Below are 111,317 nucleotides of genomic sequence, written 5' to 3' on the forward strand. Positions count from 1 at the left end.
GGCGCGGTCCGAGGTCTGCCGAAAGCTGTGCCAACGCGGTCTTGGCGATCGCGTATCTGTCGCGCAGATCCTGAAGGGCGGGCGAGATCATATCCGGAGCGAGCGAGCCTTCCAGCACGTCCGCGAGCTTGGCGGCCTTCAGCTTGTCGGCCTGCTCCTTGGCAGTCAGGATATTATCGTCGGCATTCTTCAGATCGGCATCGAGCCCGGCGATCTGGCGCTGCAACCGCGTCGCGACCTTGACATTGCCCTCGCCGTTCTTCTGACCGAAGGCCGTGAGCTCTGCTTGAGCCTGATCATTTTCCTTCTTCAAGGCCATGGCCGTCTCGGCCGCTTTGCCTGCGGCGCTGCCACCGGTCACCGCATCGGACAGTCGCATGGCGATGCGCGTCGATTTGTCGCCATCGCCTGTCGTTACCATTAGACGGATCGTGCCAGTGCGGTCGTCGGGAATAATCGCTACGGCAGATTTCAGCGCGGCCTCTGCGCGCGATGCCGGATCGGCGGCCGCGCCACTGCCGGAGAGAAGATCGAAGGCGACACCAAGTGCATTGGCGCTATTACCGGCAAATTCCGGATCGCGGTCCAGCTTCAGTGCCGCAACGGCAGAGGTGATGACAGGTACCGAAGACAGTCTTTTGACGGTATCCCCGACGAGGGCAGCCCGGTTACCTGCGCCCGCATCCACGGCAAGCATCGTTTCTGCGGTGTAATGCGCGGGTGGGGATGGCATCAGGATAGGGGTGGTGGCGCCGCCAAATGAGAGGGCAGCCATGATGAGAGCGTTCCTGATCCAGTTCGGGCGCCGTATTTCGCGCGAAACCGTCGAAATGGGCGCTCTCTCAGCGGGAGCAACGCGTTGAACCTGGACGAACTGCGTCGTCGGCTCTGGCACAGGACGAGAGGGTTCAGCTGCGGAAGCAGAGGCGATATCGTTTGCAGCCTGAAGGCGCGAACCGAGGATCGTTTCGATCCGGTCCACCAGCGGTTCGGTCTGCCGCGCTTTCGCACGCTGTTCGTCGAGCAGCCGGCCTATAGCGTGCAACAGTTCAGCTTCAGAAGGAAGGATCTCCGGCGTATGGGTGCTCTTTTCGGCATGACTTTGCCGCCGGCCGCGCGAAGAGGTAGTTGCGCGATCATGGAAACTGTTTTTCGCCCTGGAATCGTGCATTGGCGTCACATCTCATGCGCATGATGGCCGAGTTCGCTCAACCGCGCTGACGCGGAGGATTAAGCTACTCTAAATATACATGGCAAAGAAATGGTTAACCGGAACCTGCAGAAATCTGTAATCAGCCGGCTTTCTTCATCTGCTCGATTCTCTTCTGTTCGCCTGCAACATGCGCCCGTTCATCCGGCTGACTGAGGATGCGCGCACGCCGGCTGAATCGATACTGGAAGACCCGGAAGAGAAAGACCGGAATACCGAGAATATAGCGGCGCCAGAGGCGCGTCGGCTCCTGTACCAGGCGGTAGGCCCATTCCAGACGCATCACGCGCACGGTCTTCGGGGCGCGTGGCACAGTGCCCGAAACGAAATCGAAAAGTGCACCGACCGTCAGAACGAGACGTGCGTGATCGGCGCGGATATTCTGGTGGACCCACTTTTCCTGCAGTGGCGTGCCCATGCCAACGATCAGGATATCGAGCTTCTGGCGCTCCACCTCGGCGATAACGGATTCGGGATTGGCCTTGTCGAAAAAGCCGTCGGAGATCACGAAGAACTCGTGCCAGGGCGCGTGCCTCGAAAAGTTCTCGGCCGCCTTCTCAACAACCGCGCGCGCGCCACCGATAAGGCCGATACGACGCGGCGTTTCCATGAAAGTCAGGAAGGCGGGCACGAAATCGGTGCCGTTCAGATTGGCGGGAAACGGCGAACCATGCGTGACCTGGGATGCGATATTGAGACCGATACCGTCAGGCAGAACGAGGTTGTGCGACATGATCTGATAGTACTCATCGTCGCGCAGGGCCGTCAGCATGTTGTGGGCGTTGACGAAGCAAACCACGGTCTGCCCGACGGGAATGGAAGCCAGTTCGTTGATGAAAACCAGCGCGTCGTCCCAGCCGAGATCGCAGACCGGCAGATCGAAAATCGTCCGCCGCGATGCAAGCACCGCGAAGTTTGCAATCAGATTCATTCCAACCTCCTGCCGAGGGTGCGTCATGCGCCCGACATCCCGGAAAATAAGCCTACGTTTCCGCAGCGGAGGTCTTGTGAGGACCAGCAGCGTCCTGCCTGAAGCGATCTCCACCAACCCCGTGGCGGCCATCCTCCCAAGCTTGTGCCGCGTTTATACCAACTCGGTTTCAAACAACCCTTAGGAAAAAGCCTTGGATTTTCCTACGCGCATAAGTAGTTTATTAACCAAGGCAAGAACGCAGAAACGGCGCCTTTCGGCGCCGTTTTTTAACTGGTCGGTCGATGGTGATCAGTGACCGGCGGATGGAGCCGGCGTTTCGGATGCAGGCGCGGTCTCGATGATCTTGACCGGCGCGCCGACCTTCTGCGGCTTGCCGCCGGAAGTGTCCTTCACGTCTTCCTTCGAAAGGTAGTCGAGCTGTTCCAGCATGACTTCGGCCACATATTCGCCGCCGAGGCGCTCGTTCATGCCCTTCTTGATCTCTTCGCGGAAAGCTCCGGGGTCGAAGGCCTTGATGTTGGAAACATCGATCATCTTGTTACCGACGAGCAGGCTGAAGAGCTCGTCGGTCGTCATCTCCGTGATCGGCAGGTTGAGGCCTGCGATCATATCCTTGTGCATCATGAAGGAGATGCGACCGAGGAAATAACCGTTGACCGCACCGTTGGCGATGACGGGCACAGTGATCGTCTCGCCCTTCACAAGTTCGAGCGCGCTTTGCTTGTTATTCGATTCAACCGGCGCCGGCGCAGTCGCCATGTTCACCGAGAAATAGACCGATGCCAAGGTGACGGCGCAGACCCAGACGCCTGTGAGGACGAGCTTGATCATCAGGCATCCCGCGCGACAAACTGTTCCTGGGAATAGGTGCCGTCAGCATCGGCATCCTGCACGGCATTCTTCAGAAGATCGGCAACGGCGCGAACCGCCTCCAGATGCGCTTCGACGCGACGGGCGTTCAGCGTAAGCTTCTTCTTCAGACCGTGAAGCTGGTCCAGATGCGAAGCGGCAAGTTCGGCCGGATCGGTGTCGCGGAAAAGCATCGAGAGCTCGTACAGGCACCGGCTCTTATGCGCGTTGGAGACCTTGAGATCGAACTGCGGATCGCTGCCGATCCGGGTGTTCTCATTGTCGATTATCATTTCGAGGCGTCCGAGAACGGATTTGATCCTGTATTCGTTCGAAACTATTTCCATTTTATCCTCGATTATGCGTCGCTTGTTGCGGACTTATTGTCGGCAGTCGGAGTGCCGAAGGTCTTGCGCTGAAATTCGTCGATCATGCTCATCGCTGTCTTGCGATCGTCTTCATCCGTGGAGGCATTGACGATCTTGCCTTCCTGGCGATGGAGCTGCTCGGCATACATCTGCTTGGCGATGCCGATGCCGTCGCCCTTGGCCATGACGTTGCCAAGCTGCTCGGCCATCATGCCCTTCCAGATGTCGCCCGTTGCGCCCTTGCCGAAGACATTCTCGGCATCGCTCGGCAGCATGGACTTCACGAAGTTCTGCAGAACCATGGCCTCGAACTTCCGGTAGGTTTCCGGCACTTCCTCGGTCTTTGTACGGTTCTGAATGTTGTTCAGGCCGCTCTTCTGCTTGACGTGGTCGAGAATGTCGACTGCGGAAGAAAAGCCGTTACCGCTGTCGGCCAGGCTTGTCGCAGCAAAGGCGGCGCGGTTGGCCTTCAGCTTTTCCTGGGCAGCCTGAACTTCCATGGGGTCGGCCGCCTTGACGACGTCCATCACCAGATCGCTGGGGGGTGAAATAGCCACGTTACAATCCTCTAATGTAAGATCGTGGCGATTATTATTTTTGAAGCTTGCTGGAGGCTGGCGTTGCGAATTGCTGATCGATTACGTCGTAGACAGCGTTGTCATCTGCCTCGCGACGCTCTGCCTGGAGGGCATCGAGCATGTTTTCTTCAAGCCGGTCACCTTTGGCACGCTCGCGCGTCAGGCGCATTTCGTGCACCTGCTGCATGCCGGTCAACTGCTGGTCCTTGATGCTCAGCCTGCCGAATCGGTCGGCGTAACTCTGCGAAAAAGCACGATGGATGGGGTCCAGCGAACCGAGCGCAAGAATGGCGACATCCATGGCCGCATTGACTTCGGCGCGCTGGCGGCCGGTTTCTGCGAGATCGTATTCCGCCATCTTTTCAAGATGCCGTTGCACCGCAACCAGGCGCTTGAGCTTGTCGGAACGCTTCTTCTCGATCATCGCCCCTCACCTTCCCACATATAGTGCGGCGAAGGATTGGCCGAATTGGCTGATCATTGCCGCGATCGAGAAATAGAGCAGGAAGAGGCCGCCCATCAACAGATAAGGCGTGGAGATGAAGTAGACCGGAATCTGCGGCGCGAGCTTGTTGATGAAGCCGATCGAGATGTTGAAGATCAGCCCGTAAATCAGATAGGGGCTCGCCAGCCGCAGCATGATGTAGGTGGTCTGCTCCAGCGTATCAGTGAAGGTGATGAGCGTGGAACGCATCTGCATCAACCCGCCGAAGGGCATGGTCGTGTAGGAATCGATCAGCGCGCGGAAGACGATGTGATGGAAGTCCATGATGAAGAGAACCATCAGGCCGGCCATCGTAATGAAGGCCGTCAGGCTGATTTCGGCCGAGTCTTCGACGACATCGCTCGTGCTCGGCTGCGTGTAGCCAACCATCATGGAGACGATCGAGGCGGCGAATTGCAGGCCGAGCGTATAGAGCCGGGCGAGCATGCCGTACATGACACCGATCAGCGATTCGCTGAAAATCAGGCCGATATAGGTGCCGGAACTGGTGTGAACGGACGGATAGACCGTATCCCAGAGCACCGGCAGCACTGCAAGCGAAAGTCCGGCGGCGATGAAGACGCGCAATTGCTCCGGAACACGGGCGGAAGAAAAACCCGGAAGGGTCAGCACACAGCCACCGATCCGGCAGAAAACCAGAAACAGCGCCAGAACTGTCCCTTGCGGGTCTGAAATCATGAAATCGAGCCCAAAATCTTGATTTCGATGCCCTTGGCCAGTTCCACATGCGAGAGGACGGGAAGCGTTGCGAAGAGTCGCTCGATGATCATGCGGACATAGGAGCGCGTTTCCGGCGACGTGACAAGGGCGAATGGCAGGCCTCTATCCATGAATTCACGGATAACCTTCGTGGCCTGCTCGCTGAACTCTTCCAGAGTGCGCGGGTCGATGTCGAATTCGACGACTTCGCCCTTTGCATCGCGCTTGAGAGCTTGATGGAAGGCGAGATCCCACTTGCTGCCGAGCCGCAGCACGCGCAGCACGCCATTGTCCGCCAAGTCGCCGCAGAGCTGCTGGGCCATGCGGATGCGGACGTGCTCGACGATCTGCTCCGTCTTTCTGACATGCGGGGCAAGTTCGGCAACCGCTTCCAGAATGAGGTGCAGGTTGCGGATCGAGACGCGCTCGGCAAGAAGCAGCTTCAGCACCGCCTGCAGGCCAGAATAGGACATGTGCGACGAGCAGATCTCGTCTGCGAGCTTCTTATATTCGGGGTCGAGACGATCGATCAGGATCTTCACGTCCTTGTAGGAGAGAAGCTGCGGCAGGTTGTTTCTGATAACCTCGCTCATATGCGTCAGCACGACCGAGACGTTGTCGATCGGCTGGAAGCCTTCGCGCTTCAAATCCTCGGCGAAGTTTTCGAGGATCGAAACCGCCGGCATGCCGAATGCGGGTTCGCGGATTTCATCACCCGGAATGCTCGGCTTCCGGCCAGCGCCGGTGACGACGAGAACTTCGCCGACACGCAGAAGGTTCGAAGCAACGGTCGTGCCGTGGATGCGGATCTGGTACGACTTTTCGGGGATGCCGATATCGTCCGTCACCTTGATTTCCGGTACGACGAAACCGTACTGGGTCGCAAACTTCTTGCGCATCTTGCCGACGCGGAAGGCGAGCTCCTGATGGGCGCCCAGCAGGCGGGTCGAAACCATCTTGCCGAGAGCAAGCTCGATTTCGGACGTGCGGAGAACCGACTTGACCGAGTCCTTTTCGAGCTCCTTGCTCTGGACGACTTTCTTTTCCTCTGCATCGCGGCGAAGCTTGTTCTCCGCTTCGACCTGACGCGGAATGAACCAGGCGCCGAAGGCGAGAAGACCGCCGAGGATCACGAAGGGGACAAATGGCAGGCCCGGCATCAGGGCCAGGACGAACATCAGCACGGCCGAGACGGAGAGCGCGCGGGGATAGCCGCTCAGCTGATTGACGACCGCCTGATCGGTGGAGCCGGTGGTGCCGCCGCGCGAAACGAGAAGGCCGGCGGCGAGCGAGACGATGAGGGCCGGCATCTGCGAGACGAGGCCGTCACCAACCGACAGCTTGACGAAGACGTCGGCCGCTTCGCCGATCGGCATGCCATGGCGGAAATAACCGATGATGATGCCGCCGAAGACGTTAATGGCGGTAATGAGAAGACCCGCGACCGCGTCACCGCGAACGAATTTCGACGCACCGTCCATGGCACCGAAGAAGGAGCTTTCTTCTTCCAGTTCCTTGCGGCGGCGCTGGGCTTCCTTCTCGTCGATGATGCCAGCCGAAAGGTCGGCATCGATCGACATCTGTTTGCCGGGGATGGCATCCAGGGTGAAACGTGCGCCGACTTCCGCGATACGCGTCGCACCTTTGGTGATGACGATGAAGTTGATGGTGATGAGGATCAGGAAGACGATCAGACCGATGACAAAGTCACCGGACATGACCAGACTTGCGAAGCCGGCGATGACGCCGCCCGCAGCATCGTGCCCCTCGTTGCCGTGCGAAAGGATGACACGCGTCGTCGCAATGTTCAGCGCCAGTCGCGTCATCGTCGCGATCAGAAGAATGGTCGGGAAGGACGAGAAATCGAGAGGTTTCTGGATCCACAGCGCGACCATGAGGATCAGCACCGAGAATGCGATCGAGAAGGCCAGTCCCATGTCGATCAGGAACGGCGGGATCGGCAGGAAGAGGATGCAGATGATGCCGATGATGCCCATGGCAAAGCCGACATCACGCAGGCTCGGAGCGACTTTCGGAAGGGGTAGTGAAGGTGGTTGCGCCATAGCGATTCCGTCTCTTCATGAGAGGAGGCGGACCTCAGAATCCGCCCAGTTCGGATCGACAGTTAAATGGCGAAGCTTGCGCGAAGTTGGCTCAGAAGCCGGACTGGATTCGCGAGAAGACCAGATTGGTAAAAATGGAAATCTGAGAGCCCACGAAAGGGGCAGAAATACCGACCGTCACCAGAACGGCGACGATCTTCGGGACGAAGGTGAGTGTCGCTTCCTGCACCTGTGTGAGCGCCTGGATCAGCGCAATCACGAGACCGACAACCATTGCCGCAATGACCGCAGGCCCCGCCGCAACGAGAACGGTCCAGATCGCAGCCTGGAACAGGTCGAGTGCATCAGCTTCATTCATCGTCAGGCAACCTCATATCGCCTTGAAAGCAGCCAGCCCGGCCTTAACCGGACTGGTATTTTGGGCATCATCCAAACGAACGTGCGCCAGACCCCACCCGTTTCGTCGGCACTCAGGTATTATCCGAACCGCTATCGTCGCCCGAACCGTTGGTCGGCGCCGAATCAGAAACGGATATGCCAGCCTGGATGAGAATTTTACCGCCATTGTCCAGCGTTGCAACAAGGCCGTCCGAATAAACCTTGACGGATGCGACCTGGCCTACGGTCTTGCCGTCGGCGCTCGTCATGTATTTGCCGATATAGCTGCTCGCCTGGGTCAGGCTGGAGCTGGTCAGCAGCGTGTCGAGCTTCGTGTTCGTCTGGATCGTCTGCTCGACCTGCGAGAAGCTCGCAAGCTGCGACATCTGCTCGCTCGCATCCATCGGATCGGTCGGATCCTGGTTCTTCATCTGCGCGACAAGCAACTGAAGGAAGTTGTCGTAGTTAAGCGTGGCCTTCTGCTGGGCGGCATTGGACGAGCCATACGTGCTGCTGCCTCCACCTACGCCCTGAGTTCCGTCTACCGCCATGGTGCGATCTCCCTGCGAATCTGCTCGACCATTGTCGGGGGCAGCTCGTGATTGTTGAGGATGCCGTCTTCGATCGCGTAGAGACCGCGGATCGCCTTCAGCGCGTCGAAGGCGCGGCCAGTCGAAACGAGTGCATCGATACGCTTCAGCTCAGCGAGGATTTCCTCGTTCTTGAAGCATGTGAGCAGCATCGTGACCGACTTGCGGAACATCGCCGTCGAATGTTCCTTGCCCTCGGGATTGATGAGGATCATCTGGGCAATGAAGTAGAGCTGGCGCAGCGGCGTGGTCGCGCCTTCCGGCTGAAGCACATGGTTTTCGAGAAGGAACGTCACATCATTCAGGAATTCCAGTGCGACTTTACGGTCGACACGCAGGACAGCGCCGTTGATGAAGATTCTTTCTCCGGCTTTCAGAGAAATGCGAAGTGTACTTTTCATTTAAGTCCATCCCTGATGATGGTGGTAACGTCGATGATGCCCTGGTAGTTATTCGACTGACGTTTTCTAATTCTGTCGCATTCTTTCAATATCCAGATCGCAATCGAGATGAGGTTCGCCCTGAGCTCGACTTCCAACTGGTTGTCTGGATGCTTCAAATCCTCAATGAAGCTGATCCACACCCTTCGTGTATAGAAGAGAGCTTCAATAGACTCCCGGCTGTACTTCTCTTTGTCGCGCGCCACCGAAAGCAGTTCGATCGAACGTTCGAGAACCTGCCATTCCCGCTCTTTCGCGTCGGCAACCGAGTCTTGCATGACCTCGGCATAAGAGAACTGATACATTCATGCATCCTTCTTTATATTGCGCGCCTTTGCTCATCAAAGGTAGTTCACGAGACTCAACTGCTGGATCTTCGATACGATCGTGTAGGCGGTTTCGAGCTGGGTTTCCAAAGTCTTGACAAGCGTCGAGGCCTCATAGGGATCGACGCCCTGGATATCGACGAGCTTGGTCTGCATGATATTTGCCTGGGCATCGAGGGCGTCATTCGCCTTCTCGACACGCTCCTGTGACAGACCGAGCTGACTACCCTGAGTGACGATCCCCGAGGTGGCTCGGGTCGTGTAGGTGATTGCCTTTGAAGAAACCGCGCTCATCGCGTCCGTGCTGAGGCTCTGCCCCATCAGCGCAGAGGTCACCACCGTCGCCAGAGCGAAGTAACGCATGCCTTCGGAATTGGCGTTGGTCGAGGATTCAACAACTTCCGAATTGCTGATACGACTCGTCATATTCTGGCTGGATGCCTTCGACCAGCCAGTAGTCGGGTCCGTCCAGGCCGCTTCGCTGAACATCGGCTCGACCTTGGTCTCGATGAAGGTCTTCATCTCGTCGCCGGTAAGTTGGTTAACCGGCTTCGGTGTCGGCAGGCTTGCCGCATAGGCATTCAGAGCTGTAACGATCGCCGCCGAAGTCGCAGTGGTTTTATCCGTCAGCGGCTGGATGTCGGTGTTGATGCCGGCAAAAAGATATTCGCCGTTCACCATCGAGTTCGACGTATCCATCATCGTAGAAAGCGCGCTCGTGGCCGACTGGATTGCGACCGTGATGCTGCCCGGATCGTGGCTGCTCTGAAGTGCAGTCAGCTTGGAGAGGAAGCTGTCGCCCGCCTTCTTCATTTTATCGAGCCCGGTTTGAGCCGATTCCATACGGGCGTCGACGAGAGCATTGCTCAGCTTGATCGATTTGATGCGGTCGACTTCGCGCGTAAAATCGATGCTCTTGGCTGCGTAACCACCAAGCGACACACCAATATCGGCGTAGGTGCCGGTGGTCGCTTCCATCGTCGCCTTCGTCATCTGGTTCTGCGCCTGACGGATCGTCAATCGCATGGCGTTTTGGATGGCCGAACTTGAAATAAATGAGCTCTTCATGGCTTAACTCGCAATATCCAGCAATGCTTTCAACATTTCGTCAACGGCGTTCAAAATCTTGGTCGCCGCCTTGTAGGACTGTTCTATGTCGAGAAGGAGCGTCAGTTCCTCGTCGAGATTGACGCCCGTTTCATTGGAATAAGCTTCATCGGTTCGTGCTGCGGCAGCCTGGGTATTTTCCGCCGCCGTCGTCGCGTTGCTGCGGTTCTGCTCGAGCCAGCCGATAGAATTGGTGGCGAAGGTCAGGATGCTGACATTCGAGTCGAGACCGGTCTTTGCATCGAATGCAATCCCCGAATCCATCGACGTATAAAGACGGTCGAGTTCCGCGGTATAACCGCTCGAACCCGTCGGGTTCGCAGCCGTGCTGGACGCATTGATGTTTCCATCACGCAACCGCATCGGATCACCGCCCTTGGAGGTGACGACGCGGTCGTTGATCGCGATCGTTCCGGCGATGCCTTTGATGATGGTACCAGCCGGCGGAACCCCGCCTGCAGTGCCAGTCGTCGGGTTTGTCCAGACGAAGAGGCCAGGATTGCCATCCTCCTGGTAAAGGTTCACAAGGCCGCGAGCGACTTCGTCGAGCTGGTTCTGGAAAGTCGGTGCGATATCGTCGCGGATCTGCAGAAGCGAAGCCAGGCTGCCCTGCGCACTTGTCGTCGAGCCCGAGCCCATATTGACGGCCACACCGTCGACATAGACCTTATTGCCGGTGGTGCTTGCCGCATAGGACTGTGTCGGCTCGAAGCTGACCGTGCGCGGGATCGTCTCGAACAGCGTCGTGCCGTCAGCTGTATAGAGCACCATGTCGTTGTTAGCGCGTGTCGCTGTCGACACGCCAACGATCTGGTTAATCTGCTTGAGGACCTTTTCCCGCTCATCGAGAGCGCTCGAAGGATCCTCGTTGGATGATGTCGCCTTCTTGACTGCATTGTTGGCAGTTTCGAACTGCTTCAGCAGGCTGTTCAGCGAGTCGACCTGATTCTTGATCTGCTTGTCTGCATCGGCACGCTGCTGCTGCACCGCCTTGGAGGCATTGTTCAGCGAGGTCACGACGTCCTGCGCCGCCGTAATCGCACCCTGGGCGGCAATAAGGTCGCCCGGGGTGGCGCGGAAGGTGCCGAGCTTGTCGCGGAAGGTGCGCAGGGCAACTTCAGGCGACGTTTCGTTATCGTTGCCACCCATGATCGACTTCAGATCTTCGAGGCCGCTCAGCAGAGTTTGCTGGGCGCTGTCCTGTGAGGACGCCTTGAGATACTGTTTCAGCAGCGCATCTTCCTGTGCGCGGCTGATCTTGACCACCTGGGCGCCGTTCAGCGAGGTGGTGAGCATCGCCTGCCGGCGCACATAGTCCTTGTTGCCGGCGTTCGAGATATTGTTCGATACGACGCTGCTCTGCGCGCCCGTATTGTTGAATATGCTCTGCGCGGTGTTAAGTGCTGAAGTGAGCGACATGGCCTACCCGTTACCCTTATTAACGCTTGAGGTTGACGAGAACGTCCATGAGATCGGAACCCGTCTGAAACACCTTGGAGTTGGCGGTGTAGCTGCGCTGAGATTCGATCATCTCGGTCAGTTCGCCGGCGAGATCGACGTTCGAGCCTTCGAGGGCGCCCGACTGGATCTTGCCCAAGCCGCTGGTCTGCGGGAAACCGGTGACGGTCACGCCCGACTTGCCGTTGGCCGAGTAGACGTTGCCCGACATCAGCGTCAGCAGGTCCGGGCTCGGTACGTTGGCGAGCGGAATCTGGAAAACCGGCTTGGTGCTGCCATCATCATACTTGGAGTAGACGATACCGTCAGCATCGATCGTGATATCGACCGGCGAATTCGCGCCCTGACCGTCGACGTTACCAGTGCCCGAGAAGTTGTCGCCGACCTGAGAGAGATCGAGCTTCATGCTGATGGTGAGGCCCGTCTTCGGATCGACGATGTTCGTCGTCGATGGGGCCGCGGGGACCGTCATCTGGCCTTTGTCATTGAACTGGATCGAGGTGACATTCACGGCCGCCGAGGAATAGGGGAACGAGCTCGTGCCCGTCGTCGCCTTATCGGCATTGCGAAAGACTGCCATTTCCCACTGGGTCGTGCCGGCTGCGGCCGGCGGCGATGCGGGATTGGGAACCTTCGTGTAGTAGATGTCGTACATCACCTTACTGCCGAGCTTGTCGTAGGTGACCATCGAGTACTTCTGCGTGTCGGAAGTCGCCGTAGCGGCGTTTGCGCTTGGCAGGTTGGCCGCAGTCGCCTCAATCTTTGCGCCGGGCTTCAGGTTGCCGGTCCATGTACCGTTCGCGGTCGGAACCGCCGCCAACTTCTGATCGCCGAGAACGTTGATCGGAACGAGGCCATCAAAGCCGTTGACGACGACCGCTGGAGCCGAAGAGCCCCATGGATAGCCCATGAGCGTGAAGCCGGCCGAGTTGACGAGGTTGCCGCTGTCGTCCTTCGTGAAGTCACCGGCGCGGGTCAGGACGGGAACACCGTCGGCGCCTTGGACGATGAAGAAGCCGTCACCGGAAATGGCAAGGTCGTAACCGGAGGTCGTGTAGGAAATATCGCCCTGGTCGGAAACGGCCTGACGAACCGTCGTCGTCACACCGCCCGAGTTGTAGTTACCGGAGCCCGATGGCAGGACCAGCGACGAGAACGCGGTCGAAACTGCCTTGTAGCCGCTGGTGTTCACGTTCGCGATGTTATCCGAGACCGTGCTGAGGCGGTTTGCCTGCGCGTTCATCCCCGATACTGCCGTCTTCATGCTGCCGAAAATGCTCATCTGAAAACCTCGTTTTACCTGCTAATTGCAACAGTATTTGGCGGGCCTTGCGTGAAGCTGTCTGTAATGCCCAATCGCCGATCGAAATATTTCGGCCTTCCCGCGCGGCATGGCCCGCGCCGAAAAATTAATTCCAATCAATGCAATAGCCAAGGAAGCGCTTGGAATCGACCGGGTCGACACCGAGCTTCTTACGCAACTTCTTGCGCAGCTTGGAGATGTGGCTTTCGACGACGTTTTCTTCGACTTCCTCGTCGAAAATGCCGTAGATCGCATTGAAGATCTGGGTCTTGGTGACGCGACGGCCGCGATTGGCAATCAAGTATTCGAGAATGCGGCGCTCGCGGCGCGGCAAAGCGAAGGTTTCGCCGTGAATTTCCGGATCGCGCCCATCGGAGAAGACACGGATGGCACCGATGTCGGTGTGGTTGGCGATCGCCTTCAGGCGACGGCGGATTGCGGCGGCACGCGCGAGAATCTCACGCGGATGCACCGGTTTGCGTACAACGTCGTCCACGCCGCAATCAAAAAGGGCAAGTGTGTTTTCGAGCGATGGCTGGTCGCTGACCGCGATCACGGGCGCCATCGAGCGATCTCTGATCGCACGCGGCAACTCCATGGCGCGCTGCCCCTGGCCGATCAGGAATGCCTCGACCGCAGCGATATCAGAATCAGCCGCCGTCTGCACCCATTCGCCGAATTCATTGGGATCAAAGCCGGTTGAGGGAATTCCCTCCCGACCAAACAAAGAAGTGTAACCATCCTTCACGAGCTCACGCTCATCAACCACTACGATCATTCGTCCGCCTCCGAATCAGTGTGGCACATCGATGATCTATGGATACGAATCGCGCGAATCAGCGGCTACTCGTGAAAGTTAATGGCGGAAATTAATAATTGATTAAGAATTGGGTACCGATTTGATCTACATATAGTGGGTCAATAACATTATGCACACAAAAATTTCGTGGAAAAGTTAACGCCTGCTTAATTACGTCTTGCAAGCAGGAATCGCGCCGGATTCTTGCCACACTTTGACACAGTTCGGTCATAATTGATGAATTCAATTATTAATTGAATTAATTTCCGCAGAAATTACTCGCATTGGGAGTCCACTTGCCGTAGCCGGTGGCGACCAGATTTGCGATGACGCGGCAGACATACTGCTTCTGCGCCGGATTATTGTTCGGTCCTGCGTGGTATCTCGCTACCGCCATGGTCCATGTTTCGTGACGATCGTGCAGGTTGCGCAGGAACTTCGCGGCATATTCCACGTTGCGGTGAGGGTCGAACATTTCCTCCACGGAGCTGAAGTTCTCGCCGTGGAAATAGTGATTGATCTGCATACATCCGATATCGATGAGCTTCGCGCCGCCCCTGCTGGCGGTGTCGAATTGCAGCAACGCGGCCTGCTCGGAGGCTGGAAACAGAGCCTTCCCCTCGACGTTCATCGCATAGGGATAGAGCGATCCCTTGCGCCCAGTCTCCGTTAGCCCGACCGAATAGAGAATTCCCTCAGGGATCCCATATTTGGCCGCAGCAGACTGAATCTCACGCTCACAGGCCCCGGTCGAAGCGGATGCGCTAGAGGTAAACGCTGCCAGAGCGGCTGCCACCAGCGTCGGCAGCAGAAGTGTTCTCAACACCGTTCCCGCCCGCACCATTGAAGCCTCCATCCGTCTGCCGCGCTGTCTGGTTCTGGCGCTCGCGCGCCTCGCCGCCCTGGCCTTGCTGGGCGAGCGACTGTTGCTGCTGCTGTGAAGTCTGTCCCTGGCTGTTTGCCTGGTTACCGGCATCAGTTCGCTCCACTGGGGCCATGCTGATGGTCACATTATCGACCGCATAGCCCTGGCTGCGCAGCGCCTCGAGGATCTTGCCGTGATCTTCCTTGAGCTGGCGATAGGCCGCGCCGGTCTCGACCTTGAGATCGACGTTCAGCGTATCGCCCGACAGACGCATCGTAGCCGTGACGAGGCCAAGATCGATCGGGCTCATCTGGATCTTGAGGGTGTTTACCACCTTGCCGGTGCTTGTCCATTCGGCGGCGTTCGACAAGGCGGAGCTCGGCTGCATGGCCTGCGCCCATTCCTTGTTACCCGAAAGCGCCGCTGTCACGTTTGCGGAATTCGGGTTCTGAACCAGACCGAGATAGCGGCGTGATTCCAGAACGGAGACATTTTCGACGCTCGACTTTGCCGACTTTTCGGAGCCCGGCTGTTCGGCGCCGATCTGCATGTCCATCGTCTGCCCACGGCCATCGGCGCGGCTGATCCTGAACGTCTTGCCTTCGACGCCTTCAGCATTCTCCGTTCCCGGCACATGCGCGTCGCTGCCATGCGGGGCAACGGCTGCCAATGCATCCGACACATGCGCATCAGCCTTGGTACCGTTTACGCCTTCGGCCTTGGCGTCTTTCTTGCCGGCCGTAGTGTCGTCCGCCTTCGCGACGGCATGATGAGCGGAAGCCTGCAGGACAGCCGCGGCATCACCGGGCTCCTTGTTCAGCAGGCCGAGAACATCGGTGATATCGCCGTCGCCTGCTTCCGTGTCCGCGTCTGCATCGACAGTGATGTCGCCATTGAGGGTGCTGGTCTTGGTCTGCTTGGCAGGCTTGCCCACTGCCTGGGCAGCGGTCTCGGCTGCCTGATCCTTGGCGCCCGGCTTGCCCAGTCCAAAGACAGCCGTGTTCTTGCCCTGGTCCTTTTCGGACTTCACAGGCATCTTGCCGGCATTTGCGATGGTTTCGGACTGCGCGTCCACCTGTCCCTTGAGCGAGGCGTCATTCAGATCGATCAGCGGCTTCGGATTGCGGCCGCGCAGGTTGCGCGCTACGGCCTCCGCGCTGTCGTTGGCAGCCTGCTGGTCGGATGTATCGACGGCATCGGCATCCTGATCGTTGTTGCCAGCCTTGGAGAGGGCGTCCGAGAAGCCACCGTTCTGATCCGCAGCCTCGCCTTTGCCGGCTCCCCGACCGGATCTTACGGACGCAGACGCATCCGTGCCGGGCGCTCCGCCCGAGACGCTGATATCCATCATCATCTTACTTGCCTTCTTGGGCCAGGAGACCGTCGATTTCGTCGAGCTTGGATCGATTGGTCGTCACGAAAGAGGTGAATGAAGGGTCGACATCCTGGCTTCTCGTGCCAGCAGAAGCCGCGCCTTCGACAACAGGTTCCGGAGCAGCAGTTGGCGCTCCTTCCGGTTGCGCAGCCGTGGCGGCTGCAGCCTGTTCAGAAGTGATTTCTTGATTAGTATTATTAGGGGTCGAGCCTTGTGTCAGGCTTGCCGGATCCGGAGCCCGCAATATCTGCTCGGCGACGGATCGTGCGGCAGCTTGCAGCGCCTGGTCCTGTGGCGAGAGCGATGCGCCGGAGATATTGGCGATATATTTGGCAGCCTGGTCAATATCGTCGGTGGGGACGTTCGCCATGCCGTTATAGAAATCGGCGAGCGGTCCAAAAGGATTGTCCGTCCCCTCGCCCAGCGACTGAACGCGCTGGGCAGCCATACGGGCGAGCTGGGGCTTTCCGGCAATCGCAGCGGCGCGCGCGACGCGCAGATAGACCTCGCGCTGGCGCGGCGCATCCATGAAGGACAGGATATCGACGACCGTCTGCGGCTGGACATCGTGATCGTGGCTGACGATCAACTTCACGAAGAGATCGGCGAACTGGCTGGCATAGGGCGAATGGAGGAAGCGGCGGATATAGCGTTGCGAATAGGCGACCCCCTTGTCGACCTGCCCGGTTTCGACGCAGATGGCTACCGAGCGGCGTAGTGCCGCCTCCTCCACGATCGTGCCGGGTGCATTGAGCCGCGCCCTGTCATACAGCGTAAGGGCATCCACTGGCTTCGTGGCGATCAGCACATTCCCGCCGATCAGCGCCAGATATGGGCCGATCTTCTTGCCCTCATATTCCTTGGCGGTCTCTTCCAGCGTCTTGGAAACGAGCAGACCCTTGCCGCTCAGATATTTCCGCAACACGTCGGTGACGCGATTATCGAAGTATCCGTTGACGTCATGGGCGACGAGATATTCCAGCGTCTGAGGATTGCCGCCGCTCATCACATAGATCAGCGCGGCATCGACATTGCGATCGTCATCGTAGACGGACGGATCGACGTTGCGCAGGCGCTGATCAATCTTGCCAAGCATAAAGCGCTGCATTTCACCGGCGGAATGATCGCCTGCTACAACCGAGTCCTGAACGAACTGCAGGGAGCGCAGCATCTTATACGGCGCGAGATCGTCCGCATCCGCGGCATGACCGACGGCGGGCGACATCATCGCCAGGCCGAAGACCGCATATCTGAAATAGCGATGCTGCCTGCGCGTCATACGACTATCCTTGATCTGCCTGCACGAGAATCTCGATCCGGCGGTTTGACGCGTTGTAGGGGTCCTCGGGCAGCTTCAGGCGACGGTCGGCGAAGCCGGAAACCTGGGAAATACGCTTCTCATCGAGGCCACCGCGAACGAGCATGTAATAAGCGCTCTGGGCACGGTCCATCGACAGACGCCAGTTCTCGTTGAGACCGCCCTTGAACTGCCGCCCGTCCGTGTGACCGCGAATGGCAACGGCTCCGCCCCTCTCCTTCAATATCTCGCCGATCTTCTGCATCGCCAGGACCATTTCTTGGCGCGGCAAGGCAGAGCCGATATTGAACATGGAGTCGTCGTTCTGATCGGAGATGCTCACCAGCAGCCCGCCCTCGGACGCCGTCACCGTCAGGCCCTCGGCGAGCTTGCCGGCCACGCCCGCGATCTGCTGGATAATCTCCTGCTGTAGTTCCTCGGCCTGCTGCTTCTCTTCGGCCTGCTTGGCCTCTTCCTTTTTGTCGGCATCCTTGGTCTTGTCCGCCTGCTTGTCTTTGGTCTTATCCGCCTTCTTGTCTGCCTGTTTCTCTGTCGAAGCGGCGACGGCAGCGCTGTTGGCGTCCTTGCTCAGCAGAGTGGAGGGCTGGGTATTTTCGGCCTTGGCGAGTTCATTCGGTTCGGCCTGCGAATCGAGCGGCGAAGGCTGCTGCGGCTTGCCGGCGGTGGTAACTTCGACCTGCTTGGTCCAGAAATCCGGATCGAAGGGGTCGCGGTAGGCTTCGCCGCCATCGGCGCCAGTCGCCGGGCCTGAATCCGCCGCACCGCCATCACCCTTGGCGCTGACATTTGCTTGCTGGCCAACTTCCTGGGCAATCTCGGCGAGAACCGAATAGGGGTTCTCGAAGAAATCGGCTTCCGAATAATTGGTCTTGTCACCGGAGGTCGAGGTCTGGTCCTCACCGTCAGCGGCAGATTTGCCCTGGTTCGGATTCTCTTCCTTATTCTTCGATTTTTCCTGGTTCTGCTCACCCTCGGCCTGGTCGACGGGCTTCTTCAAGCCCTTCTCCGTCGGCTTTTCATCGGAAAGCTTGATCGGGTTGAAATAGGTCGCGATCGAAGCCTTGGTTTCCTCGTTGGCGGCGTTGACGAGCCACATGACGAGGAAGAAGGCCATCATTGCTGTCATGAAGTCGGCATAGGCAATTTTCCACGCACCGCCATGAGCGCCGTCGTGATCCCCACCGCCATGTTTCTTGACGATGATGATCTCGTTCTTGCCGTGGTGATGGTTTTCGCCGTCGCTCATTCGGAAACTTTCTTCAAGCTAGCCGCCCAGGCGGAAATACGGGTAACGAGCACGGTTTCACCAATCTCGGCAGCAAGGTCGACGTCATCAGCCTCATGATGGCGGACCAATGCGGCATGCTCTCCAAGTTCGTCCCTGAGGATATCGAAAAGCTTGGCCGGACCGCGCACGACGATCGGCGCCGCCGCGCCGTCGAGGATCGCCTCCCGCAGCAGGACGGCAAGATTTTCGGTCGCTTTTTTTGCGAGCGCTTCGGTCATGATCGGCGTGATGGCTGCCGCGGTCACTTCGCTGACGAGCGTGGCAATCTCTTCGGCCATGTCGCGGATACGCGAAGCGATCACGGCGGCCGCTTCGATCTCGTAGCGAAGTTTCAGCTCCTCAAGTTCACGCACATGCGCTTCGGCCGCGGCCTGGGCTTCGCCTTCGTATTTTTCGCTCAGTTCCACGGTTGCTGCCGCGACGCCTTCGGAATAGGCCTCGCGCCGCTCCGCATCGACGTCGATTTCGGGCTCCTGCGGCAGATCCGCAAATGCGGAGGCGGTTTCGGCGGCGAAATCATCCACATCGATGATCGGTGCCGAGGGACTCGGCTCACCGAAATCCTTCAAATACCGGGAAAGCATAATGCTCATAAAAAACCGTCCAGTATTCGGGAGGCACGCGGCATGCCTCCGCTTGAAAATGACCATCGTCCTTGCCGGCATGCCGTTCCGGAGCGGGAGAGGCTCAGGGCCTGTCGCCAGCATGGATTCGGACGCTGCCTTCATGCCGGAAACTAGAAACCCAAACTTGCGCGAGGATGAATGGTGCCGCCCTTGTGCCGATCATTATTCGAGCAGGATGAGAATCTTGCTGGCGGACGTATTGAGAATGGAGATCGCTTCAACGGCCATCTGCTTCTGGGTTTCGATGGCCTTCTGGCGGGTCGAGGCCTCGTCCATATCGGTGTCGACGAGGGCGCCGACGCTCTTGTCAACAGCGTCGGACAGGTCTGCGGTATAGTCGATCTGATCGTCGATGCGGGCCTTCATTATGCCAATCCCTGCTGCCGAATTCGTAAGCTGCTTGAGCATGGCGTCCGTGGCCGTCAGCATATCGGTGAGCTGCGAGTCGGTGGTCGACTTGCTGATGGAGATTTCCGTACCGGTCGCCGGCGTCGCGGAGTTCACGTTCAGGAGATAGTAATTGCGGACCGGCGTGCCGTCAGCATTGCCGTTGACCGCCTTGGTGAACAGGCCGCCATTGGCATTGTTCCTGTCTATCAGGATGGTCTGGGACGACGGAAAGTCGATGGTCTGCGCCTGATACTCGCCTGTCGGGGCGCGCACGAAGCTGCCAATGATCTTCCACTGCGGGGGCGCCGCAGGCTCGCCGTTCAAAAGCCAGTTCTCGCCGGCGAAGGACGTTCCTTCGACCATCGTCTGGAGCTGGTTCTTGTATTCGGTGATTTCCGCATTGATCTTGTCCTTGTCGGCGCCGGGCTCGCGCGCGGCAACCAGCTTGGCTCTGAGATCGCCGAGGAGATCGATGGCGGAGTTCATCGCCGTATAGGTCGAATCAACCTTTGCGGCGCCGAGGCCAAGGGCATCGCCAATGGTGCCCAGATTGGTACTGTCGCCGCGCATGACGCTCGCGATCGACCAATAGGTCGCATCGTCGGCCGCAGTCGCAACCCGCTTCGCCGTAGAAATCTGCTGCTGTACGTCGGTTGATTCTTTAGTGATGCTGCGCAGCACTGCAAGCGCACTCACCGCGGCCGCGTTGGTAATCTTGACGGTCATCGACATGGTCTCGGAAAGGTGAAGGGGCAGGCCGGTTCTTGCCGGCAGCGACTGAACTGGCTTCATGCCGCCGGCGGGTCCCCCACACCGGTGCGTCGCAAACAAATCAACTCCCGGCAACGTTAACCCGATATCAACCACTTCCGCAAGAGCAGAACGGGGATTGAAGCAGCAGCGCCGTTATTCTCTTAACCTATTGAAACAAAAAGAAAACCGCACCATTTCGGCGCGGTTTCCAGGCTGCCGCGAATTGGCGGCACAAGGTTTGGTCCAGCTTCGACGCTGGCTTAGCTGCGGAAGAGCGTGAGGACGTTCTGAGCGCTGGAGTTTGCAATCGAGAGCGACTGGATCGCCAGCTGCTGCTGTGTCTGCAGTGCCGTGAGCCTGCTCGATTCCTCTTCCATATCGGCGTCCACGAGACGGCCGACACCGGAGTCGATCGAGTCGCCGAGGGCCGCGACGAAGTTTTCCTGCAGCTCGATGCGGTTGGAGATGGAGCCGAGCTGAGAAGCTGCCTTCGTCATTGCCTCCAAGCCCGCTTCGATTGCCGTCAGTGCCATAGCAATTTCCGGCTGGCCAAAGGAGGTGATGTTCATGGTGTAGATCGAGCCGATCGTGCCGTTGGAGGTGCCGATAATGCCGGTGCTCGAATCGATAGTGCCCGTCGTGGTCATGCCGAACAGGACGTTGCCGTTGGAAGACGAGTCCAGGACATAGTCGGTCGTCTTGACCGAGACATTGCCGTTGCCGTCGCGGACGAAGGTTGAAACGACGCTCTTGGTCGTGTTGCCGGCAACCCAGTTTTCACCGGAGAAGGAAGCCGACTGGGAGATGCTCATGAGCTGAGCCTGGAGCTGGCTGATTTCTTCCTGGACCTTGGTCTTGTCGACACCCTTTTCAGTTGCGGCGACGATCTTGGACTTGATTTCGCTGACGACATCGATGGCGTTGTCCATAGCCGTGTAGGCCGTATCGACCTTTGCAGCGCCGAGGCCGAGGGCGTCGGAAACAGCCGAGAGGGCCTTGTTGTCCGAACGCATGGTCGTTGCGATGGACCAATAAGCTGCGTTGTCTGCTGCCTTTTCAACGCGATAGCCGGAAGATACGCGAGCTTGAGTATCCTGAAGATTGTTGCTTATACCGCGGAGGGTCTGGAGGGCGGCCATAGCCGCGACGTTCGTCAAAATGCTTGTCATGAAATGATTGCCCCTTGCTGGCAGGCGTTAATAAAAGGGACATTCCGGAATAGCGCCCGGGAACGACGATCAGCCTTCATGCCTGTTAACCCGTTCTTAAATTTGGTTAACTCGCCGTCTCGTTGAGACGCAGATGACAGCAATATGGTTAATCAATCGTTAACGGAAATTAAAAAAAGCCGCGCTCCATCGAAGCGCGGCTCGATTTCCATGGGACCCGCCGGTCACCCGGCGGGTTATGTTTCGCGATCCTATTAGCCGCGGAAGAGCGACAGGATGTTCTGCGAAGAGGAGTTGGCGATCGAGAGAGACTGGATCGCGAGCTGCTGCTGCGTCTGGAGAGCAGAGAGCTTGGAGGACTCTTCTTCCATGTTGGCGTCGACCAGGCGGCCGATACCGGAGTCGATCGAGTCAGACAGCGAGTTGACGAAATCGTCCTGCATGTTGATGCGGGTCGAGATCGAACCAAGCTTTGCACCGGCAGAGGTCATGGCCTTCAGGGCGTTTTCGACGTTGGTCAGAGCTTGACCGAGGTCGCCGAGGGTCATGTTGGTGATGTCGAGCGAGTAGACCGAGCCGGCCGAGCCGTTGGCAGTGCCGAGGATACCCGTGGAGGTGTCGACCTGGCCACCGCTCATGCCGAACATAACGTTACCGGCCGAGCCGTTGTTCAGGACGTAATCGGTCATCTTGACGGATACGCCGTTCGAGCCGTCACGAACGAAGGAGGAAACAACGCTCTTCGTGCCGTTGGCGCCAGCAACCCAGTTTTCACCGGAGAAGGAAGCCGACTGAGCGATGCTGACCAGCTGGTCCTGCAGCTGGTCGATTTCTTCCTGAACCTTCTTCTTGTCGACGCCGTTTTCGGTAGCGGCAACGATCTTCGCCTTGATTTCGCCGACGACGTCGATAGCGCTGTCCATCGCGGTGTAGGCAGTGTCAACCTTGGCAGCGCCGAGGCCGAGCGCGTCAGAAACAGCCGAGAGGGCCTTGTTGTCCGAACGCATGGTCGTTGCGATCGACCAGTAAGCGGCGTTGTCAGCAGCCTTGCCGATGCGGAAACCGGAGGAAACATGGTCCTGGGTCTTCTGCAGGCCCTGGTTGATGCCACGCAGCGTCTGGAGAGCTGCCATTGCTGCGTTATTGGTGTTGATGCTCGTCATAGTTTTCTTGCCCCTTTTGGCAGATTTGAAGAAGGGACATTCCGGATTTGGGCCGGCCCACAGCGATCAGCTTCATGCCTGTTAACCATTCTCGTTAGGGTTAACTCGCCGTTTCGATGGCCTTAGAAAACAGCAAGATGGTTAAGGAAAACTAAATTCAAAAGGGAAATTTCGCAAAAATATCTGATACTTAGAAAGGTTTTCATTAACCGAAAATTAAAACATTCGAGGCCGGGGGTTACCCGGCCTCGACGTTTTTCGCGATGTGGCTGGACCGCTCTTAGCGGAAGAGCGACAGGATGTTCTGCGAAGAGGAGTTGGCGATCGAGAGAGACTGGATCGCGAGCTGCTGCTGCGTCTGGAGAGCAGAGAGCTTGGAGGACTCTTCTTCCATGTTGGCGTCGACCAGGCGGCCGATACCGGAGTCGAGCGAGTCGGACAGAGCGTTTACGAAATCGTCCTGCATGTTGATGCGGGTCGAGATCGAACCAAGCTTTGCACCGGCAGAGGTCATGGCCTTCAGGGCGTTTTCGACGTTGGTCAGAGCTTGACCGAGGTCACCAATGGTCATGTTGGTGATGTCGAGCGAGTAGACCGAGCCGGCCGAGCCGTTGGCAGTGCCGAGGATACCCGTGGAGGTGTCGACCTGGCCACCGCTCATGCCGAACATGACGTTACCGGCCGAGCCGTTGTTCAGGACGTAATCGGTCATCTTGACGGATACGCCGTTCGAGCCATCACGAACGAAGGAGGAAACAACACTCTTCGTGCCGTTGGCGCCAGCAACCCAGTTTTCACCGGAGAAGGAAGCCGACTGAGCGATGCTGACCAGCTGGTCCTGCAGCTGGTCGATTTCTTCCTGAACCTTCTTCTTGTCGACGCCGTTTTCGGTAGCGGCAACGATCTTTGCCTTGATTTCGCCGACGACGTCGATAGCGCTGTCCATCGCGGTGTAGGCAGTGTCAACCTTGGCAGCGCCGAGGCCGAGCGCGTCAGAAACAGCGCCGAGGGCCTTGTTGTCCGAACGCATGGTCGTTGCGATCGACCAGTAAGCGGCGTTGTCGGAAGCCTTGCCAACGCGGTAACCCGTGGAAACGTGGTTCTGCGTGCTGTTGAGGCCCTGGTTGATGCCACGCAGCGTCTGGAGAGCGGCCTGGGCGGAATTGTTCGTGTTAATGCTCGTCATAAGTGTGTCCCCTAGAAAACTAGATACAAAAAAGGAGGACATACCGGACTATGAATACCGGCGATGACGGACCAGCTTCATGCTACTCGGTGCCTTTGTCTCTTGGCCCAAACCCGTCATGTCCAGCGCAATCTCGCAGCCAATGCTTGCCAACTTCTTAAAAGCGGAGTTCCTCGCCAAGCCGCTCCAGTTGTATAGTTAACGTTGTTTGAATTCTATTTTGACGTGTCGGCGTTTCTCGGAAAGCGAGCATTCAACCGCACCGGTTTCAAGCAAGCTTCGAATGCCAGTATGGCAGAAGCCGGGATAGTATCGGAGGGTAACCTGCATTCTGCGGGAGCCTGACTGCTTATCCCGTCGATCACATTTCATGCCGGAACATTTCCTCACGGAGTTAGGTTTTGAACAGCAAAGTTTCGTTCTCGGCGGCATCCCGGGATTATCAGGCGGGCCGCTATACACAGTCCCTCGCGACGCTCAACCAGCTCATCGATACCCAGAAGGATGCCAAGACTTACGCTCTCCTGGCCAAGAACCTGCTGCAACTCGGCTTCAAATCCGACGCGGCCAAGGCTTATGGCCTAGCGGCCGACTGCGCACCCCAAGGCGCCTTCGAATTCCTGAAGACTGCCGCAAAGCTGCACCTGGAGGCCGGCAACGAGGACGACGCCCTGCTGATCGCGATGCGCAATCTCGGCAAGGCGCAGGAGGATGCGGAACTCGCGTTCATTATCACGACGATCTATGTACGCCGGCAGCGGCGGGATCTGCTGCGCCCTTTCAAGAAGATCCTGTCCGAAAGCATGAACCCGGATCATATGCGTCTCGCCGCGCTGCTGCTCAGCGACGACCTCATGGACGAGACGAACCAGCAGCTCGCCCGCAACCTCTTCCGGCGCTTCCCGGGCAACCTCGCCTTCCGTTTTCTGTATCTCGTCTGCGTGCGCGAATTCAACGAATTCGATGAGGCGAACAAACATCAGGCGCCTATCGACGCCGCCCTTGCCAAGGGCGAGGTCGATACGCTGAGGAAGGACAACCCGTTCTATCATCTGCATTGGTGCGGCAACGAGGATTTCAATCGTTATGCGACGATCGGCACGCAGCCGCTGGACCCGGTGCGCGTGGGTTATCGACGCGGTCTGCCGCATATCTGGTCCGACAAGATCCGCATCGGCTATATGTCCTCGGACTTGTGGGACGGTCACGCGACGATGAAGCTGCTGCAGCGGGTTCTCGAGCTTCATGATCGCAACCGGTTCGAAATTACGCTCTTCGATCACACGCAACCCGAGTTTCTGGAGAAGAACGTCACCGATCGCAGCCGGTGGGGCAAGATCGTCGATACATACGGCCTGTCGGACGCAGCTGTCCTGAATGCCGTTCGCGCCGAGAACATCGACATCATGGTCGACCTCAAGGGCCACACCTCAGGAAGCCGCGCCTCGTCCTTCAATCAGCCGCTGGCGCCGATCCAGGTGGCGTGGCTGGGTTTCCCCGGCAGCACGCTCAATGTCGACCTCGACTATGTCATCGGCGATCACTCGGTGCTGCCTGACATCGCCAAGCCCTTCTATCACGAGAAATTCCTGCGCATGCCGGAAAGCTACCAGCCGAACGACCCGGCTAACCGTCCCCGGCCAAAGCCGGTGACGCGCGAGGAGCTCGGCCTTCCGGAAGACGCCTTCATTTTCGCCTCGTTCAACGGTAACCGAAAGATCACTTCCGAGGTGGTCGATAGCTGGTGCAGGATCCTCAAGCGCGCACCAAACAGCGTGCTCTGGCTGATGGCAAATACGCCTCGCAACAAGGACAATCTGCTGCAACGCTTCCAGGCCAACGGTATCTCAGCGAAGCGGATCATCTTCTGCCCGCGTGCGCCCTATGAGCTGCATATCAGCCGCCAGCAGGCAGCCGATCTCGGTATTGATACTTTCCCGGTCAACGGTCACACCACCACCTCGGAACAGCTATGGGGTGGTCTGCCGGTGCTGACGATGAAAGGCACTAATTTCGCCTCACGCGTCAGCGAAAGCCTGCTGAGGGCCATCGATCTGCCGGAACTCGTCGCCGACGACCTCCAGGCCTATGAGGATCTCGCCGTCGAGCTCGCGCTCAATCCGGGACGCGTCGCCGACTATAAGAGCCACCTGAAGGAAAAGCGCTTTATCGCGCCGCTCTTCGATGCCGAACGTTTCTGCCATCATCTGGAGCGCGGCTACGAACTGATGATCGAGCGGAGGAAAAACGGCCTCACCCCTGATCATATCGACGTTCCGGCCCTGCCGCCGCGCACCGAGCCTTTCGGCTCGAACGATTGAGGCGATCGCCTTTTGCAAATAACAAAACCCGCCGGAGCGATCCGGCGGGTTTTGCATTTGAGAGAGAAGCAATGCAGCGGGCTGTTGGTAAAGCAGTCCTTACCCGTCAGCTGAAGGAGCGCACCAGACTGCCTACCAGCAGGTTCCAGCCGTCGATCAACACGAAGAACAGGATCTTGAACGGCAGCGAGATCGAGGTCGGTGGCAGCATCATCATACCCATCGCCATGGTAATCGTTGCAACGATCAGGTCGATGACGAGGAAGGGCAGGACGATGAGGAAGCCGATTTCGAAACCGCGCCGGATCTCCGAGATCATAAAGGCGGGAAGGAGGATGCGGTAGTCGATCGGCTCGGTCGTCTGGATATTCTGGCCGCGCTCGCGGGCCAGATCGGCAAAGAGCGCCAGATCCTTGTCGCGGGTATTGGCAGACATGAAGGTGCGGAACGGCTCGGCAATTCGCTGAACCGCGGTCGCCTCATCGATCTGATTGGCAAGCAGCGGCTGAACGCCGTCCTGCCAGGCCTTATCGAAGGTCGGCGACATGACGTAGAAGGTCATGAACAGCGAAAGCGAGAGAAGGATCATGTTCGAGGGGGTCGACGACAGGCCCATACCCGAACGCAGGATCGAAAAGGCAATGATGAAGCGCGGGAAGCTCGTCACCATGATGAGGATACCCGGCGCAACCGAAAGCACGGTCAGCAGGCCGAATGTCCTGATGATCCAGGCGGCGACAGAGCCGTCGACCGGGATATTCAACAGATCAGTCGGCAGCTGCTGGGCTACCGCCAGTTCCGGCACCGCCATCATGGCGGCAAGGAAAACTATAAGTCGAATCATTCGATGACAAAGGTCCTGAACATGACCTTCGATACGCGCCCTTGAGAGCGAAGGTCAACACGTTCCTGGATGTCATCCTTGAGATATTGAAAGCCGCGCGGCCCTTCGATCTGCTGAAGGGAAATGGTCCTGACATAAGCGAGGATATCCTGGTGAATATCCTCGGCGACCTTGACATCCGGCGGCCCGTTGAACATCAGCGCCACCTCGAGTCGGATCCAGTTTTCCGAGGGATAAGCGAGGTTCGAGGTAACCGGATCGAGCAGCACAATGTTGTTGGCTTCGTTCGCGATTTTCGGAAGACCGCCCTCGGCCTTCTTCTTGGCCTCGGCCTCTTTCGCCTGTTCAGCCTCCGCGGCGCTGCGGATGTTCGGGGCCACCATGTTGCCGACCGCCCAGCCGCCGCCGGCGCCGACGAGCGTCAGCACGGCAAGGCCGATGATCGTCATCACCATGCCGCTCGACTTCTTTTTGCCTTCGCCTGTTTCGTTGTCTGCCATCTTGGTTCAGCCTCAAAGCGGCGAGAAGAGATCGACGGCCTGCTGGCCGCGCGGCGGCTGCTGCACTTCCATCAGGCGGCCACGGCCACCATAGGAAATGCGGGCTTCGGCGATCTTGTCGTAGGAGATCTGGTTGTCGGAATTGACGTCCTGCGGACGTACGATACCGGCGACGTTGAGGATACGCAGTTCCTGGTTCAGGCGAACTTCCTGCGAACCGCTGATAACCAGGTTGCCGTTTTCGAGAATGCCGGTGACAACAGCGGCAACCAGAAGGTTGAGCTTGTCCGTGCGCTCGATCTTGCCCTTGCCGTCCGTGCTCGTGTCGGAGCCGTAGGTCAGATCCGTCTTGGACTGCGGCGTCCAGCCGAAGATCTGGGCGTTGACATCCCAGTTCATGCCGCTGGAATTGGTGCGGCTGCGGTTGGTCTCGTTGTCGAAGGACCCCTTGTCGTTGATCTGGATATCGACCGTCAGGATGTCGCCGACGTTGAGCGCGCGCGCATCCTTGAAGAGCGCGGCCTGCGAATCGCTCCACAGCGAATAACCTTGGGCGACGGCACGCGGCTGCTTCGGATAGAGCGCCATCTGCGGCGTCTGGCCGTAGGCGAGACCGCTGCCGATCGGGCTCATGGCAGGCGCGCGGCCGATCTCGTTGACTGCCGTGGACTGGCAGCCGGCAAGGAGGGCGACGGCGGCGATCACAGCCGGTAAACGCTTATTCATGAAGGATCCTTCGAGGTATTGGGATCAGACGCACTAGCTATAATGCCGGCGATGGTTGCGGCCTTGGTGGAATCCATCTCGTTCAGGATCAGGCTGGACTGGCGCGGCCCGAGCCGCATGATGACGGCGGCGGCCAGTTCGGGCCTGACGTCCTGCAGCTGCAGGGCTGCAGCATCCGGCTTCATCTTCTTGTAGATATCGGTCAGGCCGGCCTCGGCCTGTTTGAGGAAATCATCGCGCCGCTTCAGCCAGTCCTGGTATTCGGCCTTGCGCTTGTCCATCTCGGCAACGCGGCTGTCGATATCAGCGCGCAGCTTCTCGAGCTCCTGTTTCTGCAGGAGATAGCGCTGATCACGGGCCGGATCGGCAATATTCGTGCAGAACTGCTTGACCTCGTCCGTCGAGGTGATGTCGCCTGCCGGCGCCACTTCCTGGGCGAAGGCGCCGGGAATGGAAAGCAGCACGAGGCCTGCGGCCGGCAATGCCAGCCGGCGCAACAGTTCGACGATCGGGTTCCGGTTCGTGATCTTGCTCATTGCAGCACAAGCTCCGCCTGCAGGGCGCCTGCAGATTTAATGCCCTGGAGAATGGCGATGATGCCATCCGGTTTGACGCCGATATTGTTTAGACCGGCAACGAGGGTGCGCAGATCAGGACCGTCGATGATCGCAACCCGTCCGCCCGTTTTCTGCGCCTGGATATCCGTCTGCGGCTGGACAGCGGTCTCGCCGCGCGAGAAGGGCTCCGGCTGGATGATCTGCGGCGTTTCGGTTACCTGCACGGTCAACGTGCCGTAGCTGACGGCGACCGGCGAGACACGGACATCGGAGCCGATGACGATCGTGCCGGTGCGTTCGTTGATGACGACCTTGGCCGGCGTGTCGGTTTCGACCACGAGGTTTTCGATATCGGCCATCAGGCGCGTAAGATCGGCCTCGCGCGGCTTCTCGATGACGACTTCCTGCGAATCCTTGGCTTCCGCGACCGGACCACCGAAGCGTGCCTTGGCGTAGCCGTTGACGATATCAGCAATGCGGATCGCGGTGGAAAAGTCCGGGTTGCGGAGCTGCAGGACGAGATTGACCGAATCCTTGAAGCGGGACGGCAATTCGCGCTCGATGATGGCACCGCCGGGGACGCGGCCGGCCGTTGTCACACCCTCAGTCACGGTCGCGGCCTGTCCCTGCGCCTGAAAGCCGGTGACGATGGCGGCGCCCTGCGCAACGGCATAGATCTGGCCGTCAGCGCCCGACAGCGAAGTCATGACGAGCGTGCCGCCGCGTAGCGAAGTCGCATCGCCGAGCGAGCTGACCGTCACATCGATTCGGCTGCCGGGGCTTGCGAAGGGCGGCAGGTTGGCGGTGACCATGACGGCCGCCGTATTCTTGGCGTTCGACTGGCTGCCCTGCGTGGAGATGCCGAGGTTCTGCAGCATCGCGCGCATGGACTGCTCGGTGAAAGGCGAAGCACGGAAACCGTCACCGGTTCCCTGCAGGCCGACGATCAGACCGTAGCCGATGAGCTGGTTGTCGCGGCCGGCCTGAAGCGAGGCAATATCCTTGATGCGGGACGTCAGCGCCCATGCAGGCGCGACATCGGTCAGGCTCATCGCCAGAACCGCAACCAAGCTCAGGATACGAAAGAAGAACTTCATTTTGCCCTCACATGGACCGTACCGTCAGCGAGCACGGTGCCGCTGACGATGACGCCGGAATCCATATTGCGTGCACGGATCATCTGGCCGGTCGCACCATCTTCAAGAGGCGAGCCGGCAGCGGAAATGGTCATCTGGCCAAGCTGGAAGACCAGGCGGATATTGGAACCGCGCGTGACCGTATAGGGCTCGCGCAGGGCGGAGATCGAAATCGTCCGCCCCGGCAGGAGCGTGCGCTTGGAAACCAGACCCTCGACCTGGGAGACCGACTTTGCATAGTCTCCGGCGAGGTTGGGATTGGTGACCTCGACTTCCTGAAGCTGAGCGCTCGAAATCGTGTCGCCGGGATAGATGATCGTCGTGGGGACGACGGCATAACCCATGCCGGCATCCGCTGCTGCCGGCATGACCATGCCGGCGATTGCGATCGTGGCCGCAGCCACCCATCCTTGGATGTGTCCTGCCCGGCGAAACATCATGTTCGGCCCTTCCCTCTTACTTCAGGTTCTTGCTGACGATGGATGCCATTTCATCAGCTGTCGTGATCACCTTGGAATTCATTTCATAAGCGCGCTGGGCCGATATCAGCTCGGTGATTTCCTTGACCGGATCGACGTTCGAGGATTCAAGGTAGCCCTGCTTGAGGTAACCCATATTATCTTCGTCAGGATTGCCGATGACCGCTTCGCCGGATGCCGGCGTTTCCTGGAAGAGGTTGTCGCCAATCGGCTGCAGGCCTGCCTCGTTGACGAAGTCGGCGAGCGTAAGCTGGCCGAGCGTGGTCGGAGTGGTCTGGCCGGGCAGCTTGGCGGTGATTTCGCCGGAGCGGCTGATCGTCAGCTCGGTGGAGCCCTGCGGGATAGTGACGCCGGGGATGACTTCATAACCGTCGATGTTGACGAGCTGGCCCTGATCGTTCTTGTTGAGCGCACCGGCACGGCTATAGAGCGTCGTACCGTCCGTCGACTGGATCTGGAAGAATCCCTTGCCGACGATTGCGACGTCGAGGTCGTTGCCGGTCTGGGTCAATTCGCCCTGGAGATGCAGGTTGCGCACGGCCGAGGTCTGGACGCCGAGACCGATATTGGCGCCTTCGGGAACGACAGCCTGGTTGGCGCGGTTGGCAACACCCTTGGCGCGTTCGGTCTGATAGAGAAGGTCGGTGAACTCGGCGCGGGCGCGCTTGAAACCGGTCGTATTGATGTTCGCGATGTTGTTCGCGATGACTTCCAGGTTGGTCTGCTGGGCATCCATGCCCGTTGCTGCGATGGCGAGCGCTCTCATGTGTTCGTCCTCAAATCAGTTACATCTGCATCTTGGTGACTTCGAGGAAGGCCGAGACGACCTTGTCGCGAATGGCGATTGCAGTCTGGAGCGTCTGCTCCGCCTGCAGCATGGAATCGACGACTTCGCGCGTGGAAGCCGTGCCCTTGATGCCGGCAAAGGACATGTTTTCGGCGCCCTTAAGGCTGCTGACGGCTTCGGTCGCCATGTTGCCCATGACGGAGGCGAAGCTCAGGCCGTTGGATACGCCGGCCGCGGCAGACGAGGTCGCGGTCGAAGAGGAGGCGGAATTTTCGGTATCGATGGCGCCGAGGGCTCGGGTCATCGAGAGATTGCTTACATTCTGTACGCTGCTGATCATTATTGTCCGCTCTTCAGGAGATCGATCGTCGAGGAAATGAGGTCGCGAGTCTGCTTGATCGTCTGCAGATTGGCGTCATAGGAACGGTTGGCTTCGCGCATGTCGGCCATCTCGATCAGGATGTTGACGTTCGGCATCTTGACGATGCCCTTCTCGTCCGCGGCCGGGTTGCTCGGATCGTATTCCTTGGTGAAATCGCCTTCGTCCGTACCGATCTTCTTGACGTTGACGGTCTCGACGCCGCTGGTGCGATCCATCTGCTGGCCGAAGGTGATGGTCTTGCGGCGATAGGGATCGGCGCCAGGTGTGTCGCCAGTCGAACGGGCGTTGGCGATGTTTTCCGAGACGATACGCAGACGTGTCGACTGCGACTCGAGCCCGGAACCTGCGATTTTCATTGCTGCTGAAAGCGGATCCATGCGTCTACTTCCTTACGGTCATCAACATCATTCGATGAAAGGAACTGACAAGCGAGGTGTTCAGGTCGTACTGACGCTTGATCTCGCCCGATTTGGAGAGTTCTTCGGCCACACCGACGGTGTTGCCGGATTCCTGAACGCCGATTTCCTGGTCGAGCGCGGCGTCCTTCACGTCGATATCGCCGCTCGTGCTGAAATCGTTGCCGCTCAGATGCATCGGATTGGTGCGCGCCATGGTGACGTCCGACTGGTCGAGCACTGCCTGAAAAGGCGTCACGTCCTTCGCACGGAACTTCGGCGTGTTTGCATTCGCGATGTTGCCGGCAACAACCTCCTGACGAATCGTCAGCCATTCCGCCTGCTTTGAAGCCAAGTCGAAAAGTTGAATCGGTTGCATGAGAACTCTCCGTTTTTACTACGCCGAACCTAGGGCGGTAATCTTGCGTGGGACTTACGGTAAATGCAGGCTTTACAAGCCATTCTTCGAGATTACTTGCAGACAGTGACCAACCGCCGCCCGGCCGTTTCTCCGACAGAGCCTCGCAGCGATTCGTCTTTTTGCCTGAACTAGTTGTTCTGGTAGATCTCACCCTTGGAAGTAACGATTACCCACTTGCCGTCGCGCTGTTCCAATGTGGCAAGGCGGCTTTCGTCAGGCAGGATCGAGCCGACGCGCACGACATACATGCCCGAGGGATCTTCAATGAGCGCCCGACCGTTGGCCACGTGCAGCAGACGGAAAGAACCCTTGCCCGGGAAAGGCTGATCCTCCATCGAAGCGTCGCCGTTGCGCTCCTTGCCGAGCTCGGAAACGGTTGCCGTCGTCATATTGTCGATCGGCGGGACTTTCTTGCCTTCATCGTTCTTGTTGACCATGGCGAGCGGTGAAACGCTGAAGACGTTGCGCGCCGGCCAGTTCGGCAATTCACGAGAGGCATTGCTATCGGCGACGCTGATGCCGAACTTGTCCGCGTTGAAGAAGACATACCAGGGGAAGAAGGCGGAAGCGCCGGCAAGTGCCAAACCCAAAAAGGTCAGCGCGCGGTCGAGCAGCACTCCCTTGTTGCGCTCTTTCAGTGCGGCGATCCGTTCGTCTTCGAAATCGGCCATGATCAGGCCCTCCTTTGAATAGGCGCACTCGGAGTCGGTACGCCGGCGGCGGCCTTGAGAGCACCGGCAAGATCGGCGAAGGCATCAAGCGATTCGCGGTCTCCCGGAGATTGTTTCAGGACGTCATAGATGATCGGTACCTGCTTGACCGCCATGTCGAGATCGGCATCGGCGCCGGGACGGTAGCCGCCGATAAGGCGCAGGTCCCGTGTTTCCTCGAAGCGGTGGATCAGCACCTTGAGGCGGGAAACCAGCTTTTCCTGATCCGGAGTCCAGGCCTTGCGGGCAAGACGCGAGATGGATGCGAGCGGATCGATTGGCGGGTAGCGCCCCTCCTCCGCCAGGCTTCGCTGGAGAACGATGTGACCGTCGAGAATACCGCGGGTGGAGTCGGCGATCGGGTCGTTATGATTGTCGCCATCGACGAGGATGGAGATGATCGCGGTGATGGTGCCGGCGCCCTCCGGACCGGGACCGGCGCGCTCCAGAAGACGCGGCAGCTCGGTGAAGACGGAAGCCGGATAGCCGCGCGCGATCGGCGGCTCGCCCGAGGCGGTCGCCACCTCGCGAATGGCATGGGCGAAGCGCGTCACGCTATCGACGATGAAGAGAACGTTTTCGCCCTTGTCGCGGAAGTGCTCAGCGATCGTGACCGCCGTCAGCGGCGCCATCTTGCGCAGCATCGGGCTCTCGTCGCTGGTGGCGACGACGGCAATCGCCTTCTTCATATTGCTGCCGAGCGTATCCTCGATGAATTCGCGGACTTCGCGACCGCGTTCGCCGACCAGCGCGATCACCACCTTGTCGAAGGCGTCGGCGCGGGCCAACATCGACAGCAGCGTCGACTTGCCGACGCCGGAGCCGGCGAAAATGCCGAGACGCTGGCCGAGGCAGAGCGGCGAGAAGATATCGATCGCGCGCACGCCGGTCTTGAAGCCGTTTTCGACGCGCTGGCGCGTCATCGAAGGCGGCGCGGTATTTGAGATCGAACGGCGATCCAGGCCTTCGGTGATCGGGCCGAGACCGTCGATCGGCTCGCAGAGGGAATTGATGGTGCGGCCGCACCAGCTGTCCGACGGCGAGATGCGGAAGGCACCCTTGCGGATGACGATGTCATGGATGCCGATCGGCTCGCCCGGTTCGATCGGGCAGACGTAAACCAGGTCCGGCTCTACCCTGACCACTTCGCCAAGATGGACACCCGTCGCGGATTTATGCGCCACGAACTCGCCAAGCCGAACATGCCGGGAAAGGCCGCGGACGGTATAGTGGCCGGCGGCGATGGTATGCACGCGACCGCCATGGGTCACGGAGAATTCCGGCGACGTGTAACGCTTTGCAAGGTCGCCGAGATGTGTGAGCTTCGGCGAGAGAGCGTCCTCGGTCAACAGGGTGGTGTTCATGCTTCACACCCTGCCTCAGCGGCTGCCGCCCAGCGTCTGAACCGCTTCTTTGAAGGAGTCTTCGCTGTCGCGCATCAGCGACGATACGCTATCGAAAGCGCGATTCACCTCGATCAGCTGCGTCATCTCGTGCATCGCATTGACGTTGGAATTTTCCAGATAGCCCTGCTCGACACCGACATTGAAGCGGTCGACGACGGCGCGCGGCTGCTCGGTCGTCATGATGCCGCTGTTTTCGTAGCGCAGGTAACCCTTGCTGATATCGGCTTCGAAGAGGCCGAGTGAACCGACCTGGCGGTCATTCTGATAGATGATGCCATCAGTGCCGACCTTCGGCTCGCCGCCGGCGGTGTTGAGCACGACCGGTGCACCGCCTGCATCGAGAACCGGATAGCCGCGGATGGAAACCAGTTCGCCGGTATCACGCATCGTGAAGCGACCGTCCCTTGTCAGAACGCGGCCGGCGGGCGTATCGAGAGAGAACCAGGCATCGCCCTTGACGGCGAAGTCGAGCATGTTGCCGGTGTGCTGCATTTCGCCATGAGTGGTGTCCAGGTAGTCGTTGCCCTGGGAGACGAAGGCGACCTTGGTGTTCGTCTTGTTCTCGTTGTTCGCCAACATTTCATCGAACTTTACCTCGGTGCCGCGAAAACCGGTCGTGTTCACGTTGGCCATATTGTCGGCGATCGTCGTCAGGCGTTTCTCGAGAGCCATCTGCGACGACAGGGAAACGTAAAGACCGGATTGCATGTCGGTAAGCTCCACATTGGCGATAAACGGGACGAAACACCGGGCTCCTTTTAGTTCGGCCACGGGTTCCGCTGAGCGGCATCTCAGACATGGGCGCGCATAGGCCCACTCGTCACGTTCAATATGAAGGCAAATCCTTGCGCGAAGCTGGTAGCGCAAATGAATGCGCAAAAGCCGCGTTCATCAGCCTCACGCAAGGCACAAACCCTATCCGTCGCAAAGAAAAGCAACGTTCAGATTGGGCTGACGATGAATATTATTATCGGATTTGTAGTTGTCTGCGGCTGTATCGTCGGTAGCTTCATGGCCATGGGCGGCGAAGTCGATGCTCTTTTTCAGCCCTTCGAATTCCTGATCATCGGCGGCGCCGGCCTCGGCAGCTTCATCATGGCCAACCCCATGAAGGTGGTGAAGGACTCCGGCAAGGCGCTCGGAGAGGCCTTCAAGCACTCTGTTCCCAAAGAGCGCAACTATCTCGATACGCTCGGCGTGCTCTATTCGCTGATGCGCGACCTGCGTACGAAGTCGCGCAACGAAATCGAAGCGCATATCGACAATCCGGCGGAATCGACGATCTTCCAGCAGGCTCCGACGGTTCTAAAGAACAAGGAACTGACGGCCTTCATCTGCGACTACGTGCGTCTGATCATCATCGGCAACGCCCGCTCCCACGAGATCGAGGCGCTGATGGACGAAGAAATCAACACCATCCTTCATGACAAGATGAAGCCTTACCACGCGATCCAGATCATGGGCGATTCGTTCCCCGCTATCGGTATCGTCGCGGCGGTTCTCGGCGTCATCAAGGCCATGGCGCATATCAACGACTCGCCGGAAGTGCTCGGCCACCTCATCGGTTCGGCGCTCGTCGGCACATTCCTCGGCATTCTGCTTTCCTACTGCGTCTGCTCACCGCTCGTCTCGCAGATCAAGGTCGTCCGCTCCAAGCAGCACCGCCTCTACGTCGTCGTCAAGCAGACCCTGCTTGCCTACATGAACGGCTCGGTGCCGCAGGTCGCCCTCGAATATGGCCGCAAGACGATCTCGGCGTATGAACGCCCGTCGATCGACGCAGTGGAACAGGAAATGATGAACCCAGGTGGCGAAAACAAGGCAGCTTAAATGACTATGAGCAATGCTTCGCATGACAACCCGACAATGGATCCCGTCCTCCTTGCCAAATTGACCGGCGGTCTCGGCGACAAGGGCAGGGTTGCCAAGCTCTGCAGTTCCTTCAGCGATATCTACAGCGAATTCCTTCCTGATATCCTGAAGAGCGAAACCGGCCTCGACGTGACAGTCGGCTATCTCGGCTGCGAGATCGGCTACAAGAATCATCTGATCGACGATCTCAGCTCCAACATGACACTGGTCGATGCGACGCTGCGCAATTGGTCTCAGAACATCACCATCGCCTGTGGCAACAGTTTCATCATTACCCTGATGGAACATCTGCTTGGCGCTGCTGCCGAAACGATCGAGGAGCCGGCCGACCGGCTTCTCTCCGTTATCGAGATCGACCTCGCCGGCATGGTGTTCGACAAGATCTCCAAGGTGCTGCGTTCTGCCGTCAACGCGCCTGGCGGATTCGAGCCCAGCCTGTCGGCTCCCTTCGCTCTTGAAGCACGCATCCGTCCGCCGGAAGACCGTCCGGATGAATTCGCGGCGGCAATCAACATGTCGATCACGCTTGCCGGCATCACTTCCGAATTCAGCCTGATCGTCCCCCAGGCAGCGCTGCTCAAGACCAAGGTCTCTGCCCCGAAGCCGAAGAAGCAGCCGAGCAAGTCGCCGGAGTGGACGGAGCAGATCGGCGACCAGGTTCGCCGGTCGCAGGTGACCCTCGAAGCGAAGATCCGCCTGCAGGATTTGACGCTCAGAACGATTTCCAAACTGATGGCCGGCGACGTCATTCCTTTCCGCGACAGCGGCGACGTACGCGTCGAAGTCAGCGCCAACAGCCGAGAATTGTATGTGTGCGAGTTCGGGCGTTCAGGCGACAACTACATGGTGCGAGTGAAAGACACCATGAATTCGGATGATGAGCTGATCCGGCACTTAATGAATTAATCGGTTCTCTCGCTCTCAGGGCCACAAAGGCAGTTTGAGGCAAGTTTCAACTGGAATAGTGATTTCATGGCTACGAAGAAGACACAGCAGAATAGTGACCTCTCCCTGGACATGCCGGGCAATGAAGCCGATCTGGATCAGGCTATCGACGATCTGCGCGGCGTGCTGAAGAAAGATTCGGACGGCGACCTTCCGCAGTTCGGCGACGACCTGCAGAACGATGCTTTCGCAGCGGGAACGGACCTTTCGCCGTTCGGTGGTGATGCCGGCGAAACCTCCTTCGGCGGTGCCGATTTTGCAGGCGGCGATTTCGGGGGCGGTGATTTCGGCGACAATGCTGCCGGCATGGGCGCAGCAGGCTTTCCCAGCCTTGACGCCGCGCCGAGCTTCGGCGGCAATTCCTTCCAGTCCGCTCCGGCACCGCTCGGGAGCGCACTGAACTCGAACTTCGACCTGATCATGGACATCCCTATCGATGTCCAGATCGTGCTCGGGACGAGCCGCATGCAGGTTTCCGGCCTGATGAACCTCACCGAGGGTGCTACCATCGCGCTCGACAAGAAGATCGGCGAGCCGGTCGAGATAATGGTGAATGGCCGCAGGATTGCACGCGGCGAGATTACGGTTCTTGATAACGACGACACGCGATTCGGTGTAAAACTGATAGAAGTTTTGAGCACGAAAAAAGCCTGATCCCTGTGCGGGACGGAGAGGTTAGACCATGATGGACTTTGACGATTTCGGCGGCGCACTTGCCGGGAAACCGTTGACCCAGGCTGAAAAGGCGGCGGCAGTTCTTCTCGCTATGGGGAAGGGGGTCGCCGGCCGACTGCTGAAATATTTCACGCAGGCCGAGTTGCAGACCATCATCGGATCTGCCCAGGCGCTTCGCGCCATCCCGCCGGACGAGCTGCTTCAGCTCGTCGGCGAATTCGAAGATCTCTTCACCGAAGGCGCCGGTCTGATGGACAACGCCAAGGCGATCGAGGCCATCCTCGAGGAAGGGCTGACGCCTGACGAAGTCGACAGCCTGCTTGGCCGCCGTACTGCCTTCCAGGCCTACGAAACTTCCATCTGGGACCGTCTCGCCGAGGCGGAACCTGCCTTCGTCGCCCAGTTTCTGCTGCGGGAACATCCACAGACCGTTGCCTATATCCTGTCCATGATGCCGTCGTCCTTCGGCGCGAAGGTGCTGCTGCAGCTTCCCGACAACCGCCGCGCCGACATTATGAACCGCACGGTCAACATGAAGGGCGTCAGCCCGAAGGCCGCGCAGATCATCGAAAACCAGGTGATGACGCTGCTTGCCGAGATCGACGCGGAACGCAACGCATCGGGCTCCACCAAGGTCGCCGACCTAATGAACGAAATGGACAAACCGCAGGTCGACACGCTGCTCACCTCGCTCGAATCGATCAACCGCGAGGCGGTCAACAAGGTTCGTCCGAAGATCTTCCTTTTCGAAGACCTCATGTTGATGCCGCAGCGCAGCCGCGTGATGCTGCTCAACGATATCTCGTCCGACGTTCTCACCGTCGCACTGCGCGGCGCATCGGCCGAAATCCGCGAATCGGTCCTTTCCTCCATCAGCCCGCGCCAGCGCCGCATGATCGAATCGGATCTGCAGAGCGGCATGGCCGGCGTCAATCCACGCGAGATCGCGATTGCGCGGCGCGCCGTCGCGCAGGAAGCGATTCGCCTGGCCAATGCCGGCCAGATCGAGCTCAAGGAAAAGGAAGGCGGCCCGGCCGCCGCCTAAACGATCGCAGTTGTTGACAAGCCCCCTCGCCCACAAGGCGGCGGTTGATCAGCAGCACGCACAAGACTACCCTTCGGTGAAATGGGCCGCGCTCCAGTCGCGGCCTTTTTCTTTGACGGAGGGCCGCAGACTTGGCCGATGAAGACAAGGACAGCAAAACAGAAGCCCCTACCGCGAAAAAGCGGTCTGATGCTGCCGAAAAAGGTAATACCCCCCACTCGCGTGAAATCTCGATCTTCACGACGATTCTGGCGACCTTCATCTATCTCGTCTTCTTCCTTCCCGACGCGACGTCACACATGGCCGAGACCCTGCGTGACGTCTTCGAGCAGCCAGATCAGTGGAAGATCGAGACCGGACCTGACGTCATCTCGCTCTTTGCGAAGCTCGGCTGGGCTATGGCTGCGCTTCTGGCCCCTGCCTTCATCATGTTCATTGTGTTCGGCATCGCCTCGTCCGTCTTTCAGAACCTGCCGACGCCGGTTCTCGAACGCATCCGTCCGCAGGCCTCGCGTATTTCACTGATCAAGGGATGGTCGCGGCTCTTCAGCCTTCAAGGCCTCGTCGAATTCGGTAAGTCGCTGTTCAAGGTGGTGGTGGTCGGAGTGATTCTCTTCTTCGTCCTCAGAAGCGAATATTTCGGCTCGATCGATGCGATGTTCTCCGATCCGCAGACGATCATGGTTCGTATGATGACGGCGATGCGCAAGATCATCATCGTCATGCTGGTCGCCACCGCGATCGTTGCGATCGCCGACGTCTTCTGGACGCGTTATCATTGGTTCACCGAACTGAAGATGACGAAGCACGAGATAAAGGAAGAAAATAAGCAGTCGCAGGGCGACCCCTTCGTCAAGAGCAGGCAGCGCTCAGTCATGCGTGACCGCGCCCGCCGACGCATGATCGCCAGTGTCCAGCGTGCCACCCTCGTCATCGCCAACCCGACGCACTATGCCGTAGCGCTGCGCTACGTACGCGAAGAAAACGATGCACCGGTCGTCCTTGCCAAGGGCCAGGACCTTATTGCGTTAAAAATCAGAGAGATCGCCGAGAAGAACGACATCCCTGTCTTCGAGGATCCACCTCTCGCACGCTCCATGTTTGCGCAAGTCTCGGTGGATAGTGTCATACCGTCAGTCTTCTATAAGGCCGTCGCGGAACTCATTCATCGGGTTTACGCCGCGGAGGCCAAGAACAAACGGGTAAGATAAGTCGAATGAAAAAATGCCCCTACTCTGCCCAGCGTGAAAAAATCCTTGCAGAAGCGATCAGCCCGGTCGCAACCGAGCTCAGGCTTCTGGACGCATCCGATCTCATTTCTCTGCTGCGTTTCGAGTATTACGGCAATCTCGCCGACCTCGTCGCTTCCGCAGCGGAACTGTTTTTCCATCCCGGCACTGTCAACTTCGGCCTGGGGGGAAATTATACGCTGGAATGGGGCGGCAAGCCCGAAGTTGTGCTCGATCTCGAAATCAAGCCGCGCGGCGTGACCGTCTATGCGCAGCTGACACTCGCCGAAGATCATGCCGGCATCGAGATCAATCATATTTCCTTCCAGAACGCCTCCAGCGATCCGGACACAAACACGGCTTTTCTCCAAAGAAGCCTGCACGAAGCGCGCTATATCGTGGCAAAGCCGCAGGCGCTCGCCGGCTAAAGCATTTCCGTTTGAGAATATCAGGCCCGGCCCGCAAGGCGCCGGGCTTTGCCGTTCTCAGAGCCCTAGCTGATGTAGCCGAGACGTATTGCCTTCGCGATCGCCTGAATACGGTTGACCGAATCGAGTTTGATGGTCGCCGAGCCGAGATAAGCGTTCACCGTGTGGACGGACAGGCCGAGCTTGTCGGCGATTTCTTCGCTGATACGGCCGTCGCCCGCAAGCTGAAGGCAGGCGATCTCACGTTCGCTCAGCGCTTCGGTCGCCGCCGCACGCCGCTCATCGAGCGACAGCAGGTCCATCATGACATTGCAGCACCGGCCATGCAGCTCGATGATCGTATCGCTCGACGGATCGATATCGTCGCCGGTGAAAAGCACGAAGCCATTGCCGATGGCGCCAAGGCGCACTGGAAATGCGAGACCGGAGAAAGGCACCATGCCGTCTTTCAGCCTCACCATGAAGGGAGAGAAGTCGGCAGGACCAGGAGCTGCACGATCGTGGCTGCCGGCCCAGAACAAGGGCAGCAGCGAGCGATCGATATGGTCGAGCAGAGCCTCGCCATGGGCATCGACGAAACCCTTGCCGAAGCCGGCATTCGAGGGACTCCAGTTTTCCAGCTCGCAGATCAGTCGCTGCTTTGCCGGTATGCCGGAGCCGGTGACACGAAAAACGGCGAAGCCTTGCGCATCCGCGAGCTTCTGCATGGCAATCAGGCGCGGGAAAAGGTCAGACCGGCTGGAAATCCTGTTCACACGTACCATGCGCATCTGGTCCGTGTTGCCTAGCGCCCTGCCTGGATGATGGCCCATAATTTCCCTCAGACGAGATTGTTGCGAACGGCGAAGGCTATCGCCTCGGAACGCGTCTTCGTTGCAGTCTTCCGCATCACGCTGGTGATATAATTATTGATGGTATTCCGGGAGATGCCGAGGATCATGGCGATCTCGTCGCTTGTCTTGCCTTCCGCAATCCAGAAGAGGCACTCGAGCTCCCGGTCGGTCAGTTCGAAATCGCGATCGACCTTCGTGCCCCCGCACCGAAGGAAGCTTGCGAAATAGCCTGCAAGCAGGCCTACGTCGCGGAGACGTTCCGGCGAAAGAACGAAACCTTCCCTGAACAAGAACATCAGCACCAGGCGAGAGCGGCCGACATTCAAGGTCAGCGAGCAATATTGGCGGCTCGCACCATGCGGCACATCGGCGCTGTCCGGCAGGAGTGCGAAGCCCGGCTGCAGCACCTGCATGCACTTCTCGAATTCAGTCGAGCGCGCATAACCCACGACCAGGTCATTGGCGACCTCCTTCACCAGATCGAAAGGCCAGTCGGACGAAACGATAAAGTCCAGACCGCTTTCCTGGATGAGATCGCAGCGCGCCATCAGATAGTGCATGGCGCCGACATACTCGGTCAGCGCCAGCAAGCCGGCATGCAATTTACCGGTTTCGGCGATGACGCGAAGGCGATCGATCAGTTCGTCGCGCGGCAAAAGATCCGGCACATTGGCGCCGACGAAGTTCGCCATCTGCTGCTCGCCTTTATTCGCCTGAAATATGTCCATATCCATTGGCAGTAACCTGCGGCTGAGAAACTGTCGGTTCTCGCAAAGAAGTTCGGTTTTTGTGAAAGGGATTCAAACACATGCCCCACGCGAATCCCACTTCGAATCACTTAAGGGTAAGCCAACCATCGTAAATCACCATCTCCGACTTCTGGGGATTTACTTTTGCGACCTTCCATGCGGTGATTCGATCACCACTCCACTCTCGCGAAGATGTATAAAACTAGGATGATTCTGGCATTGGCCGCAATGTTTCTCACCTTATGCGCGAGTGACACTGAGCGGAATTATCGGTCTGAATGACGTAATTATCACAGTTCCGGCCAAGGAAGTGCCGCAACGGAAAGCCCCGGTAGAAGCAGATTTCAAACGCGCGAAAGCAACGACCTGTTGTTCTACTGGAGACATACTTGCGCCATCCGCCTTATGCACGGCTTGAGCATCATGCGAAGGGCGTCATCCCGCTGCCTGGCGATCTCTACATCAGAACTCTCTGCAATAGAGTAACCGGCTCCTTACGAGCCGGTCACGAGTTCCGGTAACGTTCTTGTTACCGGCCGATGTATCCACAGACGAGAAAGAAAAAGGCCGGTTTCCCGGCCTTTTCATTATGCAGCTTCGTCGATGGCCCATTTCCTGAGAATCTTCGCGGCGCGCTCCTCATTGATCTCCACCATACGGGCGAGCTTGCGTTCCGGACCTTCCTTGACGCGGCGGTTGAAGTTGCCGTCGTCGTCGCCGAGACTGAGCAGATCCTCGGTGCTGTCGAAGCCGAAGTCGGAGCCGAAGCCATCCATCAGCGCGCCGCCCGCAGAAGCGCCTGCCGGTGCGAAGTCCGGCAGTTCCAGGCCAGCCGATTCCGGAGTGGCGTCGCCGAAAACTGCGGCGGATGAACCCGAGCCGTTGACGGTGCGGATGAGAGGACGCACACCCAGCCAGACCACCACGAAGGCGACCGCGACGAAGGCCAGCGAGTTGATGATGCCGGCGAGATTGCGGCTCAGCATGTCCATGACATGGACGCCGTTGTTGGCATCGTCAAGGAGCTGGTTTTCGAGGAAGTCCATTGCGGTGACGGTGACGACGTCACCGCGGTTGGTATCGAGGCCAGCGGCCGAGGCGACGATGCTTTTCATCTCTGCGAGATAGGCGTCGATCTTGGCCTGGTCTGCCGGTTCGCCCACCATCTTGGCGATGCGGCCCTTGTTGACGACGACGGCGACCGAGAGCTTTTCGACCCGGTAGCTGTTGCGCGTCGTGGCCGTGGTCTTGCTGTTGATTTCGTAGTTGGTCTGCTCTTCGCGCTTGTCGGACTTGTCCTGCGACTGCGGGCCGGTCGCGCCACCAGCGTCAGGTGCAGCCTGCGGAATGTTCTGCTCGACCGTCGTCGCGTTGTCAGCCTGGTTCTGCTGCGACTGCTGGGCTTCTTTGGTGGAGCGGACCGAGCGCTCGACCTTGGATTCCGGATCGTAGGTGGTTTCCTGGATCTGTTGGGCGTCGGTGTTCAGATTGGCAGTTACGCTGGAGCGGAAGTTATCCATGCCGAGGAAGGGGGCGAGCGCCTTATCGATGTTCGATTCGACTTCCTGCTGGACGTTCTGGACGATATTGAGCGAGCGGTTCAGCGTACCGTTGGAGGCGTCATCGCCGGAGGCGAGAAGCTGGCCGGCGGAATCGAGGATCGTCACGTCAGCGACATCAAGCCCCGGCACGGCCGAGGCGACGAGGTGGCGGATCGAGGTGGCGGCGTTTCGCCCTGTCGCGGCACTGGCGCGAATCATGACGGAGGCCGTCGGCTTCTGTTCGGCCTTCCGGAAATTGCCGACCTCGGGCATGACGATGTGAACGCGTGCGGCGGTGATGCCCGAGATCGATTGAATGGTGCGGGCGATTTCACCTTCGAGGGCGCGGACGCGGGTCACTTCCTGCATGAAGGAGGTGAGGCCGAGCGAACCGACATTATCGAAGAGCTCGTAACCGGCATTCGCGCTGTTCGGCAGGCCGCGTTCGGCAAGCAGTAGCCGGGCCTTGCCCGTCATGCCCGCTGGTACGGTGATGCTGGAGCCGTCCGTTCCAACCTGGAAATCGACGTTGCTTTCGGCGAGCGCCATGCTGATCTGGTTAAGATCAGGCGTGTCCAGGCCGACGTAAAGCGTTTCCTGGGCCGGTTTGTTGACGAAAATTGCGGCCGCCAGGATGATTGCGATGGAAGCGGCGCCGACCCCACCAAGGATCATCAAACGCGTCCGCCCAAGCGAACCAAAGTTCTTAATAATCTGAACTAATTGATTTAACAGATTCATTCTGTTCTCGCACGATCCGTCAAAGACAAAGCAGGCTTATTGCCTCATTTGACGAATAGACGCCGAAACTTGTGCGAGCGTTTCGTTCAGCGCATGCAGGAATGAATTACAATATCAGAAGAAATCGAAGTCGCCGGCCGCCTTGCTGAGCGGCTGGGAGTGGCCGTGACGGGTACCGCCGCCGAGGGCTTTCTGCATTTCGGCAAGCTTGACGAGGCTCAGCGCTGTTGCGACATCGATCGACCAGTTCTGCGGAATTTCACCGGTGATGGTGTCGATGAATTCGGCCAGACCGCGCGATTTCTGCACGGCGAGATCGATGCCCTGCATCACCTTCATGCTATCAGGGGAATTCAGGATTTCCGAGCCGCCCAGTTCGATCAGCTGAGGCTCGATCCGTTCCATCAGGTAGGCAACGTCGTGAAGCTCGGAGACAATGCGCATCAATATGTCGCTCAGCGCCTCGACCGGCGCCGGCGGCTCGATGATCGGTGTAAAACTCATATAAAAATCCTCGCCATCAAAAGAATTCGATACTGGTCTCGGCGGGCTTCTGCGGAGCGGCGGGACGCTGCTCGAGAGCGACGGTTTTCTGCGTTTCGGCGCCGGTCAGGGGGTATTGCCGGGCACGGCCGGACACCGGCCAATATTCGATCTTGCGTCCATGCTCACCGCCGGTGCTGGAGCTGACCACCGGAATGCCTTCATCCCGAAGAAACTGCACGGCGAAGGCGGCGTTCTGCTCGCCGACATTCGAGAATGTCGAGATCGTCTTCGCTCCTCCGAAGATCTTGGCCTCCAGCCGGTCGCGTCGCGCGCCCTTTTTCAGGAGGCCGTTGATCAACAGTTCCATGAGATGCACGCCGTATCGCGTGGCATCGCCGCCGGTCATCGGGGTGTTGCCTGTCCCCGGCAGCAGGAAGTGGTTCATGCCGCCGACACCGGCGACGGGATCTCTGAGGCAGGCTGCCACGCACGAGCCAAGGATGGTCGTGAGCACCGCATCCGGGTCGCTCAGGACCTTATATTCACCCTGAATGATGTGCACGCGGCGGGCCGCACCCTCAGTGATCATTTCAGGGCTCCAAACACGGCTTCGATAGCCGCTTTCATCTTTTCGATGGTGAAGGGCTTGGCCAGAACGTTGTTTGCGCCGAGCTGCGCTGCTTTGGTCACCAGCGCACGGTCGCCCTGTGCGGTGAGGATGATAAAGGCCGCCTTCTTGGTGTTCGGATTGCTGCGGACTGCCTGCAGGAAGCCGATGCCGTCCATCTTCGGCATGTTGAAGTCCGAGATCACGAGGTGGTGGGGTTGCTCCGCCATGATCTTCATACCCTGCTCGCCGTCGCCGGCAGAGGTGATCTGCTTGAAGCCGAGCTGCGTCAGCGCGTCGCTGAGTAGCAGGCGGCTCGTAACCTGATCGTCAACGATCAGAACTTTGATTTTCTCCGCGATCGACATTATTCGGTCCCTTCCTTTCGGGCGGCTGTCATTTTCAATATTTCTTCGCCGATGGCAGCAAGCGGGAGCTGCTGTTCAACTGCGCCAAGTTCGTAGGCAACTCTTGGCATTCCGTAAACAACGCAGGTTTTTTCGTTCTGACCGAGCGTTCTGGCCCCTGCATGTCGCATTTTTAACAACCCGGCGGCCCCGTCGCGACCCATGCCGGTGAGGATCACGCCGACGGCATTGCGTCCGGCGAGTTCGGCAACCGAATCGAAGAGCACATCGACCGATGGACGATGGCCATTGACCGGCCCCCGCTCGACCAGCCGGCAACAGGGCGCCGATGTATTGGAGACCTGCAGGTGACGCTCGCCGCCAGGCGCAAGATAGACCTTGCCGATCTCGAGACGGGCGCCATCGGTCGCTTCTTCCACGACCGGCGCACAGAGGCGGTTCAGCCGTTCGGAAAAGCTCTTGGTGAAGGTCGGCGGCATATGCTGGGTGATGACGGTCGGCGGGCAGTTCGCCGGGAATTTCTGCAGCACGGCGATCAGGGCTTCCACGCCACCGGTCGAAGAACCGATCGCCACGATCTTGCGGCCGACGCGGAAATCGGCAACTGCGAGCGGCGTGACGGCGGCAGACTTGGCCGGCTTGGCGAAATTGCGCTGCGTGCGGGCGGCGGCCTTTACCTTCTCGACGAGGTCGCCGAAGGGGCGCGGCTCGCCCGGCTGCGGCTTGCCGACGCAATCGAAGGCACCGATTTCAAGGGCTGCGAGCGTCGCCTCCGCGCCGCGATGCGTCATGGTCGAAACCATGATGACGGGCATGGGCCGAAGGCGCATGATCTTTTCGAGGAAGTCGAGGCCGTTCATGTTCGGCATTTCGATATCCAGCGTTAAGACATCGGGGTTCAGCCGCTTGATCGCCTCGCGCGCCTCCAGAGCGTCGCCGGCCTGGCCTATGACGTTGACTTCGGGATCCGAACTCAAGACGGCCGAGATCAGGCCGCGCATGGTCGGCGAGTCGTCAACGACGAGAACTCTTGCCGGAGCGCTCATGCCTTCCTCCCGATACCCTTGGTCGTATAGCGATAGGTGGTGATGCCGATATTGTCGAAGACGTGCTTGGCCTCGCCCGAGACGCGCTCGGAATGGCCGATATAGAGATGGCCACCCTCCGGCAGCAGGCCGGCAAAGCGCTGCCAGATCTTCATCTGGGTCGGCTCGTCAAAGTAGATTACGACATTGCGGCAGAAGATGACGTCGAACTTGCCCTTGAACGGCCACTGGGCCATCAGGTTCAGTTCGTTGTAGGTGATGAGGCGCTTCACGCGGTCGTCGACCTGGAACTTGCGGCGTCCCTGCATCTCGACCTCGGTAAACCATTGCTTACGCATGGCAGGCGAGACGGTTTCCAGCGCGTTTTCGTCGTAGGCGCCGGCCCGGGCGATCGCCAGGATCTTCGGGTCGATGTCGGTCGCGAGAATCTTGAAGTCGTAGTCGGCAGCGTTCGGCATCATTGACAGAACGGTCAGCGCGATCGAATAGGGCTCCTGCCCATCCGAGGACGCAGCAGACCAGATGCGGACACGGCCGCCGGCGCGCGCGCGGTTCAGAAGATCGGGCAGCACATGGTCGCGCAAGTGTTCGAAATGATGGTTTTCGCGGAAGAAACGCGTGAAGTTTGTCGTCAGGTGTGACAGCATCTCGCGCCGGGCGGCAGCACCTGCCGGAGAAGCGACAAGCTCGCAATATTCGCGAAACCCCGAAAGGCCTAGATTGCGGATGTGCTTCGACAGACGAGAGTAGACCAGCGAGGCCTTCGTCTCATTGAGATAGATTCCGGCATCCGCATAGATCATGGCGGCGATTTCCGAGAGATCGCGGCGCGTCAGCGGGTATTCCCCGCTCGCCAGAACCTCGTCAGCACCAGACTGCCTCTGATCTTTTACGCCAAGTGCGTTCATGCGGCTTCGCTTTCGGTGTCGGGGAACAGGGCTTCGAGTTCGATCAGGCAGATCATTCGCTTTTCGATGGAGAGAATGCCGCGGGCGAACTGACGCTGCAGGTCTGAGGAGATCTCGGGCGTGGGCTGGATGTCATCTTCATTGACGGTCAGAATGTCGGAAACAGCGTCGACCAGCAGGCCCACCGTTTTGCGGCGGACCTGGGCGACGATGATGACGTGGCGGGCGGTCGGATCGACCGGCTTCATGCCGAGCCGGCCCGACAGATCGATGATCGGCAACACCGCGCCACGCAGGTTTATGACGCCAATCATATAAGATGGCGAATGCGGCATCGCGGTTGCCGGGGTCCAACCTCGGATTTCGCGGACTGCCATGATGTTCACGCAGAATTCCTGATCGCCGATGCGAAATGCGATAAGCTCGTTTCCGCCCAGGGTCAGATTTTTTGCCGTGTACGACATTGACTCTTATCCTACTGCCGCCAGAGACATTTCCGCCTTGAGGGACTGACCGCGCGAGGCGCCGACAACCGCGTCCACGTCCAGGATGAGGGCCACGCGGCCGTCGCCGAGAATGGTTGCAGCGGCGATGCCCGGAACGTGAGTGTAGTTCGCCTCGAGGCTCTTGATAACGACCTGGCGCTGGCCCTGGATCGCGTCGACCATGAGCGCGCGCTGACCGCCGCCTTCGGATTCGACGAGAAGGGCAACACCTTCGACCGGATTGGCCTGGGTTGCGCGGAAGTTCAGGATGCGACCGACATCGACCAGCGGGCAGAAGGAATTGCGGATCGAGATCAAGCGGTGGTTGGCGCCAAAGGAATGGATCGCGGCGGCTTCCGGCTGCAGGGTTTCGACGATTGCCGTCAGCGGCACGACCAGGGTCTGGCCGGCGACCGTGACCACCATACCGTCGAGAACGGCGAGCGTCAGCGGCAGGCTCATCGTGAAGACCGAGCCCTGGCCCGGCCTCGAGGTGATGTTGATGCGGCCGCCGAGCGCCTGGATCGAGCGCTTGACGACGTCCATGCCGACACCGCGACCTGAGATGTCGGAGATCTTGTCGGCCGTAGAGAAGCCCGGCAGGAAGATCAGGTTATCGATTTCCTCATCCGACAGGTTGGCGTCAGGCGAGATCAGCTCGTTGGCGATTGCCTTCTGGCGGACCTTTTCGCGGTTGATGCCGGCGCCATCGTCGGCAAGCTCGATCAGGATGCGACCCGAACGATGTTTTGCCGTCAGGCGGACGGTGCCTTCGGTGTTCTTGCCGGCGGCGGCACGCTTTTCAGGCGTTTCGATACCGTGGTCGACGGCGTTGCGGATCATGTGCGTCAGCGGCTCGGCCAGCTTGTCGATGACCGTCTTGTCCACTTCGGTGTTTTCACCTTCGGTGATCAGGCGGATCGACTTGCCGGTCATGTCGGCGATTTCGCGAACGATACGCGACATGCGCTGGAAGACCGGCTTCACAGGCTGGGCGCGGATCGCCATGACCGAGTCCTGGATCTCGCGGGTGAGCTGCTGCAGCTCTTCGAGGCCCATGTTGATCGATGACGTGCCGGTCGTGTCGTTTTCGATGACGCTCTGAGAGAGCATCGCCTGGTTGATGACAAGCTCGCCGACGAGGTTGATCAGGCGGTCGACGCGATCGAGATCGACGCGGATCGTCTGGCCGGCACCGGCAGCGGCGTTGTTCTGGGCTGCGGCACTTGCCGCTGCGGCGGCGGCTGCGGCAGCCGATTCCTTCTTTTCGACGCGGGCAGCGGCAGCAGCCATCTGCGCTACATTGGTCGCCGTTTCAGCGGCAGCAACGGCAGCAGCCGTGTCGTCGGCCTTGGTCTCGGCTGCGGCCGGCGCTTCGGAGGCCCCGCCATCGTCCAAGATCGAGAGATCGAACGGAACCGGGATCATCGGCAGTTCTTCGTTGGTCTCGCCCGGCTTGCTGTCTTCTGCCGGCTTCACGGTCAGATCGCAATCCCATTCGGCGAATTCGAAGACCGTGCGGATGGCATCTTCGCCCTTGTCCGTCTTGATCGTGATGTTCCAGAAGAAGTAAGCGCCTTCCGGATCGAGCTCCTCAAGGCCCGGCAGAGCATCAACGTTGCAATAGATGCTCATCTCGCCGAGGCGGGAGAGATCACGCAGCAGAAGTGTGGCGTCGTTACCCTTTGAATAGAGTTCGAAGCGCGGCTTGAAGGTGATTTCATAGGCCGGCAGATCTATCGGCTTCTCTTCGCCACCGAAATCGTCGAAGGAGAAGGGGACTGGCTGGAAGCCGCTATCATCGGTCGGCTTGGGAGCCGGGGCTGCAGCAACCGGAGCAGGAGCGGCCTTTGGGGCCGGCTTCGGCGCGGGCGCCTCGGAACCTGCCGCGGGAGACGGCAGCTCGCCATGGGCAAGCGCTTCCAGTTCCTTGACGAGGCCGCGGCTTCTGCTTTCATCGACGCTGCCGCCATCGCGGGCAGCATTGGTCAAGTCGGCGAGCACGTCGGCCGACTTCAGCATGACCTTCAGGACGTCCTGGTTGGGCTCAAGCTTGTTGGAACGAACGCAATCAAGTGTGGTCTCAAAGACGTGGGCGAAGGCGACGAGGTCATCCAGGCCAAAGGCGCCGGCGCCGCCCTTGATCGAATGCACCGCGCGGAAGACCGCATTGACGGTTTCCGGGTCGCGATCGCCATCATTCATTTTCAGGAGACCGGATTCCAGTTCGGCGAGCTGTTCCTCGCACTCCTGGAAAAAGATCTCTTTGATTTCGTTCATATCCATAGGAGCAAATCCTGGGCTTTAAGCGGTTACACGCTCGATGGCATCGATCAGCTTGGCGGGGTCGAAGGGCTTGACGATCCAGCCGGTGGCACCAGCCTGGCGGGCGCGGTTCTTCTTTTCCGCATCGCTTTCGGTGGTCAGCACCAGGATCGGGATCGCACGGTACTTCTCGTTGCGACGGACACCTTCGATGAAGCCGAAGCCATCGAGGCGCGGCATGTTGATGTCGGTGACGATAACATCAGGATTGGACTCTTCGAGAACTTCGAGGCCCTCAACGCCGTCTTCAGCCTGGATCGTCTCGAAACCTGCATTGTTCAGCGTTACGAGAAGCATGTTTCGGATGGTGCGGGAATCGTCCACCGTCAGTACTTTCTTCTTCATTGCCGGATCTCCTTGGCAAGCAGATGGTCGATATTGACGCCAACCAGCTGCATGGTTTTTTGAAATGCGTCGGACACCTTCGAGAAGGTGATCGACTGCTTGTCCTGGTCCCAGGTCTTCTCGGCGGCCATCAGAACCTGGGCGCAAAGAGCGCCGATGCGTTCGACTGCCGAAGCATCGATCGCAAGAGGGTTTCCTCGCATGGAGAGAAGCTTGTCGCGCAATGCGGAAGCCTCATTGAGATCAAGAACCGCTGGCAACTCCAGCGTCTTGGCACTCTTCTTTGCTGCCATCAGCTTTTCCTTGTCCCCTTGTCCCCAACCCGCGAAAGCGAGCCGGCGTCATAATCCGATAGGTTAGTAAACATTCCGCCCACCTCCGGCACTTGCGAGAGGCTGAAGCATGCTGAAATCGTCATTTTCGTAATCATCTTCGACCACTTCCGGGCGAGGTGCGATCGCAACCGTCCGGGAGGCAGAAACACGCACCTGATGAGGCCGGATTGCATAGGCATTTTCCCGCGCAATGCGGAATTCGCGGATCGTCTGGCCGAGTTCCAGAATGACCGTATGAAGATGATCGGCGCCTTCGGCTGAACGTTCCGCAAAGCCGGCATTGTCGGCGACTTCGCCGCCGAGGCCCTTAACGTCTGCGGTCACGGCTTCGAGACCGGCGGCGTGTTCACCCGTCTCGCCTGCGATGCCAGCGATTGCGGCATTGATGTCGGTCACCTGACGGACGATGCTGGCAATCGAATCCTGTGTGCGGCCGACCATCTGCACACCGGCATCCACCTGTGTCTTGGTGGTGGTCACGAGCGTCTTGATTTCACGGGCAGCTTCTGCGGAGCGCTGGGCGAGCGCCCGCACTTCCTGCGCCACGACGGCAAAGCCGCGGCCGGATTCGCCGGCGCGGGCAGCTTCGATGCCGGCGTTCAAAGCGAGCAGGTTCGTCTGGAAGGCAATCTCGTCGATCGCACCGATAATTTGGCCGATCTTCTCCGCAGACTGTTCGATATCAGCCATGGCGCTGATCGCGCGGCCGACGACCTCACCGCTTTCCTCGACGGCCGCACGCGTCGCGGCAGCAGCCTGTTCGGCGGCTCGGCTGCCGGCTGCACCCTCGCGGACCCGCTCGGCGATGCCGGCAAGGGCGGCGGCGGAAAGCTGCAGCCGCCCTGCCTGACCGGAAGCGTTGCCGGCGAAGCGACGGGATGCGCCGGCGAGCGATTGCGTTGCGGCTTCCGCCTTCGCATTGCGTTCTGCAATTGCGGCAAATTCCGTCTGGAGGTTGTCGAGTGCGGCGTTCAGCGCGGCGGCAATGTCGGTGTGAGCGCCATCGACCGGTGCGCGCTGCGTCAAGTCGCGGGCTGACAGGCCTTCGATGACATCGCTGAAGATGCGGGCGACTTCCGCTTCACCTTCGGCACGCTGATCGGCGAGTGCGCGCTGCTGCGTGGAGCGCAGCGCATTGAAGCGCAGCGAGACGGCGATTTCGACGTCGACCATGACAATGCGGATGATTGATGTCATCAGGTCGGTGATCTCGCGAGCGCGCCGCTTGGCCGACGGCAGTACCGGGCGGCCGGCCAGTTCATCGGCCAGACCGGAAATCACGTGTTCCAGCATGACGCCGTGGCCGGCCACGTGCCAGCGAGGGTCGAGGCCGATCTTGCTTTCGGTATCGGAGAGAACCTTGACGCGTTCTGCATAGAGGCTGTCGAATCGCGCATCCGTGAGCACGTCCCAGTGCGACGACTGCAGGTCGTGGAGACGCTCGATCTGACGCTCGCTCTCGAAATTGCGCGAGGCATCCGGGAAGGACTGGAAACGATGGAAGAGATCGCGCAGGCCGGCCTTGAGATGGGCTTCGAGGGCGGGCCGGTTACGGCGAACCATCTCGCACTGGTCGGTGTCGAGGCCGGCAAAGCGCAGGCGGTCGCGCAGGCTGCCTGCCTGTGCTCCACGAGCCTGATCTGATGGCATATCCTGCCTCAACGCCTATCCCCAACCACTTTCCGGGCGAACCCGGCCAAAAACCTTCGCAGTTTCCGATGAATGCGATACGCGGAGATGCCCTTCGCCACCGGTCGCAACCGGGGGACTGAAGCCTCCTGATCAGCAATTCTGTTTCGGAGCTGCCTGAAGAAGATGGATACCGGATCGACCCGGTACGGCGGTACGGCGTCATGCCTGGTGGGAACGAGTGCATCTTCCCATTCCGACGTGTAACCCAATGTTTATGGTTAATTCCTTGCTTGAAGGTTAATAAGCCATTCCCGCCTGTAGCTTTTGAGACAATTGGGGAGAGTTCACATAGTAAATACTGGCGCAGAGTTGCATCGCTGCTACAAGGCACACGCAAGCTTTATGTTATAGACCCGTTTTATAGAGCCTGACATGACGTCAATAAGGAAAGAGAAATGATAGTTCTCGGAATGGGTTCCTGCCTGATCGCCCTCTCGATCGCCGCAGCCGTTGCCCTCCTCGATCTGATCGCGACACACCGCGACAACCGCACGCTTCGCGTCTTCTGAGAGGCCACTGCGCCTTAAATCTCCCTTTACCTTTCCCGTTGGCAGCCCGGCACCGTTGGTGTATCGACACGCGCTCCTGTGTCAGCGGAAGTAAGGGATTATGTCAGCTCGGACCGGCCTCCTCATCATTCTGGCGTTTACGATCTTCCGCATCGTGACGCTGCATTTCGATACGACGGACCTGTTCGTCGATGAGGCGCAGTACTGGTTCTGGTCGCAAAATCTCGATTTCGGCTATTATTCCAAGCCGCCGATGATTGCCTGGGTTCTCAGGATCTTCACCGAGCTTGCCGGCTCCAGCGACATTTACTGGCTGCGGCTTCCCGGCCCCCTCTTCCACATGGCGACCGCGCTGGTGCTGATGAAAATGGCGAAGCGCTTCATCGGGCCTGAGATCGAAGGCTGGGTCGGCGCAACCTATATCACGCTGCCGGCGGTTGCGCTTTCTTCGGTGTTCTTCTCCACCGACGTCATCCTGCTCTTCTTCATAGCCATTGCGCTCATTGCCTATTTCGAACTGACGCAGCGCCGCTCCGTCGGGTTCGCACTTCTCATGGGTGTCGGTGTCGGGCTGGCGTTTCTTACGAAATATGCCGTGCTCTTCCTTGTGCCCGGCGGAGCGATTGCGCTGCTGCTCATTCCGTCGGCGCGTATTTCGGTGCGCGATTTCATCATCGCGGTCGTCACCTCCGCGGTCATCGCGTTCCCGAACCTTTGGTGGAACCTCCAGCACAACAATACGACGGTGCGCCACACGCAGGATATCGCCCACTGGAACGATCTCGGCAGCAATATCCGCGGGGGGCTGGAATTCTTCTCCGCGCAGTTCGGCGTCGTCGGCCCGATTGTCTTCTTCGCCATGCTCTGGGCCGTCTGGAATATGATCCGCGGCCGCAGTGAACCGCGTGAGAAGATGCTCGTCTGGCTCTCGATCCCGGTCGTGCTGCTCATTACCCTGCAGGCGACCGTCGCCAAGGCCTATGCCAATTGGGGCGTCACGGCCTATGTGGCAGGTATCGTGCTGGCGGTCTGGCTGCTTCACCGCCTGTGGCCGAAAGGTCTCAGAACCTCGCTCACCATCAATGGCGTTGCGTGCCTGCTCTTCCCCTTCGCAACGATCTTCGCACATCAACTGGTGCTGCCAAACGGCAAGGAAGTCATGCAGCGCTATCTCGGCCGGGCCGAAGTAAGCAGGGAGGCTGCCAATCTTGCCGCGCAGGCCGGCGCCGGCATCATCGTCACCGACAACAGGGACATGGTCGCCGATCTCTTCCACACGCTGAGAGCCGCACCCTACAAGATATATGCCCGTCCGCCGGCCGATCTGCCGGACAGCTATTACGAACAGGAATTCGCCCTCCCGGCCGATACCAGCGGGCAGGTTCTGTTCCTGACCTCCAAGCCGCTGAGTTGCGCGAACGAAACGCCGGAAATGCTGAAAAGCTGGCAGCCGGAAAAAGGCAACTACAGAGGCGATACGATCTATGTCTATAAGGTCGGTGCGGCCTGCCTGATGCAGCCCTAAGGCAGCTCAGTTCACCGGGCCGGGCAGGCAGAGGCCGGTTCCGCAGCCTTCTATTTCGATAAATTTTACGCCACCCTCCTCGAAGGCAAGGCGCAGCTGCGCCTCCGTCGCACGATGGATTTCGTGGTGACGGCCTTCATAGTCGCGTATCGTGCTACGGGAGACGGCAGCCTTCTCGGCGAGGTCCGCCTGCGTCCAATCAAGCAGACCACGAGCCGCGCGGCACAAAGCGGGCGTCAGGATTGTTTCTTTTGCACCTTGACCCATAATTTCAAACCACCCATATTGGTCAATATAAATCATATATGTCATGTTTTGAGCAGGATTTCCAGATCGGGAGAGAGCGATGCCCCACGATACGCCTTTGATTTCAACAATCGTCGGCGGCCTTGTGCTGGCATTTATCCTGGGCGCGCTCGCCAATCGCCTGCGGCTGCCGCCTCTCGTAGGATATCTTGTCGCAGGCGTTCTCGTCGGTCCGCACACACCGGGTTTCGTTGCCGATCAGAGCCTTGCGCCTGAGCTTGCAGAAATCGGCGTCATCCTGCTGATGTTCGGCGTCGGCCTGCATTTCTCACTCAAGGACCTGCTTTCCGTGCGCGGCATCGCGGTGCCTGGTGCGGTTGTGCAGATCGGCTTTGCCACGCTGCTCGGCTGGGGTCTTGGGGCTTTCATGGGATGGCCGACGGGCGGCAGTCTCGTCTTCGGCCTAGCGCTTTCCGTCGCCTCCACGGTCGTGCTGCTGAAAGCCCTGCAGGAGCGGCGTCTCGTCGAGACAGAGCGTGGGCGCATCGCCGTCGGCTGGCTGATCGTCGAAGACCTTGCCATGGTGCTTGCGCTGGTGCTCATCCCGGCGGCCGCCAGCATCACCGGCGATGGTCATGGCCCGGTCGAGCCTCTCTCGGCGGGCCTCAACCGGATTTTCGGCCTCGATCTCGGCGTCGGCGGCATCATCGCCATGACGCTGGTTAAAGTGGCGCTGTTCGTCGCCCTGATGCTGGTCTTCGGCCGTAAGCTCATTCCCTGGACCATGCACCGCATCGCTCATACCGGTTCGCGTGAACTCTTCCGCCTCGGCGTGTTGGCAATTGCTCTTGGTGTCGCCTTCGGTGCGTCCAAGCTTTTCGGCGTATCGCTGGCGCTCGGCGCCTTCTTTGCCGGCATGGTTCTCGCCGAAAGCGAGCTCAGCCATCGAGCCGCCCAGGAAAGCCTGCCGCTTCGCGATGCCTTCGCGGTGCTCTTCTTTGTCTCCGTCGGCATGCTCTTCGATCCGAACATCCTGATCGAGCGACCGCTGCCGGTGCTTGCGACGGTCTTCATCATCGTGATCGGCAAGTCGATCGCAGCCTTCCTGATCGTCCTGCTTTTCAAGAAGCCGGTCAGTACGGCGCTGACGATCTCGGCGAGCCTCGGGCAGATCGGCGAATTTTCCTTCATTCTCGCCGCCCTCGGCGTCGATCTCGGCTTGCTGCCGGAGGAAGGGCGCGACCTTATCCTTGCCGGCGCGATCATCTCGATCATCATCAACCCGCTGCTCTTCTTCGTCTGCGACCGCATCCGGCCACTGCTGGAAAGCCCGAAGCGCGAGGAACCGGCCACTGAGACCGCTCCGGCCACTGAGGTTTCGCCGGCACCGGAAGAGGCTGTGGCCGACAGCGACGAGGTCCATCCGACAGCGCTGAACCGCCATGCGATCCTTATTGGTTACGGCCGTGTCGGCAGCATCGTCGGCCAAAACCTCAAATCATCAGGCACGCCCTTCCTCGTCATCGAGGATTCAGACAAGCGCATCATTGAATTGCGCGCGCAAGGCGTCGAAGTCATCCCCGGCAACGCCGTTTCTCGCGAAACACTTGATCTCGCCAACATCGCCGGCGCCCGCAGCCTTGTCATCGCCATCCCAAACGCCTTCGAGGCCTGCAGCATCGCCGAGCAGGGCCGCACCATCAATCCATCGATCCTGATCGTTGCACGCGCCCATTCCGACGCCGAAGTGGACGAACTGCGGCAATACGGCGCCGACACGGTGATCATGGGAGAGCGGGAAATTGCGCTTGGCATGGTTGACCGGCTCGCCCAAGTGCATCATGACAGTGCACCCTATGAAGACGGACCTTCGGCTGGTACAATCGTGCCGTCGGTGGAGTATCCGCCGGAAAAAGAATGAGAGATTGCCGCGCCTTTGAGCCGATCTGGGAGTGAAATCGCCGATACAGGGGAGATGGTGCTGGAACAGCGCCGTCTGGCAAGCCGTATTGCCGCCTCCGTCGTCGTTGCGATCTTTGCTTATCTCGGCCTGCTTTTCGGCGGCAATATCGTCATCGGCCCGTCCGCAACACCGAACAGCCTTTCCTCTTCCAGCCGGGATTCGCAGCCGACGCAGGTTACGGCGCGAGACGCCATCCGCGGCCTGCTGATCAGTGATCGCAAGGCCGCACCGAAACAATCGCTCCAGGATACCGGCCCGGCGGCGCTTACCATTGTTCCTGCATTGCAGTTCGCCGACTGGCGCGCTGCCACGGGGGCGGCTGAATTCGAAGCCCCGCTGCTCATTGCGGCAGCCCGGGCCCACCAGCCGCGCGCACCGCCGCAAGCTGCCTGAATCACACGCCTTCGGGCGCTTCTGATCCATAGACATGCCGCAGCGCGGTTGCGCCGGCCCAAGCATTATCCAAGGATTTAAAACATGCGCAATTCACCATGGCTGGTGTTCACCTATACGGTGATCATCGTGTTCGGCCTGTTGATCGCCCTGCCGAATGCGCTGCCGCAGAGCGTGCTGCAGCGCATCCCCTCCTGGCTGCCGCACAGCCAGGTTTCTCTCGGTCTCGACCTTCGCGGTGGTTCACACCTCGTGCTCGAAGTCGATGAAGCCGACCTCACCAAGGAGCGCCTGAATTCGCTCCTGCAGGACGCACGCCGTGTGCTGCGCGAAAAGAACATCCAGCCGAAGTCGGTTGTCCGCAACAATAACAACATCGTTGTTTCGCTCGCCGATCCGTCGCAAAGCGATGCGGCCGTCACCCAGCTTCGCACGCTCGGCAATGTGATCGCCAGCGGCATCAGTGCCGGCCAGTCCGATCTTGCAGTCACAGCCGATGGCGGCAACATCACTATCGGCTTCTCCCCGGCCGGTATTTCGACAAACGTCGACAATGCCGTCACGCAGAGCCTTGAAGTCATCCGCCAGCGCGTCGACCAGGTCGGCGTTGCCGAGCCGACGATCCAGCGTATCGGCGCCAACCGCATTCTCGTGCAGCTTCCGGGCGCGCAGGATCCGTCCCGCCTTCGCGAACTGCTCGGCTCCACCGCCAAGATGTCCTTCCACATGCTCGCCCCGAACGGCCAGGCCGGCCCGGGTGTGACGATCATGAAGGACGACGAGGGCAACAGCTACCCGGTTCTCGACCGCGTCGAGATTTCCGGCGACCGCCTCTCGGATGCCCGCGTCAGCTTCGACCAGAGCCAGCAGCCGGTCGTCACCTTCCGCTTCGACAGCGCCGGTGCGACACGTTTTGCCGATATTACCCGCCAGAACGTCGGTAATCCCTTCGCGATCGTTCTCGACGACAAGGTGCTGAGTGCGCCCGTCATCCGCGAGCCGATCACCGGCGGTTCGGGCCAGATCTCCGGCAACTTCTCGACCGACAGTGCAAATACGCTCGCCGCCATGCTGCGTGCCGGCGCCCTGCCCGCCAAGCTGACCGTCATCGAAGAACGCACCGTCGGCGCCGATCTCGGCGCGGATGCGATCCGGATGGGCCTCTATGCCGGCGTCGTCGGCTTCGCGCTCGTCGCCGCCTTCATCTTCGTGCTCTACGGCACCTGGGGTATTCTGGCCAACACCGCGCTTCTCATCCACACGATCCTGACCTTCTCGGCGCTGACGCTGGTCGGCGCGACGCTGACGCTGCCCGGCATCGCCGGTGTCGTGCTCGGCATCGGTCTTGCGGTCGACGCGAACGTCCTGATCAACGAACGCATCCGTGAAGAAACCCGCAAGGGCAAGAGCGCCTTTGCGGCAATCGACACCGGCTTCCGTCGCGCCTATTCGACCATCATCGACGGCAACATGACGGCGCTGATTGCCGCAGCCGTCCTGTTCTGGTTCGGATCCGGCCCGGTTCGCGGCTTTGCCGTGACCATGGCGCTCGGCCTGATCATCTCGATGTTCACCTCGGTCGCTTTCGTGCGCGTCACTATGATCGAGATCACCCGCCGCCGGAAGATGAAGGTCCTGAACATCAAGCCGCTGTTCCCCTTCTTCAGCCCCTACGACAAGCATATCCAGTTCATGAAGGCGCGCTTCTTCGGCGTGACCGTATCCGCGCTGCTGTCGATCGCCTCGATCGCCCTCTTCATCTATCCGGGCCTCAACTACGGCGTCGACTTCCGTGGTGGTATCCAGATGTCGGTGAAGACGCAGGATGCAGCCGATCTCGGCCGTTTCCGCGAAGGTCTGAACGGCCTTGGCATCGGCGAAGTGGCCTTGCAGTCTTTCGGCGACAACAACACCATGCTTGTGCGCGCACAGCGTCAGGACGGTGGTGAAGAAGCACAGACGGCAGCCGTGACCAAGCTCAAGGCCGAGATCGTCAAGATCGACCCGTCGGCAACCGTCACCGGCACCGATGTCATCGGTCCGAAGGTCAGCGGCGAGCTTGCCTGGGCAGGTATCCTGTCCGTAGTGATCGCCAGCCTCGCGATGCTGTTCTACATCTGGTACCGCTTCGAATGGCCTTTCGCCGTCGGCGCCATCGTCACGCTCGTGCTCGACGTGACGAAGGTGATCGGCTTCTTCGCGCTGACGGGTCTCGACTTCAACCTGACGGCTATCGCCGCCATCCTGACGCTCGTCGGCTACTCGGTGAACGATAAGGTCGTCGTCTACGACCGTATGCGTGAAAACATGCGCCTCTACAAGTCGATGCCGCTGCGCGAAATCATCGACAAGTCGATCAACGAGACGTTGGCCCGAAGCCTCTACACCAATGCGACAGCCTTCCTCTCGCTCCTGCCGATGGCAATCTGGGGCGGTAGTGCGGTGGAAAGCTTTGCGGTGCCGATGGCTTTCGGCATTCTCGTCGCCGCCGCTTCCTCGGTCTTCATCGCAGCACCGATCCTGCTCTTCCTCGGCGACTGGCGCCGCCGCCATGCCAAGGCAGTGGCAGCTTCGAACGATGCAGCCGTGGAAATCATTCCGCCGGATGCAGGCCAGCCGCGCAAAACGGCAGGCTAAACCGTCGATATTTAAGGTGGACTTGGAGAGGGCGCCGGTTGCACAGCCGGCGCCCTCTTTCTATGTTCGGTTCAAAGAGATCGGGAGCACCGCCACATGTCTTCCAACCCGACGGCGAAAAAGCCGGAAGCCGGTTCCACCGGGGATCAGGAGGAGCGCATCAAACGCTTCCTCGCGACCGCCTCGCATGACCTGCAATCGCCGCTCCGCCATATCGCCATGTATGCGGAAATGCTGCTCGACGATCTGGAGCCGACGCTCGACAGCGAACAGCTGCAGAGCCTCAGGATGATCATGGACAAGGCCCAGACGGCGCAGAGGCTGACCAAGGCATTGATGAGCCTTGCGGGAACGACGCCGCAGATTACCATCGGTGACGTGCACCTCACCGACGTTGCGCAAGAGGCCTGGAAGCAGTCGCTGGAGGAATTTCCGGTGAACGGCGCGGCACTTGATGCGGACAATCTGCCTCTCATCCGCAGCGATGCCGCACTTCTGATCATTGTTCTGAGGCACCTCTTCTCCAATGCGTTGACATATCATGGCGCCGCTGCGCCCCACGTCACCGTGACGGCCGCACGGGAAGGTGCGGACTGGCGCATCATCGTTGCTGATAACGGCTGCGGCATCGAACCTGCCTATCGGGAGAAGATCTTCGATGCCTTCTGGAAGCTGCCGAAAGCAGGCAGCGTGCCCGGACCGGGGCTTGGCCTGACGACCACGAGGGACCTGCTCGGCGCGTTCGGCGGCGATATCAGGCTCGACCATTCCGATGAGAGCGGCAGCCGCTTTGCGATCCGCCTGCCGGCTTAGGGCGCAGTGCGTCCATTCGGACGCACAAAGGACGCTCTAACTCTTTGAATCTACGCATCAGGCTTTCCGGTCAGATGCTGTAATCATCCTTCCAGAAATCCGGGACATCATAGGTCACGTATTCCCGGATGATGTGCTGTAGCGTCTGGACGTCGATCTCATCTTTGCCGATGCGGAAATCGACGCCGTAATCGGGGAATTCCTGGAAATAGTTACCAGATATATCGGTCGAGACGACACCGATCGGGCCGGTATAGCCGATGCCCCTGAGTTCAGGTACGGTCTCGCGAAAATCCGCATTCGGCAACAGGCGGTTGTCGAGAAGGATGAGATCGAAGCGAGCGACCTTTATCTTGTCCAGCGCATCGCCGATCGATTGAGAATATTCGACATCGACACGCGGTTCGGAGAGATCGGCGATCTTCTTTTTGAGCGAACGGAATTCGATAAACTCGTCATCGACGAACAATACCCTTACCGCATTCCTGCGCGTTGCTTCCGCACTCATCGTTTCAGCTTTCCCCGAAATGAAACCCGCTCACGAAACCAGACCGTTTCGCAACGCGATCGCCACCATATGAACGCGGTTGACGGCATCGAGCTTCCGGACTGCGGCGGTGATATGGGAATTGACCGTATGTTCCGAAAGACCGAGGATTATGGCGATCTCCGCAGAGGTCTTGCCTTCGCTCGTCCATTTGACGATTTCGGTTTCGCGCTGCGTGAGCCGACCGGATATTTCCTGCGTCAGGATTTCCTCGTACAGCTTGTCGAAGATGCGCATGGCATCGAGCAGAATATCCGCCACCTCGCCCTGGTCCGGCTCCGGACGCTGGCCGGCGAGCACCAGGCAGTAGCGACGTCCTTCCGGCGTAAACAGTGGAATGAAAAGGAATGTGTTGCCGCTGAACTCATTGAAGACGAGGTCTGGCGGGTAGCCTTCTATCGCCGCACTCTTTCCATGCACCGGCGTCGTCAAAAACTGCGCCGTCCGCGCCTTGGCAGTTCCGAGCGCTTCCTTGAGAGTTTTGACAAAGAGGCTCATGCGTCGTTCGGCGACATTGGTGATGACGACATCGCGTTCGCCGAAAGGAGTTGCAGCCTCTGAGATGCGCGCCAGGGTAAAATTGTCGAAATTGTAATGCTGTGCGGCCGCCTTCAGCAGGCGAAAAAAATCCGTGCGATTGATAGCCCGGCTAAGTTCCGGACCGGCATGAAAGGGAACTGCGGCAGCACTGGTCATTCCCACTCTTCCTCCTCCCCAATTCTCATTCCGACGATCCCGAAATCTTGGGATATACGTCTTAAACGCGAACAGCTACAAAAATTGCGAGATGGTTGATGATCGATAACGAAATGGGGATTTTCGATATCGCAGGCGGAGACATCTCAACTACAGGTGATGCGTAGGACAGTTTACTCGAATAGTAGCTCTTACCTAGGTATCCCAATCTCTCCGTATTCAACATCCATGGATGCGGAAGACAGTGCCAGAAGTAAGCGCGGGAGAGCCGGTCGGGCCATCAGCTAAGGGGTTGGCTGACGTTCGTGGCGGCGAACAGGGATCGGACGGCTCTCTCAGTGCTTTTTGGTTTTCTTCTCTTCGGTTGCAGTTTGAAATGCACTGCCAGGCTTGTCAATTGTGCTTTCTTGCTGGCGTTATACACTTTTTGCGTGCGCACGTGTCGCACTTGCCTCAATCACCACTTGCCGGTGATCCTGGCAAAGTCCAGCGGCTTCTCAAGGTAGAAATCGGCACCGGCGGCAAGTGCCCGTTCTCGGTCCTCGACCGCATCCGAACCGCTGCACACGCCGAGCTGCATGGAGGAAAAGCGATCATCCTGTCGCAGCCGCGCGATCAACCCGCTGCCGCTGTCGAGAGGCATGTAGAGATCGGCGATCAGTATATCCGGCACGCCTTCGCCTCTTTCCAGACGCTCCTCAAGCGCCCCGAATGCAGCCTGTGCGGTGGGAAAACAGAATAGATCAACATCCACCTGTTGTTTCTTTCGGATATAGTCGAGATAGAAGAGATCATCCCTGCTATCGTCGACGTAAAACAAGATCGACATCTGGCACCACAATCCGGATATTGTTTCTGATGTTCTGCACTGTCCTTCACTGAGACATTAACGCCACTTCACTAAAATTCGATATCGACCTTTAGGGATTTACTGTCGAAAAAGCATATTTTGCGCAACAATCTGCCTATTGAGTATTCGTAGATTTCGGAAAAGATGGCTCGCCAACAAGGACATGGCGGAGAGGTGATGCAGGTGCGGGATACTGCTACATCAGGACGAGACGGGGCGGAAAGCGGTCGCTACCGCATGGTCGCGCTCCTCATCGGCTACCTGGTGGTCCTGCTCGGCCTGACGGCGCTGACCGGGTGGCTGCTGGAGGTCGAAATCATCATCTCGATCGTGCCCGGCTTTCCGTCCATGGCATTCAATACCGCCATCTGCTTCGTGCTGTCGGGTATCGGGCTTGCCACGTCGATGGAGACAGGCAAGCCTAACCGCATCGTGCCCGTCATTACTTGCGGCCTTGCCGCCCTGCTTTCCGCGGTGCGCCTGACAGAGATCATCACGCTCGGCCGCACGATACATAATGTCGATGTGTTCCTGACGCAGTTTTTCATCTCTCCAACCTTTGTCGAACAGATCGGCGGCGGCATGGGCCCGAACACAGCGCTGATCTTCCTGATCACCAATCTTTCCATTCTCTTTGCGCTCTATGGGAAGGAGCCGCGCGGCCAGCTTGTACAGGAACTCACCAGCTATATCGCGATCACACTCGGCATGATCGCACTTGCCGGATACGTCACAGATGCCGAACAGGGATATCGCTGGGGTCCCTATGCCGCGATGGCCTTGCCTACGGCTATCGGTCTGGTGGCTTTCGGTTGCGGGCTTCTCGCCAGATCCTGGTGGATGTTGCCAACCAACAGGGCACAGATCCCCCTCTGGATACCGGCATCGATCTGTTTTACCGGCCTCATCGTCGATCTCTATACGCCGCTTGGCGTGGCAAACGGTATTCTCTATGTCCCGCTCGTGCTGACGGCGCTCTGGTTCGGTAATCGCAACGCGCCGATGTTATTCGCCTTCGTCTGCACGGTCCTGATCCTGCTTGGCTTTTTCGCCGTCAACCATGCTGAGAATGATTACTGGCGGGAAGCCACCAATCGCTCGATCACGGCAGCAACGCTCTGGCTGATTGCCATTTTCGTCTTCTATTTCATGCGCAACAGCCAGCATCTGGAAACCGAGCGCATCCGCTTCAGCGCGCTGGTGCGCAATACGCCTGACGCCGTGATCTCCATCGACGAGGTGGGGCGGATCATGAGCTTCAATCCAGCCGCCGAGACCATGTTCGGTTACACGCCGCAGGAAGTGATCGGCAACAATATCAAGATGCTGATGCCGGAACCCTATCATTCCGAACATGACGCCTATCTCGGCAATTACCGGCGTACCGGTGAGGAACGCATCATCGGCACGACGCGCATGGTCTCCGGCCGGCGCAAGAACGGCGTGGTCTTCCCAATCGACCTCTCGGTCAGCGCTGTCGTCGGCGGCTCGGGCAAGACCTTCGTCGGCATCGTGCGCGATATCAGCGAGCGTATGCGGCAGGAGGAGCGGATGAAGACGACGCTTGCGCAGCTCGAGGCATATACGGCCGATCTCGAACGCTCCAACCACGATCTCGATGAGTTCGCCTATATCGCCTCGCATGATCTCAAGGAACCGCTGCGCGGCCTGCACAATCATTCGCGTTTCCTGCTGGAAGATTATGAGGAGAAGCTCGACGAAGACGGCGTGCGCCGGCTTAACCGGCTTGTCCGGCTCAGTCAGCGCATGGAAAAGCTCGTCAACGATCTTCTCTATTTCTCGCGCATCGGTCGCCAGCAGCTCGCGGTCAAAAGAACCGATATCGGTTCGATCATCCGCGACGTCGTCGCCACCATGGAGCTTTTTCTGGAGGAGCGGCATGCGAAGGTCGTCATCGACGGGATGCTGCCGGAGGTCGTCTGCGATGCCCCGCGGCTAACCGAGGTATTCCGCAACCTCGTCACCAATGCCATCAAATACAACGACAAACCCGTGCCGCTCATCAGCGTCGGCTATCTGGAACGCTATGCCGGCAAGGACGGGACGACGGCCCGCAACGTCTTCTACGTGAAGGACAACGGCAAGGGCATACCCCAAGAATTCCACGAGGATATTTTCCGCATTTTCAAACGGCTTGAAAAATCGCAGGATTCCGAGGACGGCACCGGCGCAGGGCTCACCTTCGTGCGCAAGATCATTGGGCGTCACAATGGTGAGATATGGCTGGAGTCGGACGTCGGCATCGGCACGACATTTTACTTTACTTTGGGAAGGAAGCGCGAGGGCCAGAATGCTGCAGCGTGACACGCAACCGATCCTCATCGTCGAGGACAGCGAAGACGATTTCGAAGCAACGATGCGGGCCTTCAAGCGCACCAATCTGCGCAACCCCATCCGCTGGGCAGCCTCCGGTCAGGAAGCGCTCGACGTGCTCGCCACCATGGCGCCGAAGCCCGGCCTCATCCTGCTCGACCTCAATATGCCGGGTCTCGACGGGCGCAAGACACTTGAGGCGATCAAGTCCAATGCGCATTGGCGCAAGATCCCGGTCGTGATCCTCACGACATCGGACGACGAGCGCGACATCGAGGGCTGCTATGCGCTCGGCGCCAACACTTATGTACAGAAACCGGTCGATCTCGACGGACTGTTCGCCGCTATCCAGCGGCTCAAGGAATACTGGTTCGAAATCGCAATCCTGCCCCTAGAGGACTGACGTTTGGCGGAAGACTGCTGCGTTCTCATCATCGATGACAATATAGACGACCGGGAAGTCTATCGCCGCATGCTGGCGCGGGTCTCCGGCACGAACTATACCGTGATCGAGGCCGAGAGCGGCGACGAGGGTCTCGCCCTCAACAGCCAGAGGCACCCTCACTGTATTTTGCTCGACTATTCGCTTCCCGGCCGCGACGGCCTTGGCGTGCTCTCGGAAATCCTCGCCCAAGATGCGGCCGCGAATGTGGTGATGCTGACCGGCCAGGGCAACGAAACCGTCGCAGTTGAAGTGATGAAAAGCGGTGCGCGCGACTATCTCACCAAGGATGCGCTATCGCCCGAGACGCTGCATCGCTGCATCCAGAATGCCGTGATGCATGGTGTACTGGAAGCAAAGCTTGAGCAGAAGCGGCAGTCGCTCGAAATCTTCACCCGCGCCATGGCGCATGATCTCAAAGAGCCGCTGCGAACGATCAAATCTTTCAGCCGCATCCTGCACGGCTCGGCCGAACTGCCGGCCGAGGACCGCGAACTTCTCGATTATATCCTCAGCGCCGCCGATCACATGGAAGACCTGATCGTCAAGGTCTCAGGCTTCACGAAGCTGGAGGTTTCGAGCGAGCTCGAGCTCAAGCCGGTCTCGCTGTCGGCCGTGCTCGATCAGGTGGAGCACAATCTGCATCAGCAGATCGAAAGCCGGCAGGCGATCATCATCCGCGGTCGGCTGCCGGAGGTGATGGGCGATGCGACGCTGCTGATCCAGCTTTTACAGAACCTCGTCTCCAATGCGATCCGCTATTGTGAAGATACCGTTCCGGAAGTGCGCGTTTCGGCCATAGCAGACAGGGGGATATGCCGCCTGACGGTCGGTGACAACGGGCCCGGAATCGACCCCAATCATCGTGAGCTGATCTTCCAACCCTTCAAGCGCCTCGTCGGCCGCGGCATCGAAGGCACAGGGCTCGGGCTTGCCATATGCCGTCGCATCGCGCAGCTGCATGGCGGATCGATCTGGTGCGAGGCGAAGACCGGCAGGGGTGCGACCTTCCTGCTCGAAGTACCGCTCGCGAAGATATCAGGCGATCAGCCGGTCACCAGCGAACAGCAACAGGCGGCAAAAGCATCCGACCATACGAGCGAAAGCCGCGGCAGGCTCGCCGAAGTGCTGCTGGTGGAAGACAGCCCGGCCGATATCCAGCTTCTGAAGATCAAGTTGATGCGGCGCGAGAAGGTGAACTTCAACCTGCATGTGGCGACCAACGGCCGCGAGGCGATGCGGCTTCTGGAGCAGCGCGCCGATATTCCGGACGAGCCGCAGATCGACTTGATGCTGCTCGATATCAACATGCCGATCATGGATGGTTTCGAGGTGCTGAACGCGCTCTCAGCCGATCACCGGCTGAACCGGATTCCGGTCTGTGTGCTCAGCACCTCAAGCGACGAAAGTGACATGCAACGGGCAAAAGACCTCGGCGCACTCGCCTATATGGTCAAGCCGCCGACACTGCAACAACTCGAAGAAGCACTGGAGGAGGTCGACACGCTTGAGCTCCTGCCGCGCGGTGACGCACTTGTGCTTTTTGCGGAACAAAATTAGAGAAAAGGTCATTGGCAACGGTATGACGCTAGCAACGACCCTCATACTCGCGCTCCTGGCCTCGCCTTTTCAATTCGGGCTTTCATCCATGGCTTCAGGCATACACCATATCACGCTGATCACCCGCAAGGTGCAGGCGAATGTGGATTTCTACGCCGGATTCCTCGGCATGCGGCTCGTCAAACAGACGGCCGGTTTCGAGGACGCCACACAGCTTCACCTCTTCTATGGCGATGCAGAGGGCAGTCCGGGCTCGCTCGTCACCTTCCTCGTCTGGGAGGACGGAGCACCCGGCCGGGCTGGCTACGGTCAGATCAGCGAAATGTCGCTGGCGATCGATCCGACCAGTATCGGTTACTGGCTGACGCGTGCCATGCGCTTCGGCTTCCGCTCGGAAGGCCCCGCGGATGAATTCGGCGAGCCAGTGCTGCGGTTGAAGGATCCTGACAATGTCATCGTCAAGCTTGCCGGCGCCAAGGATCTGAAATCGCCGGCTGCCTGGGACGGCGGCGATGTGCCGATCGAGCATGCCGTACAGCGCGTGCGCGGTGCGACCATGCTGACCGAAAAGCCGAACGAGAGCCGCCATTTCATCGAAAGCCATTTCGGGTACAGGTTCCAGGCAAATCGTGGTACGGTCGACCGCCTCGTCTCGCAGTCGGGCGATATCATCGACGTGCGCGATGCGCGTGGCTTCTGGTCCGGCGCGCCCGGTACCGGCACGGTCGACCATGTCGCTTTCCGCGCAGATGACGACGCAGCCGTTCTGGCCGTTCACAAGGCGCTCGAAAAGGAAAATGCCTCAGCGACCAATCTGCACGATCGCAAATACTTCCGCTCTCTCTATGCCCGCGAGCCCGGCGGCACGCTGATAGAGCTTGCCACCAACCAGCCGGGCATGATGGTGGATGAGCCGAAAGCCACACTCGGGACCAAGCTCTTCATTCCGCCGAAGGATTCGATCACCAATCTCAGCGACCTGAAGGTCGTGCTGCCGCAGTTTTCGATGCCCGGCCAGCCGCGCATCAATTATCGCGACCTGCCTTTCGTCCATCGTTTCTATACCCCGCCCGATCCCGACGGCAGCGTCTTCGTGCTGTTGCACGGCTCCGGCGGCAACGAGACGACACTGATGCCGCTGCTGAACAAGGTCGCGCCACGCGCCACCCTTCTCGGCGTGCGTGGGCGCGCGACCGAGGAAGGTTTTCCGCGCTGGTACAAGCGCATCACGCCTTTCTCCTTCGACCAGGACGACATCAAGAACGAAGCCGAAGCCTTCGCCGCATTCATCGAAGGCGCGGTCAAATCCTATGGTCTCGATCCGAAGAAGATCGTCTATGTCGGCTACTCCAACGGCGCGAACCTTCTGAATTCGCTGCTCTACCTTCACCCGAACCTGGTGCACAAGGCTGTGCTTCTGCGCTCCATGCCGGTGCTCAGCGCCTATCCGCATGCCGACTTGAAGGGCACGGACCTGCTTGTCATCAGCGGCAAGATGGATGCCTATGGCAAATATGCGAGCGAGCTGGAAGAGCGGCTGAAGACGTCGGGCGCGACCGTCGATTCCGACGTCATACCCGGCGGTCACGATCTCGGCGATGCCGACGTGCCGATCATTCAGAAATGGCTGCTGCAGGAAAATAAGCTGCAGGAAACTCAATAACCTACGAGTGGAAGCTGTCGGGGCATGAGATCGGAACGGCAGCCGGCGTCAGCGGTGCGTTGGGATCGATCGCATAAAGCCTTGCAAAGCCGGCGTCTTCTACAAGGCGGGTACCCGCCGGCATCACGTCGCCAACATTCTGATCGACGACATCGGCGTTGACGACCAGGATGAAATCGAACTTGCTGCGCCAGTCGACAAGATAGGGCGTGAAGCTGGCGGCGTCCGCCATCAGGCCGGGACAAGAAAGCACACCGGTCGAAAAGAGATTTCCTTCCGGCACCGATTTCTCCCACCAGGCGGGAAGCACGGCGAGCGGTTGCTTGCCCCGCGCGCTGAAGAGTGTCGGAACGAAAGCATGCGCCAGTGGAACGGCCAATGTCGGCAGATGCCGGAACGTATCCTCGGTGAACGCGTAATGCCGCTGATCGAGTTTTATCTCCGCAAAGGCCGGATCGTGCTGCAGCGGCAGGATCGCAGCGCCCGAGGGAACGACTTCAAGCACCTTCTCGACGCTCGCAACATCGGCCTGACCCCGCCACCAGTTGAAACCGATCCAGGCGGTCCGGCCAAAGACAGCGACATTCAAGGCGAGGAACAGGATGATAGCCTGACGCCGACCGACCTTTTGAAAGGGGCAAATCATTACCATGCCGACGAGGGCGGCCATGATGGGAAAGCGCCAGCTTATCCAACCGGTGCCAAAGGCATGCCGTGGCGAAAGGATGGATAGGACAAGAAGGCCTGCCGCAGTGATAACAAGCCCGGCATGAACGCGCATGTTTTTGCGGCAATCGCCCTGCTGCAAACGAGTAGAATCGGCACAAGGAAAATTACGTCGACGAGCGCAACATAGGTCCAGACGGCCGACAGCAGATTGAGAACAAGCAGCGCCGGGCCGTCGTTCCAAGCTGCCAGGATGCTGCCTGCATGACTGCCTGGGAGGTCGGCAGCGGTCAGCGCCAACGCAAGCGGTGGAAACAGGCAGGCGATCATTGCGGCCGCAAGCCTGCCGGTAAGGTGCAGGACCGCCGAACGAGATTTGAGGACATCAAAGCGCCAGGAAAATTCCAGTCCGCAGACGATCGCCAGAAAAAAGCCTACAGAGAATATATGGACGACAGTGAGCAGCAGCGATACGGCCACCCGCCATAAGAAGAGCCTGACTGCAGACCCGGACTCCAGGCGGTGGTCCAGCGTTGCAAACAACAATGCAAGGCCGAGGCCTATCTGGAAATTGATGAAACCGCCGACCAGCGTGGCGCACCAGGCGAGATAGAGCATGCCGATCTGCCAATAGTAGCTGCCGCCGAACAGGCGCCGATGCAGCACGATGGCGCCTAGTGGTGGCAGGACAATCGCCAGGAACAGCAGGACGCGGGCGAGCAGTGAGACGCCGATGACGGGACCGATGAAGCGGGCGAGCAGATCAATGCCGACATTGGTGAAAGTGCGGTTCCACTCGATCGCGTAGATTTCGGGGAAAGGTGCTTCCTTTATGCCGCCGGCGAGCAGCCACATGCGGGCATAGTGGTTCGCATAATCGAGGAGCAGCGGAAATTTGAAGAGAGCGACAAGGATGGCGGCAAGGGCCATGAAGACCAGCAAGGGCGCAGTCGAAGCCTGCCGCGCAGCGAATTCCTGCGGCTTTTCCGCCTTTTGAACTTCAGCTGAAAATACCTGATCAAGGTTCGCCATGGCCGATCCTGCCCAAACTCCGGGACAGATCTATCAGCCAATGGTCAAGCTTCCTTTAAACGGGATTAGCCACGCCTTGCGACCGTGATACCGGCAAGAACAATCAGGCCGCCCAAGGCCTGCATTGCCGTGATCGATTCGTTGAGCAGCGCCCAGGCGAGGATGGCCGCCACGACCGGCTGAAGAAGCAGCGTCAGCGAGGAGAAGGCTGCCGGCAGATAGGCAAGCGCATAGGCGATCGCCACTTGCCCGCCGGCATGGCTGACGAAGGCAAGGCTGAAAACCACCGACCAGCCGTAAAGGCTTGCCGGCAGCATGTGGCCTTCGAAGAAGAACGCAAGCGGGAAGACGCCGACTGCGGCAGAGGCTGTGCTCCACAGCATGATACGGATCGTATCGAAACGACTGCGCAGCGCGCCGATCGCCAGGATGTAGCAGGCATAGAAGAAGGCGGCGATCATGGCGACGCCATCACCGCGCAGGTCGCCATTTCCAAAGGCAGCAGGCCCGCCCTTCAGCACAACCACGCCGGCCAATGCCAGGATGAGGCCGAGCACGAAGACGCGGGTAACCTTGGTGCCGAAGAACAGAAAGCCGATGGCGGTCACGAAGACCGGCGCAAGGTTTGCGAGCAGTGTCGCATTGGCAACCGAGGTCATGGTGATCGACAGATGCCAGGCCGACAGATCAAGCGCCAACACGGCGCCCGGCAGGATTAGCATACCATAATCGGCAAGGCTCTTCGGCCTGGGGCCGGTATCCTTGCGCAGAAGCGAGAAGATGAAGATCGGGATCAGCGCCAATGCCACACGCCAGAAGGCCGTTGCCATCGGCCCGACCTCGGAAAGCCGCACGAAGATCGGCGATCCACCGATCGCCGCGCCGCCGATAATAAGGGCGAACAGCGGTAGGCGGCTGGAAGATGGAGTTTCGGAAACGGGGGAAGCGGCCTGCGACATGATCTCGATGCTCTCTGCGCGGCTGATCTCACAAGCCGCGACTGACACAGCGACTATCAGGAGTCGCGCCGCGAAGACAGTCAGAGAGCGACAGATCGATCAGAAATAGGTCGCCAATTATCCCGCGGCTGCGGCTTTCAGCTTGTCTGTGATCTCGCGGGCAACGAAGAGCGTATGTTCGGTGATCTGCGGCAACCCCATCAATTCACCGAAGGTTCCACGCGCAAGCGGACCGGAAATGAGCAACGAGGGGATCACCTGACCATCCGCTCCGAGCGCTTCGGAACGCTCGGAGCAAGCAAGTCCGAGACCAGTCGGATCGAGGACGAGATAGCCTTCGCGCTCGAGTTCACCCAGCCACGGCTGCGTCTGCAAAATGCCACCATGTGCAGGACCGGTCGTGACGATGACGGCATCAAACGTCCGTTCCAATCTTTCGCGGGCATGCCGCGGCTGCAGGGTGACGCGGATTGTTTCACCCTCGACCTTGGCATCGGCAACAGATGCCGCAAGCACTTCCAGCCGGCCGGCCTCGATTGCTGAATCGAGCACCGCCTCCACCTGCGGGGCGATGCGGAAACGGTGAACATCCCAGTAGGACCTGAGATGCCGGACGATGCGCCGCCGTTCGGCGACCGGCAAAGCGCGCCAGAGATCGTGCCCCTGGGAGCGCACCTGATCGATAACGGCATGCCAGCTCAAGCCCTGTCCGGCCGCCTGGAGAATGGTCAGCCGGATCTTGCGCAACAGCGCGACTGCCGAGGATGCGGGATCGGCGATGAAATCGCCGAAGGGTTCCTGCGGAACCGCGGCATGGCCGCGAGAGCGCAGGCCGCGGCGAGAAATCGCCACAACAGGACCCTCATGGCCGTTTCGCGCAAGCGAAGCGATCACGTCTGCCCCCGTCAGCCCGTTGCCGATGACGAGAACTCTGTCCTGCGGCCGCACGACCTCAAGGGAACCTGGTTTCGTGGTATCGGCAACGAAACGAGGATGGCTTGAGAGAATAGCGGCAAGCCTGCCCGGTGCGACCGGCGGCGGATGACTGGTGGCGATGGCAACGATACCGGCTTCCATCAGCCCGCCCTTGTCGTCGAGGATCACCCAGCCATCACGATCGCGACGGATGGCCGTCACTGTGGCGCGGCGATGAGTGATGGCGCCTGACTTCAGGAAGGGCTTCAAAAGCGAGCCGACATAATCGCCGAACACGCGCCGGCGCGGGAAAAGCTGGCCGTTCTCGCGCGCAGCTTCGGGATCGTCGCGCACGGCATTGTTCGCCTCGATCCAGCGCTGGAACTCTTCCGGATCATCCGGCTGCAGGCTCATCTTGGCGGCCGGCACATTGATGCGGTGCGCCGGATCGGCGGTGTCATAGGCAAGGCCGCGGCCCAGCATGGGGCGCGGCTCGAAGACCACGATATCGGGTGCATCGTCGCCGGCAAGCTTCAGCAAATGATAGGCGACACCCGCCCCGGAAACGCCGCCGCCGATGATGGCGACGAGCCGCCGCTGGGATTTCTGTTCGTTCGAAGGCTCTGTCTGGAACTGCATCTCAGCCGGCGTCATTTCAATCGATGCCGGAGCATAGGTGGAGCACGAAGGCCATGCAATGCTCCGGTCCTATTGTCTATAATTTTCATGCAGAAACCTGCGGCGACCTGATCAGCCGGAGATCGTGGTTGCGAATTCCGGAGTGCCTCTGATGGTGTTGCTGACGGTGCAGATTTCGTCTTCGGCCATATGTGCGATCTTGCGGCGCGTTTCCTCGTCGATATCGCCCTTGATGGAGAAGATGATGTTGAACTTGGCGACGCGCGACAGCCCTTCCACCGCCTTTTCGCCGGTCACATCAGCGGTGATCTCGGTGATCTTGTCGAGAATGCCGAGCTGGCTTGCCGCCATTCGGGCACTCAGCACGAGACAGGCCGAAAGCGAGGAATAGAGCAGGTCGAGCGGGTTGAAGCCCGGCTGTGATGGACTGGTGACGATATCGATCTCACCGCCGGTGACCGACGTAACGTGCGGGAAACCGGTGCGACCGAGAACGGCATTTGCACCTGTGGGACGGGGACGCGCCTTGAGATCGGCCATTTTGAAATCCTCTATCGAATATAGCTTTCAGATAGTGTCTTGGCCACAAACCCGCAATGCGGCGATTTTGATTTTCGTTGCACCGCTCAGCGGAACCTTTCCACTGGTCAGCGGTTTTTTCACCTGAACAACTCCACGAAGAGGCAGGACTTTCCCATGCCCGGCATCCGCAAGATCGATCGCAAGCACAGCAGTATGGATGCGCGCGACCGGCTGATCGTCGCGCTCTATGCCCAGCTCAAGGCCGAGCGGGAGACACGTGAGACGCTGGAATGGGCAATCCGCAACGGTGCGGTATCCAAGGAAGTACTGGAGGCGATCGCCGCCGATCCGGTTCCTGTCGTCACCAGCGAGGATATAGCATCGCTTGAAAAGATCATTGCGCTTGACGAGCGGCGCAGCCGCTCGTCCCGGCAATGAATGACCAGAACGGCTGACAAGGAGGAAAGCACATGGCCGACATCACCTATCAGATCGTTCCGCATGACAATGGCTGGGCCTACAAGCTCGGTGATACATTGTCTGAACCCTACGCCACGGCAGAACAGGCGATGGATCGCGCAAGAAACGCAGCCGCGCGCCAGAAGATCGGCAAGGGCGATGCGCTGCTCGCCTATCCGGCGCCGGATGGAAGCGGCTGGAAATTCCAGCAGATCGAAACCGACAAAAGCAACAGCAGGCTCTGAACGGAGGAAGCGATGGCGGGACGCGCAAGCTGGAAGGGCCATCTAAAGGTCGGCGACCTTGCTTGCGCCGTTGGCCTTTATACCGCCGTTTCCTCTTCCGACCGCGTCTCTTTCAACATCGTCAACCGCAGGACCGGTCATCGCGTCGAGCGGCAGTTCGTCGACAGCGAAACCGGCAAACCGGTGGAGCGCGACGATCAGGTCAAGGGCTATCGGATGGAGAGCGGCGACTACATCCTCATCGAAGGCGATGAGATCTCGGAGATCATGCCCGAAAGCGACAAGGTGCTTGACGTGAAGGGATTCATTCCCTTCGATGGGATCGACAAGCTCTACTTCGACCGCCCCTACTATCTGGCACCAGTCGACGAGCATGACGCGGAAGCCCTCGCATTGATTGCCAGAGGCATGCTTGACGGCAAGGTGGCAGCCCTTGCCGAAGCCGTGCTCTTCCGCCGCAACCGCACGCTGCTCATCCGCGCGCATGACGACCACATCATCGCGACCATGCTGAACTTCGACTATGAAGTGCGCTCGGCAAGCTCCGTCTTCAAGGACATTCCCGATATCAAGTTCGACAAGGAGATGCTGGAGCTTGCCGGCCATATCATCGGTACCAAAGAGGGCCGTTTCGACCCGAGTGAATATCACGACCGCTACGAGGCCGCGCTTGTCGAGCTGGTGAAGGCCAAGATCGAAGGCCGCGTGCCACCGAAACGCAAGCGCGAGCCGGAGCGCAAGGTAGTCGATCTCATGGAGGCGCTGCGCCAAAGTGCGAAAATGGGTGGCAAGGCGCCGGCGACGAAGACTGCCGCACGCAAGACCTCTGATAGAACCAGCAGAAAAGCGAGCTGATCATGGCGCTCGAAACCTATCAGGCCAAACGCGATTTCAAGATCACATCGGAGCCGCGCGGCCGGAAAGGCCGGGCGACAGGCAACAGTTTCGTCGTCCAGAAGCACGACGCCACCCGCCTGCACTATGATTTCCGCCTTGAGATGGATGGCGTGCTGAAAAGCTGGGCCGTCACCAAGGGACCGAGCCTTAACCCCGAAGACAAGCGCCTTGCCGTCCATGTCGAGGATCATCCTCTCTCCTATGGCGATTTCGAAGGCATCATTCCAAAGGGCCAGTATGGCGGCGGCACGGTCATCGTCTGGGATCGCGGCAGCTGGACGCCGCTCGGCGATCCACGCAAGGCCTATCGCAAGGGGCACATGGAATTCGAACTCGACGGCGAGAAGCTGAAGGGGCGCTGGCATCTGGTGCGCATGCATGGAAAACCCGGCGAGAAGCGCGAGAACTGGCTGCTCATCAAGGGCGACGACGAGGAAGCCCGCCGTGAGGGTGAAGCCGATATCCTCGAAGAGCGCCCCGAATCCGCCAAAACCGGTCGGCAACTCGAAGAGGTGGCGAAGAATCCCAACGCCACCTGGCACTCCAGACCGGAGGGTGGCAAGGCCGTTGCCGCAAAGGCCAAGGCGCCAGCCAGAAAGGCAAAATCCTCTGCGCCGCAAGAGCAGGATTGGCCAAAGGGCGCGAAAAAAGCTGATATGCCCGACTTCATCGAGATGGCGCTCGCCAAACTGAAGCCCAAGCCACCGGCCGGTGAGGGCTGGATCCACGAGATCAAGTTCGACGGTTACCGGCTACAGGTGAAGATTGAGAATGGGCGGGTGACGATGCTCACACGCGGCGGTCTCGACTGGACGGAGAAATTCGGCAAGGACCTTGTCGATGCCTTTGCATCCTTACCGGTCGAAACGGCCGTCATCGATGGTGAACTCGTCGTCGAGCGCGATAACGGCGCGTCGGACTTCTCTTCCCTGCAGCACGACCTCAGCGAAGGTCGTTACGACCGCTTCGTCTTCTATGCTTTCGACCTGCTCCATCTCGACGGATACAGCCTGCTCGATGTAAGCCTCCTCGAACGCAAACGTCTGCTGGAGACGGTGGTTCCCAAAGATAGCAGCAAGCTGCGTTACAGCACGCATTTCAACGAGAACGGCGGGCTGGTGCTGGATCACGCCTGCCGGCTCAGCCTCGAAGGCGTCGTCTCCAAGCAGCGCGACAGCAAATATATTTCCGGCCGCAACGGTGAATGGATCAAGTCGAAATGCTCGCAGCGGCAGGAATTCGTCATCGGCGGCTATGTGCCCTCGACCGCGATGAAGAATGCCATCGGCTCGCTCGCCATGGGTTATTACGAGGATGGCGCGCTAAAGCATGTCGGCCGCGTCGGCACTGGTTTCACGGTCGCGACGGCGCAGATGCTTTACGAGCGGCTTTCTGCGATGGAGATGAAGCAGAATTCCTTCGACGACACGCTGACCGCCGAGGAACGGCGCGGCCTGCATTACGTCAAGCCGCAGCTCGTTGCCGAAGTGGAGTTCCGCGCATGGTCGGCGGATGGTAATCTGCGCCACGCGGCCTTCCGCGGATTGCGGGAGGACAAGCCGGCAAAGGACGTTGTGCGCGAGATGGAAAAGACGACCACGAAAAACCTGCCGAAATTGGCGGTGCCGCTCACTCATCCCGACCGCATCTACTGGCCGGATGAGGGCGTCACCAAGGAAGGCCTCGCCAATTATTATGCGCAGGTCTGGCACCTCATGGCGCCCTATGTGGTCAACCGGCCGCTTGCCCTGCTGCGCCTGCCCGACGGGATTTCCGGCCATCAACGGTTTTTCCAGAAACATGCCTGGAAAGGCATGAACGACCATATCGAGGAAATTACCGACCCCAAAGACAAGGGTGGAGAGAAGCTACTGCGCATTACCGATTTCGACGGTCTCGTGGCGCTGGTGCAATCTGCCGTGCTGGAAATCCATCCCTGGGGCACGACGACGGATAATTGGGAAAAACCCGATATGATCACCATGGACCTCGATCCCGCCGAGGATGTGCCATGGGAAAATGTGATAGCCGCCGCTTACGAATTGAAGGTACGCATCGAAGGTGAAGGCCTTGCAGCCTTTGTCAAAACATCCGGCGGCAAAGGCCTGCATGTGGTGACGCCGCTTGAGCCGAAGGCCGGTTGGGCGGATGTGAAGGGCTTTGCCAAATGGCTGGCAGACAGCATGTCGCAAGATGATCCCGAGCGCTATCTTGCAACCGCAACCAAGGCGAAGCGCAGCGGCAAGATCTTCATCGACTATCTCCGGAACGGCCGCGGCAACACCGCCGTTGCCGCCTATTCCGCGCGCGCTCGCCCGGGTGCGGCCGTTTCCATGCCGCTGGAATGGAGTGAACTGACCACCGAAATCGGCCCCGCCTATTTCACCGTCGATAATGCGCCGGCGCGGCTCGATGCGCTTGGCAAGGATCCTTGGGATGGGTTCTTTGCGGCGGCAAAGCCATTGCAGAAGCGGAAGCGATAGGGCTTCACTTCCAACCCTGCGGACTTTTCAAGATTATCGCGACTTCCCGCTACCGCCTTCAGCGGCCAGGCTCTTCTTCAGCGCATCCATGATGTTGATGACATTGCCCGTCGATTTCACCGGCGCAGGCTTGCGAGCCGGGGCAGCCTTCTTGAGGTTCTTTTCCTTGCTGCGGATCAACGCTTTCAGCCGCTTCTGAACCGGATCCTGTACCATCGAAGGGCTCCATTCCTTCGTCTCTTCTTTGACCAGCTTTTTCATCAGGGTCAGCAACTCGCTATCGACCTTCGCCTTCATATCGAGTTCGGCCGCCGGTTCGCGCACCTCGTCTCCATAACGCAGCGTCCAGAGAATGATGCCCTTGCCTTGCGGTTCCAGGAGCACCGCACGCTCTCGCCGGTAAAGCACCAGCCGAGCGATGCCGACGACATCGTTGGCTTTCATCGCCTCGCGGATCACACAGAAGGCCTCAATGCCGACCTTGTTTTCCGGCGCCAGGAAATGTGGCTTGTCGTACCAGATCCAGTCGATCGACCCGCGCGGCACGAAAGTATCGATATCGATTGTGCGCGTGCTTTCCAGCCCCACCTCTTCGATCTCCTCGTCCTCGAGCAGAACATAGTCGTCCTCGCCACGCGGATAGCCTTTCATCTGATCCCTCTGGGCAACGGGCTTGTGTGTGACGCTATCGACATAGCGGCTTTCGACGCGGTTTTTCGTTGCGCGATTCAATACATGAAACCGCACCTTGCTCGACTCCGACGTCGCCGGCGTCAGTGAAACGGACGCGGTGACAAGCGAGAGCTTGAGGTAACCTTTCCAGAACGTTTGACGGGCCATGGGCCATAAACGGAAATGGTCGCGAGAGGTTCCGTCCGCTGCCTGTTGGAGCGAAAATTCCGGCGACGTTCCAACGGAATGCAATACCTAAGAGCCCCGGTTGCTATCACATATTCGTTTCGACAATTTCCTGACACGATTTTCGTACCAACTGGTTCGATGTCGTTGTCAGCAGGCAAACAAATGCAAAAAGATGATGTCTCCCGAGCCAAGAAAGTCGCTTTCGTCCTCACGCTGTTTTTTGGCGTGATGATATCCTACGCGAAGTTTGCCGGACTGTTTCCGCCGCCCAATTTGAGCGACGAAACAAAATACGGACCGCCGGGCTGGTTCTCAAGCTTCGGCCTCGGACCTTCGCCATTCTCTCGTCCGCCGGAATTCGGGCCGGTTGAGGAACCGCACGACATTTCCGTTTGACGTTGCGGTGCGGAGCTTCGCAGCCGATGCGAGCCGAAGCCGGCCGTCGAACGTCAACGCAAAGGGTCGGGAGTTTGCATGGGCATCATCCCGCAGCTCGTTCGGCACGGTCTCTCAAATCATGGAAGCCCCCTCGGACCTCGACTCTCAGCTTGAGTTAGTACCTGGGGAGTGGCCCGCAGATCGATGGTGTTAGGCTTCTGCCCTGGCTGCCAGGAAAACCAGATAGCGATCGGACGCCGATAATGCTTGTTGAGGGCATCCGCTGCTTCCCTCTCGAAGAGCGTCCGTTCTTTCGGACTGTCGGTAATATTCCGCTTTTCGTAGATCACAGTATCCTCCCCATTGTTGCGATCCAATTTCGGATCATGCGCAAAAATGCGCCTATCCGAAACGGACTAAGGTCCGAGGGTTACGCGGGTTTGTGCAGAGGAGGTGAAGATGGCGCAGGGTTCAGTGTACGGCGCTACCCCAGTCAGGTTAGATCCGCAACCAGTTGGAAACATTTTCTCCCCTGAGGATCGATATCTGCTTCCTGCATGATGATGAGCCTCAAAAGGCGGACCGCTCATGAAGTCGTGAAGTCGCGCCTACCGAGCGCACAAAGGTGGATACACCGCATTCTACAATGCCATGTATGTTTGGATAGAAATGCTTCAGAGATTGAATGGTGCCCAGGACCGGAATCGAACCAGTGACACGCGGATTTTCAATCCGCTGCTCTACCAACTGAGCTACCTGGGCTAGCCATGCTTCTTAGGAAACATCCTGCTTGAGAATGTCAGGGCCTTGGTTCGCCCCGGAAGCGAGCGGGGTTATAGCATCTTGTTCGCCCATGGCAAGCATCAAATGATAGTTTTTTGAAGGTCCTGCGGATTTTGGCGATTTGCGAGGAAAAATAAAGGCTTCGCGGTGGAAAACCTGCTCTGCTCCTTTGTCTTCACGCAATTGCGGATGCAAAAACCGCTGCACATTTTTGCTGGTATTGCTCTAGTTTTCCTCGTCGGGATAATCCGCCTTCGTCTCGTCGTCGGCCACGGGGATGGCGTAGGAGCCCGTCAGCCAGCGCGACAGGTCCACTTCGCGGCAGCGGTTGGAACAGAAGGGATAGTGTTCGCGGTTCGACGGTTTGCCGCATTCCGGGCAGGGGCGCGTCTTGCGCAGCGGCTTGACCTTGTCGTCGGTCTTCATTTCATCAGACATGGTTTCCTCCTACAGCATCGGCCGAAAATCGTTCCGATTTTCGGAAAGCCTGATGCGTAGATTCAACAAGGTTGAGCGTCCTTTGTGCGTCCGAATGGACGCACGGCGCTCTAGCGGGAGATCAGCCCTCGGGCCAGCGGCTGTGGACATCAAAGCCCTCGCCGGTCAGAAGCAGAATGGTCTCATAAAGCGGCAGCCCCACGACATTGGTGTAGGAGCCCACCATTTTCTGCACGAAGGTACCAGCCAGCCCCTGGATGCCGTAGGCGCCGGCCTTGCCGCGCCATTGGCCCGAGGCAATGTAGTTTTCGATCTCGAAGCTCGACAGGCGCTTGAAGCGCACTTTCGTCTCGACGATCTTCTGGCGCACCTTGCGGTCGGGCGTGATCAGGCAGATGCCGGTATAGACAACGTGGTTGCGGCCGGAGAGCAGGTGCAGCGAGTTTGACGCCTCATCGGCAAATTCCGCCTTGCCGAGAATGCGGCGACCGACAGCGACCACCGTATCGGCGGACAGGATATAGCTGCCCTTCCAGGTGATGTCGCCCTTGATGGCGGCAAGTGCCGCTTCCGCCTTTTCGCCTGAGAGGCGGCGAGCGAGCGAGCGTGGATGCTCCGACTTCTTCGGTGCCTCGTCGATATCCATCGGCATCAGGCGCGAAGGCTCGATGCCGGCCTGATTGAGCAGATCGACGCGGCGGGGCGAGCCCGAGGCCAGAATGAGCTTGTATTTCAGCGCCATGGAACCTCGACCATCGGCAGGCGGGAGCGGAAACTCCGGGGAGCTTCGCAGACCAAGCTTACTTGAAGCGGTAGGTGATGCGGCCCTTCGTCAGGTCGTAGGGCGTCATTTCGACCAGAACCTTGTCGCCGGCGAGAACGCGGATACGGTTCTTGCGCATGCGGCCGGCGGTGTGGGCAATGATCTCATGCTCGTTTTCGAGCTTCACGCGGAATGTCGCATTCGGCAGAAGTTCGGTCACGATACCCGGGAATTCGAGGACTTCTTCTTTCGGCATATAAGGGTTTTCTTCCTGTGTGTTGGGTAAAGCGGCGCTGGGCGCCTCAAAATTTGCGCGGAAACTACACAATCAACGGGGATTTGTGAACCTCGTAGATCGGGCTTTCTATCTTTTGTTTCACGCCGATTGCGCGGCGATGCCATTTCTCTTGAGTAGCCGGCTTTCGATGAGGCCGGCGATGTGATCGCGAACCTCTCGATAGCTGTCCAATATCTGCTCGCGCGTTCCAGTCGCGACCGTCGGATCCATGGTCGGCCAGTAGACCACGTCAACGGCGCTGGAGCGGGTCAGCTCGAGTGCTGCGTGATGGGCCTGCGGTGAGAGCGTGATGATGAGGTCGAAATAATCGTCCTCAAGCTCCTCCAGCGTCTGCGGCTGGCGGCGGCCGAGCGACAGGCCAATTTCTTCCAGCACCACATCGACGAAAGGATCGCGTTCGCCGGCGCGAACGCCGGCAGACCTTATATAGGTATTTCCAGGCAGAATGCTACGGGCGATCACTTCCGCCATCGGCGAGCGGATGACATTCAGCCCGCACATGAAGAGGATGGCGCCCGGCCGCTTTCCGTCCTCCGTTTCGACGTGCGGCTCCATCGCCGTCATCCGCGCCAATAGAGTACGCAGACCAGCGTGAAGAGACGCCGGGCGGTGTCGAAATCGACATCGATCTTACCCGAGAGACGGTCCTTCAGCGTTTGTGAGCCCTCGTTGTGAATGCCGCGTCTGCCCATGTCGATCGCCTCGATGCGGCTCGGCGAGGCCGAGCGGATCGCCTCGTAATAGCTCTCGCAGATCATGAAATAGTCTTTCACGATCCGGCGGAAGGGCGTCAGTGACAGGATATGGGTTGCAACATTCTCGCCGTTTTCCGTGGTGATGGAAAAGACCAACTTGGAATCGACCAGCGAGATGTTCAGCCGATAGGGCCCGCCGGCATGGCCGACGGGTGTGAAGGAATTCTCCTCGATCAGGTCGAAGATCGCCACTGCCCGCTCATGCTCGACATCAGGAGTCGAACGGCCGATCGTATCGTCAAGGACAACGTCGCAGAGCCGAAAGTCGTCCTTCACCATTCCCTCACCTTTCGAGGTTCAGGCGGATCGCGACCGATCGCGCATGGGCATCGAGGCCTTCGGAAACGGCAAGCGCAATCGCTGCCGGGCCAAGATCACGGAGCTGCTGCGGACCGAGCCGCAGGATCGAGGTGCGCTTGACGAAATCGAGAACCGAAAGGCCGGAGGAGAAGCGGGCGGAACGCGCCGTCGGCAGCACGTGATTGGAGCCGCCGACATAATCGCCGATCACTTCGGGCGTGTGGGCGCCAATGAAGATCGCGCCGGCATTGCGGATCTTGTCCACAAAGGCATCGGGATCGGCGACGGCGAGTTCCAGATGTTCAGCGGCGATACGGTTTGCGAGCGGAATGGCATCCTTGAGATCAGAGACAAGGATGATTGCGCCAAAATCGCGCCAGCTAGCCGCAGCAGTCTCTGCACGGTTCAGCGTCTTCAGCTGCCGTTCGACGGCCGCTTCGACCGCCTTGCCGAATTCCTCGTCGTCGGTGATCAGGATGGCCTGCGAGCTCTCGTCATGCTCGGCCTGGGCGAGCAGATCAGCGGCAACCCAATCGGGATTGTTGTCCTTGTCGGCGATGACGAGCACTTCTGACGGGCCGGCGATCATATCGATACCCACAGTGCCGAAGACCTGGCGCTTGGCGGCGGCCACATAGGCATTGCCGGGGCCAGTAATCTTGGCAACTGGGGCGATCGTTTCCGTGCCATAGGCAAGGGCAGCAATCGCCTGCGCGCCGCCGACGCGGTAGATTTCGTTGACGCCGGCAAGTTTGGCCGCGGCCAGCACTGCCGGATTGACCGAACCGCCCGTCGCCGGCACGGCGATAACAATGCGATCGACCCCTGCAACCCTCGCCGGTACGGCGTTCATCAGGACCGAGCTCGGATAGCTCGCCGTACCGCCGGGCACATAGAGGCCGACGGCTTCGATTGCCGTCCAGCGCGAGCCGAGGCCCACGCCCATATTGTCTTCGTAGATATCGTCCTTCGGAAGCTGACGACGGTGATGGGATTCGATGCGGAGTGCGGCAACCTTCAAGGCGCCGAGAACTTCCGAGGGGACGACCTCGACGGCATTGTCGATTTCTTCCTCGGTGACGCGCATCGGTACGGTGGCGTAGTCGATGCTGTCGAACTTCTTCGAATATTCGGCGAGAGCGACATCGCCGCGTGTGCGCACGTCATCGATAATAGCGCGTACCACGGCGTTGACGTCTTCGGAGACTTCCCGCTTGGTGGTCAGAAAAGCCGCGAAACGCTGCTCAAAACCATCGGATGCCTGAGTGAGCCAGATTGCCAAGGCGGTATTCCTTCTCTGATCGAAACTGTTGGGCTCAGGTGCCGGGGTGGCGCGGCTTAGAAGTCGTTTCCCAGGCGCCGCCGATATCGGCAAGCTGCGCTTCGATGCATTCGACATCGAGGGCGATAGAGGCCGTGCCGGACAGCGAAAGCTCCAGCGTGCCTTCCGGCCCCTCGCCCTTCTGCTCGAAACGCAAGGCCAGCAGCGACAGCACGTCGTCACGCCGAGCACGGTCGATGCCGATCGAGCGGACGGAAAGCACGCGCTTGAAAACGAGAGCAGCGCGGCGGCGTTCGAAACCCTTGCGCTTGCGGGCGGCCTCTTCCCAGACGAAGCGGTTGGCGGCGAGCGAAAACTGCTTGTCGCGCGGCGACCAGTCGATATCGGCTACCTTGAGGACGCTGTCCTGCATATGTGCGGAAATGACGGCCAAGTCTTCGCTATCGAGCGCAACAAGCTTCAGGTCGGTCATCCAGCCTCTATCCCATGTCTTTCAGCCGCACCTGCGGCGATCTGTCAGACAAGGGAGATAAGGCGCTCAGACCAAATACGCAACCGGGATAAAGGGCGCATAAGCGCCCTTTTCTTACTCGCTGACGCGCTCAACGATGGCGCCGCAGCGGGTCAGCTTTTCTTCCAACCGCTCAAAGCCACGATCGAGGTGATAGACGCGGGAAACCGTGGTCTCGCCTTCGGCGGCAAGCCCGGCAATAACGAGCGAAACGGAAGCGCGAAGATCGGTCGCCATGACCGGGGCGCCCTTCAGCCGCTGGACACCTTCAATCTTCGCCGTCTGGCCTGAAAGAGAGATCTTTGCGCCAAGGCGGGCAAGCTCCTGCACATGCATGAAGCGGTTTTCGAAGATGGTTTCCGTGACATGCGAGATGCCGGAAGAGCGGGTCATCAGCGCCATGAACTGCGCCTGCAGGTCGGTCGGGAAGCCCGGGAAGGGATCCGTGACGATATCGACCGGCTGGATGCCGGCGCCGTTACGCTTGATGCGCATGCCATTGTTGGTCGACGAGATGTCCGCGCCGGCGCGGCGCAGTGTTTCCAGCGCCGTTTCCAGCAGGGCAATATCGGTATTTTCGAGTACGACATCGCCGCCGGCCATGGCAACGGCCATAGCATAGGTGCCGGTTTCGATACGGTCAGGCAGGACGCGGTGGCGCGCGCCCGAGAGCGAGGTGACGCCTTCGATCGTGATGGTCGAGGTGCCCGCGCCGGAAATCTTCGCGCCCATGGCATTCAGGCAGTTGGCAAGGTCGACGACTTCGGGCTCGCGTGCGGCATTGCCGATTACGGTCGTGCCGCGGGCAAGGGTTGCCGCCATCATCAGCACATGCGTGGCGCCAACGGATACCTTCGGGAAGGTATAATGTGTGCCAATGAGGCCGCCCTGCGGTGCCTTGGCGTTGATATAACCGCCATCGATTTCCATCGTCGCGCCGAGCGCGGTCAGACCGTCGATGAAGAGATCGACCGGACGCGTGCCGATCGCGCAGCCGCCCGGCAGCGAAACGCGGCAATGACCTTCGCGGGCCAGGAGCGGACCGATGACCCAGAAGGAAGCACGCATCTTCGAGACCAGTTCGTAGGGAGCGGTCGTATCGACGATGGTACGGCAGGTGAAATGGATCGTGCGGGCGTAGGAATCTTCCTGACGCTCGCGACGGCCGTTGACGGCGACATCGACGCCGTGATTGCCGAGGATGCGCATCAGCAATTCGACATCGGCAAGGTGGGGCACGTTTTCGAGCGTCAGCGTATCGCTCGTCAGCAGCGAGGCGATCATCAGCGGCAGCGCGGCATTCTTGGCGCCGGAAATCGGAATGATGCCGTTAAGCTCATTGCCGCCGACAATTCTGATACGATCCATGTGCACTTACGGGCGAGGCCCGCCTTTCCTCAAAAGTTTTGCCTGTGGGGGCAAGGCAAGAAGTGGGGGTCTTTAGAGCAAATCCCCGCACGCTTCAATTCGTCGCGGACCGAACATTACGATTCGTCCATTTTTGCGGCAGGCATTTTTGCGGCGGGCAGCCCATTCGTCTCGTCCGCCTGGCCGGATCGGCGCGCGCGCACTTGCTGTTTGCGTCTTGAAAGATTTTCTCTCAGCTTTTCGGCAGCCCGTTCGCGGCGCAATGCCGCTTGGGCTTCCATGGCCGCTTTCCGGCTCTGCCGGGCCTTCTCAGTCTCTTCGTTCATCCCCCAGAACTACCCGAATTCGCGCCATTCCAAAAGTGGGCGGGACGTTATTCCCAGATAAGTTGGAATTTGCGGCTTGCACTCCTGCCGAAGCTGTGGCAATAGCCGCCCCGTTCACGCGAATTGAGCGTTTCCGCTTCTCGCGTCTGGTCCTGCTGCCGTAGCTCAGTGGTAGAGCACACCCTTGGTAAGGGTGAGGTCGGTGGTTCAATCCCACTCGGCAGCACCAGTTTTCTCCTTTAGCATTATCCCCCGCGCCAATCGGCGCCATTGCTGCCGGCAAAAATCTCGCTAGAATATTAGCATTCTGAATGCCTTTGCGGAGGAACCCGAAGGCTTCATTCAATGTTTCTATCGAGACATGCTGGAGGAGCGTCGATGGCAACTGAACGATGGAATAGTCCGATCAAGGTAGGTTTCGAAGAGGCGGGAGCACGCACGGTTAACGGACCGTTTGACGCGCTGACCTGCCTGACCGATCTCTGGCCTGCCGTACGCGGACTGAAATATCTCAAGGCACGCAGCGCCTGCCGCGCCGCACTCGATGGAAGAAAGACCGTCGAAGAGGCCCGCGCGGAGTTTATGGCGGCGGCCGAGGAAGCAAAGCTTAAAGTGCATTAAGCTTTCGGCGGCGGTATTGGACAATAAAAGTCCGATCTGTTCCGAAACGAAGCAATGCTTAATTTTCACTTAACCCTGCCCGGAGCTCGCGCAGGGCTTTGTCTCGAAAGACATTGCGCCATTCATCTGTTCATCAATAGAACGACGCCAGCCATCATGATGATGGTTAGAGGCTCGTCACCTTCTGCGGGAGACTGCAGACGAGCCTCGTTCGAAAGAAACTTCGAATATTCTATCAGCAATCCGAAGTATCCTCATCCTCCACCTGAATATATCCTACACCGATGATTGTGCCATCTGCGGCACGGATGAAGGACGGCAGGTAATGCGGTTCGGCGGGCTTGCAGACGGCGGCGCTGGTATATTCGTTCAGCGCTATTTCGTCTTTCGGCAGCGCCGAATAGTTCATATCGGTTTCGAGTGAGGCATGGGCGGAGCCGGCAAAAGCGCCGCATCCCAGAAGCAGAGCTGCGGCCCACAGGCGTATCAGCGTTTGCATTATTGTCTCCCGTATTGAAATCAGCTTTTCAACACGCGGGACAGGGAGTTGGTTCCTTGGAAATTCCTGTGCTGATCGTGATTTATCTCACCAGCAGGCGGCAATGCACGTAACCGCTTCCGACAATGTCCTCGGCGATTGCCAATGCCCGCTCGCTATCACCCCATTGGCTCACGAAACCTTCGAGAATGACGGTGGGGCCGATGGTGGAGACGATGATTTCGGTCGCATCGAGATCGGCTGCGGCGTGCAGGGCGCTTTCCACGGACGCGCGCATGGCGGCCGTGTTGTGGCCCTTCATCCAGGCTTCCTCGTGGGGTGGCGAGCCGTGAAACCGCAGCACCATGACCGTTCCTGACATTACCTAATAGGGGTTAACGCAAGAAGACGACGTTTGTTGCCATACGCAGCCGGCTGGATGCATAGTCGCCGTGATGGTGGTGCTCCGATACTCCTGTCCCCGTCGGCAGAAGCCCCATGCAATTGCGGCCGAGGAAAATGTTGATGAAAGCGCTTGTGTCTGCCCTGCTTGCTACGACCCTTTTGGCTGTACCCTTGCTGGCCGGCTGCTCCGCCGCGGACGCGCCTGCGCTGGAACCCATTCCCGGCAGCATCACCTATGGCGGGCAGCCGCGCACGAAGCTGACGAAATCGCCGATCGGCAGCGCCGTCCACAACGACTTCTACGATCAGCAGGGCCAGCGCGTCTACGAAACCTATATTCTCCAGCCCGACCGCAGCCTGAAGCTGGTGCGGCGCCAGATCGTGCCGGACTTTCCGTAATAGTGCATGGCGACCCGCGCCTGCTTGACAGTGGCGCCAATCGAGAACATCCAAGGAACATCTGATTTTATTCGCGGGCGTTGATTCTCCCGCGAAGCCTAACCGGACGGCTGGATGTATCTCGAAAGACTCAATCCCCAGCAGCGCATGGCCGTGGAGCACGGCACACTCACAGACGGCAGCCATGTGGCCGGGCCGCTGTTGGTCATCGCCGGGGCCGGATCAGGCAAGACCAATACGCTCGCGCATCGTGTTGCACACCTCATTCTCAAGGGTGCGGATCCGCGCCGTATCCTGCTGATGACCTTTTCCCGCCGGGCGGCAGCCGAAATGGGCCGGCGCGTCGAGCGTATCTGCGGCGAGGTTCTCGGCAAGAATTCCGGCATCATGGCGGATGCGCTCGCCTGGAGCGGCACGTTTCACGGCATCGGCGCGCGGCTCTTGCGCGACTATGCCGAACAGATCGGCATCGACCCGGCCTTCTCCATTCATGACCGGGAAGACAGCGCCGACCTGATGAACCTCGTGCGCCACGATCTCGGCTTCTCCAAGACGGAAAGCCGGTTTCCGACGAAGGGCACCTGCCTTGCCATCTATTCCCGTGCCGTAAACTCCGAAACGGAACTGCCGCTGGTGCTGCGCGACGCCTTCCCCTGGTGCGCCACCTGGGAAAAGCAGCTTCGTGAGCTTTTTGCCTGTTACGTCGAGTCGAAACAGAGCCAGAATGTGCTCGATTACGACGACCTGCTGCTCTACTGGGCACAGATGGTGGCCGAACCCATGATCGCCGAGGATATTGGCAGCCGCTTCGACCATGTGCTGGTCGACGAGTATCAGGACACCAACAGGCTTCAGTCTTCGATCCTGCTTGCCCTCAAGCCTGATGGCCAGGGCCTGACCGTTGTCGGCGACGATGCGCAGTCGATCTATTCCTTCCGCGCAGCCACAGTGCGCAACATTCTCGATTTTCCGGCGTCCTTCAGCCCGGCTGCCAATATCGTCACGCTCGACCGCAACTACCGGTCGACGCAGCCGATTCTTGCCGCCGCCAACGCGGTGATCGATCTTGCTTCCGAGCGTTTCACCAAGAACCTCTGGACGGAGCGGGAATCGCCGGAACGGCCACGGCTGGTGACGGTGCGCGACGAGAACGATCAGGCGCGCTACGTGGCCGACAAGGTTCTCGACAACCGCGAGGAGGGCGTGAAGCTGAAAAGCCAGGCCGTGCTCTTCCGCGCCTCGCATCACAGCGGCCCACTTGAGGTGGAACTTACCCGCCGCAACATTCCTTTCGTGAAGTTTGGTGGGCTGAAATTCCTCGACAGTGCGCATGTGAAGGACATGCTGGCAGCGCTGCGCTTTGCCCAGAACCCGCGCGACCGTGTGGCTGGTTTCCGCTTGATGCAGATCCTTCCGGGTGTTGGCCCGTCCACCGCGCAGAAGGTGCTGGACCAGATGGCTGACGATGCAAGCCCGATCGCAGCGCTTGCCGTCATGCCCGCACCGCCGCGCTCGGGCGAGGAATGGACCTCCTTCGTTTCCACCATGCAGGAGCTGAAGACCGGCAAGGCTGGCTGGCCGGCCGAGATCGAGCTGGTACGGCGATGGTATGAGCCGCATCTGGAACGGCTGCATGAGGATGCGAGCGCGCGGCTTGCCGATCTCGTGCAACTCGAGCAGATCGCCGGTGGTTATGCCTCGCGTGAGCGATTCCTGACGGAGCTCACACTCGATCCGCCCGATGCGACTTCGGATCAGGCAGGCGTGCCGCTGCTCGACGAGGACTATCTCATCCTCTCGACCATCCATTCGGCCAAGGGGCAGGAATGGACCAAGGTCTTCATGCTGAACGTCATTGACGGCTGCATCCCTTCAGATCTCGCAGTCGGCACGACGGCAGAAATCGAGGAGGAGCGGCGATTGCTCTATGTGGCGATGACCCGCGCCAAGGACAGTCTCGATCTCGTCGTGCCGCAGCGCTTCTTCACTTATGGTCAGAATTCGCAGGGCGACCGGCATGTCTATGCGTCGCGCAGCCGCTTCATTCCAGCCACGCTGCTGCAATTCTTCGAGGTCTGCGGCTGGCCGCAGGTCAAGACCGATACGGCAGCCGCCCAGCAGGCGCGGCAAGTGCGTATTGATGTCGGCGCGCGTATGCGCGGCATGTGGCGTTGAAACCTCTCCTGACCAGCAGGGTTAGAGCAAAAGGGGCGGCTTTGCCGGCTCGAAGAAGCGGCCGATCATCTCATCATTGACCAGGGCGATCGTCGGCGGCGACCATTTCGGATTGCGGTCCTTGTCGATGACGGCTGCACGGACGCCCTCGTAGAAATCCGGACCATGCAGGATGTGCATGCAGGCGCCGAGCTCGCGGGCAAGACATTCGCCGAGCGTGCGGCTCTGGCGGCCGGCTCTCAGCAGCCGCAAGGCAAGTTTGAGACTGGTCGGCGAACGTGTGAGCATCACACGGCGGGTTTCGGCAGCGAATTCACCCTCCTCCGCACCCAGTGCGGATGCGATGTCCTCGACGCGGTTGAAGTGAAAAGCACGGTCGATCATCGCGGCATTGGCCTGCAATCTGCCCTCGCCCGGCTGTTCTGAGAGATCGCCTAGCGCTGCGTCCACATCGTCCGACGAACTTCCCGCAGGCAGGTTCGTCAGACGCTGTACCGCCCCTTCGAGACGCGAGGAAAGCATATAGAAATCGGCAAGCCCGGTATGGATCGCATCGGCGGCATTGATATCGAGCCCGGTCAGGGCCATCCACGTACCGCTTTCGCCCGGCGTGCGGGGCAACAGCCATGTGGCGCCGATATCGGGAAAATAGCCGATGCCGGTTTCCGGCATGGCAAGGCGGGTGCGCTCAGTGACGATGCGATGGCGGCCATGGCTGGAAAGGCCGACGCCGCCACCCATGGTGATACCGTCCATCAGCGCCACATAGGGCTTCGGATAGGTGGCGATCCTGTGGTTGAGGCGGAATTCCTCGCGCCAGAAGGTTTCCGCGAGACCATCGCCGGCGCGGCCACTCAGGTGGATGGCGCGGATATCGCCGCCGGCGCAGAAGCCACGCTCGCCTTCACCCATGACGATAATGGTGGCGACGTTTCCGTCGGCGGCGAACTCATCAAGCGCGGCGGTAATCGCGCGCACCATGGGGATCGTCAGGCTGTTCAGCGCCTTTGGGCGGTTCAGCCGGATGAGGCCTGCCGTGCCCCGTCGCTCGACAATGACTTCGCTCTGATTACTGTTATCCATGATCCACCTCGCTCCTGACCCATGAATAAACCGGGTCGGGTCGGGGTTCCAGTGGCTCGCTGATCAATCAGGCCGAGAGGGACTGCGAAACGGCGACATCGCGCCGCACCGCGTAATCGATCGCCAGTTCCAGCGGCAGCGGCCGCGAGAAATAATAGCCCTGCGCCAATCTTACGCCGATGCCTTTCAGTGACTCGGCCACATCCTCGCTTTCGACACCCTCGGCCACGGAGGCGATGCCGAGGTTCTGGCAGAGATTGGCGACAGAGCGCGTGATGTTCATGCAGCGCGCATCGCGATCGAAATTCATCACAAAGGCCTTGTCGATCTTCAGCTTGTCGAAGGCCAGGCGATGGATGTGGCTCAAGCTCGAATAGCCCGTGCCGAAATCGTCAAGCGCAATCGAGATGCCGGCTGCACGCAGCATGCCGATCACCTGATCGGCAGTGTCGAAGTCGGACAGGAGTGCCGTCTCGGTGATCTCGAACTCGATACGTTTCGGATCGACGCCGGCGCGGCTGATCATCGCGAGCAATGCCATCGATGTTTCATGATCGCAGATGTCGCGGGCCGACAGGTTGAAGGAGACGCGCAGATGCGCCGGCATGATCTTCAGTGCGTCGAGCGCCTGGCAGAAGAGAATGCGTGTCATGCGGCCGATCACCGCCGTGCGTTCGGCGGCCGGAATGAAGGCATCCGGACTGATGCGGCCGAAGCGGGCGCTATCCCAGCGCGCAAGGGCCTCAAAACCGACGACGCGGCCGCTGCGCAGCTCCACGATCGGCTGATATTCGAGCTTCAACTCCTTGGCGAAATTGTCAGCCTGCAGCTCCAGCTCGATCAGATAGCGTTGCGTCAGGATCTTTTCGTGTTCCGGAGAGAAGAATTCCACACCGCCGATGCGCTTGCTCTTGACCTGGTAGAGAGCGAAATCCGCTTTCTCGTAGAGATCTTCGGCCGTGTACTCGCCCGCCTCAGGATAGACGATGCCGCAGGAACCGGAAACGCGTACCGAACCATCGGGAATCTCGAAAGGTTCGCGTACGGCCGCACAGAGCGCCACTCCAAGGTCAGAGACGGCCCTGAGCGTCATGTCGGAGGGGAAGATGATGCCGAATTCATCGCCGCCAAGGCGCGAGACGATACCCTGATCGCCCAACAGCGAGACGAAGCGGCGTGCTGTCTCCTTCAGCACGAGATCACCAGCCGCATGGCCGAAGACGTCATTGACCGGCTTGAAGCCATCAAGATCGACGATGCCGATGACAGGCGGTGAAGACGGATCCTTCAATAGCATCCTTTCGAGCGACAGGAAGAAGCTGCGGCGATTGGCAAGGCCGGTCAACTGGTCCTGGAGCGCGTTGCGGCTGTTGACGAGGTTCAGTTCCTCGGCTTCGGCCTGTTTCTGCTTGAGCTCTTCGGCAAGCCGCACCAGGTGCGCGAAATTCTGGAAGTAGCTGTTGATGACACGCAGGAAGGGCAGCACCAGGAACAAGCCGCTGACCGCCGTTGCGACGAAAACCGGATTGCCGGAAAAGAGGAAGGTCACGATCATGGCTGTGAAAGTGATGACCGTGGTGATTGCCGCGGCGAGCGGCAGATGCATCAGGCAAAAGACGCAGGAAATGCCGGTTACGACCAGGAAATAGGCGATCTGGCCCTGCTGCGAGGCATCGCCATACTGATAGAGCGCGATAGCCCAGCCGCCGAAGCCGATCGTGAGGATAACCGCGCCGACCAGCGTCACCTTCATCAGCCGCAGCGCACGCTCCGGCGTGACGTTTTCCTTGCCTGATATCTCCCACCAGCAGAGGCGGAAGACGCAGACGATGCTGAGACCGACGGGGATGTAGAGCGAAAGCCAAAGAGGCGCCGACTTGATGTGGGTGATGGCCACAGCCAGCGCATTGATGACGAGGAGAACGTACAGAATCGGAATCTGTGATGACAAAGCTTCGAACTGCGCCACCAGAAACTTCGGATTATCTTTTTGCAGCCGTAGTGACGCTATGAAGTTCTTCATGATCCCTTTTCCCTTGGCGGAAACGAGCCAGAGAAAGCTTGATTATTCCTTATTCACGTAACGTCAGGCCACCCGCACTGCGCCGGGATGGTAAATGTTCGGTTGCATTTCAGAAAGAAGCCGCAGCCAGTGCGCGATGAATGCTGTGCAGATCGTCGACGCTCCTGTTCATCAGGAAGAGTTCCCAATCGAGCGAGCTGCGGACGATGGTTTCCAGCGAGTCGTGTTTCGGTGTCCAGTCCAGCACGCGACGGGCAAGGGTCGCATCGGCGACGACGCTTGCTGCGTCGCCCGGCCGGCGTGGCGCCATGTTGATCTTGAACGAGTGACCGTTCAAGCGGGTGACCATGTTCAACACATCGAGCACGGAATAGCCGTTGCCATAGCCGCAGTTGGCGACAAGTGGCCCCCTGCCCTGGCGCAGATGCTGGAGCGCCTTCAAATGCGCTGCCGTCAAATCGCTCACATGGATGTAGTCGCGCACACCGGTGCCGTCATGGGTCGGGTAGTCGAAGCCGTAGACGGCGATGCTGTCGCGCTTTCCGAGTGCGGCCTCACAGGCGACCTTGATGAGGTGGGTCGCGCCCGAGGTCGACTGGCCGGTGCGCAGCTGCGGATCGGCGCCTGCAACGTTGAAATAACGCAGCGCCACATAGCTGAAGTCATAGGCGGCAGAGGCGTCACGAAGCATCATTTCAGTCATCAGCTTCGACTGGCCGTATGGATTTTCCGGATTGAGCGGCGCCGTCTCCTTCACGGGCGCGGAGCCCTTCTGCTGACCGTAGACAGCGGCTGTCGACGAGAAGACGAAGTTACGGATGCCCGCCTTGATCGCAGCACTCAGCAGGACACGTGTCTTGCCGGAATTGTTGTCGTAATAAGAAAGCGGGTCAGAGACCGAGGCCGGCACGACGGCGGAGCCGGCGAAATGAATGATCGCCTCGATATCGTTTTCGATGAAGATCTTCTTCAGCACATCCGGATCGGCGACATCGCCGAGATAGAAGCGCGCCGCCGGCGCCACGGCCCAGCGAAAACCGGTGGAGAGCCGGTCGAGCACGACCACATCTTCCCCGGCATCGAGCAGCGTCCAAACCATGTGGCTGCCGATATATCCAGCCCCACCTGTCACCAGAACCGCCATGTCTGCATTCCCTGTTTTATCTTTTTCGGGAGCATCAGAACGGCTTTTTCCTTTCCGATTTTGTTATCAAACGGCCTCGGAAAGCCTTTGCGGCCGGTATGTTTGGAGATGTGGTTAGAGGCGGATTTCAGGTGTTTCTACAATTTTATCGAACAGCCGGTTTCGGGACAAAACCGCCTTTTGCCGCCCCTTATTCCGGGCGCGTTGACAAGGCGTTCACGGCAAGTCAAAGTAGGTGCATGAACAACTTTGCGTTCCAGGCTATGACGATGGGCATGACGACCACCCTTTGCGGTGGGGGCGTCGGTTTGTGACCTGAAACTGTTCACTACCACCGACCCAACCCCGCCGGACACGCGCGGGGTTTTGTGTTTCTGCCCCGATGTCCGCCCCATGCAAAGGACTTCTCGTGGCACAAGATCTTCTCTCAATGCCGGTTCGTAACCCGCTTCTCCAAAACAGGGAGCGGTAACGATGAGACTCTACCTGTCATCCTACCGGCTCGGCGCCAGCGCCTTCCGGCTGAGGAAACTTCTCAATGGCGGACGGCGCGCCGCCGTCATCCAGAACGCGCTGGACTTCATTCCGGCCGAGGCCCGGCGTGCCTACGAGGCCAATATCTACGATCCCAAGGAAGAACTTGCCGATTGGGGGATCGAGGCGGAAGAAGTGGATTTGCGAGACTATTTTGGGCAACCGCACGCGCTGAAAAAGGCGCTCGCCGGCTTCGACCTCGTCTGGGGCGTCGGCGGCAATGCCTTTCTTCTGCGGCGGGCCATGCGGCAGAGCGGCTTCGATCGCATCATCGGAGAATTGCTACGCGAGGATGCGATCGCCTATGGCGGCTTCAGCGCCGGGTCGGTCGTTGCAACGCCCTCGCTAAAGGGCATCGACATCATGGACGATCCGCAGCAGCTTGCACCGGATTACGACGAAGCAATCCTGTGGGACGGTCTCGGGCTCGTCGATTTCTCCATCGTCCCGCATTACCGCTCGGCGCATGATGAGGCCGAAGCTGCCGAAAAGACCGTCCACTTCCTTGAAGAAGCCGGCACGCCCTTTCAGCCGCTGAGAGACGGCGAAGTCATCATCGTCGAGGGCCGGAATGTGACGCTGCTACCGGTGCTGCCGGAAGCGATGCGTCGCTCCGCCTAGAGCTTCAGGATATAGTCGCAAAGCCGCTCGGCCGCGACTGTCACCTGCGCCGGATCGCGCAGGAAGCAGGCGCGCAGAAAAAGCTCGCCGCCGGGTCCGAAGGCCGTGCCGGGGGCAAGGCCGACGCCGGTCTTGTCGACGATGTCGATCGCAGCCTTGCGGCTATCGGTGACGCCGTCGATCTTGAGGAAGGCGTAAAGCGCGCCATCGGGTTTCAGTGTTTCGACCCGATTGGTGGCGATCAGTGCATCGCAGAGGATATCGCGGGAGCGGGTTGCCTTGTCGATATTCGACTGCACGAAGGCGTCACCCTCGTTGAGGGCAGCGACTGCGCCCTTCTGCATGAACTGTGCGACGCCCGAGGTCGAATACTGGATCAGGTTTTCGAGCACCTGCCCGGTTTCCGGCGGGGCAACGATCCAGCCGACGCGCCAGCCGGTCATAGACCAATTCTTGGAGAAGGAGTTGACGAAGATGATCTTGTCGCCGGGCTCCATGACGTCGAGGAAAGACGGCGCGCGGCCACCAGCATAGAAATAACGCGCATAGATCTCATCGGCCATGATCCAGAGATCATGCTTGCGGGCCAACGTCAGGATATCCGCCAGATCCCTCTTCGTCGCGGTCCAGCCGGTCGGGTTTGATGGGGTATTGATGAAGAGGCCGCGGGTCCTCGGCGTGATCGCCGCTTCGATGCGATTGAGGTCGACAGCCCAGGTGCCGCCTTCGAACTGCAGCTCGACGCCGACCGAACGGGTGCCGGCGATTTCCAGGGCGGCAGCGATATTTGGCCAAGCCGGCGTAAGATAGACAAGTTCGTCACCAGGCGAAGTGAGCGCCTGGACGGCGATCTGGATTGCCTGCATGCCGGAGCCGGTGACGTAGAAGTGCTCGACTGGAAGGCGGATGCCGAAATGCCTGAAGTAATAATCCGACAGCGCCTGGCGCAGCTCCGGAATGCCGCGCTGCCAGGTGTAGAAGGTCTCGCCGGCGGCGAGCGCCTGCATGGCGGCCTGATTGATGAAATCGGGAGTGGGAAGATCACCCTCGCCGACCCAGAGTGGCAAGAGGCCCTCGCGGCCGCGGGCATAATTGACGACTTCGACGATCCCGCTTTCTGGCGCTGCGACGGCGCGCGGGCTTAGGCTGCTTATAATCGACATGCACATCTCCAGTTCACGCCTTCATAGCGGATTTGCGGACGCAAATCCCATGACAATGCGTGATGGCATATCGATTTTCGTGATGGATGAGCTCCGGCCGGAGCGAACGGGCTTAGGACCGGATCAGACGGCTGGGCGCTTGGCGAGAAGATCGCGGATTTCAGTCAGCAGCGCGACATCGGCCGGCGGCGGCGGAACCTCCGCGGGTGCTTCCTTCGCCTTGCGCTCGACCTGCTCGCGCAGGATGTTCACAGCCTTGATCATCAGGAAAATGATCACGGCGAGGATGAGGAAATTGATGAGGACCGTGATGAAATTGCCGTACGCGAAAACGGCCCCGCGGCTACGAGCAAGTGCAAGGGTTGGCTGCCCAAAGGCCTCCTTCGACAGCGGAATGTAGTAGTTGGAGAAGTCGAAACCGCCGAAGATCGCACCGACGATCGGCATGATCATGTCTTCGACCAGCGACTTGACGATGCCGCCGAAGGCGCCGCCTATGATAACACCGACTGCGAGATCCATGACATTGCCGCGGGCGATGAAAGCTTTGAACTCATTGAGCATCCGATCTGTCTCCCCTTGATGCATTTTCAAAGACATGCCGTTGTTTTCATTAGCTACACCTTCATCTCAATTAATCAATCGGCAATTGGAAATATTCGGACACTGCCCCCATCCGCGTAGAACTTAAGACCAAGGCCGCGGGAATTTTCAAACTTGCTGAATTGCCCTAATCTCGGACTGTTCCGGGAGGACGGCGGATTGTCCGTCGGCGGAGGGTCAATGCTTCCAGGCTGGGTCATATTTGCGTTTGCCTTGGGTTATCTTCTGCTGCTTTTCGCAGTAGCGAGCTACGGTGACCGCCGGAGCCGGAAATTCGGCGTGCCGGAAGGCGGCCGGCCTGTGGTCTATGCGCTGAGCCTGGCGATCTACTGCACCTCCTGGACCTATTTCGGCGGCGTCGGCCTTGCGGCTCATCATGGGCTGGAATTTGCCGGCATCTATATCGGGCCGATCCTCGTCTTCACCCTCGGCATGCCGCTTTTGAAGCGCATCATCGAACTCGCCAAGGCCGAGAAGCTTACATCCGTCGCCGATTTCATTGCCGCGCGCTACGGCAAGAATTCCACCGTTGCAACCATCGTGGCGCTGATCTGCCTCATCGGCACCATCCCCTATATCGCGCTGCAGCTGAAATCCATTTCAGCGACGGTCACGGCCATGGTCAATCCGTCCGACTATGGCATCGGCAGCGGCAACCTCTACTTCCTCGACCTTCCGCTGATCGTCACGCTGGTGCTTGCCTGCTTCGCAATCATGTTCGGCACCCGCCACACCGATGCGACGGAACATCAGGACGGGCTCATCCTTGCAGTATCGATGGAATCGATGGTGAAGCTCGTTGCCTTCCTGACGGCGGGCATCTGCGTCATCTGGTTCCTGTTCGACGGGCCAAGCGACCTGTGGCAGAAAGGATCGGAGAACGCTCTGGTCACCGCCGCACTCGACTATCAGACACCGCTCAGCCGATGGATCACGCTGACGCTGCTTTCGGCCTTCGCCATTATCATGCTGCCGCGGCAGTTCCATGTCACAGTCGTCGAAAACCGCACGGCAAAGCAGCTCCGGCTCGCGGGCTTTCTGTTCCCGCTTTATCTGATCGCCATCAATCTCTTCGTGCTGCCGGTTGCGATCGGCGGGCTGCTGACCTTCGGCGGCAACGGCAACGCAGACCTTTACGTGCTCTCTCTGCCGCTTGTGGGGCAAATGCCTGTTGTCTCGCTGATCACCTTCATCGGCGGATTTTCGGCGGCGACCGCCATGGTGATCGTCGATTCCGTGGCGCTTTCCATCATGGTGTCGAACGACATCGTCATGCCGTTCTTCCTGCGCCGGAAGCTCGCGGGCCTTGCGAGCCAGCGCGACGACTTCGCAAAAAGCCTGCTCAATATCCGCCGCAGCGCCATCTTCGCCGTGCTGCTGCTTGGCTACGCCTATTACCGTTCGACCGACAGCACGGCAGGGCTCGCCTCGATCGGCCTGCTCTCCTTTGCCGCCATCGCGCAGATTGCGCCCGCCCTCTTCGGCGGCATGATCTGGCGGCGGGCGAATGCGCGCGGCGCCATCCTCGGCCTCTCGTCCGGCTTCATCATCTGGGTCTACCTGCTGTTCCTGCCCTCATTCGGAGGCCCGGATTATTCCTATGTAGCGAGCAGTTTCCTCGGCTTCATCTTTCCCGGTACAACGCTCTTCACCGGCCCGGATGCCGATCCGCTCGTCAATGCGACGGCAATGAGCCTGCTCGTCAATACCGCCACCTTCATCGTCGGCTCGTTGACGCGCAACGCCAAGCCGCTGGAACGCATCCAGGCCGGCATCTTCGTCAAGCGGCATTCGCGCTCGCAATTTGCCACGCGGGGCTGGAAGACCCGCATCAGCGTCGGAGATCTCAAGACGGCGATCGCCCGCTATCTCGGCGAGGAGCGCATGCAGCGCTCGCTTGCGACTTACGAGCAGACGTCAGGACGCAAGCTGGAGGACGACCAGCCGGCGGATATGGCGCTCATCCATTTCACCGAGCAGCTTCTCGGCAGCGCTATCGGCTCCTCCTCGGCTCGGCTCGTGCTGTCGTTGATCCTGCAAAAAATCGAGGATGCTTCCTCGGACACGGCCTGGCTGCTCGATCAGGCGAGCGAAGCACTTCAATATAATCAGGACATGCTGCAGACGGCGCTCTCGCAGATGGATCAGGGCATTGCCGTCTTCGACAGTTCCAATCGGCTGACGATCTGGAATCGCCGCTTCCGGCAATTGCTGGACTTGCCGGAAAATGCCGGCCAGGTGGGTTTTCCGCTACCGGAAATCGTCAGTATCCTCAGCCAGCGCGGCGATATCGCACCGGGCGACCAGGGCCAAGCGGTGCGGCATTTCCTGACGCTCGACAAGCCCTTCCCGCTGGTGCTCGGCGGCGGCGAGCGCATCATCGAAGTGCGTTCCAACGCCATGCCGGACAAGGGCATCGTCGCGACCTTCACCGACATCACCCAGCGTGTGGCCGCCGACCGGGCGCTGAAACAGGCAAACGAGACGCTGGAGCAGCGTGTCGTCGAGCGCACCGCGGAACTGACCCGCGTCAACAAGGAGCTCGCGGAGGCGCGTGCAGCGGCCGAGGAAGCCAATATCGGTAAGACGCGCTTCTTTGCTGCCGCCGGCCACGATATTCTGCAGCCACTCAATGCGGCCCGGCTCTATTCTTCCGCGCTCGTCGAACGCATGGCGCAATCGGAAAACAGCCCGATCGTGCGCAATATCGATTCCGCGCTGGAATCGGTCGAATCCATTCTCGGCGCCGTGCTCGATATTTCCCGGCTGGATACCGGCGCCATGCGCCCGCGGCTGGCTTCCGTGCCGCTTTCAGATCTACTCGAGCGCATCGAGACCGATTTTGCACCGATCGCCCGCGAGAAGAAACTAAAGCTCAAGGTCATGCCGACCTCGCTGCGGGTGCGCTCCGATCCGAACCTGCTGCGCCGTCTCGTACAGAACCTCGTTTCCAATGCCATCAAATATACTGTCAGCGGCAAGGTGCTGGTCGGGGTAAGACGACGTGGCAATCAAGTGATGATCCAGGTGATGGATTCCGGCATCGGCATACCGCCTTCGAAATTCCGGACAGTGTTCAAGGAATTCGCGCGGCTGGATGAGGGTGCCAAGACCGCATCGGGCCTCGGGCTCGGCCTCTCCATCGTCGACCGCATCGCCCGCGTGCTCAATCACAAGGTCGAGCTTCATTCAACGCATGGCAAGGGCACGGAATTCCGCATTCTCATGCCGCTCGATATCTCGAAGAGCGCGGACGCAGCAACAGCCGTCGTTCCCGTCGACCGCACGGCCCAGCCGCTAAAAGGATTGCGCATCCTCTGCATCGACAACGAAACCAAGATCCTCGAAGGCATGCGGCTGCTGATCGACGGATGGGGCTGCGATACGCAGGCGGCGGATTCGCTTTCCGTTGTCCAGGCGCTGTCGATGCGTCAGCCGCCCGATCTCGTCATTGCCGACTATCATCTTGCCGACGGGACCGGGGTCGAAGCGATCCTGCATCTGCGGCAGCATTTCGGTGTCGATATTCCGGCCTTGCTCGTCACTGCCGACAGGACGCCGGAGGTGCGCGCCGAGGCGGAGAAGCATGGCATCGCCGTACAGCACAAGCCGGTGCGGCCGGCGGCGCTTCGCGCCTATATCACCCAGATTTCCGGCCTGAAGCGCACCGCCGCGGAGTGAAGATCAGGCTGCCTTGCGCCGGCCGAAGACGTGGCCGACAAGCTCCTGGACGCGGGCCGCGGTCGGGACATCGCCGAACAGGATACGGTACATGATGGGGGCGACTACGCGATCCATCACTGCATCGACATCGGGGAACGCCTCGCCCCTCTCCTTCGCCCGACCGGCAATCGCCTCGATCTGCTGACGGGTGAAGTTGCAACATTTGTTGGCATTGTCGCCGGTCTGGGCAGAGAGCACATCGCGGATATATTCACGGCCAGGACCGGAAGACATTTCTTCGGCATATTGCTCGGCCCAGGCCTCCAGATCACCGGCGCCGGTACCGGTATCGGCCGGCTCCATATCGGGGCGCAGGCGCTCCACCGCAACGTCGGCCAGCAATTCCTGCAGGTCACCCCAGCGGCGATAGATGGTGGAAGGCGTCACGCCAGCACGCGCAGCGATCAGCGGCACGGTTATCTCTGCACGGCTCATCTCTACGAGGAGGTCACGCACCGCGGCATGCACGGAAGCCTGGACACGCGCGCTTCTGCCACCCGGACGGATATTCTCTTTCACTGCCATTTCGAACCAACCTTATCCGCCTGAAGTGTGCTGCGATCTTTCAGATTCGCCTAGCACGCTTCAGGCCCTTTTTACGCAATTCCGCGTGCAAAACCGCGGCCAACAGTTCAGAAACTTTCATACATCCATAAACGCAAATTATTTGCTTTTAGACTTTGCGCGCCTTAGATAGAGCTAACGCAATAACTTAGCTTTAAGGAGCTTATATGGTCGGCGCTTCCGAATCCATCAAGAATTCGTCGCCCATGGGCTTCCATGCTCTGACGCTTGCCATCTTCTTCGGCGCATCGGCAGCGCCGACGCCTCTCTATCGCATCTATCAGGAAAGCTTTGCCGTTTCTCCCATCCTGATCACCGTGATCTTCGCAGTCTACGCCTTCGCACTGCTCGCAGCCCTGCTGATTGCCGGCTCCATCTCCGACCATCTCGGACGGCGGCCCGTCATTTTCGGCGCGCTGGTGCTCGAAATCATCGCCATGGCGCTGTTTTCCATTGCCAGCGGGCCGGAATGGCTGATCGCAGCTCGTATCGTGCAGGGACTTGCGACTGGCATCGCCGGCGCTTCGCTGGGTGCCGCCCTTGTCGATATCGACCGGGCAAAGGGGCAGATCGTCAACTCGCTCGCACCGCTTTCCGGCATGGCGATCGGCGCCATCGGCACCAGCGCGCTGATCCAATATGGACCCGAGCCACTGCATCTCGTCTATGCCCTGCTGCTTGCCGCCTTTGCCGTGCAGGCCGTTGCGCTGTGGCTGACGCGAGAGACGGGCGGCACGCGGCCCGGTGTCTTCAACTCGCTGAAGCCGACGATTTTCATTCCGCAGCAGGTGAAGAAGCCGCTGTCGCTGGTGACACCGATCAATATCGCCAACTGGACGCTCGGCGGCTTCTACCTGTCGCTCGTGCCCTCCCTGGTCGCTTCGACCACCGGCAGCCCCGCGCCGCTGACGGGTGGCGCGGTCGTGGCAGCGCTGATGCTGTCGGGCGCAATCGCCGTCTTCCTGCGCCGCAACCGCAGCCCGAAAGCCAATCTCATCTTCGGAGTCGCTTCCCAAACATTGGGCATCGCAACGGTCGTTGCGGGCGTGCATCTTGCCAATGTGCCATTGCTGCTCGTCGGCACGCTTTTGACGGGTGCCGGTTTCGGCACCAATTTCCTCGGCTCAATCGGCACGATCATGCCGCTTGCCAAGCCGGAAGAGCGGGCCGGCCTGCTTTCGGCCTTCTATATTCAGAGCTATCTCGCCTTCAGCCTGCCGGCAATCCTTGCCGGCTTCCTCGTCAAGTCGATCGGCTACGGCATGACCACAGACATCTACGCAACCGCCATCGTCCTTGTCAGCCTTGCCGGGCTGATGGTGATGCGCACGACAAAGGAGGCGGCGACGGCTTAAGGCGTGTCGCGATCCTTCAGATCTGCCACGCTTTAAGCTCTTGTTTTCGCATGTCGTTATCGCAAGATCGCACACATTTTTGCGCGACATGCTATTGCCATCGCAGGATACGGTCAGCGCCAGCCGAGCGCTGGCGCGACATATTTCAGGATCGATTCGATGACGTGGGCATTGTATTCCACGCCGAGCTGGTTGGGGACGGTAAGCAGGAGCGTATCGGCCTCGGCGATCGCCTCGTCCTTCTTAAGCTCCTCAATGAGAGCATCGGGCTCGGCGGCATAGGAACGGCCGAAGATTGCCCTCGTATTCTCGTCGATGAAACCGACCTTGTCCTGCCCTTCATTGCCATAGCCGAAATAGGAGCGGTCGCGATCGTTCACCAGCGCGAAGATGCTGCGGCTGACGGAAACGCGCGGCTCACGCTGATGGCCGGCTTCCTTCCAGGCCTCGCGATAAGCACGGATCTGCTTGGCCTGCTGGATATGGAAGGCTTCGCCCGTCTCGTCATCCTTCAGCGTCGAACTCTGCAGGTTCATGCCAAGCTTGGCGGCCCAGACTGCCGTAGCGTTCGAGCCTGCGCCCCACCAGATGCGCTCACGCAGACCAGCCGAATGCGGCTCGAGCCGCAGCAGGCCGGGCGGATTGGGAAACATCGGCCGCGGATTGGGCTCGGCGAAACCTTCGCCCCGCAGCACTTCCAGGAAGACCTCGGCATGGCGGCGGCCCATATCGGCATCGCTCTGGCCTTCCGGCGGGTTGTAGCCGAAATAGCGCCAGCCATCGATGACCTGCTCGGGCGAGCCGCGGCTGATGCCCAGCTGCAGGCGTCCGCGGGAAATCAGATCGGCCGCGCCGGCATCTTCAGCCATGTAGAGCGGGTTCTCGTAGCGCATGTCGATGACCGCGGTACCGATCTCGATGCGGCTGGTCCGGGCGCCGACGGCCGCGAGCAGCGGGTATGGCGAAGCAAGCTGACGAGCAAAATGGTGGACGCGGAAATAGGCGCCGTCCAGGCCAAGCTCCTCGGCGGCAACGGCAAGATCGATCGACTGCAGCAGCGTATCGCCTGCCGAGCGCGTCTGGGATTGCGGCGAGGGCGTCCAATGCCCGAACGAGAGAAAACCGATCTTCTTCATGATTCCATCGCTTAAACTGAAGTGTGCCCTGCACGCTTCTTGTCATGATTCCTGACAGGCATATAGGCGCTCGCAGGAGATTTCTGAACCGGATGACTGATCAAATGCGAATTCGGCGCCGCGCAGTTGCAGCACAGAACGCGGTCTATCGGGAAACCTCGCAAAAGCAGGGGAAAAATTTGTTCCCGGCCATACTCTTAAGACAATTCTTAATTAGTCATATAAATTGCCGTCCGCTAAATTGTGAAGGGAAAGCAATGAATACAGATAGTTTTGAAAAGAAAGCCGACCTGCTGCTGGTCATGGCGAACGCCCATCGACTGCGGATGCTGAAGACGCTTGCCGAGCGCGAGGTGGCGGTCAACAACCTCGCCGATATTATCGGAATCAGCCAATCGGCACTCTCCCAACACCTCGCCAAGCTCCGCAGCAGAGACCTCGTCAAGACGCGACGCGATGCGCAGACGATCTACTACTCGGTCAAATCCGAGAAGGTCCATGTGATCCTTGAGATGCTGAGCGAAATGTTCGACGAGGGCCAGACAACGGATCGCCGGCTGGCGGGTTAGGAGACTTCGTATCGCCTGGATTCCCCACCGTCACCGGTTAACTGCTCTAGCCTGGCTGCTACGCCGGGCATGAACATTCTTTATTTCTCCACGAGCTTCGCCAGTTGCTCGGCGACCGTGCCCCAGCCGTCGTAGAAGCCCAACTCCACATGCGTGTTGCGGGTGTCCTTGTCCTTATGCATGACGAGGGCGTTGTAATCGGTGCCTTCGGGATGGTCGGCGAAGGTGATGATGGCTGTCATGAAAGGGGTCGGCGCGGGGCGCCAGCCGCCGAGGAGCGCATTGGTGAAAATGAGGCGCCGGCCTTCCTGAACATCGAGGAAACAGGCGCTGAGATGCGGCTCGAAGGGGCCGCTATCCTCACTCATCTCGGTTACGAGGGCGCCGCCGGGTTTGATTTCCATGGCGGCGACACGGCAGAGCGCCGGCGCTGGGATCCACCATTTTTCGAATTTTCCCGGCGTGGTCCAGGCGCTCCAGACAGTGGCCACCGGTGCCTTGATGATGCGCGAAATGGTCAGATCGAGATCCGGATTCAGTTGAGTGTTCACCGGGACATTCATTGGGATTTTTCCTCCTTCGATTGCGTGGCAGTAACGAAAGCTTCGAGCCTGTCCGTGCGGGCTTCCCAGATGGCGCGCTGAGCCGAAAGCCAGCCTTCGACCATCGCGAAACGCTTCTTTTCAAGCGTGCAGGTGCGCACGCGGCCCTGCTTTCTCGTTTCGATCAGGCCTGTCTCTTCCAGAAGGTGGATGTGTTTCATGAAGGACGGCAAGGCCATGTCGAAAGGCTTTGCAAGGTCGCTGATGCTAGCCGGACCGGTGCCCAACCGACCGATGACGGCGCGGCGCGTACGATCGGCCAGTGCCAGGAAGATGCTGTCGAGTTGATGTGAATAGTAATCCATAAGGCTAAGTATCAGGATCCGATACTTAGCGCAATGGCTAAGTGTCTTGAGTTGGCTTTTCGTGCGTTTGCAGCAGGATTCGCCGCTCAAGCCCAGCCAGAGATGGAGGGAATGTGAGAGCGCCGCCCGCGGCCCTTACGAGCCGCGGCGCCTCACCAATTATGCAGCCTTGTCAGCGGCCGGATAGGGATCGAAACGGCTGTAGAAGGTTTCGCCCTTGGCAGCCATGTCCTTCAAGAGCGGCGTCGGCATGAAGTGGTCGCCATAGCTGGAGGCCAGCTTTTCGGCTGTCTCCACGAAGGCCTTTACACCCATGCCGTCGATGTAACTCAGCGCGCCGCCGGTATAGGGCGCAAAGCCGAAGCCGAGGATGGAGCCGACGTCGGCTTCGCGGGGATCGGTGACGATGCCCTCTTCCATGGTGCGGGCGGCTTCGAGCGCGATCGTGACCAGGAAGCGCTGCTTCAGGGTGTTGACGTCGATCTCATCGGCCGGCTTCTGCGGATAGAGGGTTTTCAGCTCCGGCCAGAGGAATTTCTTGGCGGGCTTGGCCGGATATTCATAGAAACCCTTGCCGTTCTTGCGGCCGCGGCGGTCGAGCTCGTCCACCAGCTTATTGATGAGCGCAAGGTGGCGCTCGTCGACGGCCTTGGGGCCGAGATCGGCAACCGTTGCCTTGAGGATCTTCTGCGAGAGATCGATCGCCACCTCATCATTCAGCGACAGCGGGCCGACCGGCATGCCTGCCATCTTGGCGGCGTTTTCGATCATGGCTGCCGGGACGCCTTCGATCAGCATGTCATAGGCTTCGTGGATATAGCGGAAGACGCAGCGATTGACGAAGAAGCCCCTGACATCGTTGACGACGATAGGGGTCTTCTTGATGGCGGCAACATAGTCCAGGGCCACGGCGAGCGCCCGGTCACCGGTGCTCTTGCCGAGGATGACCTCTGTCAGCATCATCTTTTCGACCGGCGAGAAGAAATGCACGCCGATGAACTGGTCCGGGCGTTTCGAATTTTCGGCAAGGCCCGTGATCGGCAGAGTCGAGGTGTTGGAGGCAAAGATCGTCGTTTCCGGGATGACGGCTTCCACCTGTTCGATGACCGCCTTCTTGACGGCGCGGTCCTCGAAAACGGCTTCGATGACGAGATCGGCATCTTTCAAATCGGCGTAGTCGGCGGAGGGTGTAAGGCGGGCGAGAAGTGCTGCACCCTCTTCCTGCGTAAGACGACCCTTACCGACGGAATCCTTGACGAGGCCTTCGCCAACGCCCCTGCCCTTTGTGGCAGCCTCGATATCGCGGTCGATCAGCACGACCTCGAAGCCAGCGGCGGCCGTGACATAGGCGATCGAGGCGCCCATGAAGCCGGCGCCGACGACGCCGACCTTCTTGAGTTCCATCTTCGGCACACCGGCCGGGCGGCGGGCGCCCTTGTTGAGCTCCTGCATGGAGATGAAGAGCGAACGGATCATAGAGAAGGCTTCGGTGGTCTGCAGCACCTGCGTGAAATAACGCTGCTCGATCTTCAGCGCGGTGTCGAAGGGAACCTGCAGGCCTTCATAGACGCATTTCAGGATGGCGAGCGCGCCGGGATAATTGCCTGATGTTTCGCGGCGCAGGATCGCCGGCGCTGCCGGCCAGAGCTGGGCTGCCGCAGGCGTCCAGATGCCGCCGCCCGGCACCTTGAAGCCCTTTTCGTCCCACGGGGCGACGGGCTTCAGGCCATCCTTGATCATCTGCTTGGCGGCCGGAATGAGCTGATCCGGCTCGACCACCTGATGGACGAGGTTCATGGCCTTGGCGCGCGAGGCGTTCAGCGACTGGCCCGTCGTCATCATCTGCAAAGCGGACTGGGCATCGGTCAGGCGCGAGATGCGCTGCGTGCCGCCGGCGCCTGGGAAAATGCCAACCTTAACTTCCGGCAGGGCGATCTTGACGCTCTTGGTGTTGGAGGCCACGCGGCCATGGCAGGCGAGCGACATTTCCAGTGCGCCGCCCATGCAAGTGCCGTTGATGGCGGAAACCCAGGGCTTGCCGCAGGTTTCGAGCTTGCGGAACAGGCCGGTCATGCGGCCGACCAGATCGAAGAGTTTCTGTGCCGCACCGTCAGGATTTGCGGCTTTCTCCTGCTGGTAGAGTGTGAACATGGACTTGATCATCGAGAGATCGGCACCGCCCGAGAAGGAGGACTTGCCCGAGGTGATGACCACGCCCTTGACGGCGCTGTCGGCGACCGTCGCATCGATGATGGCATCGAGCTCGTTCATCACCTCTTCGGTGAAGACGTTCATCGACTTGCCGGGCATGTCCCAGGTGACCAGGGCAATACCGTCCGCATCGGTCTCGACGGTGAAGTTGGTGTAGCTCATCATCTCTCTCCTTAAACGCGTTCGATGATGGTTGCCGTGCCCATGCCGGCGCCGATGCAGAGGGTGACCAGAGCGGTATTGAGATCGCGGCGCTCCAGTTCGTCCAGTACGGTGCCGAGGATCATGGCGCCGGTCGCGCCGAGCGGATGGCCCATGGCGATTGCCCCGCCATTGACGTTGATCTGGTCGTGCGGGATGTCGAAAGCCTGCATGTAGCGCAGCACGACGGCGGCGAAGGCTTCGTTCAATTCGAAGAGGTCGATATCGGCAAGCGTCATACCCGTGCGCTTCAGGAGCTTTTCGGTGACATCAACCGGGCCGGTGAGCATCAGCGCCGGGTCGGAGCCGATATTGGCGAAGGCCTTGATGCGGGCGCGGGGCTTCAGGCCCATGCTCTCGCCACCGGCTTTAGAGCCGAGGAGAACGGCAGCGGCGCCATCGACGATGCCGGAGGAATTGCCGGCATGGTGGACATAGTTGACGCGCTCGACTTCCGGATGGGCCTGGATGGCGACGGCCTCGAAGCCGCCCATTTCGCCGGGCATCTGGAAGGAGGGATTGAGGGAGGCGAGCGCCTGCATATCTGTGCCGGGGCGCATGTGCTCGTCATGGGCAAGGATGGTCAGGCCATTCTGATCCTTTACCGGGATGACGGAATTCTTGAACCAGCCGTTGTTCCAGGCGTTTGCCGCGCGCTTCTGGCTTTCGACGGCATAGGCGTCGACGTCGTCACGGGAGAAGCCGTATTTGGTGGCAATGAGATCGGCCGAAACGCCCTGTGGCATGAAATAGGCCGGGAAATTGACGGAGGGATCCATGAACCAGGCACCACCGGACATGCCGAGGCCGACGCGGGACATGCTTTCGACGCCGCCGGCGATGACGATATCGTCAGCGCCCTGCGCGATCTTGCCGGCGCCGAAATTCACGGCATCGAGGCCGGAGGCGCAGAAGCGGGAGATCTGCATGCCGGGTGCTTTCGTCGAATATCCGGCCTCGAAGGCAGCAGCTTTGGGGATGACGGCGCCGGCATCCATGACCGGATCGACGCAGCCCATGATGATGTCGTCGACAGTTTCGGTGTTAAGACCGTTGCGGTCGCGGATCGCCTCCAGCGTCTTTGCCGCCAGGCGCACGGAGGGCACTTCGTGGAGCGAGCCATCCTTCTTGCCGCGGCCGCGGGGCGTGCGGACGTGGTCGTAAATGAAAACCTCGGTCATTGTCTCATCTCCCTGGCGGCGCGGACGCGCCTTTGAAATCTGCGAAGACTACCCAGCCCTTCGCTTAAACTCAGGGCGTTCGGCGCTCGAAACGATCCACTGGATCGTTTCGTCGGCTGTGCCGACCGCTTCTTACCCCCAACCCTCCCCACAAGGGGAGGGAGAAATGGCTCAAAACGCTTCGGCGGCGAGTTCCATCATCGTGTCGGCGCCGGTTTCGATGCGGGCCCTGCGCAATGCGGTTTCCGGCATCACGCGCTCCATGAAGAATTTCGCCGTGATCAGCTTGTTCTTCAGATAGTCCTCCCTGGCGTCGCCGGCGGCAAGGCGTTCATTGGCGGCTCTTGCCATGCGCGCCCACATATAGCCGAGAACGACGAGGCCGAAGAGGTGCATGTAATCGGTGGAGCCGGCACCGGCATTGTCTGGCTTGGCCATGGCATTCTGCATGAACCACATGGTCGCACCCTGCACGTCGTTCAAGCCCTTTTTCAGGTGCTTGGTGAAGAAGCTCAGTTGTTCGTCATTGCGGTTTTCCTCGCAGAAATCGCCGATCTCCTTGAAGAGCGCCATGGCGGCGCGGCCGCCGTTCAGCGCCAATTTGCGGCCGACGAGATCGAGCGCCTGGATGCCGTTCGCCCCCTCATAGATCATGGCGATGCGGGCATCGCGCACATACTGGCTCATGCCGTGCTCTTCGATATAGCCGTGACCGCCGAAGACCTGCTGGGCCATGACGGCATGATCGAAGCCCTTGTCGGTCATCACGCCCTTCAGGATCGGGGTGACGAGGCCGAGAATATCGTCGGCCGTCTGGCGCTCCTTCTCGTCGGTGGCGCGATGGGCGATATCAGACTTGAGCGCGGTCCAGAGCAGGAAGGCGCGGCCGGCTTCATTGAAGGCGCGGATGGTCATCAGCGAGCGGCGGATATCGGGATGGACGATGATGGGATCGGCCTTCTTGTCCGGCGCCTTCACGCCAGACAGCGAGCGGCCCTGGATGCGATCGCGGGCGTAATTGGCGGCGTTCTGATAGGCGATCTCGGAAATGGCGATGCCCTGCAGGCCGACCATCAGGCGGGCCTCGTTCATCATCACGAACATGGCGTTGAGGCCGCGGTTTTCGGCGCCGATCAGGAAGCCAGTCGCCTCGTCGTAGTTCATGACGCAGGTGGCGTTGCCGTGGATGCCCATCTTGTGTTCGATGGCACCGCAGGAGACGGCATTGCGGGCGCCCGGCGCGCCGTCCTTGCCGACAAGGAATTTCGGAACGATGAAGAGCGAGATGCCCTTGGTGCCCTCAGGCGCGCCTTCGATGCGGGCCAGCACCAGGTGGATGATGTTGTCGGCCAGGTCATGCTCGCCGGCAGAGATGAAGATCTTCTGGCCTGATATCCTGTAGCTGCCATCCGCCTGCGGTACTGCCTTGGTACGCAGCATGCCGAGATCGGTGCCGCAATGCGGCTCGGTGAGATTCATGGTGCCGGACCAGCTGCCGTCCACCATCTTCGGCAGGTATGTGCTCTTCTGCTCATCGGTGCCGTGGACGAGGATCGCAGCGATAGCGCCCTGCGTCAGACCCGGATACATCATCAGCGACATATTGGCGGCCGAGGTATATTCGCCAACGGCAGCGTGCAACGTGTAGGGCAAACCCTGGCCACCGAATTCCTCCGGCACGGCAAGGCCGATCCAGCCGCCTTCGCGATAGGCCTGATAGGCTTGCCTGAAACCTTTCGGCGTCGAGACCGTGCCATCGTCGTGGCGCAGGCAGCCTTCCTGATCACCGGAATAATTGAGGGGGAACAGGGCTTCTTCGGCTACCTTCGCCGCCTCGCCCAGAATGGCCTCCACCATGTCAGGCGTGGTATCGGCAAAACCCGGGAGATTGTTGTAGCGCTCCAGACCCAGCACATCGTTGAGCACGAAGAGCGTGTCGTTCACCGGGGCCTTGTAGATTGGCATCGTTCGAATTCCTCCAATTCGGCAACCGGATCGCTCCGGCCTTGAGACTCTCTTACAAAATATTGACGTTTGCGTAAACGTCAAATTCCAGATACGCGCAATTTTGTGAAGTGCGTGGAGAGGGCCAACCATGCAGCGC

General features: G+C 59.5%; 111 protein-coding genes, 2 tRNA genes and 1 pseudogene (1 of these 114 cut by a window edge). 29 read left to right on the forward strand and 85 right to left on the reverse strand.

The window, feature by feature from the left end:
- From J2X71_RS02905 to J2X71_RS03025, 25 genes are all read right to left on the reverse strand, one after another.
- Positions 1-1,171: the 5' portion of a succinoglycan biosynthesis protein exop gene (locus tag J2X71_RS02905; RefSeq protein WP_310378800.1), read on the reverse strand. Its footprint begins 608 nt before the window's first position; 1,171 of the gene's 1,779 nt are visible here — the first part of the coding sequence; it begins with the start codon at positions 1,169-1,171; the stop codon falls past the left edge of the window.
- 121 nt (positions 1,172-1,292) lie between these two features.
- Entirely contained in the window at positions 1,293-2,141 is an 849-nt protein-coding gene (locus J2X71_RS02910; protein WP_310378802.1) for a WecB/TagA/CpsF family glycosyltransferase, read from the reverse strand.
- A gap of 291 nt (positions 2,142-2,432) precedes the next feature.
- The gene (locus J2X71_RS02915) at positions 2,433-2,975 is read right to left on the reverse strand and encodes a hypothetical protein (RefSeq protein ID WP_310378804.1); all 543 of its coding nucleotides are present in this window, start codon (positions 2,973-2,975) and stop codon (positions 2,433-2,435) included.
- Entirely contained in the window at positions 2,975-3,340 is a 366-nt protein-coding gene (locus J2X71_RS02920; RefSeq protein ID WP_113300728.1) for a hypothetical protein, read from the reverse strand. Before J2X71_RS02920 ends, J2X71_RS02915 begins: the two co-directional genes overlap by 1 nt.
- 11 nt (positions 3,341-3,351) lie before the next feature.
- Positions 3,352-3,918 carry a rod-binding protein gene (locus J2X71_RS02925; RefSeq protein ID WP_007825009.1) on the reverse strand — a complete coding sequence of 189 codons (567 nt, stop codon included), beginning with the start codon at positions 3,916-3,918 and terminating at the stop codon, positions 3,352-3,354.
- 34 nt (positions 3,919-3,952) lie between these two features.
- Positions 3,953-4,363 carry a hypothetical protein gene (locus tag J2X71_RS02930; protein ID WP_310378810.1) on the reverse strand — a complete coding sequence of 137 codons (411 nt, stop codon included), beginning with the start codon at positions 4,361-4,363 and terminating at the stop codon, positions 3,953-3,955.
- A 6-nt stretch (positions 4,364-4,369) separates the two neighbouring features.
- Positions 4,370-5,122, reverse strand: coding sequence for a flagellar biosynthetic protein FliR (gene fliR, locus J2X71_RS02935; RefSeq protein ID WP_310378812.1), 753 nt, complete (start codon positions 5,120-5,122; stop codon positions 4,370-4,372).
- Positions 5,119-7,206 carry a flagellar biosynthesis protein FlhA gene (flhA, locus tag J2X71_RS02940; protein WP_310378815.1) on the reverse strand — a complete coding sequence of 696 codons (2,088 nt, stop codon included), beginning with the start codon at positions 7,204-7,206 and terminating at the stop codon, positions 5,119-5,121. Before flhA ends, fliR begins: the two co-directional genes overlap by 4 nt.
- 91 nt (positions 7,207-7,297) lie before the next feature.
- The gene (gene fliQ, locus J2X71_RS02945; RefSeq protein ID WP_007825014.1) at positions 7,298-7,564 is read right to left on the reverse strand and encodes a flagellar biosynthesis protein FliQ; all 267 of its coding nucleotides are present in this window, start codon (positions 7,562-7,564) and stop codon (positions 7,298-7,300) included.
- A gap of 112 nt (positions 7,565-7,676) precedes the next feature.
- Positions 7,677-8,135 carry a flagellar hook assembly protein FlgD gene (flgD, locus tag J2X71_RS02950; protein WP_029868530.1) on the reverse strand — a complete coding sequence of 153 codons (459 nt, stop codon included), beginning with the start codon at positions 8,133-8,135 and terminating at the stop codon, positions 7,677-7,679.
- On the reverse strand, positions 8,126-8,575 hold the full coding sequence (flbT, locus tag J2X71_RS02955) for a flagellar biosynthesis repressor FlbT (protein ID WP_029868529.1): 450 nt from the start codon (positions 8,573-8,575) through the stop codon (positions 8,126-8,128). Before flbT ends, flgD begins: the two co-directional genes overlap by 10 nt.
- Positions 8,572-8,919 carry a flagellar biosynthesis regulator FlaF gene (gene flaF / locus J2X71_RS02960; RefSeq protein WP_029868528.1) on the reverse strand — a complete coding sequence of 116 codons (348 nt, stop codon included), beginning with the start codon at positions 8,917-8,919 and terminating at the stop codon, positions 8,572-8,574. Before flaF ends, flbT begins: the two co-directional genes overlap by 4 nt.
- Positions 8,920-8,955: 36 nt before the next feature.
- Positions 8,956-10,008 (reverse strand): flagellar hook-associated family protein, encoded by a 1,053-nt coding sequence (locus J2X71_RS02965; RefSeq protein ID WP_029868527.1) that lies wholly within the window; start codon positions 10,006-10,008, stop codon positions 8,956-8,958.
- A gap of 3 nt (positions 10,009-10,011) precedes the next feature.
- Positions 10,012-11,466, reverse strand: a complete 1,455-nt coding sequence (gene flgK, locus J2X71_RS02970; protein ID WP_029868526.1) for a flagellar hook-associated protein FlgK — start codon at positions 11,464-11,466, stop codon at positions 10,012-10,014.
- 19 nt (positions 11,467-11,485) lie between these two features.
- A complete protein-coding gene (locus tag J2X71_RS02975) occupies positions 11,486-12,787 on the reverse strand; it encodes a flagellar hook protein FlgE (protein WP_029868525.1) in 1,302 nt (433 codons plus the stop codon).
- Between the two features lie 127 nt (positions 12,788-12,914).
- Positions 12,915-13,586, reverse strand: a complete 672-nt coding sequence (gene rem / locus J2X71_RS02980) for a transcriptional activator Rem (protein WP_029868524.1) — start codon at positions 13,584-13,586, stop codon at positions 12,915-12,917.
- A 280-nt stretch (positions 13,587-13,866) separates the two neighbouring features.
- Positions 13,867-14,451: a lytic transglycosylase domain-containing protein gene (locus tag J2X71_RS02985; RefSeq protein WP_405049677.1), complete on the reverse strand. Its 585-nt coding sequence runs from the start codon at positions 14,449-14,451 to the stop codon at positions 13,867-13,869.
- Complete coding sequence (locus tag J2X71_RS02990; protein ID WP_310380042.1) at positions 14,372-15,823, reverse strand: flagellar hook-length control protein FliK; 1,452 nt, start codon at positions 15,821-15,823, stop codon at positions 14,372-14,374. Before J2X71_RS02990 ends, J2X71_RS02985 begins: the two co-directional genes overlap by 80 nt.
- Before the next feature lie 4 nt (positions 15,824-15,827).
- A complete protein-coding gene (gene motC / locus J2X71_RS02995) occupies positions 15,828-17,126 on the reverse strand; it encodes a chemotaxis protein MotC (RefSeq protein ID WP_310378823.1) in 1,299 nt (432 codons plus the stop codon).
- A 4-nt stretch (positions 17,127-17,130) separates the two neighbouring features.
- On the reverse strand, positions 17,131-18,411 hold the full coding sequence (locus J2X71_RS03000; protein ID WP_310378825.1) for a MotB family protein: 1,281 nt from the start codon (positions 18,409-18,411) through the stop codon (positions 17,131-17,133).
- Complete coding sequence (locus J2X71_RS03005) at positions 18,408-19,046, reverse strand: hypothetical protein (protein WP_310378827.1); 639 nt, start codon at positions 19,044-19,046, stop codon at positions 18,408-18,410. The genes J2X71_RS03000 and J2X71_RS03005 overlap by 4 nt, the downstream gene beginning before the upstream one ends.
- Positions 19,047-19,241: 195 nt before the next feature.
- Positions 19,242-20,195, reverse strand: coding sequence for a flagellin (locus tag J2X71_RS03010; RefSeq protein ID WP_310380045.1), 954 nt, complete (start codon positions 20,193-20,195; stop codon positions 19,242-19,244).
- A 287-nt stretch (positions 20,196-20,482) separates the two neighbouring features.
- The gene (locus J2X71_RS03015; RefSeq protein ID WP_310378828.1) at positions 20,483-21,391 is read right to left on the reverse strand and encodes a flagellin; all 909 of its coding nucleotides are present in this window, start codon (positions 21,389-21,391) and stop codon (positions 20,483-20,485) included.
- A gap of 254 nt (positions 21,392-21,645) precedes the next feature.
- Positions 21,646-22,554 (reverse strand): flagellin, encoded by a 909-nt coding sequence (locus tag J2X71_RS03020; protein ID WP_192728138.1) that lies wholly within the window; start codon positions 22,552-22,554, stop codon positions 21,646-21,648.
- Between the two features lie 280 nt (positions 22,555-22,834).
- Complete coding sequence (locus J2X71_RS03025) at positions 22,835-23,740, reverse strand: flagellin (RefSeq protein ID WP_192728139.1); 906 nt, start codon at positions 23,738-23,740, stop codon at positions 22,835-22,837.
- Between the two features lie 401 nt (positions 23,741-24,141).
- Here J2X71_RS03025 and J2X71_RS03030 point away from each other — a divergent pair, with 401 nt between their 5' ends.
- On the forward strand, positions 24,142-26,061 hold the full coding sequence (locus tag J2X71_RS03030; protein WP_310378831.1) for a glycosyl transferase: 1,920 nt from the start codon (positions 24,142-24,144) through the stop codon (positions 26,059-26,061).
- A gap of 106 nt (positions 26,062-26,167) precedes the next feature.
- Here J2X71_RS03030 and fliP read toward each other — a convergent pair whose 3' ends face one another.
- The 13 genes from fliP to flgF all read right to left on the reverse strand — a co-directional run bounded on the left by fliP (position 26,168) and on the right by flgF (position 35,112).
- Positions 26,168-26,905 (reverse strand): flagellar type III secretion system pore protein FliP, encoded by a 738-nt coding sequence (fliP, locus tag J2X71_RS03035; RefSeq protein WP_007816083.1) that lies wholly within the window; start codon positions 26,903-26,905, stop codon positions 26,168-26,170.
- Positions 26,902-27,405, reverse strand: a complete 504-nt coding sequence (locus tag J2X71_RS03040; RefSeq protein ID WP_310378834.1) for a flagellar basal body-associated FliL family protein — start codon at positions 27,403-27,405, stop codon at positions 26,902-26,904. Before J2X71_RS03040 ends, fliP begins: the two co-directional genes overlap by 4 nt.
- A 12-nt stretch (positions 27,406-27,417) precedes the next feature.
- Complete coding sequence (gene flgH / locus J2X71_RS03045; protein ID WP_310378836.1) at positions 27,418-28,131, reverse strand: flagellar basal body L-ring protein FlgH; 714 nt, start codon at positions 28,129-28,131, stop codon at positions 27,418-27,420.
- Entirely contained in the window at positions 28,128-28,667 is a 540-nt protein-coding gene (locus J2X71_RS03050; protein ID WP_310378838.1) for a MotE family protein, read from the reverse strand. Before J2X71_RS03050 ends, flgH begins: the two co-directional genes overlap by 4 nt.
- A complete protein-coding gene (locus J2X71_RS03055; RefSeq protein WP_310378840.1) occupies positions 28,664-29,785 on the reverse strand; it encodes a flagellar basal body P-ring protein FlgI in 1,122 nt (373 codons plus the stop codon). Before J2X71_RS03055 ends, J2X71_RS03050 begins: the two co-directional genes overlap by 4 nt.
- Complete coding sequence (gene flgA / locus J2X71_RS03060) at positions 29,782-30,264, reverse strand: flagellar basal body P-ring formation chaperone FlgA (protein ID WP_310378842.1); 483 nt, start codon at positions 30,262-30,264, stop codon at positions 29,782-29,784. Before flgA ends, J2X71_RS03055 begins: the two co-directional genes overlap by 4 nt.
- Before the next feature lie 16 nt (positions 30,265-30,280).
- Positions 30,281-31,069: a flagellar basal-body rod protein FlgG gene (gene flgG / locus J2X71_RS03065; RefSeq protein ID WP_310378844.1), complete on the reverse strand. Its 789-nt coding sequence runs from the start codon at positions 31,067-31,069 to the stop codon at positions 30,281-30,283.
- 19 nt (positions 31,070-31,088) lie between these two features.
- On the reverse strand, positions 31,089-31,430 hold the full coding sequence (locus tag J2X71_RS03070) for a flagellar hook-basal body complex protein FliE (protein ID WP_310378846.1): 342 nt from the start codon (positions 31,428-31,430) through the stop codon (positions 31,089-31,091).
- Positions 31,430-31,849: a flagellar basal body rod protein FlgC gene (gene flgC, locus J2X71_RS03075; RefSeq protein ID WP_310378848.1), complete on the reverse strand. Its 420-nt coding sequence runs from the start codon at positions 31,847-31,849 to the stop codon at positions 31,430-31,432. The genes J2X71_RS03070 and flgC overlap by 1 nt, the downstream gene beginning before the upstream one ends.
- 4 nt (positions 31,850-31,853) lie before the next feature.
- A complete protein-coding gene (flgB, locus tag J2X71_RS03080; protein ID WP_007816099.1) occupies positions 31,854-32,246 on the reverse strand; it encodes a flagellar basal body rod protein FlgB in 393 nt (130 codons plus the stop codon).
- A gap of 170 nt (positions 32,247-32,416) precedes the next feature.
- A complete protein-coding gene (locus J2X71_RS03085) occupies positions 32,417-32,959 on the reverse strand; it encodes a hypothetical protein (RefSeq protein WP_007816102.1) in 543 nt (180 codons plus the stop codon).
- Positions 32,960-32,961: 2 nt separating this feature from the next.
- A complete protein-coding gene (gene fliI / locus J2X71_RS03090; RefSeq protein WP_310378852.1) occupies positions 32,962-34,362 on the reverse strand; it encodes a flagellar protein export ATPase FliI in 1,401 nt (466 codons plus the stop codon).
- A gap of 15 nt (positions 34,363-34,377) precedes the next feature.
- Positions 34,378-35,112: a flagellar basal-body rod protein FlgF gene (flgF, locus tag J2X71_RS03095; RefSeq protein WP_310378854.1), complete on the reverse strand. Its 735-nt coding sequence runs from the start codon at positions 35,110-35,112 to the stop codon at positions 34,378-34,380.
- Positions 35,113-35,361: 249 nt separating this feature from the next.
- Here flgF and motA point away from each other — a divergent pair, with 249 nt between their 5' ends.
- The 6 genes from motA to J2X71_RS03125 all read left to right on the forward strand — a co-directional run bounded on the left by motA (position 35,362) and on the right by J2X71_RS03125 (position 40,598).
- Positions 35,362-36,234 carry a flagellar motor stator protein MotA gene (gene motA, locus J2X71_RS03100; protein ID WP_037071050.1) on the forward strand — a complete coding sequence of 291 codons (873 nt, stop codon included), beginning with the start codon at positions 35,362-35,364 and terminating at the stop codon, positions 36,232-36,234.
- Positions 36,235-37,182, forward strand: coding sequence for a FliM/FliN family flagellar motor switch protein (locus J2X71_RS03105; RefSeq protein WP_310378857.1), 948 nt, complete (start codon positions 36,235-36,237; stop codon positions 37,180-37,182).
- 66 nt (positions 37,183-37,248) lie between these two features.
- Positions 37,249-37,875, forward strand: coding sequence for a flagellar motor switch protein FliN (fliN, locus tag J2X71_RS03110; protein ID WP_310378859.1), 627 nt, complete (start codon positions 37,249-37,251; stop codon positions 37,873-37,875).
- Positions 37,876-37,903: 28 nt separating this feature from the next.
- Positions 37,904-38,941: a flagellar motor switch protein FliG gene (fliG, locus tag J2X71_RS03115; RefSeq protein ID WP_007816114.1), complete on the forward strand. Its 1,038-nt coding sequence runs from the start codon at positions 37,904-37,906 to the stop codon at positions 38,939-38,941.
- 131 nt (positions 38,942-39,072) lie between these two features.
- Positions 39,073-40,152 carry a flagellar biosynthesis protein FlhB gene (flhB, locus tag J2X71_RS03120; protein WP_310378862.1) on the forward strand — a complete coding sequence of 360 codons (1,080 nt, stop codon included), beginning with the start codon at positions 39,073-39,075 and terminating at the stop codon, positions 40,150-40,152.
- Positions 40,153-40,157: 5 nt separating this feature from the next.
- Positions 40,158-40,598, forward strand: a complete 441-nt coding sequence (locus tag J2X71_RS03125) for a hypothetical protein (protein ID WP_007816117.1) — start codon at positions 40,158-40,160, stop codon at positions 40,596-40,598.
- 65 nt (positions 40,599-40,663) lie between these two features.
- On the opposite strand, the gene visR is transcribed toward J2X71_RS03125, so the two are convergent.
- The 13 genes from visR to J2X71_RS03190 form a co-directional block, all read right to left on the reverse strand.
- A complete protein-coding gene (gene visR / locus J2X71_RS03130; protein ID WP_310378864.1) occupies positions 40,664-41,410 on the reverse strand; it encodes a transcriptional regulator VisR in 747 nt (248 codons plus the stop codon).
- 8 nt (positions 41,411-41,418) lie between these two features.
- On the reverse strand, positions 41,419-42,165 hold the full coding sequence (gene visN, locus J2X71_RS03135) for a transcriptional regulator VisN (protein ID WP_310378866.1): 747 nt from the start codon (positions 42,163-42,165) through the stop codon (positions 41,419-41,421).
- 602 nt (positions 42,166-42,767) lie between these two features.
- Entirely contained in the window at positions 42,768-44,462 is a 1,695-nt protein-coding gene (gene fliF / locus J2X71_RS03140; protein WP_310378868.1) for a flagellar basal-body MS-ring/collar protein FliF, read from the reverse strand.
- A gap of 114 nt (positions 44,463-44,576) precedes the next feature.
- Positions 44,577-44,966: a hypothetical protein gene (locus J2X71_RS03145; RefSeq protein WP_310378869.1), complete on the reverse strand. Its 390-nt coding sequence runs from the start codon at positions 44,964-44,966 to the stop codon at positions 44,577-44,579.
- 16 nt (positions 44,967-44,982) lie between these two features.
- Complete coding sequence (gene cheD, locus J2X71_RS03150; RefSeq protein WP_007816127.1) at positions 44,983-45,537, reverse strand: chemoreceptor glutamine deamidase CheD; 555 nt, start codon at positions 45,535-45,537, stop codon at positions 44,983-44,985.
- On the reverse strand, positions 45,534-45,923 hold the full coding sequence (locus tag J2X71_RS03155) for a response regulator (protein WP_007816129.1): 390 nt from the start codon (positions 45,921-45,923) through the stop codon (positions 45,534-45,536). The genes cheD and J2X71_RS03155 overlap by 4 nt, the downstream gene beginning before the upstream one ends.
- Positions 45,923-46,969, reverse strand: a complete 1,047-nt coding sequence (gene cheB / locus J2X71_RS03160; RefSeq protein ID WP_310378872.1) for a protein-glutamate O-methylesterase CheB — start codon at positions 46,967-46,969, stop codon at positions 45,923-45,925. Before cheB ends, J2X71_RS03155 begins: the two co-directional genes overlap by 1 nt.
- Entirely contained in the window at positions 46,966-47,877 is a 912-nt protein-coding gene (gene cheR / locus J2X71_RS03165) for a protein-glutamate O-methyltransferase CheR (protein ID WP_310378874.1), read from the reverse strand. The genes cheB and cheR overlap by 4 nt, the downstream gene beginning before the upstream one ends.
- A complete protein-coding gene (locus J2X71_RS03170) occupies positions 47,874-48,341 on the reverse strand; it encodes a chemotaxis protein CheW (RefSeq protein WP_007816136.1) in 468 nt (155 codons plus the stop codon). Before J2X71_RS03170 ends, cheR begins: the two co-directional genes overlap by 4 nt.
- A 6-nt stretch (positions 48,342-48,347) precedes the next feature.
- Positions 48,348-50,648: a chemotaxis protein CheA gene (locus J2X71_RS03175; protein ID WP_310378878.1), complete on the reverse strand. Its 2,301-nt coding sequence runs from the start codon at positions 50,646-50,648 to the stop codon at positions 48,348-48,350.
- Between the two features lie 18 nt (positions 50,649-50,666).
- Complete coding sequence (gene cheY1, locus J2X71_RS03180) at positions 50,667-51,032, reverse strand: chemotaxis response regulator CheY1 (protein WP_003570362.1); 366 nt, start codon at positions 51,030-51,032, stop codon at positions 50,667-50,669.
- A complete protein-coding gene (locus tag J2X71_RS03185) occupies positions 51,029-51,325 on the reverse strand; it encodes an STAS domain-containing protein (RefSeq protein WP_007821057.1) in 297 nt (98 codons plus the stop codon). Before J2X71_RS03185 ends, cheY1 begins: the two co-directional genes overlap by 4 nt.
- A 63-nt stretch (positions 51,326-51,388) precedes the next feature.
- On the reverse strand, positions 51,389-53,017 hold the full coding sequence (locus J2X71_RS03190; protein WP_310378882.1) for a globin-coupled sensor protein: 1,629 nt from the start codon (positions 53,015-53,017) through the stop codon (positions 51,389-51,391).
- A gap of 651 nt (positions 53,018-53,668) precedes the next feature.
- Between J2X71_RS03190 and J2X71_RS03195 the strand changes: the two genes are divergently transcribed.
- Positions 53,669-55,093, forward strand: a complete 1,425-nt coding sequence (locus J2X71_RS03195; RefSeq protein WP_310378885.1) for a glycosyltransferase family 39 protein — start codon at positions 53,669-53,671, stop codon at positions 55,091-55,093.
- A gap of 6 nt (positions 55,094-55,099) precedes the next feature.
- Here J2X71_RS03195 and J2X71_RS03200 read toward each other — a convergent pair whose 3' ends face one another.
- Positions 55,100-55,405 carry a DNA-binding transcriptional regulator gene (locus J2X71_RS03200; RefSeq protein ID WP_037071842.1) on the reverse strand — a complete coding sequence of 102 codons (306 nt, stop codon included), beginning with the start codon at positions 55,403-55,405 and terminating at the stop codon, positions 55,100-55,102.
- Between the two features lie 34 nt (positions 55,406-55,439).
- Between J2X71_RS03200 and ybaL the strand changes: the two genes are divergently transcribed.
- The 4 genes from ybaL (at position 55,440) to J2X71_RS03220 (ending at position 61,145) form a co-directional block, all read left to right on the forward strand.
- On the forward strand, positions 55,440-57,260 hold the full coding sequence (gene ybaL / locus J2X71_RS03205) for a YbaL family putative K(+) efflux transporter (RefSeq protein WP_310378888.1): 1,821 nt from the start codon (positions 55,440-55,442) through the stop codon (positions 57,258-57,260).
- 54 nt (positions 57,261-57,314) lie between these two features.
- Positions 57,315-57,695, forward strand: a complete 381-nt coding sequence (locus tag J2X71_RS03210; RefSeq protein ID WP_310380047.1) for a hypothetical protein — start codon at positions 57,315-57,317, stop codon at positions 57,693-57,695.
- An 84-nt stretch (positions 57,696-57,779) separates the two neighbouring features.
- Complete coding sequence (secD, locus tag J2X71_RS03215) at positions 57,780-60,332, forward strand: protein translocase subunit SecD (protein ID WP_310378890.1); 2,553 nt, start codon at positions 57,780-57,782, stop codon at positions 60,330-60,332.
- Positions 60,333-60,428: 96 nt separating this feature from the next.
- Positions 60,429-61,145, forward strand: a complete 717-nt coding sequence (locus J2X71_RS03220; protein WP_310378892.1) for a HAMP domain-containing sensor histidine kinase — start codon at positions 60,429-60,431, stop codon at positions 61,143-61,145.
- Between the two features lie 70 nt (positions 61,146-61,215).
- Here J2X71_RS03220 and J2X71_RS03225 read toward each other — a convergent pair whose 3' ends face one another.
- The 3 genes from J2X71_RS03225 to J2X71_RS03235 form a co-directional block, all read right to left on the reverse strand.
- Positions 61,216-61,653, reverse strand: a complete 438-nt coding sequence (locus tag J2X71_RS03225; protein WP_310378894.1) for a response regulator — start codon at positions 61,651-61,653, stop codon at positions 61,216-61,218.
- Positions 61,654-61,683: 30 nt separating this feature from the next.
- Positions 61,684-62,388 (reverse strand): response regulator transcription factor, encoded by a 705-nt coding sequence (locus tag J2X71_RS03230; RefSeq protein WP_113321839.1) that lies wholly within the window; start codon positions 62,386-62,388, stop codon positions 61,684-61,686.
- 457 nt (positions 62,389-62,845) lie between these two features.
- Entirely contained in the window at positions 62,846-63,217 is a 372-nt protein-coding gene (locus J2X71_RS03235; RefSeq protein ID WP_310378896.1) for a response regulator, read from the reverse strand.
- 258 nt (positions 63,218-63,475) lie between these two features.
- On the opposite strand from J2X71_RS03235, the gene J2X71_RS03240 reads away from it, so the two are divergent.
- Genes J2X71_RS03240 through J2X71_RS03255 form a run of 4 tightly spaced genes read left to right on the forward strand, consistent with a single transcriptional unit; the run spans position 63,476 to position 69,237 of the window.
- On the forward strand, positions 63,476-65,563 hold the full coding sequence (locus tag J2X71_RS03240; protein ID WP_310380050.1) for a PAS domain S-box protein: 2,088 nt from the start codon (positions 63,476-63,478) through the stop codon (positions 65,561-65,563).
- Positions 65,550-65,975 carry a response regulator gene (locus J2X71_RS03245; protein ID WP_007821084.1) on the forward strand — a complete coding sequence of 142 codons (426 nt, stop codon included), beginning with the start codon at positions 65,550-65,552 and terminating at the stop codon, positions 65,973-65,975. Before J2X71_RS03240 ends, J2X71_RS03245 begins: the two co-directional genes overlap by 14 nt.
- A 3-nt stretch (positions 65,976-65,978) precedes the next feature.
- Positions 65,979-67,574 carry a response regulator gene (locus J2X71_RS03250; RefSeq protein ID WP_310378900.1) on the forward strand — a complete coding sequence of 532 codons (1,596 nt, stop codon included), beginning with the start codon at positions 65,979-65,981 and terminating at the stop codon, positions 67,572-67,574.
- Between the two features lie 22 nt (positions 67,575-67,596).
- Positions 67,597-69,237, forward strand: coding sequence for a VOC family protein (locus J2X71_RS03255; protein WP_310378902.1), 1,641 nt, complete (start codon positions 67,597-67,599; stop codon positions 69,235-69,237).
- Position 69,238: 1 nt separating this feature from the next.
- Here J2X71_RS03255 and J2X71_RS03260 read toward each other — a convergent pair.
- The 4 genes and pseudogenes from J2X71_RS03260 to J2X71_RS03275 all read right to left on the reverse strand — a co-directional run bounded on the left by J2X71_RS03260 (position 69,239) and on the right by J2X71_RS03275 (position 73,988).
- Positions 69,239-70,935 (reverse strand): annotated as a pseudogene (locus J2X71_RS03260) (hypothetical protein).
- Between the two features lie 65 nt (positions 70,936-71,000).
- Complete coding sequence (locus J2X71_RS03265) at positions 71,001-71,894, reverse strand: DMT family transporter (RefSeq protein WP_310380052.1); 894 nt, start codon at positions 71,892-71,894, stop codon at positions 71,001-71,003.
- A gap of 117 nt (positions 71,895-72,011) precedes the next feature.
- Entirely contained in the window at positions 72,012-73,463 is a 1,452-nt protein-coding gene (locus tag J2X71_RS03270) for an FAD/NAD(P)-binding protein (protein WP_310378904.1), read from the reverse strand.
- Between the two features lie 96 nt (positions 73,464-73,559).
- On the reverse strand, positions 73,560-73,988 hold the full coding sequence (locus tag J2X71_RS03275) for an OsmC family protein (RefSeq protein WP_310378905.1): 429 nt from the start codon (positions 73,986-73,988) through the stop codon (positions 73,560-73,562).
- 156 nt (positions 73,989-74,144) lie between these two features.
- Here J2X71_RS03275 and J2X71_RS03280 point away from each other — a divergent pair, with 156 nt between their 5' ends.
- Genes J2X71_RS03280 through ligD form a run of 4 tightly spaced genes read left to right on the forward strand, consistent with a single transcriptional unit; the run spans position 74,145 to position 78,054 of the window.
- Complete coding sequence (locus J2X71_RS03280; RefSeq protein WP_310378906.1) at positions 74,145-74,408, forward strand: hypothetical protein; 264 nt, start codon at positions 74,145-74,147, stop codon at positions 74,406-74,408.
- Positions 74,409-74,440: 32 nt separating this feature from the next.
- A complete protein-coding gene (locus J2X71_RS03285; RefSeq protein WP_113321829.1) occupies positions 74,441-74,674 on the forward strand; it encodes a DUF2188 domain-containing protein in 234 nt (77 codons plus the stop codon).
- Positions 74,675-74,686: 12 nt separating this feature from the next.
- On the forward strand, positions 74,687-75,529 hold the full coding sequence (locus J2X71_RS03290) for a Ku protein (RefSeq protein WP_310378907.1): 843 nt from the start codon (positions 74,687-74,689) through the stop codon (positions 75,527-75,529).
- Between the two features lie 2 nt (positions 75,530-75,531).
- Positions 75,532-78,054, forward strand: a complete 2,523-nt coding sequence (gene ligD / locus J2X71_RS03295; protein WP_310378910.1) for a DNA ligase D — start codon at positions 75,532-75,534, stop codon at positions 78,052-78,054.
- A 33-nt stretch (positions 78,055-78,087) separates the two neighbouring features.
- Here ligD and J2X71_RS03300 read toward each other — a convergent pair whose 3' ends face one another.
- Positions 78,088-78,894 (reverse strand): Ku protein, encoded by an 807-nt coding sequence (locus J2X71_RS03300; protein ID WP_310378912.1) that lies wholly within the window; start codon positions 78,892-78,894, stop codon positions 78,088-78,090.
- A gap of 183 nt (positions 78,895-79,077) precedes the next feature.
- On the opposite strand from J2X71_RS03300, the gene J2X71_RS03305 reads away from it, so the two are divergent.
- Positions 79,078-79,311 (forward strand): hypothetical protein, encoded by a 234-nt coding sequence (locus J2X71_RS03305; RefSeq protein WP_310378913.1) that lies wholly within the window; start codon positions 79,078-79,080, stop codon positions 79,309-79,311.
- A gap of 668 nt (positions 79,312-79,979) precedes the next feature.
- On the opposite strand, the gene J2X71_RS03310 is transcribed toward J2X71_RS03305, so the two are convergent.
- The 11 genes from J2X71_RS03310 to J2X71_RS03360 form a co-directional block, all read right to left on the reverse strand.
- Positions 79,980-80,055, reverse strand: a tRNA-Phe gene (locus tag J2X71_RS03310).
- Between the two features lie 12 nt (positions 80,056-80,067).
- Positions 80,068-80,259, reverse strand: a complete 192-nt coding sequence (locus tag J2X71_RS03315) for a hypothetical protein (RefSeq protein ID WP_310378915.1) — start codon at positions 80,257-80,259, stop codon at positions 80,068-80,070.
- A 42-nt stretch (positions 80,260-80,301) separates the two neighbouring features.
- A complete protein-coding gene (gene yacG, locus J2X71_RS03320; RefSeq protein WP_310378916.1) occupies positions 80,302-80,514 on the reverse strand; it encodes a DNA gyrase inhibitor YacG in 213 nt (70 codons plus the stop codon).
- A gap of 121 nt (positions 80,515-80,635) precedes the next feature.
- Complete coding sequence (locus tag J2X71_RS03325; RefSeq protein ID WP_007821131.1) at positions 80,636-81,256, reverse strand: Maf-like protein; 621 nt, start codon at positions 81,254-81,256, stop codon at positions 80,636-80,638.
- 58 nt (positions 81,257-81,314) lie between these two features.
- On the reverse strand, positions 81,315-81,533 hold the full coding sequence (gene infA / locus J2X71_RS03330) for a translation initiation factor IF-1 (RefSeq protein ID WP_003545338.1): 219 nt from the start codon (positions 81,531-81,533) through the stop codon (positions 81,315-81,317).
- A 120-nt stretch (positions 81,534-81,653) separates the two neighbouring features.
- Positions 81,654-82,139 carry a low molecular weight phosphatase family protein gene (locus tag J2X71_RS03335; RefSeq protein WP_310378919.1) on the reverse strand — a complete coding sequence of 162 codons (486 nt, stop codon included), beginning with the start codon at positions 82,137-82,139 and terminating at the stop codon, positions 81,654-81,656.
- Positions 82,136-82,609: a UPF0262 family protein gene (locus J2X71_RS03340; RefSeq protein ID WP_310378921.1), complete on the reverse strand. Its 474-nt coding sequence runs from the start codon at positions 82,607-82,609 to the stop codon at positions 82,136-82,138. The genes J2X71_RS03335 and J2X71_RS03340 overlap by 4 nt, the downstream gene beginning before the upstream one ends.
- 4 nt (positions 82,610-82,613) lie before the next feature.
- Positions 82,614-83,912 carry a histidinol dehydrogenase gene (gene hisD / locus J2X71_RS03345; protein ID WP_310378922.1) on the reverse strand — a complete coding sequence of 433 codons (1,299 nt, stop codon included), beginning with the start codon at positions 83,910-83,912 and terminating at the stop codon, positions 82,614-82,616.
- Positions 83,913-83,946: 34 nt separating this feature from the next.
- Complete coding sequence (locus tag J2X71_RS03350) at positions 83,947-84,384, reverse strand: DUF2948 family protein (RefSeq protein ID WP_113325741.1); 438 nt, start codon at positions 84,382-84,384, stop codon at positions 83,947-83,949.
- Positions 84,385-84,498: 114 nt separating this feature from the next.
- Complete coding sequence (gene murA / locus J2X71_RS03355; protein ID WP_007821142.1) at positions 84,499-85,791, reverse strand: UDP-N-acetylglucosamine 1-carboxyvinyltransferase; 1,293 nt, start codon at positions 85,789-85,791, stop codon at positions 84,499-84,501.
- Positions 85,792-85,907: 116 nt separating this feature from the next.
- Positions 85,908-86,117, reverse strand: coding sequence for a hypothetical protein (locus tag J2X71_RS03360; RefSeq protein WP_310378927.1), 210 nt, complete (start codon positions 86,115-86,117; stop codon positions 85,908-85,910).
- A 154-nt stretch (positions 86,118-86,271) separates the two neighbouring features.
- On the opposite strand from J2X71_RS03360, the gene J2X71_RS03365 reads away from it, so the two are divergent.
- Together J2X71_RS03365 and J2X71_RS03370 are read left to right on the forward strand one after the other, a co-directional pair.
- A tRNA-Thr gene (locus tag J2X71_RS03365) sits at positions 86,272-86,346 on the forward strand.
- Positions 86,347-86,495: 149 nt separating this feature from the next.
- Positions 86,496-86,738 (forward strand): DUF982 domain-containing protein, encoded by a 243-nt coding sequence (locus tag J2X71_RS03370; RefSeq protein ID WP_007821147.1) that lies wholly within the window; start codon positions 86,496-86,498, stop codon positions 86,736-86,738.
- A 235-nt stretch (positions 86,739-86,973) separates the two neighbouring features.
- On the opposite strand, the gene J2X71_RS03375 is transcribed toward J2X71_RS03370, so the two are convergent.
- Both J2X71_RS03375 and J2X71_RS03380 read right to left on the reverse strand, forming a co-directional pair.
- Positions 86,974-87,237: a hypothetical protein gene (locus tag J2X71_RS03375; protein ID WP_310378931.1), complete on the reverse strand. Its 264-nt coding sequence runs from the start codon at positions 87,235-87,237 to the stop codon at positions 86,974-86,976.
- Between the two features lie 82 nt (positions 87,238-87,319).
- On the reverse strand, positions 87,320-87,583 hold the full coding sequence (locus J2X71_RS03380) for a BON domain-containing protein (protein ID WP_310378934.1): 264 nt from the start codon (positions 87,581-87,583) through the stop codon (positions 87,320-87,322).
- 158 nt (positions 87,584-87,741) lie between these two features.
- Here J2X71_RS03380 and J2X71_RS03385 point away from each other — a divergent pair, with 158 nt between their 5' ends.
- Together J2X71_RS03385 and J2X71_RS03390 are read left to right on the forward strand one after the other, a co-directional pair.
- Complete coding sequence (locus tag J2X71_RS03385) at positions 87,742-88,020, forward strand: hypothetical protein (RefSeq protein ID WP_310378936.1); 279 nt, start codon at positions 87,742-87,744, stop codon at positions 88,018-88,020.
- A 114-nt stretch (positions 88,021-88,134) separates the two neighbouring features.
- Positions 88,135-90,195, forward strand: a complete 2,061-nt coding sequence (locus J2X71_RS03390) for an ATP-dependent helicase (protein WP_310378938.1) — start codon at positions 88,135-88,137, stop codon at positions 90,193-90,195.
- A 21-nt stretch (positions 90,196-90,216) separates the two neighbouring features.
- Here J2X71_RS03390 and J2X71_RS03395 read toward each other — a convergent pair whose 3' ends face one another.
- From J2X71_RS03395 to galE, 3 genes are all read right to left on the reverse strand, one after another.
- Positions 90,217-91,278, reverse strand: coding sequence for an enoyl-CoA hydratase/isomerase family protein (locus J2X71_RS03395; protein ID WP_310378940.1), 1,062 nt, complete (start codon positions 91,276-91,278; stop codon positions 90,217-90,219).
- Positions 91,279-91,345: 67 nt separating this feature from the next.
- The gene (locus tag J2X71_RS03400; protein ID WP_310378942.1) at positions 91,346-93,301 is read right to left on the reverse strand and encodes an EAL domain-containing protein; all 1,956 of its coding nucleotides are present in this window, start codon (positions 93,299-93,301) and stop codon (positions 91,346-91,348) included.
- 109 nt (positions 93,302-93,410) lie between these two features.
- Positions 93,411-94,445 carry a UDP-glucose 4-epimerase GalE gene (galE, locus tag J2X71_RS03405; RefSeq protein WP_113323627.1) on the reverse strand — a complete coding sequence of 345 codons (1,035 nt, stop codon included), beginning with the start codon at positions 94,443-94,445 and terminating at the stop codon, positions 93,411-93,413.
- A 474-nt stretch (positions 94,446-94,919) separates the two neighbouring features.
- Between galE and J2X71_RS03410 the strand changes: the two genes are divergently transcribed.
- On the forward strand, positions 94,920-95,600 hold the full coding sequence (locus J2X71_RS03410) for a Type 1 glutamine amidotransferase-like domain-containing protein (RefSeq protein ID WP_310378944.1): 681 nt from the start codon (positions 94,920-94,922) through the stop codon (positions 95,598-95,600).
- On the opposite strand, the gene J2X71_RS03415 is transcribed toward J2X71_RS03410, so the two are convergent.
- Positions 95,597-96,763 carry a pyridoxal phosphate-dependent aminotransferase gene (locus tag J2X71_RS03415; protein WP_310378946.1) on the reverse strand — a complete coding sequence of 389 codons (1,167 nt, stop codon included), beginning with the start codon at positions 96,761-96,763 and terminating at the stop codon, positions 95,597-95,599. The genes J2X71_RS03410 and J2X71_RS03415 overlap by 4 nt on opposite strands.
- A gap of 123 nt (positions 96,764-96,886) precedes the next feature.
- Positions 96,887-97,327 carry a large conductance mechanosensitive channel protein MscL gene (gene mscL / locus J2X71_RS03420; protein WP_310378949.1) on the reverse strand — a complete coding sequence of 147 codons (441 nt, stop codon included), beginning with the start codon at positions 97,325-97,327 and terminating at the stop codon, positions 96,887-96,889.
- 219 nt (positions 97,328-97,546) lie between these two features.
- On the opposite strand from mscL, the gene J2X71_RS03425 reads away from it, so the two are divergent.
- Positions 97,547-101,047 (forward strand): PAS domain-containing hybrid sensor histidine kinase/response regulator, encoded by a 3,501-nt coding sequence (locus tag J2X71_RS03425; protein ID WP_310378951.1) that lies wholly within the window; start codon positions 97,547-97,549, stop codon positions 101,045-101,047.
- A gap of 3 nt (positions 101,048-101,050) precedes the next feature.
- Here J2X71_RS03425 and J2X71_RS03430 read toward each other — a convergent pair whose 3' ends face one another.
- The gene (locus J2X71_RS03430) at positions 101,051-101,614 is read right to left on the reverse strand and encodes a TetR/AcrR family transcriptional regulator (protein ID WP_113323632.1); all 564 of its coding nucleotides are present in this window, start codon (positions 101,612-101,614) and stop codon (positions 101,051-101,053) included.
- Between the two features lie 206 nt (positions 101,615-101,820).
- Between J2X71_RS03430 and J2X71_RS03435 the strand changes: the two genes are divergently transcribed.
- Positions 101,821-103,008: an MFS transporter gene (locus J2X71_RS03435; RefSeq protein ID WP_310378954.1), complete on the forward strand. Its 1,188-nt coding sequence runs from the start codon at positions 101,821-101,823 to the stop codon at positions 103,006-103,008.
- Between the two features lie 113 nt (positions 103,009-103,121).
- Here the strand turns inward: J2X71_RS03435 and J2X71_RS03440 are convergent, their stop codons facing one another.
- Positions 103,122-104,144 carry an LLM class flavin-dependent oxidoreductase gene (locus tag J2X71_RS03440; protein WP_310378956.1) on the reverse strand — a complete coding sequence of 341 codons (1,023 nt, stop codon included), beginning with the start codon at positions 104,142-104,144 and terminating at the stop codon, positions 103,122-103,124.
- Between the two features lie 257 nt (positions 104,145-104,401).
- On the opposite strand from J2X71_RS03440, the gene J2X71_RS03445 reads away from it, so the two are divergent.
- On the forward strand, positions 104,402-104,713 hold the full coding sequence (locus J2X71_RS03445) for a helix-turn-helix transcriptional regulator (RefSeq protein ID WP_113323635.1): 312 nt from the start codon (positions 104,402-104,404) through the stop codon (positions 104,711-104,713).
- A gap of 80 nt (positions 104,714-104,793) precedes the next feature.
- On the opposite strand, the gene J2X71_RS03450 is transcribed toward J2X71_RS03445, so the two are convergent.
- The 5 genes from J2X71_RS03450 to J2X71_RS03470 all read right to left on the reverse strand — a co-directional run bounded on the left by J2X71_RS03450 (position 104,794) and on the right by J2X71_RS03470 (position 111,178).
- Positions 104,794-105,264: an SRPBCC family protein gene (locus J2X71_RS03450; RefSeq protein WP_405049678.1), complete on the reverse strand. Its 471-nt coding sequence runs from the start codon at positions 105,262-105,264 to the stop codon at positions 104,794-104,796.
- An 8-nt stretch (positions 105,265-105,272) separates the two neighbouring features.
- The gene (locus J2X71_RS03455; protein WP_310378960.1) at positions 105,273-105,620 is read right to left on the reverse strand and encodes a metalloregulator ArsR/SmtB family transcription factor; all 348 of its coding nucleotides are present in this window, start codon (positions 105,618-105,620) and stop codon (positions 105,273-105,275) included.
- Between the two features lie 159 nt (positions 105,621-105,779).
- Entirely contained in the window at positions 105,780-107,993 is a 2,214-nt protein-coding gene (locus J2X71_RS03460) for a 3-hydroxyacyl-CoA dehydrogenase NAD-binding domain-containing protein (protein WP_310378961.1), read from the reverse strand.
- Positions 107,994-108,004: 11 nt separating this feature from the next.
- Positions 108,005-109,213 (reverse strand): acetyl-CoA C-acetyltransferase, encoded by a 1,209-nt coding sequence (locus J2X71_RS03465; RefSeq protein ID WP_310378963.1) that lies wholly within the window; start codon positions 109,211-109,213, stop codon positions 108,005-108,007.
- Between the two features lie 171 nt (positions 109,214-109,384).
- Positions 109,385-111,178 (reverse strand): acyl-CoA dehydrogenase C-terminal domain-containing protein, encoded by a 1,794-nt coding sequence (locus J2X71_RS03470; RefSeq protein WP_310378965.1) that lies wholly within the window; start codon positions 111,176-111,178, stop codon positions 109,385-109,387.
- Positions 111,179-111,317: the final 139 nt, after the last annotated feature.

The organism is Rhizobium sp. 1399, assembly GCF_031455475.1.
GTDB lineage: Bacteria > Pseudomonadota > Alphaproteobacteria > Rhizobiales > Rhizobiaceae > Rhizobium.

What these genes read in the sequence shown, in the direction of transcription:
- J2X71_RS02910 (WP_310378802.1), bottom strand. Translation starts at nt 2,141, where the DNA reads ATGAATCTGATTGCAAACTTCGCGGTGCTTGCATCGCGGCGGACGATT.
- J2X71_RS02915 (WP_310378804.1), bottom strand. Translation starts at nt 2,975, where the DNA reads ATGATCAAGCTCGTCCTCACAGGCGTCTGGGTCTGCGCCGTCACCTTG.
- J2X71_RS02920 (WP_113300728.1), bottom strand. Translation starts at nt 3,340, where the DNA reads ATGGAAATAGTTTCGAACGAATACAGGATCAAATCCGTTCTCGGACGC.
- J2X71_RS02930 (WP_310378810.1), bottom strand. Translation starts at nt 4,363, where the DNA reads ATGATCGAGAAGAAGCGTTCCGACAAGCTCAAGCGCCTGGTTGCGGTG.
- fliR (WP_310378812.1), bottom strand. Translation starts at nt 5,122, where the DNA reads ATGATTTCAGACCCGCAAGGGACAGTTCTGGCGCTGTTTCTGGTTTTC.
- flhA (WP_310378815.1), bottom strand. Translation starts at nt 7,206, where the DNA reads ATGGCGCAACCACCTTCACTACCCCTTCCGAAAGTCGCTCCGAGCCTG.
- fliQ (WP_007825014.1), bottom strand. Translation starts at nt 7,564, where the DNA reads ATGAATGAAGCTGATGCACTCGACCTGTTCCAGGCTGCGATCTGGACC.
- flgD (WP_029868530.1), bottom strand. Translation starts at nt 8,135, where the DNA reads ATGGCGGTAGACGGAACTCAGGGCGTAGGTGGAGGCAGCAGCACGTAT.
- flbT (WP_029868529.1), bottom strand. Translation starts at nt 8,575, where the DNA reads ATGAAAAGTACACTTCGCATTTCTCTGAAAGCCGGAGAAAGAATCTTC.
- flaF (WP_029868528.1), bottom strand. Translation starts at nt 8,919, where the DNA reads ATGTATCAGTTCTCTTATGCCGAGGTCATGCAAGACTCGGTTGCCGAC.
- J2X71_RS02965 (WP_029868527.1), bottom strand. Translation starts at nt 10,008, where the DNA reads ATGAAGAGCTCATTTATTTCAAGTTCGGCCATCCAAAACGCCATGCGA.
- flgK (WP_029868526.1), bottom strand. Translation starts at nt 11,466, where the DNA reads ATGTCGCTCACTTCAGCACTTAACACCGCGCAGAGCATATTCAACAAT.
- J2X71_RS02975 (WP_029868525.1), bottom strand. Translation starts at nt 12,787, where the DNA reads ATGAGCATTTTCGGCAGCATGAAGACGGCAGTATCGGGGATGAACGCG.
- rem (WP_029868524.1), bottom strand. Translation starts at nt 13,586, where the DNA reads ATGATCGTAGTGGTTGATGAGCGTGAGCTCGTGAAGGATGGTTACACT.
- J2X71_RS02985 (WP_405049677.1), bottom strand. Translation starts at nt 14,451, where the DNA reads ATGGTGCGGGCGGGAACGGTGTTGAGAACACTTCTGCTGCCGACGCTG.
- J2X71_RS02990 (WP_310380042.1), bottom strand. Translation starts at nt 15,823, where the DNA reads ATGATGGATATCAGCGTCTCGGGCGGAGCGCCCGGCACGGATGCGTCT.
- motC (WP_310378823.1), bottom strand. Translation starts at nt 17,126, where the DNA reads ATGACGCGCAGGCAGCATCGCTATTTCAGATATGCGGTCTTCGGCCTG.
- J2X71_RS03000 (WP_310378825.1), bottom strand. Translation starts at nt 18,411, where the DNA reads ATGAGCGACGGCGAAAACCATCACCACGGCAAGAACGAGATCATCATC.
- J2X71_RS03005 (WP_310378827.1), bottom strand. Translation starts at nt 19,046, where the DNA reads ATGAGCATTATGCTTTCCCGGTATTTGAAGGATTTCGGTGAGCCGAGT.
- J2X71_RS03010 (WP_310380045.1), bottom strand. Translation starts at nt 20,195, where the DNA reads ATGACCGTCAAGATTACCAACGCGGCCGCGGTGAGTGCGCTTGCAGTG.
- J2X71_RS03015 (WP_310378828.1), bottom strand. Translation starts at nt 21,391, where the DNA reads ATGACAAGCATTTTGACGAACGTCGCGGCTATGGCCGCCCTCCAGACC.
- J2X71_RS03020 (WP_192728138.1), bottom strand. Translation starts at nt 22,554, where the DNA reads ATGACGAGCATCAACACCAATAACGCAGCAATGGCAGCTCTCCAGACG.
- J2X71_RS03025 (WP_192728139.1), bottom strand. Translation starts at nt 23,740, where the DNA reads ATGACGAGCATTAACACGAACAATTCCGCCCAGGCCGCTCTCCAGACG.
- fliP (WP_007816083.1), bottom strand. Translation starts at nt 26,905, where the DNA reads ATGATTCGACTTATAGTTTTCCTTGCCGCCATGATGGCGGTGCCGGAA.
- J2X71_RS03040 (WP_310378834.1), bottom strand. Translation starts at nt 27,405, where the DNA reads ATGGCAGACAACGAAACAGGCGAAGGCAAAAAGAAGTCGAGCGGCATG.
- flgH (WP_310378836.1), bottom strand. Translation starts at nt 28,131, where the DNA reads ATGAATAAGCGTTTACCGGCTGTGATCGCCGCCGTCGCCCTCCTTGCC.
- J2X71_RS03050 (WP_310378838.1), bottom strand. Translation starts at nt 28,667, where the DNA reads ATGAGCAAGATCACGAACCGGAACCCGATCGTCGAACTGTTGCGCCGG.
- J2X71_RS03055 (WP_310378840.1), bottom strand. Translation starts at nt 29,785, where the DNA reads ATGAAGTTCTTCTTTCGTATCCTGAGCTTGGTTGCGGTTCTGGCGATG.
- flgA (WP_310378842.1), bottom strand. Translation starts at nt 30,264, where the DNA reads ATGATGTTTCGCCGGGCAGGACACATCCAAGGATGGGTGGCTGCGGCC.
- flgG (WP_310378844.1), bottom strand. Translation starts at nt 31,069, where the DNA reads ATGAGAGCGCTCGCCATCGCAGCAACGGGCATGGATGCCCAGCAGACC.
- J2X71_RS03070 (WP_310378846.1), bottom strand. Translation starts at nt 31,430, where the DNA reads ATGATCAGCAGCGTACAGAATGTAAGCAATCTCTCGATGACCCGAGCC.
- flgC (WP_310378848.1), bottom strand. Translation starts at nt 31,849, where the DNA reads ATGGATCCGCTTTCAGCAGCAATGAAAATCGCAGGTTCCGGGCTCGAG.
- flgB (WP_007816099.1), bottom strand. Translation starts at nt 32,246, where the DNA reads ATGCAACCGATTCAACTTTTCGACTTGGCTTCAAAGCAGGCGGAATGG.
- J2X71_RS03085 (WP_007816102.1), bottom strand. Translation starts at nt 32,959, where the DNA reads ATGGCCGATTTCGAAGACGAACGGATCGCCGCACTGAAAGAGCGCAAC.
- fliI (WP_310378852.1), bottom strand. Translation starts at nt 34,362, where the DNA reads ATGAACACCACCCTGTTGACCGAGGACGCTCTCTCGCCGAAGCTCACA.
- flgF (WP_310378854.1), bottom strand. Translation starts at nt 35,112, where the DNA reads ATGCAATCCGGTCTTTACGTTTCCCTGTCGTCGCAGATGGCTCTCGAG.
- motA (WP_037071050.1), top strand. Translation starts at nt 35,362, where the DNA reads ATGAATATTATTATCGGATTTGTAGTTGTCTGCGGCTGTATCGTCGGT.
- J2X71_RS03105 (WP_310378857.1), top strand. Translation starts at nt 36,235, where the DNA reads ATGACTATGAGCAATGCTTCGCATGACAACCCGACAATGGATCCCGTC.
- fliN (WP_310378859.1), top strand. Translation starts at nt 37,249, where the DNA reads ATGGCTACGAAGAAGACACAGCAGAATAGTGACCTCTCCCTGGACATG.
- fliG (WP_007816114.1), top strand. Translation starts at nt 37,904, where the DNA reads ATGATGGACTTTGACGATTTCGGCGGCGCACTTGCCGGGAAACCGTTG.
- J2X71_RS03125 (WP_007816117.1), top strand. Translation starts at nt 40,158, where the DNA reads ATGAAAAAATGCCCCTACTCTGCCCAGCGTGAAAAAATCCTTGCAGAA.
- visR (WP_310378864.1), bottom strand. Translation starts at nt 41,410, where the DNA reads ATGGGCCATCATCCAGGCAGGGCGCTAGGCAACACGGACCAGATGCGC.
- visN (WP_310378866.1), bottom strand. Translation starts at nt 42,165, where the DNA reads ATGGATATGGACATATTTCAGGCGAATAAAGGCGAGCAGCAGATGGCG.
- fliF (WP_310378868.1), bottom strand. Translation starts at nt 44,462, where the DNA reads ATGAATCTGTTAAATCAATTAGTTCAGATTATTAAGAACTTTGGTTCG.
- J2X71_RS03145 (WP_310378869.1), bottom strand. Translation starts at nt 44,966, where the DNA reads ATGAGTTTTACACCGATCATCGAGCCGCCGGCGCCGGTCGAGGCGCTG.
- cheD (WP_007816127.1), bottom strand. Translation starts at nt 45,537, where the DNA reads ATGATCACTGAGGGTGCGGCCCGCCGCGTGCACATCATTCAGGGTGAA.
- J2X71_RS03155 (WP_007816129.1), bottom strand. Translation starts at nt 45,923, where the DNA reads ATGTCGATCGCGGAGAAAATCAAAGTTCTGATCGTTGACGATCAGGTT.
- cheB (WP_310378872.1), bottom strand. Translation starts at nt 46,969, where the DNA reads ATGAGCGCTCCGGCAAGAGTTCTCGTCGTTGACGACTCGCCGACCATG.
- cheR (WP_310378874.1), bottom strand. Translation starts at nt 47,877, where the DNA reads ATGAACGCACTTGGCGTAAAAGATCAGAGGCAGTCTGGTGCTGACGAG.
- J2X71_RS03170 (WP_007816136.1), bottom strand. Translation starts at nt 48,341, where the DNA reads ATGTCGTACACGGCAAAAAATCTGACCCTGGGCGGAAACGAGCTTATC.
- J2X71_RS03175 (WP_310378878.1), bottom strand. Translation starts at nt 50,648, where the DNA reads ATGGATATGAACGAAATCAAAGAGATCTTTTTCCAGGAGTGCGAGGAA.
- cheY1 (WP_003570362.1), bottom strand. Translation starts at nt 51,032, where the DNA reads ATGAAGAAGAAAGTACTGACGGTGGACGATTCCCGCACCATCCGAAAC.
- J2X71_RS03185 (WP_007821057.1), bottom strand. Translation starts at nt 51,325, where the DNA reads ATGGCAGCAAAGAAGAGTGCCAAGACGCTGGAGTTGCCAGCGGTTCTT.
- J2X71_RS03190 (WP_310378882.1), bottom strand. Translation starts at nt 53,017, where the DNA reads ATGCCATCAGATCAGGCTCGTGGAGCACAGGCAGGCAGCCTGCGCGAC.
- J2X71_RS03195 (WP_310378885.1), top strand. Translation starts at nt 53,669, where the DNA reads ATGTCAGCTCGGACCGGCCTCCTCATCATTCTGGCGTTTACGATCTTC.
- J2X71_RS03200 (WP_037071842.1), bottom strand. Translation starts at nt 55,405, where the DNA reads ATGACATATATGATTTATATTGACCAATATGGGTGGTTTGAAATTATG.
- ybaL (WP_310378888.1), top strand. Translation starts at nt 55,440, where the DNA reads ATGCCCCACGATACGCCTTTGATTTCAACAATCGTCGGCGGCCTTGTG.
- J2X71_RS03210 (WP_310380047.1), top strand. Translation starts at nt 57,315, where the DNA reads ATGGTGCTGGAACAGCGCCGTCTGGCAAGCCGTATTGCCGCCTCCGTC.
- secD (WP_310378890.1), top strand. Translation starts at nt 57,780, where the DNA reads ATGCGCAATTCACCATGGCTGGTGTTCACCTATACGGTGATCATCGTG.
- J2X71_RS03220 (WP_310378892.1), top strand. Translation starts at nt 60,429, where the DNA reads ATGTCTTCCAACCCGACGGCGAAAAAGCCGGAAGCCGGTTCCACCGGG.
- J2X71_RS03225 (WP_310378894.1), bottom strand. Translation starts at nt 61,653, where the DNA reads ATGAGTGCGGAAGCAACGCGCAGGAATGCGGTAAGGGTATTGTTCGTC.
- J2X71_RS03230 (WP_113321839.1), bottom strand. Translation starts at nt 62,388, where the DNA reads ATGACCAGTGCTGCCGCAGTTCCCTTTCATGCCGGTCCGGAACTTAGC.
- J2X71_RS03235 (WP_310378896.1), bottom strand. Translation starts at nt 63,217, where the DNA reads ATGTCGATCTTGTTTTACGTCGACGATAGCAGGGATGATCTCTTCTAT.
- J2X71_RS03240 (WP_310380050.1), top strand. Translation starts at nt 63,476, where the DNA reads ATGGTCGCGCTCCTCATCGGCTACCTGGTGGTCCTGCTCGGCCTGACG.
- J2X71_RS03245 (WP_007821084.1), top strand. Translation starts at nt 65,550, where the DNA reads ATGCTGCAGCGTGACACGCAACCGATCCTCATCGTCGAGGACAGCGAA.
- J2X71_RS03255 (WP_310378902.1), top strand. Translation starts at nt 67,597, where the DNA reads ATGACGCTAGCAACGACCCTCATACTCGCGCTCCTGGCCTCGCCTTTT.
- J2X71_RS03265 (WP_310380052.1), bottom strand. Translation starts at nt 71,894, where the DNA reads ATGTCGCAGGCCGCTTCCCCCGTTTCCGAAACTCCATCTTCCAGCCGC.
- J2X71_RS03270 (WP_310378904.1), bottom strand. Translation starts at nt 73,463, where the DNA reads ATGACGCCGGCTGAGATGCAGTTCCAGACAGAGCCTTCGAACGAACAG.
- J2X71_RS03275 (WP_310378905.1), bottom strand. Translation starts at nt 73,988, where the DNA reads ATGGCCGATCTCAAGGCGCGTCCCCGTCCCACAGGTGCAAATGCCGTT.
- J2X71_RS03280 (WP_310378906.1), top strand. Translation starts at nt 74,145, where the DNA reads ATGCCCGGCATCCGCAAGATCGATCGCAAGCACAGCAGTATGGATGCG.
- J2X71_RS03285 (WP_113321829.1), top strand. Translation starts at nt 74,441, where the DNA reads ATGGCCGACATCACCTATCAGATCGTTCCGCATGACAATGGCTGGGCC.
- J2X71_RS03290 (WP_310378907.1), top strand. Translation starts at nt 74,687, where the DNA reads ATGGCGGGACGCGCAAGCTGGAAGGGCCATCTAAAGGTCGGCGACCTT.
- ligD (WP_310378910.1), top strand. Translation starts at nt 75,532, where the DNA reads ATGGCGCTCGAAACCTATCAGGCCAAACGCGATTTCAAGATCACATCG.
- J2X71_RS03300 (WP_310378912.1), bottom strand. Translation starts at nt 78,894, where the DNA reads ATGGCCCGTCAAACGTTCTGGAAAGGTTACCTCAAGCTCTCGCTTGTC.
- J2X71_RS03305 (WP_310378913.1), top strand. Translation starts at nt 79,078, where the DNA reads ATGCAAAAAGATGATGTCTCCCGAGCCAAGAAAGTCGCTTTCGTCCTC.
- yacG (WP_310378916.1), bottom strand. Translation starts at nt 80,514, where the DNA reads ATGTCTGATGAAATGAAGACCGACGACAAGGTCAAGCCGCTGCGCAAG.
- J2X71_RS03325 (WP_007821131.1), bottom strand. Translation starts at nt 81,256, where the DNA reads ATGGCGCTGAAATACAAGCTCATTCTGGCCTCGGGCTCGCCCCGCCGC.
- infA (WP_003545338.1), bottom strand. Translation starts at nt 81,533, where the DNA reads ATGCCGAAAGAAGAAGTCCTCGAATTCCCGGGTATCGTGACCGAACTT.
- J2X71_RS03335 (WP_310378919.1), bottom strand. Translation starts at nt 82,139, where the DNA reads ATGACGGCGATGGAGCCGCACGTCGAAACGGAGGACGGAAAGCGGCCG.
- J2X71_RS03340 (WP_310378921.1), bottom strand. Translation starts at nt 82,609, where the DNA reads ATGGTGAAGGACGACTTTCGGCTCTGCGACGTTGTCCTTGACGATACG.
- J2X71_RS03350 (WP_113325741.1), bottom strand. Translation starts at nt 84,384, where the DNA reads ATGACCGACCTGAAGCTTGTTGCGCTCGATAGCGAAGACTTGGCCGTC.
- murA (WP_007821142.1), bottom strand. Translation starts at nt 85,791, where the DNA reads ATGGATCGTATCAGAATTGTCGGCGGCAATGAGCTTAACGGCATCATT.
- J2X71_RS03360 (WP_310378927.1), bottom strand. Translation starts at nt 86,117, where the DNA reads ATGAACGAAGAGACTGAGAAGGCCCGGCAGAGCCGGAAAGCGGCCATG.
- J2X71_RS03370 (WP_007821147.1), top strand. Translation starts at nt 86,496, where the DNA reads ATGGCAACTGAACGATGGAATAGTCCGATCAAGGTAGGTTTCGAAGAG.
- J2X71_RS03375 (WP_310378931.1), bottom strand. Translation starts at nt 87,237, where the DNA reads ATGCAAACGCTGATACGCCTGTGGGCCGCAGCTCTGCTTCTGGGATGC.
- J2X71_RS03380 (WP_310378934.1), bottom strand. Translation starts at nt 87,583, where the DNA reads ATGGTGCTGCGGTTTCACGGCTCGCCACCCCACGAGGAAGCCTGGATG.
- J2X71_RS03385 (WP_310378936.1), top strand. Translation starts at nt 87,742, where the DNA reads ATGAAAGCGCTTGTGTCTGCCCTGCTTGCTACGACCCTTTTGGCTGTA.
- J2X71_RS03390 (WP_310378938.1), top strand. Translation starts at nt 88,135, where the DNA reads ATGTATCTCGAAAGACTCAATCCCCAGCAGCGCATGGCCGTGGAGCAC.
- J2X71_RS03395 (WP_310378940.1), bottom strand. Translation starts at nt 91,278, where the DNA reads ATGGATAACAGTAATCAGAGCGAAGTCATTGTCGAGCGACGGGGCACG.
- J2X71_RS03400 (WP_310378942.1), bottom strand. Translation starts at nt 93,301, where the DNA reads ATGAAGAACTTCATAGCGTCACTACGGCTGCAAAAAGATAATCCGAAG.
- galE (WP_113323627.1), bottom strand. Translation starts at nt 94,445, where the DNA reads ATGGCGGTTCTGGTGACAGGTGGGGCTGGATATATCGGCAGCCACATG.
- J2X71_RS03410 (WP_310378944.1), top strand. Translation starts at nt 94,920, where the DNA reads ATGAGACTCTACCTGTCATCCTACCGGCTCGGCGCCAGCGCCTTCCGG.
- J2X71_RS03415 (WP_310378946.1), bottom strand. Translation starts at nt 96,763, where the DNA reads ATGTCGATTATAAGCAGCCTAAGCCCGCGCGCCGTCGCAGCGCCAGAA.
- mscL (WP_310378949.1), bottom strand. Translation starts at nt 97,327, where the DNA reads ATGCTCAATGAGTTCAAAGCTTTCATCGCCCGCGGCAATGTCATGGAT.
- J2X71_RS03425 (WP_310378951.1), top strand. Translation starts at nt 97,547, where the DNA reads ATGCTTCCAGGCTGGGTCATATTTGCGTTTGCCTTGGGTTATCTTCTG.
- J2X71_RS03430 (WP_113323632.1), bottom strand. Translation starts at nt 101,614, where the DNA reads ATGGCAGTGAAAGAGAATATCCGTCCGGGTGGCAGAAGCGCGCGTGTC.
- J2X71_RS03435 (WP_310378954.1), top strand. Translation starts at nt 101,821, where the DNA reads ATGGTCGGCGCTTCCGAATCCATCAAGAATTCGTCGCCCATGGGCTTC.
- J2X71_RS03440 (WP_310378956.1), bottom strand. Translation starts at nt 104,144, where the DNA reads ATGAAGAAGATCGGTTTTCTCTCGTTCGGGCATTGGACGCCCTCGCCG.
- J2X71_RS03445 (WP_113323635.1), top strand. Translation starts at nt 104,402, where the DNA reads ATGAATACAGATAGTTTTGAAAAGAAAGCCGACCTGCTGCTGGTCATG.
- J2X71_RS03455 (WP_310378960.1), bottom strand. Translation starts at nt 105,620, where the DNA reads ATGGATTACTATTCACATCAACTCGACAGCATCTTCCTGGCACTGGCC.
- J2X71_RS03460 (WP_310378961.1), bottom strand. Translation starts at nt 107,993, where the DNA reads ATGAGCTACACCAACTTCACCGTCGAGACCGATGCGGACGGTATTGCC.
- J2X71_RS03465 (WP_310378963.1), bottom strand. Translation starts at nt 109,213, where the DNA reads ATGACCGAGGTTTTCATTTACGACCACGTCCGCACGCCCCGCGGCCGC.
- J2X71_RS03470 (WP_310378965.1), bottom strand. Translation starts at nt 111,178, where the DNA reads ATGCCAATCTACAAGGCCCCGGTGAACGACACGCTCTTCGTGCTCAAC.